This window comes from Pseudomonas sp. TKO26, from assembly GCF_003225665.1.
Classification (GTDB): Bacteria; Pseudomonadota; Gammaproteobacteria; order Pseudomonadales; family Pseudomonadaceae; genus Aquipseudomonas; species Aquipseudomonas saponiphila.
Genome location: NZ_QKLN01000018.1, coordinates 1 through 113,090, shown reverse-complemented (window position 1 = coordinate 113,090; position 113,090 = coordinate 1). Strand labels below are relative to the sequence as shown.

The 113,090-nt window shown below is 64.2% G+C and carries 101 protein-coding genes and 5 pseudogenes (1 of these 106 running past the window's edge); 47 read left to right on the top strand and 59 right to left on the bottom strand.

The window, feature by feature from the left end:
• The 4 genes in view from gspM to gspG are tightly spaced (at most 8 nt apart) and all read right to left on the bottom strand, a layout consistent with a single transcriptional unit that may run on beyond the window.
• Positions 1-392: the 5' portion of a type II secretion system protein GspM gene (gene gspM / locus DNK59_RS22445; RefSeq protein WP_110724655.1), read on the bottom strand. Its footprint begins 169 nt before the window's first position; 392 of the gene's 561 nt are visible here — the first part of the coding sequence; it begins with the start codon at positions 390-392; its stop codon lies beyond the left edge, outside the window.
• Positions 385-1,572: a type II secretion system protein GspL gene (gene gspL / locus DNK59_RS22440; RefSeq protein WP_110724654.1), complete on the bottom strand. Its 1,188-nt coding sequence runs from the start codon at positions 1,570-1,572 to the stop codon at positions 385-387. Before gspL ends, gspM begins: the two co-directional genes overlap by 8 nt.
• The gene (gspK, locus tag DNK59_RS22435) at positions 1,569-2,552 is read right to left on the bottom strand and encodes a type II secretion system minor pseudopilin GspK (protein WP_110724653.1); all 984 of its coding nucleotides are present in this window, start codon (positions 2,550-2,552) and stop codon (positions 1,569-1,571) included. The genes gspL and gspK overlap by 4 nt, the downstream gene beginning before the upstream one ends.
• 8 nt (positions 2,553-2,560) lie before the next feature.
• Positions 2,561-3,007 carry a type II secretion system major pseudopilin GspG gene (gene gspG / locus DNK59_RS22430; protein WP_047304124.1) on the bottom strand — a complete coding sequence of 149 codons (447 nt, stop codon included), beginning with the start codon at positions 3,005-3,007 and terminating at the stop codon, positions 2,561-2,563.
• A gap of 148 nt (positions 3,008-3,155) precedes the next feature.
• On the opposite strand from gspG, the gene gspI reads away from it, so the two are divergent.
• A complete protein-coding gene (gene gspI / locus DNK59_RS22425) occupies positions 3,156-3,542 on the top strand; it encodes a type II secretion system minor pseudopilin GspI (protein ID WP_110724652.1) in 387 nt (128 codons plus the stop codon).
• Between the two features lie 3 nt (positions 3,543-3,545).
• Here the strand turns inward: gspI and DNK59_RS22420 are convergent, their stop codons facing one another.
• Complete coding sequence (locus DNK59_RS22420) at positions 3,546-3,974, bottom strand: type II secretion system protein N (RefSeq protein WP_092317257.1); 429 nt, start codon at positions 3,972-3,974, stop codon at positions 3,546-3,548.
• Between the two features lie 130 nt (positions 3,975-4,104).
• Here DNK59_RS22420 and gspH point away from each other — a divergent pair, with 130 nt between their 5' ends.
• Both gspH and gspJ read left to right on the top strand, forming a co-directional pair.
• Entirely contained in the window at positions 4,105-4,566 is a 462-nt protein-coding gene (gspH, locus tag DNK59_RS22415) for a type II secretion system minor pseudopilin GspH (protein ID WP_110724651.1), read from the top strand.
• Positions 4,563-5,171 carry a type II secretion system minor pseudopilin GspJ gene (gene gspJ / locus DNK59_RS22410; protein WP_110724650.1) on the top strand — a complete coding sequence of 203 codons (609 nt, stop codon included), beginning with the start codon at positions 4,563-4,565 and terminating at the stop codon, positions 5,169-5,171. Before gspH ends, gspJ begins: the two co-directional genes overlap by 4 nt.
• Before the next feature lie 64 nt (positions 5,172-5,235).
• Here gspJ and DNK59_RS22405 read toward each other — a convergent pair whose 3' ends face one another.
• Genes DNK59_RS22405 through DNK59_RS22395 form a run of 3 tightly spaced genes read right to left on the bottom strand, consistent with a single transcriptional unit; the run spans position 5,236 to position 7,539 of the window.
• Complete coding sequence (locus DNK59_RS22405) at positions 5,236-6,186, bottom strand: FecR domain-containing protein (RefSeq protein ID WP_110724649.1); 951 nt, start codon at positions 6,184-6,186, stop codon at positions 5,236-5,238.
• Between the two features lie 37 nt (positions 6,187-6,223).
• Positions 6,224-6,769 carry an RNA polymerase sigma factor gene (locus tag DNK59_RS22400; RefSeq protein WP_092315127.1) on the bottom strand — a complete coding sequence of 182 codons (546 nt, stop codon included), beginning with the start codon at positions 6,767-6,769 and terminating at the stop codon, positions 6,224-6,226.
• Entirely contained in the window at positions 6,766-7,539 is a 774-nt protein-coding gene (locus DNK59_RS22395; RefSeq protein ID WP_110724648.1) for an STN domain-containing protein, read from the bottom strand. The genes DNK59_RS22400 and DNK59_RS22395 overlap by 4 nt, the downstream gene beginning before the upstream one ends.
• 127 nt (positions 7,540-7,666) lie before the next feature.
• Between DNK59_RS22395 and DNK59_RS22390 the strand changes: the two genes are divergently transcribed.
• The 3 genes from DNK59_RS22390 to DNK59_RS22380 all read left to right on the top strand — a co-directional run bounded on the left by DNK59_RS22390 (position 7,667) and on the right by DNK59_RS22380 (position 10,757).
• The gene (locus tag DNK59_RS22390) at positions 7,667-7,981 is read left to right on the top strand and encodes a hypothetical protein (RefSeq protein WP_092315131.1); all 315 of its coding nucleotides are present in this window, start codon (positions 7,667-7,669) and stop codon (positions 7,979-7,981) included.
• A 283-nt stretch (positions 7,982-8,264) separates the two neighbouring features.
• Positions 8,265-9,629, top strand: a complete 1,365-nt coding sequence (locus tag DNK59_RS22385) for a glycosyltransferase family 39 protein (RefSeq protein ID WP_110724647.1) — start codon at positions 8,265-8,267, stop codon at positions 9,627-9,629.
• 405 nt (positions 9,630-10,034) lie between these two features.
• Positions 10,035-10,757, top strand: a complete 723-nt coding sequence (locus DNK59_RS22380) for an META and DUF4377 domain-containing protein (RefSeq protein WP_256596557.1) — start codon at positions 10,035-10,037, stop codon at positions 10,755-10,757.
• Positions 10,758-10,853: 96 nt separating this feature from the next.
• On the opposite strand, the gene DNK59_RS22375 is transcribed toward DNK59_RS22380, so the two are convergent.
• Positions 10,854-15,713: an NAD-glutamate dehydrogenase gene (locus DNK59_RS22375; RefSeq protein ID WP_110724645.1), complete on the bottom strand. Its 4,860-nt coding sequence runs from the start codon at positions 15,711-15,713 to the stop codon at positions 10,854-10,856.
• A gap of 555 nt (positions 15,714-16,268) precedes the next feature.
• Between DNK59_RS22375 and DNK59_RS22370 the strand changes: the two genes are divergently transcribed.
• The 10 genes and pseudogenes from DNK59_RS22370 (at position 16,269) to DNK59_RS22325 (ending at position 29,324) form a co-directional block, all read left to right on the top strand.
• Positions 16,269-16,625 (top strand): hypothetical protein, encoded by a 357-nt coding sequence (locus DNK59_RS22370; RefSeq protein ID WP_092315138.1) that lies wholly within the window; start codon positions 16,269-16,271, stop codon positions 16,623-16,625.
• A 256-nt stretch (positions 16,626-16,881) separates the two neighbouring features.
• A complete protein-coding gene (locus tag DNK59_RS22365) occupies positions 16,882-17,841 on the top strand; it encodes a MoxR family ATPase (protein ID WP_060839545.1) in 960 nt (319 codons plus the stop codon).
• A 5-nt stretch (positions 17,842-17,846) separates the two neighbouring features.
• Positions 17,847-18,788 carry a DUF58 domain-containing protein gene (locus DNK59_RS22360; RefSeq protein ID WP_092315140.1) on the top strand — a complete coding sequence of 314 codons (942 nt, stop codon included), beginning with the start codon at positions 17,847-17,849 and terminating at the stop codon, positions 18,786-18,788.
• The gene (locus tag DNK59_RS22355) at positions 18,785-19,279 is read left to right on the top strand and encodes a DUF4381 domain-containing protein (protein ID WP_092315142.1); all 495 of its coding nucleotides are present in this window, start codon (positions 18,785-18,787) and stop codon (positions 19,277-19,279) included. Before DNK59_RS22360 ends, DNK59_RS22355 begins: the two co-directional genes overlap by 4 nt.
• Complete coding sequence (locus DNK59_RS22350) at positions 19,272-20,348, top strand: VWA domain-containing protein (RefSeq protein WP_110724644.1); 1,077 nt, start codon at positions 19,272-19,274, stop codon at positions 20,346-20,348. Before DNK59_RS22355 ends, DNK59_RS22350 begins: the two co-directional genes overlap by 8 nt.
• Complete coding sequence (locus DNK59_RS22345; protein ID WP_110724643.1) at positions 20,345-22,084, top strand: VWA domain-containing protein; 1,740 nt, start codon at positions 20,345-20,347, stop codon at positions 22,082-22,084. Before DNK59_RS22350 ends, DNK59_RS22345 begins: the two co-directional genes overlap by 4 nt.
• Positions 22,081-23,718, top strand: a complete 1,638-nt coding sequence (locus DNK59_RS22340; RefSeq protein ID WP_110724642.1) for a BatD family protein — start codon at positions 22,081-22,083, stop codon at positions 23,716-23,718. The genes DNK59_RS22345 and DNK59_RS22340 overlap by 4 nt, the downstream gene beginning before the upstream one ends.
• 101 nt (positions 23,719-23,819) lie before the next feature.
• Positions 23,820-25,064: an exonuclease SbcCD subunit D C-terminal domain-containing protein gene (locus DNK59_RS22335; RefSeq protein WP_110724641.1), complete on the top strand. Its 1,245-nt coding sequence runs from the start codon at positions 23,820-23,822 to the stop codon at positions 25,062-25,064.
• Positions 25,061-28,702 carry an AAA family ATPase gene (locus DNK59_RS22330; RefSeq protein ID WP_110724640.1) on the top strand — a complete coding sequence of 1,214 codons (3,642 nt, stop codon included), beginning with the start codon at positions 25,061-25,063 and terminating at the stop codon, positions 28,700-28,702. Before DNK59_RS22335 ends, DNK59_RS22330 begins: the two co-directional genes overlap by 4 nt.
• An 11-nt stretch (positions 28,703-28,713) precedes the next feature.
• Positions 28,714-29,324 (top strand): annotated as a pseudogene (locus tag DNK59_RS22325) (glutathione S-transferase).
• A gap of 227 nt (positions 29,325-29,551) precedes the next feature.
• Here DNK59_RS22325 and DNK59_RS22320 read toward each other — a convergent pair.
• The 7 genes from DNK59_RS22320 to DNK59_RS22290 form a co-directional block, all read right to left on the bottom strand.
• On the bottom strand, positions 29,552-30,955 hold the full coding sequence (locus DNK59_RS22320) for an amino acid permease (RefSeq protein ID WP_110724639.1): 1,404 nt from the start codon (positions 30,953-30,955) through the stop codon (positions 29,552-29,554).
• A gap of 208 nt (positions 30,956-31,163) precedes the next feature.
• Entirely contained in the window at positions 31,164-33,419 is a 2,256-nt protein-coding gene (locus tag DNK59_RS22315; protein WP_110724638.1) for an ATP-binding protein, read from the bottom strand.
• Entirely contained in the window at positions 33,416-34,171 is a 756-nt protein-coding gene (locus DNK59_RS22310; protein WP_177431288.1) for an ABC transporter substrate-binding protein, read from the bottom strand. The genes DNK59_RS22315 and DNK59_RS22310 overlap by 4 nt, the downstream gene beginning before the upstream one ends.
• Positions 34,172-34,202: 31 nt before the next feature.
• A complete protein-coding gene (locus tag DNK59_RS22305; protein ID WP_110724636.1) occupies positions 34,203-34,919 on the bottom strand; it encodes a response regulator in 717 nt (238 codons plus the stop codon).
• 73 nt (positions 34,920-34,992) lie between these two features.
• Positions 34,993-35,640, bottom strand: a complete 648-nt coding sequence (gene betI, locus DNK59_RS22300; protein WP_092315164.1) for a transcriptional regulator BetI — start codon at positions 35,638-35,640, stop codon at positions 34,993-34,995.
• A gap of 99 nt (positions 35,641-35,739) precedes the next feature.
• The gene (locus DNK59_RS22295; RefSeq protein WP_110724635.1) at positions 35,740-36,534 is read right to left on the bottom strand and encodes a class II aldolase/adducin family protein; all 795 of its coding nucleotides are present in this window, start codon (positions 36,532-36,534) and stop codon (positions 35,740-35,742) included.
• Positions 36,535-36,633: 99 nt separating this feature from the next.
• Positions 36,634-37,695, bottom strand: a complete 1,062-nt coding sequence (locus DNK59_RS22290; RefSeq protein WP_110724634.1) for an ABC transporter substrate-binding protein — start codon at positions 37,693-37,695, stop codon at positions 36,634-36,636.
• Positions 37,696-37,912: 217 nt separating this feature from the next.
• On the opposite strand from DNK59_RS22290, the gene DNK59_RS22285 reads away from it, so the two are divergent.
• Together DNK59_RS22285 and DNK59_RS22280 are read left to right on the top strand one after the other, a co-directional pair.
• The gene (locus tag DNK59_RS22285; RefSeq protein ID WP_110724633.1) at positions 37,913-39,865 is read left to right on the top strand and encodes an FAD-dependent oxidoreductase; all 1,953 of its coding nucleotides are present in this window, start codon (positions 37,913-37,915) and stop codon (positions 39,863-39,865) included.
• 73 nt (positions 39,866-39,938) lie between these two features.
• Entirely contained in the window at positions 39,939-40,565 is a 627-nt protein-coding gene (locus DNK59_RS22280) for a cupin domain-containing protein (RefSeq protein WP_015635393.1), read from the top strand.
• Between the two features lie 50 nt (positions 40,566-40,615).
• On the opposite strand, the gene DNK59_RS22275 is transcribed toward DNK59_RS22280, so the two are convergent.
• Together DNK59_RS22275 and DNK59_RS31710 are read right to left on the bottom strand one after the other, a co-directional pair.
• Positions 40,616-40,897, bottom strand: coding sequence for a hypothetical protein (locus tag DNK59_RS22275; protein WP_110724632.1), 282 nt, complete (start codon positions 40,895-40,897; stop codon positions 40,616-40,618).
• A 726-nt stretch (positions 40,898-41,623) separates the two neighbouring features.
• Positions 41,624-43,075 (bottom strand): hypothetical protein, encoded by a 1,452-nt coding sequence (locus DNK59_RS31710; protein WP_146249927.1) that lies wholly within the window; start codon positions 43,073-43,075, stop codon positions 41,624-41,626.
• Positions 43,076-43,314: 239 nt separating this feature from the next.
• Here DNK59_RS31710 and DNK59_RS22265 point away from each other — a divergent pair.
• Positions 43,315-43,464: pseudogene (locus DNK59_RS22265) on the top strand (cupin domain-containing protein); the annotation flags it as partial.
• Positions 43,465-43,635: 171 nt separating this feature from the next.
• Here the strand turns inward: DNK59_RS22265 and DNK59_RS22260 are convergent.
• The 5 genes from DNK59_RS22260 to DNK59_RS22240 form a co-directional block, all read right to left on the bottom strand.
• Positions 43,636-44,394 (bottom strand): hypothetical protein, encoded by a 759-nt coding sequence (locus DNK59_RS22260; protein WP_256596550.1) that lies wholly within the window; start codon positions 44,392-44,394, stop codon positions 43,636-43,638.
• A gap of 538 nt (positions 44,395-44,932) precedes the next feature.
• Positions 44,933-46,309: a hypothetical protein gene (locus DNK59_RS22255; RefSeq protein WP_146249926.1), complete on the bottom strand. Its 1,377-nt coding sequence runs from the start codon at positions 46,307-46,309 to the stop codon at positions 44,933-44,935.
• A gap of 267 nt (positions 46,310-46,576) precedes the next feature.
• Entirely contained in the window at positions 46,577-48,502 is a 1,926-nt protein-coding gene (locus DNK59_RS22250; protein ID WP_110724628.1) for a UvrD-helicase domain-containing protein, read from the bottom strand.
• Entirely contained in the window at positions 48,499-50,901 is a 2,403-nt protein-coding gene (locus DNK59_RS22245; RefSeq protein ID WP_110724627.1) for an ATP-dependent endonuclease, read from the bottom strand. The genes DNK59_RS22250 and DNK59_RS22245 overlap by 4 nt, the downstream gene beginning before the upstream one ends.
• 559 nt (positions 50,902-51,460) lie before the next feature.
• The gene (locus DNK59_RS22240) at positions 51,461-51,736 is read right to left on the bottom strand and encodes a DUF3077 domain-containing protein (protein ID WP_110724626.1); all 276 of its coding nucleotides are present in this window, start codon (positions 51,734-51,736) and stop codon (positions 51,461-51,463) included.
• Positions 51,737-52,166: 430 nt separating this feature from the next.
• Between DNK59_RS22240 and DNK59_RS22235 the strand changes: the two genes are divergently transcribed.
• Positions 52,167-52,835, top strand: a complete 669-nt coding sequence (locus tag DNK59_RS22235) for a phytanoyl-CoA dioxygenase family protein (protein ID WP_110724625.1) — start codon at positions 52,167-52,169, stop codon at positions 52,833-52,835.
• Between the two features lie 52 nt (positions 52,836-52,887).
• Here DNK59_RS22235 and DNK59_RS22230 read toward each other — a convergent pair whose 3' ends face one another.
• Entirely contained in the window at positions 52,888-53,076 is a 189-nt protein-coding gene (locus DNK59_RS22230; protein WP_256596549.1) for a DUF6360 family protein, read from the bottom strand.
• 2 nt (positions 53,077-53,078) lie between these two features.
• A complete protein-coding gene (locus DNK59_RS22225) occupies positions 53,079-53,342 on the bottom strand; it encodes a hypothetical protein (protein ID WP_110724623.1) in 264 nt (87 codons plus the stop codon).
• 189 nt (positions 53,343-53,531) lie between these two features.
• Here DNK59_RS22225 and DNK59_RS32555 point away from each other — a divergent pair, with 189 nt between their 5' ends.
• The gene (locus DNK59_RS32555; RefSeq protein ID WP_110724622.1) at positions 53,532-53,660 is read left to right on the top strand and encodes a transposase; all 129 of its coding nucleotides are present in this window, start codon (positions 53,532-53,534) and stop codon (positions 53,658-53,660) included.
• Between the two features lie 95 nt (positions 53,661-53,755).
• The gene (locus DNK59_RS22215) at positions 53,756-54,421 is read left to right on the top strand and encodes a hypothetical protein (RefSeq protein WP_110724621.1); all 666 of its coding nucleotides are present in this window, start codon (positions 53,756-53,758) and stop codon (positions 54,419-54,421) included.
• 95 nt (positions 54,422-54,516) lie between these two features.
• On the opposite strand, the pseudogene DNK59_RS31705 reads toward DNK59_RS22215, so the two are convergent.
• Positions 54,517-54,642: pseudogene (locus DNK59_RS31705) on the bottom strand (transposase); the annotation flags it as partial.
• A gap of 17 nt (positions 54,643-54,659) precedes the next feature.
• A complete protein-coding gene (locus DNK59_RS22210; RefSeq protein ID WP_110724620.1) occupies positions 54,660-55,574 on the bottom strand; it encodes an SGNH/GDSL hydrolase family protein in 915 nt (304 codons plus the stop codon).
• Between the two features lie 385 nt (positions 55,575-55,959).
• Here DNK59_RS22210 and DNK59_RS22205 point away from each other — a divergent pair, with 385 nt between their 5' ends.
• On the top strand, positions 55,960-56,388 hold the full coding sequence (locus tag DNK59_RS22205; RefSeq protein ID WP_110724619.1) for a hypothetical protein: 429 nt from the start codon (positions 55,960-55,962) through the stop codon (positions 56,386-56,388).
• Positions 56,389-56,602: 214 nt separating this feature from the next.
• Here the strand turns inward: DNK59_RS22205 and katG are convergent, their stop codons facing one another.
• From katG to DNK59_RS22190, 4 genes and pseudogenes are all read right to left on the bottom strand, one after another.
• Positions 56,603-58,783, bottom strand: coding sequence for a catalase/peroxidase HPI (gene katG / locus DNK59_RS22200; RefSeq protein ID WP_110724618.1), 2,181 nt, complete (start codon positions 58,781-58,783; stop codon positions 56,603-56,605).
• A 232-nt stretch (positions 58,784-59,015) separates the two neighbouring features.
• Positions 59,016-59,522 carry a GNAT family N-acetyltransferase gene (locus tag DNK59_RS32155; protein WP_256596565.1) on the bottom strand — a complete coding sequence of 169 codons (507 nt, stop codon included), beginning with the start codon at positions 59,520-59,522 and terminating at the stop codon, positions 59,016-59,018.
• 33 nt (positions 59,523-59,555) lie between these two features.
• Positions 59,556-60,125 (bottom strand): annotated as a pseudogene (locus tag DNK59_RS32150) (HD domain-containing protein); the annotation flags it as partial.
• A gap of 126 nt (positions 60,126-60,251) precedes the next feature.
• On the bottom strand, positions 60,252-60,809 hold the full coding sequence (locus DNK59_RS22190) for a helix-turn-helix transcriptional regulator (RefSeq protein WP_177431287.1): 558 nt from the start codon (positions 60,807-60,809) through the stop codon (positions 60,252-60,254).
• A gap of 189 nt (positions 60,810-60,998) precedes the next feature.
• On the opposite strand from DNK59_RS22190, the gene DNK59_RS22185 reads away from it, so the two are divergent.
• On the top strand, positions 60,999-61,340 hold the full coding sequence (locus tag DNK59_RS22185) for a low molecular weight protein tyrosine phosphatase family protein (protein WP_110724616.1): 342 nt from the start codon (positions 60,999-61,001) through the stop codon (positions 61,338-61,340).
• Positions 61,341-61,344: 4 nt separating this feature from the next.
• Here the strand turns inward: DNK59_RS22185 and DNK59_RS22180 are convergent, their stop codons facing one another.
• Positions 61,345-62,532, bottom strand: coding sequence for a PrpF domain-containing protein (locus DNK59_RS22180; RefSeq protein WP_110724615.1), 1,188 nt, complete (start codon positions 62,530-62,532; stop codon positions 61,345-61,347).
• A 230-nt stretch (positions 62,533-62,762) separates the two neighbouring features.
• On the opposite strand from DNK59_RS22180, the gene DNK59_RS22175 reads away from it, so the two are divergent.
• The 5 genes from DNK59_RS22175 to DNK59_RS22155 all read left to right on the top strand — a co-directional run bounded on the left by DNK59_RS22175 (position 62,763) and on the right by DNK59_RS22155 (position 65,682).
• Entirely contained in the window at positions 62,763-63,392 is a 630-nt protein-coding gene (locus DNK59_RS22175; protein WP_110724614.1) for an alpha/beta fold hydrolase, read from the top strand.
• A gap of 225 nt (positions 63,393-63,617) precedes the next feature.
• On the top strand, positions 63,618-64,190 hold the full coding sequence (locus DNK59_RS22170; protein ID WP_092315221.1) for an AidA/PixA family protein: 573 nt from the start codon (positions 63,618-63,620) through the stop codon (positions 64,188-64,190).
• 170 nt (positions 64,191-64,360) lie between these two features.
• Positions 64,361-64,981: a LysE family translocator gene (locus DNK59_RS22165; protein ID WP_110724613.1), complete on the top strand. Its 621-nt coding sequence runs from the start codon at positions 64,361-64,363 to the stop codon at positions 64,979-64,981.
• Positions 64,982-65,089: 108 nt separating this feature from the next.
• The gene (locus DNK59_RS22160) at positions 65,090-65,368 is read left to right on the top strand and encodes a type II toxin-antitoxin system ParD family antitoxin (protein ID WP_047304071.1); all 279 of its coding nucleotides are present in this window, start codon (positions 65,090-65,092) and stop codon (positions 65,366-65,368) included.
• A complete protein-coding gene (locus DNK59_RS22155; RefSeq protein ID WP_110724612.1) occupies positions 65,368-65,682 on the top strand; it encodes a type II toxin-antitoxin system RelE/ParE family toxin in 315 nt (104 codons plus the stop codon). The genes DNK59_RS22160 and DNK59_RS22155 overlap by 1 nt, the downstream gene beginning before the upstream one ends.
• A gap of 81 nt (positions 65,683-65,763) precedes the next feature.
• Here DNK59_RS22155 and DNK59_RS22150 read toward each other — a convergent pair whose 3' ends face one another.
• Positions 65,764-66,480, bottom strand: coding sequence for an RNA polymerase sigma factor (locus tag DNK59_RS22150; protein ID WP_371920314.1), 717 nt, complete (start codon positions 66,478-66,480; stop codon positions 65,764-65,766).
• A 116-nt stretch (positions 66,481-66,596) separates the two neighbouring features.
• On the opposite strand from DNK59_RS22150, the gene DNK59_RS22145 reads away from it, so the two are divergent.
• Entirely contained in the window at positions 66,597-66,998 is a 402-nt protein-coding gene (locus DNK59_RS22145) for a hypothetical protein (RefSeq protein ID WP_110724611.1), read from the top strand.
• Between the two features lie 85 nt (positions 66,999-67,083).
• Positions 67,084-67,638: a UPF0149 family protein gene (locus DNK59_RS22140; RefSeq protein ID WP_110724610.1), complete on the top strand. Its 555-nt coding sequence runs from the start codon at positions 67,084-67,086 to the stop codon at positions 67,636-67,638.
• 86 nt (positions 67,639-67,724) lie between these two features.
• Here DNK59_RS22140 and DNK59_RS22135 read toward each other — a convergent pair whose 3' ends face one another.
• The 8 genes from DNK59_RS22135 to DNK59_RS22100 form a co-directional block, all read right to left on the bottom strand.
• Complete coding sequence (locus DNK59_RS22135; RefSeq protein WP_110724609.1) at positions 67,725-68,312, bottom strand: hypothetical protein; 588 nt, start codon at positions 68,310-68,312, stop codon at positions 67,725-67,727.
• A 16-nt stretch (positions 68,313-68,328) separates the two neighbouring features.
• Positions 68,329-68,940 (bottom strand): hypothetical protein, encoded by a 612-nt coding sequence (locus tag DNK59_RS22130; RefSeq protein ID WP_092315237.1) that lies wholly within the window; start codon positions 68,938-68,940, stop codon positions 68,329-68,331.
• A 381-nt stretch (positions 68,941-69,321) separates the two neighbouring features.
• Positions 69,322-69,693, bottom strand: a complete 372-nt coding sequence (locus DNK59_RS22125; RefSeq protein WP_110724608.1) for a hypothetical protein — start codon at positions 69,691-69,693, stop codon at positions 69,322-69,324.
• A 39-nt stretch (positions 69,694-69,732) separates the two neighbouring features.
• Positions 69,733-70,026 carry a hypothetical protein gene (locus DNK59_RS22120; protein ID WP_110724607.1) on the bottom strand — a complete coding sequence of 98 codons (294 nt, stop codon included), beginning with the start codon at positions 70,024-70,026 and terminating at the stop codon, positions 69,733-69,735.
• 49 nt (positions 70,027-70,075) lie between these two features.
• Positions 70,076-70,552 carry a surface-adhesin E family protein gene (locus DNK59_RS22115; protein ID WP_110724606.1) on the bottom strand — a complete coding sequence of 159 codons (477 nt, stop codon included), beginning with the start codon at positions 70,550-70,552 and terminating at the stop codon, positions 70,076-70,078.
• Positions 70,549-71,196 carry a hypothetical protein gene (locus DNK59_RS22110; protein WP_110724605.1) on the bottom strand — a complete coding sequence of 216 codons (648 nt, stop codon included), beginning with the start codon at positions 71,194-71,196 and terminating at the stop codon, positions 70,549-70,551. Before DNK59_RS22110 ends, DNK59_RS22115 begins: the two co-directional genes overlap by 4 nt.
• A gap of 109 nt (positions 71,197-71,305) precedes the next feature.
• Positions 71,306-72,091, bottom strand: coding sequence for a PhzF family phenazine biosynthesis protein (locus DNK59_RS22105; RefSeq protein ID WP_110724663.1), 786 nt, complete (start codon positions 72,089-72,091; stop codon positions 71,306-71,308).
• Positions 72,092-72,096: 5 nt separating this feature from the next.
• Positions 72,097-72,792, bottom strand: a complete 696-nt coding sequence (locus DNK59_RS22100) for a transcriptional regulator (protein ID WP_110724604.1) — start codon at positions 72,790-72,792, stop codon at positions 72,097-72,099.
• A 246-nt stretch (positions 72,793-73,038) separates the two neighbouring features.
• On the opposite strand from DNK59_RS22100, the gene DNK59_RS22095 reads away from it, so the two are divergent.
• The 5 genes from DNK59_RS22095 (at position 73,039) to DNK59_RS22075 (ending at position 77,938) form a co-directional block, all read left to right on the top strand.
• Positions 73,039-73,650: a DNA-3-methyladenine glycosylase gene (locus tag DNK59_RS22095; RefSeq protein WP_110724603.1), complete on the top strand. Its 612-nt coding sequence runs from the start codon at positions 73,039-73,041 to the stop codon at positions 73,648-73,650.
• Between the two features lie 94 nt (positions 73,651-73,744).
• On the top strand, positions 73,745-74,776 hold the full coding sequence (locus DNK59_RS22090) for an AraC family transcriptional regulator (RefSeq protein WP_177431286.1): 1,032 nt from the start codon (positions 73,745-73,747) through the stop codon (positions 74,774-74,776).
• 106 nt (positions 74,777-74,882) lie between these two features.
• Positions 74,883-76,004, top strand: a complete 1,122-nt coding sequence (locus tag DNK59_RS22085; protein WP_110724601.1) for a polyamine ABC transporter substrate-binding protein — start codon at positions 74,883-74,885, stop codon at positions 76,002-76,004.
• A gap of 93 nt (positions 76,005-76,097) precedes the next feature.
• The gene (locus DNK59_RS22080) at positions 76,098-77,555 is read left to right on the top strand and encodes an amidase (RefSeq protein ID WP_110724600.1); all 1,458 of its coding nucleotides are present in this window, start codon (positions 76,098-76,100) and stop codon (positions 77,553-77,555) included.
• Positions 77,556-77,608: 53 nt separating this feature from the next.
• Positions 77,609-77,938 carry a hypothetical protein gene (locus DNK59_RS22075; RefSeq protein WP_110724599.1) on the top strand — a complete coding sequence of 110 codons (330 nt, stop codon included), beginning with the start codon at positions 77,609-77,611 and terminating at the stop codon, positions 77,936-77,938.
• A 37-nt stretch (positions 77,939-77,975) separates the two neighbouring features.
• On the opposite strand, the gene DNK59_RS22070 is transcribed toward DNK59_RS22075, so the two are convergent.
• On the bottom strand, positions 77,976-78,407 hold the full coding sequence (locus DNK59_RS22070) for an HD domain-containing protein (RefSeq protein ID WP_110724598.1): 432 nt from the start codon (positions 78,405-78,407) through the stop codon (positions 77,976-77,978).
• 223 nt (positions 78,408-78,630) lie between these two features.
• Here DNK59_RS22070 and DNK59_RS22065 point away from each other — a divergent pair, with 223 nt between their 5' ends.
• Positions 78,631-79,197, top strand: coding sequence for a GNAT family N-acetyltransferase (locus tag DNK59_RS22065; protein WP_092315261.1), 567 nt, complete (start codon positions 78,631-78,633; stop codon positions 79,195-79,197).
• 129 nt (positions 79,198-79,326) lie between these two features.
• Here DNK59_RS22065 and DNK59_RS22060 read toward each other — a convergent pair whose 3' ends face one another.
• The 4 genes from DNK59_RS22060 to DNK59_RS22045 are packed head-to-tail and all read right to left on the bottom strand — an operon-like array spanning position 79,327 to position 85,699.
• On the bottom strand, positions 79,327-82,335 hold the full coding sequence (locus tag DNK59_RS22060) for a bpX6 domain-containing protein (protein ID WP_110724597.1): 3,009 nt from the start codon (positions 82,333-82,335) through the stop codon (positions 79,327-79,329).
• On the bottom strand, positions 82,328-84,145 hold the full coding sequence (locus DNK59_RS22055; protein ID WP_110724596.1) for a hypothetical protein: 1,818 nt from the start codon (positions 84,143-84,145) through the stop codon (positions 82,328-82,330). Before DNK59_RS22055 ends, DNK59_RS22060 begins: the two co-directional genes overlap by 8 nt.
• Position 84,146: 1 nt before the next feature.
• On the bottom strand, positions 84,147-84,584 hold the full coding sequence (locus DNK59_RS22050; RefSeq protein WP_110724595.1) for a hypothetical protein: 438 nt from the start codon (positions 84,582-84,584) through the stop codon (positions 84,147-84,149).
• Positions 84,581-85,699, bottom strand: coding sequence for an AAA family ATPase (locus DNK59_RS22045; RefSeq protein WP_110724594.1), 1,119 nt, complete (start codon positions 85,697-85,699; stop codon positions 84,581-84,583). The genes DNK59_RS22050 and DNK59_RS22045 overlap by 4 nt, the downstream gene beginning before the upstream one ends.
• Positions 85,700-85,874: 175 nt before the next feature.
• Between DNK59_RS22045 and DNK59_RS22040 the strand changes: the two genes are divergently transcribed.
• On the top strand, positions 85,875-87,698 hold the full coding sequence (locus DNK59_RS22040; protein ID WP_110724593.1) for a serine hydrolase: 1,824 nt from the start codon (positions 85,875-85,877) through the stop codon (positions 87,696-87,698).
• Positions 87,699-87,704: 6 nt separating this feature from the next.
• Positions 87,705-88,505: a MipA/OmpV family protein gene (locus DNK59_RS22035; RefSeq protein WP_092315265.1), complete on the top strand. Its 801-nt coding sequence runs from the start codon at positions 87,705-87,707 to the stop codon at positions 88,503-88,505.
• A gap of 90 nt (positions 88,506-88,595) precedes the next feature.
• Here the strand turns inward: DNK59_RS22035 and DNK59_RS22030 are convergent, their stop codons facing one another.
• From DNK59_RS22030 to DNK59_RS22020, 3 genes are all read right to left on the bottom strand, one after another.
• A complete protein-coding gene (locus DNK59_RS22030) occupies positions 88,596-89,885 on the bottom strand; it encodes an ATP-binding protein (RefSeq protein WP_092315267.1) in 1,290 nt (429 codons plus the stop codon).
• On the bottom strand, positions 89,886-90,596 hold the full coding sequence (locus tag DNK59_RS22025; protein WP_092315269.1) for a winged helix-turn-helix domain-containing protein: 711 nt from the start codon (positions 90,594-90,596) through the stop codon (positions 89,886-89,888).
• 171 nt (positions 90,597-90,767) lie between these two features.
• Entirely contained in the window at positions 90,768-91,373 is a 606-nt protein-coding gene (locus DNK59_RS22020) for a tRNA-(ms[2]io[6]A)-hydroxylase (protein WP_092315271.1), read from the bottom strand.
• 290 nt (positions 91,374-91,663) lie between these two features.
• Between DNK59_RS22020 and DNK59_RS22015 the strand changes: the two genes are divergently transcribed.
• A complete protein-coding gene (locus DNK59_RS22015) occupies positions 91,664-92,527 on the top strand; it encodes a universal stress protein (protein ID WP_092315273.1) in 864 nt (287 codons plus the stop codon).
• A 233-nt stretch (positions 92,528-92,760) separates the two neighbouring features.
• Here the strand turns inward: DNK59_RS22015 and DNK59_RS22010 are convergent, their stop codons facing one another.
• Positions 92,761-93,228 (bottom strand): DUF1289 domain-containing protein, encoded by a 468-nt coding sequence (locus tag DNK59_RS22010; RefSeq protein ID WP_092315275.1) that lies wholly within the window; start codon positions 93,226-93,228, stop codon positions 92,761-92,763.
• 408 nt (positions 93,229-93,636) lie between these two features.
• Here DNK59_RS22010 and acnB point away from each other — a divergent pair, with 408 nt between their 5' ends.
• Positions 93,637-96,246 carry a bifunctional aconitate hydratase 2/2-methylisocitrate dehydratase gene (gene acnB / locus DNK59_RS22005; protein WP_110724592.1) on the top strand — a complete coding sequence of 870 codons (2,610 nt, stop codon included), beginning with the start codon at positions 93,637-93,639 and terminating at the stop codon, positions 96,244-96,246.
• 72 nt (positions 96,247-96,318) lie between these two features.
• Here acnB and DNK59_RS22000 read toward each other — a convergent pair whose 3' ends face one another.
• A complete protein-coding gene (locus tag DNK59_RS22000; protein ID WP_110724591.1) occupies positions 96,319-97,743 on the bottom strand; it encodes an MFS transporter in 1,425 nt (474 codons plus the stop codon).
• Positions 97,744-97,864: 121 nt separating this feature from the next.
• Between DNK59_RS22000 and DNK59_RS21995 the strand changes: the two genes are divergently transcribed.
• The gene (locus DNK59_RS21995) at positions 97,865-98,680 is read left to right on the top strand and encodes a helix-turn-helix transcriptional regulator (protein WP_110724662.1); all 816 of its coding nucleotides are present in this window, start codon (positions 97,865-97,867) and stop codon (positions 98,678-98,680) included.
• A gap of 31 nt (positions 98,681-98,711) precedes the next feature.
• Here the strand turns inward: DNK59_RS21995 and DNK59_RS21990 are convergent, their stop codons facing one another.
• The 3 genes from DNK59_RS21990 to DNK59_RS21980 all read right to left on the bottom strand — a co-directional run bounded on the left by DNK59_RS21990 (position 98,712) and on the right by DNK59_RS21980 (position 102,467).
• On the bottom strand, positions 98,712-100,400 hold the full coding sequence (locus DNK59_RS21990; protein ID WP_110724590.1) for a SulP family inorganic anion transporter: 1,689 nt from the start codon (positions 100,398-100,400) through the stop codon (positions 98,712-98,714).
• The gene (locus DNK59_RS21985; RefSeq protein WP_110724589.1) at positions 100,390-101,007 is read right to left on the bottom strand and encodes a ParB-like protein; all 618 of its coding nucleotides are present in this window, start codon (positions 101,005-101,007) and stop codon (positions 100,390-100,392) included. Before DNK59_RS21985 ends, DNK59_RS21990 begins: the two co-directional genes overlap by 11 nt.
• 170 nt (positions 101,008-101,177) lie before the next feature.
• The gene (locus tag DNK59_RS21980) at positions 101,178-102,467 is read right to left on the bottom strand and encodes a serine/threonine transporter (RefSeq protein ID WP_092315283.1); all 1,290 of its coding nucleotides are present in this window, start codon (positions 102,465-102,467) and stop codon (positions 101,178-101,180) included.
• A gap of 491 nt (positions 102,468-102,958) precedes the next feature.
• Here DNK59_RS21980 and DNK59_RS21975 point away from each other — a divergent pair, with 491 nt between their 5' ends.
• From DNK59_RS21975 to DNK59_RS21955, 5 genes are all read left to right on the top strand, one after another.
• On the top strand, positions 102,959-103,498 hold the full coding sequence (locus tag DNK59_RS21975) for a cysteine hydrolase family protein (RefSeq protein ID WP_110724588.1): 540 nt from the start codon (positions 102,959-102,961) through the stop codon (positions 103,496-103,498).
• A gap of 189 nt (positions 103,499-103,687) precedes the next feature.
• Entirely contained in the window at positions 103,688-104,638 is a 951-nt protein-coding gene (locus tag DNK59_RS21970) for a 2-hydroxyacid dehydrogenase (RefSeq protein ID WP_110724587.1), read from the top strand.
• 278 nt (positions 104,639-104,916) lie between these two features.
• Positions 104,917-105,984, top strand: coding sequence for a phosphotransferase family protein (locus tag DNK59_RS21965; protein ID WP_110724586.1), 1,068 nt, complete (start codon positions 104,917-104,919; stop codon positions 105,982-105,984).
• Positions 105,985-106,023: 39 nt separating this feature from the next.
• Positions 106,024-106,791, top strand: coding sequence for an SDR family oxidoreductase (locus DNK59_RS21960; protein ID WP_110724585.1), 768 nt, complete (start codon positions 106,024-106,026; stop codon positions 106,789-106,791).
• Positions 106,792-107,019: 228 nt separating this feature from the next.
• Positions 107,020-108,126 carry a Gfo/Idh/MocA family protein gene (locus tag DNK59_RS21955; RefSeq protein WP_110724584.1) on the top strand — a complete coding sequence of 369 codons (1,107 nt, stop codon included), beginning with the start codon at positions 107,020-107,022 and terminating at the stop codon, positions 108,124-108,126.
• Positions 108,127-108,182: 56 nt separating this feature from the next.
• Here DNK59_RS21955 and DNK59_RS21950 read toward each other — a convergent pair whose 3' ends face one another.
• From DNK59_RS21950 to DNK59_RS21930, 5 genes and pseudogenes are all read right to left on the bottom strand, one after another.
• Positions 108,183-109,619 (bottom strand): FAD/NAD(P)-binding protein, encoded by a 1,437-nt coding sequence (locus DNK59_RS21950; protein WP_110724583.1) that lies wholly within the window; start codon positions 109,617-109,619, stop codon positions 108,183-108,185.
• 13 nt (positions 109,620-109,632) lie between these two features.
• Positions 109,633-110,400: an ABC transporter ATP-binding protein gene (locus DNK59_RS21945; RefSeq protein WP_092315297.1), complete on the bottom strand. Its 768-nt coding sequence runs from the start codon at positions 110,398-110,400 to the stop codon at positions 109,633-109,635.
• A gap of 3 nt (positions 110,401-110,403) precedes the next feature.
• A complete protein-coding gene (locus tag DNK59_RS21940; protein ID WP_110724582.1) occupies positions 110,404-111,738 on the bottom strand; it encodes an ABC transporter substrate-binding protein in 1,335 nt (444 codons plus the stop codon).
• 27 nt (positions 111,739-111,765) lie between these two features.
• On the bottom strand, positions 111,766-112,815 hold the full coding sequence (locus DNK59_RS21935) for a branched-chain amino acid ABC transporter permease (protein WP_110724661.1): 1,050 nt from the start codon (positions 112,813-112,815) through the stop codon (positions 111,766-111,768).
• A gap of 4 nt (positions 112,816-112,819) precedes the next feature.
• Positions 112,820-113,090, bottom strand: a pseudogene (locus tag DNK59_RS21930) (branched-chain amino acid ABC transporter permease); the annotation flags it as partial.

Genomic DNA, 113,090 nt, shown 5'->3' with positions numbered 1-113,090 from the left:
GGGGCCTGCTCAAAGGTCAACTGCCAGCTCTCGGGGCCGGCTTGATCGGTGTGCTGCAACTGGTAACGGTCCTTGAGCCCGGCCTGGTCCAGGGTCTGGCGCAGGGCCTGCTCAAGGTCGGCGCCCCGGCGATCGGTGCCCGCGACCTGGTGCAGCAACACTTCCAGGGCCTCGGCCTGGGAGCGCAGCTTCGGCGTCTCGGCTTGCCAGTAGTCGATCTTCTTCAGCGGCGGCTGAATCAACAGCCACCACAGCAACAGCCCCAGCACGCCCAGGGCGGTGGCGCTCAGCAGCCGTTTCTCCCGCAGCGCCAGCGCCTTCCAATGGCCCCGGGCCTGGGTCCAGAGGCGTGACCAGCGCGCCTGATACTCGGCCAGCCGGGCCTTATTCATCTTCGGCTCCCGGGGTGTTGTCGGTGACATTGCTCGGCTCGCCCGTGGCCGGGCCCAGGGTCCAGCCATTGCCCTCGGCCTGGACGCTGTAGCCAGCCTGGGTCAAGGCCCCCTGCCAGCTGCTGTCGGCGCGCTTCGGGGTATCGGGCAGCAGTTCCAGCCGCAAGCGCTGGTCGGCAAAGCTCAGGCTCTGCACGCTGCCCACCATGAACGGCATGGCGCTGCCGGCCTGCAGCAGCAGGTTGCCGAAGCCCTGGCTCGGGTCCGCCGCCCCGCTCTGCTGCGCCGCCAGTTGCTGGCGGGCCTGTTGCAGCGGATTGAGCACCACCGGCAACTGCGGAAATACCTGCCGGACCCGCTGGCTCATCTGGCTCTTGAGGCGCTGGCCCTGCTCGGCCTCACGGGCGGCATACAGGTTCAGGCCCAGGACCCACACGGCCACCGCCAGGGCGCAGCAACCCAGGGCCCGGCCCCAGCCCTGGACCGCGCCGCGCGCCGCCGTCGCCCCCGCCTGCAGGCCCCAGGCCGGCGCCGCACCGCTCCAGCGCTGTTCGACCGGCAAGCGCTGCAGCGCTCCCTCGGGGGCATCGTCACCGATCCAGCACAACTCGGCGCCGGAGGCGCGCAACTGCTCCAGGGTGTCCTGTACCAGAGGCTGCACGCTGGCCTGGGCGGCGCCGTGGCGCAGCAGCAACTGACCGTCCAGCAGGCACAGGTTGTGCTGCCCCGGCGCCGGCGCCGCCAGGGCGTAGGGCGCCGGGTACAGGCCCGACAGCTTGAGCCCGGCCCGTTGCAGCAGTTCGCCCAGGGCCTGCAAACCGCTCTTTGGCAGCCAGCTCAAGGTCACCTGCCCCTGGGCATCCCGCGGGCCGTGGGCGACATGCATCGACTCGCCGCAACCCAAGATCAGCGCCTGGGCCGCGCAGTCCACCGCGGCCTTGATTCGCGCCGCCGGCAACGGCGGCAACTCGATGCAGGCCAGCAGACTGTCCTGCGGGTGCAGAAAGCACTCCAGCGCCAGCCCTCGGGCGTCCTGGCCCAATGCCTCAAGGGGCCTGCGGCCAAGCTCGGTCACCCGCCCGGCGCGGTCCAGCCGGGCGCACTCCAGGGGTACGGCCAGCGGCCGGGGCGCCTGCAACAGCTCGGCCAGGGGCGGCAAGGCGATGCGCAAGCGGCTCATGCGCCCACCCGCGACCAGATCACCTGGGGCATGCGGTCCTCGGGGCGGTGCAGCAAGGCGTGCAGGGTGATCTGCCGCTGGTCGCGACGGACCTGCCCCTGGAGCAGGAACCACTCGCTGGTGATGCCGACCTTGATCCGTTCCTGCACGGCAAAGGGCAGGTGCAGGCGATTGACGAAGTCGCCACGGTTGATGAACCAGTGCCCGGCGTCGCGCTCAGCCACCAGGGCCCGGGCCTGGGACAACGACAGCCCCGGCACCGCCGCCGCCAGTACTTCGGCGCTGGCGGTGTTGCCATTGACCCAGGTGTTGCCCGGCAAGACGCTGACGTAGGGCTCAAGGCGCGCCAGCAACGCCTCGTCGACGCCCTGAACGCCCAACAGGTCGTCCAGGCTGCGCAGCATCGGCTGGCGCGGCGGCAAGATCTGCTGCGCCGCCCCGGGCGAGGTCAAGCGGCCGCTGTTGAAGGCCCCGGGAGTGCCCGCGGCGCTGGCCGGACTGAACAGGCGCTGCGGATAGGAGGCGATCACCCGCTGGCTGATGCGCCGGCTCAGGGCCGCCTCGACGCCGAGCAGCTGGCACAGCTGGTAGAAGGCCTGCACCTGCTCCGGGTCCACCTGCTGGTTGAACACCAGGTTGCGCAGGTTGAACTTGCCTTGCAGGTCCTGCAGGCGGCCCTGGAAACCGCCGCCGGATGCGCCCGGCGCCGGATCGCCGAGGGGCCGCGCCCAGGGCTGGTCGAGCCGGGTCAGGACCTCGCGCTGACGGGCTTGCCAAAGCAACTGCCGGCTGTATTCGAGGCCGCCCTGAAGCACCTGGGCGCCGACGATCCGCGCCTGCTCGGCTTCCACCGCGCGGGTCAGGACGGTCTGCCTCGCCAGCATGCCGGCGGCGAGCACCGCCACCACCGCGGCGATCAGCAAGGCGCTGATGATGGCCATGCCGCACTGCTTCGCCGCACCGGGCGAATGACTGTTCATGACAGGCCTTAGAGCTGCCAGGAGCCGATATCGGCATTCACGCCTTCGCCGTCGGGCTGGCCGTCGGCGCCCAGGGAGAACACGTCCACTTCGCCGTTGGCCCCCGGGTTGAGGTAGTGATAAGGGCGCCCCCAGGGATCGTTGGGCAGGCGTTCCAGGTAGGAGCGCCAGTTGCTGTCCTTGGCGTTGGCCGGACGTTCCACCAGTACCTTGAGGCCCTGGTTCATGCTCGGGTAGCTGCCGTGGTCGAGGCGATACAGCTTCAGCGCTTGCATCAGTCCGGCGATGTCCTGCTTGGCCGCGGTGGCCCGTGCCTGGTCCGGACGGTCCAGCACCTTGGGCACCACCATGACCGCGAGAATCCCGAGGATGACCACCACCACCATGATCTCGATCAGGGTGAAGCCACGCTGGCCCCGGGGTGCGGCGGTTGACGTTACAGGCGCGATATCCATCTCGACATTCCTTGGCTTGAGTTCGATTCGTCGCGCAGTGTTGCAAGAAGATATGTCAGTGGTATTGAAAAACCTCGGGAGTTTCGGTCGCCATTCGGTCAAGCCTGCAGGCTAGGCTGCGAGGCTGTTTCCCGGTGTCGAGCGGCCCATGCAAGCCCTGCGCAAACAAGCTGGATTCACCCTGATCGAAGTGCTGGTGGCCCTGGCCATCATTGCCGTGGCGATGGCCGCGGCGGTGCGCGTGGCCGGGCTGATGACCCAGAGCAACGGCCTGCTGCGGGACAAGTCCCTGGCCCTGCTGGCGGCCCAGAGCCGACTTGCCGAGCTGCGCCTGGAAGGTCGTTTACCCAGCGGGTTGAAGAGCGTCGATTGCGACCAGGGGCGCCTGAAGCTGCGCTGCGAACAGGCAATTGGCGCCGCAGCCGCGCCCGGGCTGCTGCGGGTCAGCGTCCAGGTGCGCGACCGCAGCCGCGAAGCGCCGCCCCTGGCCCGCCTGGAAACCCTCCTCGGCCGGCCCCAGGAGCCACGGCCGTGAGCCTCAGCGGGTCAGCCGCGGCAACGGCGGCGAGTCCGCCAGCTTGCTGACCTTGATCCGCGACTGCTCGGCGCCGCGCTCGATCAGCACGCCATCGGCCTCCACTGCCGCCAGGCGCACGCCCGGGGTCAGTTGTTCGCCGGCCAGGAAGCTGCGCGGCGGCCCGTCGTTCAGGCGCAGGATCGCCACCGCGCCACGGGCCCCGGCCATGACCCCGGACACCTTGATCTCCACGGTGCTGGGCTGGTTGGCAAACCATTGCAGGGCCGGGCTGTCGGAACGGGCCGCGAGCACCTGGGGCGCCACGGCCGGGGTCTGGGATTCGGCCGGGGTCAGCAGCAGCGACGACCAGGTGACCACCCCGGCCAGGGCCGCCAGCAGCGCGGTGTATTGCACCAGTCGGGGGGCTGAAAAATCTGCGGCACGCAGCATGGTGGCAAGCATTGGCGGGACCTCCTGTTTGTCCGTTTGCGCAGCCTACAGGGCAATTCTCACGGTTTTATTTCACCCAGCGATCATCGGCCCCGGGCCGGCTGATCCTGTCGCCCAGGAGTGCAATCCGATGCCGTCGGGCAAGCAACGGGGCTTCACCCTGATCGAACTGATGGTGGTCCTGGTGATCATCGGCATCGCCAGCGCGGCGGTGGGCCTGAGCCTCAAGCCCGACCCGCTGCAACTGCTGCGCAAGGACGCCGAACGCCTGGCGCAGCTGCTGCAGGTGGCCCAGGCCGAGGCCCGCGCCGACGGCCGGCCGATCACCTGGCAAGCCACCGCCAAGGGCTTTGCCTTCAGCCGCCGGGCGCAGTCCGGGAGCGGCGTCGACGACCTGCGTGGCGATGCCCTGCTGCGCCCCCGCGCCTGGGAAACCCCGGGACTGCAAGTGCGCATCGAACCCGGGCAGCGGCTGATCCTCAACGCCGAGTGGATCACCCCGCCGCTGCGGCTGGTGCTCTCCGACGGCCGCCACAGCCTCGGCGTGGAGCGCAGCGCCGCCGGTCAGTTGCGAGTGGTGGAGCAACCATGAAGCCTGGGCAGAGTGGCTTTACCCTGATCGAAGTGCTGGTGGCGGTGATGCTCATGGCCATCGTCAGCCTGATTGCCTGGCGCGGCCTGGACAGCGTCACCCGGGCCGATACCCACCTCAAGGCCAGCACCGAACAGACCGAGGAACTGCTGCGCAGCCTCAACCAGCTGGAGCGCGACGTCGCCCTGCGGGCTGCCGTGCAACTGCGCGAACCGATCCGCGCCGACAGCGAAGAGGCCGAGCCCGACAGCCCGGCGCCGCTGAGCGTGCGCAGCTCCGACAGCAAGGGTTTTCGCCTGGAGGTGATCCGCAGCGCCGCCACCCCCGGCGACGGCCTGCAACGGGTGCGCTGGTGGCTCAAGGGCGACACCCTGTACCGCGCCGTGGCCGAAGCCCGGGACCGCTACCCCCTGCCCGCGCCCCGGGACGGGGTGGCGGTGTTGCGGCGGGTCAGTGACCTGCAGGTGCGGGTCTGGGAGCGAGGCAAGGGCTGGCGCCAGCTCAGCGGCAATCGTCGGGACAACCCCGAGGGCCTGGAGATCCGCCTGACCCGGCAAACGCCCCAGGGCGAAGAACATTACCGCCAGGTGCTAGGGCCACTGTAGGCGGCAGCGGCCGCTCCAAGCTTGCGGCTTGCGGCTTGCGGCTTGCGGCTAAGTCTTTGGCCTTTCAGCTCAGCAAAACCACGCCGCCGGGCAGTTCGGTGCATTTGGCGCCGTAGGCGTCGCGGATCAGCAGGGCCACGCCCGCCAGCTGGTTGAGGGTGAAACGCGCCTGGACCTTGCGCCGGCCCAGTTCGGCGTTGAGCAGCACCAGCATTCCGGGGCGGTAACGGTTGATCTCGCTGATCACCGTGTCGAGGCTGGCGTTGTCGAACACCAGCACCTGTTCGCGCCAGGCGATCACGTTCCGCGGGTCCACGGCGGTGGGCTCGCCCACCGTCGTGGCGTCATAGGTCAGCTGCCGACCGCTGTCCAGGCGGATGCTGCGCCCGGCCACGGCCACCTGCAGGCTACCTTCGATGCAGGTCACGCAGACTTGATGGTCGGTGTTGCGCAGGTTGAAGCGCGCCTGACGGGCACTGAGCCTGCCGTCACCGGCCTGGACCTGGAGCGGCTGCTGGCGCTGGCTGAAGACTTCCACCTCGCCCTCCAGCAGTTCGAAGGCCTGTTCCCCCGGGGCCGGATCCCGGCGGCTGATGCGGGTCTGGGTGTTGAGTTCCAGGCTCAGGCCCTCGGCCAGATCGACCCGGCGCTGTTCGCCGACCGCAGTGGAAAAGTCCGCGGTCAACCCGGCAAAACCGCCCGGGACCGTGAACCGGACCATGAACAGCGCCGCCGAAGCGGCCAGCGCACCGCCGAGAAAGGCCCGCCGCCCGAAATGGCGCGGCCGCGACTGCAGCTCCAACTGCACCGCCGCCGGTTGCAGGCAATGCCACAGGGCCTTGGTCTGCTCGAAGGCCGCGGCGTGCTGCGGGCTCTGCGCACACCACTGGCGCAAGGCTCGGGCGTCGGCGGCGGTGGCCCGGCCCGACGTCAGCAGGACCAGCCAGTCCCGGGCTTCGCTCAGCAGTTGCGGATCCGCCGAGGCCTGGGATGGGGAAAGGCTAAAAATATTCAAGCGCGCAGGTACTCACGGATTGATCAGGGACTCTTGTCTAGGACGGTTTTCCAGCCCCGGGACCGAACCGCTGAATGACTTTTCTTTCAAGGCGCAGGGCGCAATGTCCCAGGGCGGCCTTGAGTTCCTTCTCCACCATCCGTGTGGAAATGCCGAAGCGCTGGGAGATTTCCAGGTGCGGCGCCTCTTCCAGGCGCGCGGCGATAAAGATCTTGCGCCGTCGCGCCGGCAGCTCGTAGAGAGCCTTGAGCAGGGTCTGGATTTCTTTCTGCCCGCCCACCACCCGGGACGGGTCCTGGGCGTCATCGGCGATCTGCAGCAGTTCCTCGACTTCCTCGCCGGTGAGCAGGCGGGCGTCGGACTGGCGCCGATCGGCAGCGATGTTCAGGGCCATGCGGTACAGGTAGGCATTGGGCTGCTGCAGGTTCGGCGGCTCTTCCATGCGGTCGACCCGCAGGTAGGTTTCATGCAGGACGTCGTTGGCCAGATCCTCGGAACCCAGGCGCCTGCGCAAGCGCACCCGAAAGTCCTCGTAGGACGTCAGGAACAGCCTGACCATCGTACTGTGTCCGGTATTTTTCATACCCCGGAAGCTCCTTCCCATTCCTTGCAGTCCATGCGTTTCCCTGTTGTGTCCGGTATCAAGAGTAAGGTCAGCGGCTGACGCAGCGAGCTGGGCGCCGGGCGTTCGACCCGGGTTGCCGCCAGGCGCTGCACCAGGGCTTCGTCCCGTTGCAGATCGCCGGTGGAGCTCACCAGGCGACTGTGCTGCACCGTGCCATCGGCGCCGATCCACAGTTGCAGCAAGGCGCGGAACGCCCCGGGCCGGGTCAGGCGCGATGCACACAGGCTGCGCTCCACCGCTTGCTGCACGGCGCTGGCGTAGCTGCTGTTGAGCCGCGTCGCGCGAGCGCTGCTGACGCCCTGGGGCACCACAGGCACCGAGGCCTGCGGCACCTGCAGGGTGAATGCGTCGCTGCGGGCGTAACGCGCCACCAGGCCAGTGCCCGCCAACAGGCGACTCAAGCCCTCGCGTGCGCTGTAGTGGCCCTTGATCCCCACCGAACGCCGGCCCCGGGCCAGTTCCTGGTCCACCAGCACTGCCATCCCGGTCAAGCGGCTGAAGCGCTCCAGGGCCTGGGCCAGCTCCTGGGCCGGAATCTCCAGCTCCAGCACGGCCTGGGAATCCACCCGGGGTGGCCCCTCGACCGCGGCTTGCACCCGGGCCAGAGGCAGTGGCGCCAGCAGCACAAGGCCCAGCACCCAGGTCGCCAAGCTCCCGTGCAATGAAGTCCATCGCCCGACCTGCGCGCTGCGTTGCTGCACGAGCGTCCAATCCCTGAAAAGCGTCATCCTGAGGCCAATTTATGAATCTGGTGTTACGGCCACGGCAAAAAAACCATCACTGTCCGGGTCCGGACTTTGCACTACACTCGGCCGCCATCGAGGCCCAATTCCACGGGCCAGCCAGGAGGCCAGGATGAAACGTTCAAGCTGCTACACCGCTGTCCTGTTGCTGCTCAGCGCCCTGCCCTGGACGCTGCAGGCCGAGGAAGCCAGCGAGGGCTGTGTGGAAGTCAGCGTCGGCGGCTACAAGGCCCCCGACTACAACTGCCTGAGCCGCCAGCTGGGCAACAACCCGGACGCCGCCAAGGCCGCCCAGGCCAATCAGCAGGCCCAGCAGGATGCAGCACACAAGCGCCCGCCGAACCAGCTGGGGCTATCGACGCCGGCGGCCACCAGCGTGCGCATGGGCAACACCTTCGGCACCTCGGTCAAGCCGCAACGGCCCTGAGTGGCGCCCACGGGCCGCTGACCGCCACCGGCCCCGTTGCAGGGCCTGGCGGCGCGCCTGGGCAACCCCAAACGCCGCGAGCCAAGGACCGCCCTGCGAGCCCTCGCCCAGCGCGCAGCCAGCCCTTGAACGGCCACGCCACGTATACCGGGCGTTAACCTCGATCGCGCTAGATTGCCGCGCCTTGAAACCCGGCGCCGACAAGGGCCCGGGACACCGCAGGTGGGTGGCGTTCAACGACCGGCCACCGTATCATCAGCGTTTTTTTTGCCTGATTGGAAGCATGGAAAGCTATAAGAAACTGATCCTGCAACGACCCTGCCACAGCATCTTCCTGATCGCCCTCGCGCTGTTCATGGGGTTGCAGTACAAACCGGCGGTCCTCAACTACACCACGCGCTTCGTCGACTTTGCCAACTACATGCTGCAGCACGGCATGACGCTGTTCCCCATCGCCGACGATCTGCAGCCCTATCCCGACTACACCATCGTCAACACGGTACTGGTCTATCTGGCCTCGCTGCCGTTCGGCCAGCTGTCGGTGCTGTCGATGGGCCTGCCCTTCTGCATCGCCGCCTCGCTGATGCTGGTGTTCATCTACAAGCTGGGGGCCCTGCATGAGCAGAAATGGGGCGTTTGCGGCGTGCTCTTTGCGCTGTTCACCTGGGCCTTCCTCGACAGCGTCAACTCCCTGGCCCTGGACATCTACCCCGCGCTGATCACCGCAGGCTGCTTCTACCTGGCCTACTCCGCCGATCTCAAGCAGCAGCGGGGACGCCTGGCGCTGGTGTTCCTCGGCCTGATCCTGGGCTTTTCCCTGCGCGGCCCGATCGGCATGATCGGCCCGACGCTGGTGGTCGGCACCTATTACCTGCTGAGCCGGCAGTGGCGGACCCTGGTGGTCTTCTCGCTGGTCAGCGGCCTGCTGTTCGCCGCTGGAGTCGCGCTGCTGACCTGGGCCGCCTACATCCAGGGCGGCGACGCCTTCATGCAGGAAGTACTGGAGATGCAGGGCCTGGGCCGGATCGCCAGCGATCACTCGCCGCGCTACTACTTCTACTTCAGCATCGGGCTGCTCACCTACAGCTTCACGGCCTTCTATGCCCTGACCGTCATGGCCAGGAGCACTCGCCAGTGGCTCGGCGCCCCGCCGCTGTCGGCGCCGCGCCTGCTGCTGCACCTGGGGGCCTGGTTCGTGGTGCTGATCCTGTTCTTCACCATTCCCAACTCGAAGAAGGCCCGCTACGTGCTGTCCATCACCCCGGCCATCTCCCTGCTGGCGGCCTACATCTTCATCGACCCCAACGGCCTGTTCAGCGCCACCCGCAGGCGCCTGCTGCGCCTGTGCCTGAACCTGCCGACCATCGGCGCGCTCCTGGCACTGCTGGTGCTGGGCTACAACGGCTTTGCCGCGCGCCCCTTGCAGCCGAACTTCGTCGGAGTGTTCGCAAGCTTTGCCCTGCTCAGCGGCGTGCGCTACTGGATTACCCGGCAATACGCCGCACACCGGCATTACGAGGTCATCGTCCTGGCGTTCGGCGTGGCGGCGTTTCTCCTGCTCGATGGGTTCTTCTTCAACGCCATCACCTATCACCTGGAACTGGCCAACGAGCCCGACCCCAAGTTCCTGCCTTACTGGTTCTGGTAAGGCGGGCGTCCTCCCCCGAGTCAGCGCCGCACCCTGGGTGCGGCCACATCCAGGCCCACCCAGCCGGCCGGCGGCGGGCAACCCGCTGGTCGGCATCGCGCAAGATTTTGTAACACTCCCGGGCACCCCCGAGCATGCAACGGAACTGGCACAGTGCTGTCACATCGCAATCGGTAACGGCACAGCTCGTCCGGCGGTCGGCGGCCCAGGTGGCAGCGCCGCGCAACGCACGAGTGCTTGACTGCCACAGGTTACCGGCCTTGGCCTGCTGCCCCCGCGGCAGGCCGTATTTCCTCAAGGCTGAAAGAGCGAACCATGAAGCAAAATATCCTCCTCGTATCCGTCTGTGCCGCCCTGCTCCAGGCCTGCGCCCCGGTTTCCACTACCCCTGAAGGATCCTCTTCCATGCCCGCCAGCACCGCCTCCGTCAGCGCGCAGCCGGCGCTGTCCGCCTACTACTGGCAGCTGGTTGCGGCCAGCGACGCGGCGGGCAAGCCCGTCGCCACCCTGGACAAGGGCATCGAGCGCCAGCTGCGCCTGACCTTCACCGGGCACAACCTCAACATCAGCGGCGGCTGCAATCGCCAGTTCGGCGGCTTCGAGCATGAAAATGGCCTGCTCAAGGTGCAGCCCCTGGCCTCGACCCTGATGGCCTGCGAGCCAAGCCTGATGGCCCTGGATGGGGACATCGGCCGCCTGTTCAAGGGCGAGCTGCGCACCCGCTTCGGCGGCGATGAGTCGACGCCGACCCTGCAACTGACCGCCCAGGACGGCACGCAGCTCAAGTTCCAGGGCCAGCCGACCCCGGAAACCCGCTACGGCAGCCAGGGCCAGACGCGCTTCCTGGAAGTGGCGGCCAAGACCGTCAAGTGCAGCCACCCGCTGATCCCCAACTTCCAGTGCCTGCAAGTGCGTGAGCGGCGCTACGACGCCGCCGGCCTGCAACTGCCGACCCAGGACAGCTGGCATCCGCTGTACCAGTCCATCGAGGGCTATGAGCACCAGGACGGCGTGCGCAATGTGCTGCGGGTCAAGCAGTACGAATGGAAGAATGCCCCCGCCGACGCCCCGTCCACGGTCTACGTGCTGGACATGGTGGTCGAGCAGGACGCCTCGGCGGCCCACTAAGCCGCGCCAGCCGCCCGCCGGCACCTATCGGCGGACCATAAAAAAGCCCCGTATCTTGCGATACGGGGCTTTTTTGCTCTGGGCGGGGTCAGGCCGTTACAGCACCGACTGACCGCTCATCGCCAGGTCCAGCAGTTCACGGTTGGCCACGGCATACATGGCGTAGTCAGTGCCGCTGGCGGCACGGATTTCCACCATCATTGCGCGCCAGCGATCGGCCATGCTCGCGTTCTGCTCCAGCCACAGGGCCACGCGGGCTTCCATGTCCGCTGGCGCGTCGGCCAGTTGCAGAACCTTGATGGTGATCGCCCGCTGCTGCCAGTCCACGTCGTCGCGGAAGGCTTCGCGCGCCGCCGCCTGCCAGTTGTTGGCCACCGGCAGGTCGCTGATCTGCTGCAGGTACCACGGCAGGTCCAGGGCGCTGCCCACGGCGAAGTAGGCCTTGGCCACTTCGGCGGCATCGTGACCGGTAACATCCGCGGCCTCGATGATCGGCAGCAGGGTGTACAGGTGGGTAGTCCCTGCAACCATGCGCGCCAGCAGCTCCGGTACGCCGGCCTCGACGTAGGCGGTGTAGCGGGCCTGCCAGCCTTCGCGGGTCGGACCTTCCAGCAGCTCGTCGAGCTTCAGGCCCAGGGCCGCGAGGTGCGGACCGAAGTGGGCGACGTCCCGCGCGGCATCCTGCTCGTTGCGCCGGCTGCGCAGGAACCAGCGGGTAGCCCGACGACCAAGACGCATCAGCTCGTCCATCAGCTCCAGTTGCACCTGGGCCGGAACCTGGTGATCCAGGGCCTCGATCTGACGGAACCAGTGCGGCAGGTGGAAGATGTCCCGCACGATCACGTAGGCACCGGCGACATTCGCCGGGCTCATGCCGGTGGACTCCTTCAGGCGCTGCACGAAGGTGATGCCCATGTGGTTGACCAGGTCGTTGGCGATCTGGGTGCTGACGATCTCGCGCTTCAGGCGGTGACGACGCATGGCCTCGGAGAACTTGGCCACCAGGCTCGGCGGGAACGCGGTCTCCATGTCACGGGTCAGGTAATCGTCATCCGGCACCAGGGACTTGAGCAGGGCTTCCTTGAGGTCGATCTTGCTGTAGGAAATCAGCACCGACAGCTCGGGACGGGTCAGGCCCTTGCCGGTCGCGGCGCGCTCGTTGAGCTGCTCCTCGGTCGGCAGGTACTCGATGGCGCGGTCCAGCTTGCCGCGGCCTTCCAGGTCGCTCATCAGGCGCTTGTACTCGGCAGCACGCTCGTAGGCACGGCGCGCGGCCAGGGACAGGGCCTGGGTCTGCTTGTAGTTGTTGCCCAACACCAGGCCACCGACTTCGTCGGTCATGCTCGCCAGCAGCTGGTTGCGCTGCTTGTCGGTCATGTCGCCGGCCTGCACCACTTCGTTGAGCAGGATCTTGATGTTCACTTCGTGGTCGGAGCAGTCCACGCCACCGGCGTTGTCGATGAAGTCGGTGTTGGAACCGCCGCCATTGAGGCCGAACTCCACACGACCCAGTTGGGTCATGCCCAGGTTGCCGCCCTCGCCCACCACCTTGCAGCGCAGCTCGTTGCCGTTGACCCGCAGGGCGTCGTTGGCCTTGTCGCCGACGTCGGCATGGCTTTCGCTGCTGGCCTTGACGTAGGTGCCGATACCGCCGTTCCACAGCAAGTCCACCGGCGCCTTGAGCAAGGCGTTGAGCAGCTCGGTCGGGGTCAGCTTGTCGGCCTGGATGTCGAAGCGCTCTTTCATCTGCGGCGAGATGGCAATGCTCTTCGCGCTGCGGGAGAAGATCCCGCCGCCCTCGGACATGATGCTGGTGTCGTAGTCGCTCCAGGCCGAACGCGGCAGCTCGAACATGCGCTTGCGCTCGACGAAGCTGGTGGCCGGATCCGGGTTCGGGTCGATGAAGATGTGCAGGTGGTTGAACGCCGCCACCAGTTGCAGCTTGTCGGACATCAACAGGCCGTTGCCGAACACGTCGCCGGCCATGTCGCCAATGCCGACCACGGTGATCGGGTCTTCCTGGACATTGATCCCGCGCTCGCGGAAGTGGCGCTGCACGCCGACCCACGCGCCCTTGGCGGTGATGCCCATCTTCTTGTGGTCGTAACCGGCGGAACCGCCGGAGGCGAAGGCGTCGCCCAGCCAGAAGCCGTAATCGATGGCGATGCCGTTGGCGATGTCGGAGAAGGTCGCAGTGCCCTTGTCCGCCGCCACCACCAGGTACGGGTCATCCTGGTCGTGACGCACCACGTTGGCCGGCGGCACCAGGACGCCGTCTTTCAGGTTGTCGGTGATGTCCAGCAGGCCGGAAATGAAGATGCGGTAGCAGGCGATGCCCTCGGCCGCGATCTCGTCCCGGCTGCCGCCCAGCGGCAGGCGACGGGGCAGGAAGCCGCCCTTGGCGCCCACCGGCACGATCACCGAGTTCTTCACTTGCTGGGCTTTTACCAGGCCCAGGACTTCGGTACGGAAGTCCTCCTCGCGGTCGGACCAGCGCAGGCCACCACGGGCCACGTTGCCAAAGCGCAGGTGCACGCCTTCGACCCGTGGCGAGTAGACGAAGATCTCGAACTTGGGCACCGGCTTGGGCAGCTCGGGGATCAGGTGCGGGTTGAACTTGAAGCTGAAGTAGGACTTGTTCTGGCCGTTGGCGTCGGTCTGGTAGAAGTTGGTCCGCAGGGTGGCCTTGATCAGGTCCAGGTAGCGCCGCAGGATGCGGTCTTCGTTGAGTACCTGAACTTCGTCCAGGGCAGTGAGGATCGCATGCTCCAGACGCTGCTGCTTGTCTTCCAGGTCTTCGCTGGTGAGCTTGCGCGCCAGGTAGAAGCGGGTCTTGAACAACCGGGTCAGCTCGCGGGCGATGTCGGTGTGGTTGTTCAGGGTGCTGGCGATGTAACCCAGATCGAAGCCCAGGCGGATCTGCTTCAGGTAGCGGGCATAGGCGCGCAGCAGCGCCACGTCGCGCCATGGCAGGCCGGCGGTCAGCACCAGGCGGTTGAACGCATCGTTCTCGGCGTCGCCGCGGACGATATGGACGAAAGCGTCCTGCAGGGTGTCGTTGAGCTGCTGGATATCCAGGTCCAGGCCTTCGGCAGCGGTGAAGGCGAAGTCGTGGATCCAGAACTCGCGACCGTTGTTGTGGCGCAGGCGATACGGGAACTCACCCAGCACCCGCAAGCCGAGGTTTTCCAGGATCGGCAGCACGTCGGACAGCGCCAGCGGGGTGTCGGCGTGGTACAGCTTGCAGTGCAGCTCGCGCTGGCCAGACACCTGGCCCAGGGGCTGGTAGAAGCTCATCACCAGCGGGTTGGCTTCGGTGAGGCTCAGCAGGTGCTGCATGTCCACCACCGCCGAGTGAGCGGCGAAACGCTCGCGGTAGCCGGCCGGGAAGCCTTTCGGGAAGTCCGCCAGGACATTGGTGCCGTGGGCTTCGCCGAAGCTTTCCACGACCAGGCTGGCGTAGTCGTCCTGCCAGCTGCGGCAGGCCTGCACCACTTCCTTTTCCAGCAGCAGCGGGTCGATGTCGATGCGCTGTTTCGGGTCCACTCGCAGGATCAGCTGCACGCGGGCCAGCACCGACTCGGAGAAGAAGGTCCAGAATTCACAGTCGGTGGCTTGCAGGCGATCCATCAGCACTTGCTGGATCTTCTGCCGCACTTCGGTGGAATAGATGTCACGCGGCACGTAGGCCAGGCAGTAGCAGAAGCGGCCATACGGATCCTTGCGCAGGAACACGCGGATCTTGTTGCGTTCCTGGATCTGCACGATCGACATCACGGTGCTGAACAGCTCGTCCACCGGGGTCTGGAACAGATCGTCCCGTGGCAGCACTTCCAGGACCTGGGCCAGTTCCTTGCCCAGGTGCGCCTTGGCCTGGAAGCCCGAGCGCTGCTCGATGACTTCCACCTTGCGGCGGATGTAAGGAATCACCCGCACGCTTTCGCCGTACACCGAGGAGGTGTAGAGGCCCATGAAGCGGCATTCCTTGATCACCTTGCCATCGGCATCGATCTGGCGGATCGAAACGAAATCCGGGTAGGCCGGACGGTGCACGCGGCTGGGATGCGCAGCCTTGGCGAACGACAGCGGCGTCGGTTCGCGCAGGTAGTTGACGGCGTAGTCTTCGATACGCAGGTCATCGCTGGTCAGGCCGGCGCGCAGCAGCTTGGCCAGGCCGAGGAAGGAGCTCGGGTCATAGTCGATATGCCCGCCGTCCTGGTCGGTGCCGACCACGAATTCTTCATAGCCGAGGAAGGTGAAGTGGTTGCCCACCAGCCATTCCAGGAAGCTCTTGATCTCGCTCTTTTCATCGGCAGCGATGGCGAACTGGCTGTTGTCGATGCTTTCGATCAGTTCCTGGACCTTGGCCTTCATCGGCTCGAAGTCGGCCACGGCCACGCGCACTTCGCCCAGTACCTGCTCCAGTTCCTTGCCCAGCACGCTGAGCTCGGCGGCATTGGCGCTGCGGTCGATCTCCAGGTACATCAGCGACTCTTGCAGCACGCCTTCGCCCTGGGTGCCCTTGGGCAGGACTTCCAGCAGTTCGCCCTTGCTGCCGCGGCGCACGCTGAGCACGGTGGTCTGCAGGGTGTGGATGCTGTAGCCGCGACGGTTGAGCTCGGTGCGTACCGAGTCCACCAGGAACGGCAGGTCGTGATGCAGCACTTCCACCGCGGTGTGGGTCGACTGCCAGCCGTGACGTTCATAGTCGGGGTTGTAGACGCGCACTTGCGGTTGCGCGTGGTCGAAGCGCTCAAGCAGGCGCCATGCGGAAAGGGTGCAGCCCGCCAGGTCGGACATGCGACGCTGGGTGAGTTCGTCCAGGGAAATGATGCCGAAGAATTGTTCAGCGAACAGCGCCACTTGTGGCAGTGCCTGTTCACTGATGTGCTGCGCCAGTGCCGCTTGCAGTTGGTGCTGGAAGTCGGCTTTGCTGGCTGCGGTGAAGAACGCCATCTGTGGTACTCCGCTTGGGCTTGTTATTGATGGTAGCGTCGCGTGCAAACCCCTTGCGGGGCGTTGGTGCATCCTGCTCCTGGTCTCGGGCAGAGGTCGCAGGATGCCAGGTGGATGAAGCTGGACGAGGCGTACAGGTCACATTCACCTTCCCGGGATGGGCATCTGCAAAAACGACTGGCGCCGGCATGCCGCGCAATGCCTTTACAGGTGACCATCGAAAATCAGACGCAACCTATTGCACTCGAGAACAAATTGTCCGCTGCGCAGCTTAACGAGTGGAACGCGACAACTGCTTGCGATGCTGCGACATATTCGGTCAACGGCACGCAACCGGACGCTCATGCCCTGAACAACACTAGCAGGCAACGGGGAAAAACCAGGGTTTTCCCCGGTTTCAGGGTACTTGCGTACCAAAAGCGCCTGCCGGACCTGATGCGCCCACGACCTGTTCTCAGACAGACAGGCCAGCAGAAATTCCCCCGGGCTGGCAGAATTGTTTCCTTTTTTGCAGCGCCCGGCCGCCGCCGGCCCAAGACCCAGGAACGCCCCCCCATGCTGATGACCACCGCCCACCTGATCGCCAACCCCTGCGACGACGAAGAAGACAACATGGCCATGCTCTGCTGCCACAGCAACCAGGGCGAGATGTTCCTGATGAGCCGCTACCCGGATGAAGACGAGCTGGAAATCACCCTCGACGGCGAACCCTCGACCCTCGATGGCGTCAAGGTCACCCTGAGCCCGACCACCCTGCTGATCGAAATCGCCGCCGCCGATGCCGACGCCCTCAATGGTGCCGATCACCTGGAAATCCGCCACAGCACCGCCGCCTCGGACCTGGCCGAAGTGGAGCTGACCCTGCAGAACATCCTCAAGGGCACCGGCACCTACATCAGCCAGCTGTCCTGACCCGCCGTCGAACCTGCGGCGCCCTCCAGATCCCCGCGTCTCCTGCGTCGGTATGCCCCCCAAGCCGTTCGCAGCCTGCGGCAGCGGCTACAGGAACCGCCCGCGAGAATCGGTGGGCGGCGGTGTTTTTTTCGACTAATTCGCTAAATCAGCCGTTCCCCGTTAGTCGCCGCACCCCGCTATGGATTAAAGTATCGCCCCCAGCCCCGACGTTATTTCAACGCCCGGGGCGCACCCTCTCCAGGAACAGTCACCGATGGAACATCGTGAAGCGCTTTTGGCGCTGCGAACCTTTCTTTCAACGCAGATTCTCGGCCAGGAAAAACTTATCGAGCGCTTGCTCATCGCCCTGCTCGCCGACGGCCACATGCTGGTCGAGGGCGCTCCGGGGCTGGCCAAGACCAAGGCCATCAAAGAGTTGGCCGAAGGCATTGAAGCGCAATTCCATCGGATTCAGTTCACCCCCGACCTGCTGCCCGCGGACATCACCGGCACCGAAATCTATCGCCCGGAAACCGGCAGCTTCGTGTTCCAGCAGGGGCCGATCTTCCACAACCTGGTGCTGGCCGACGAAATCAACCGCGCCCCGGCCAAGGTCCAGTCGGCGCTGCTGGAGGCCATGGCCGAGCGACAGGTCAGTGTCGGGCGCAGCACCTATGAACTGTCGCCGCTGTTCCTGGTGATGGCGACCCAGAACCCCATCGAGCAGGAAGGCACCTACCCGCTGCCCGAAGCCCAGCTCGACCGCTTCCTGATGCACGTCAAGATCGGTTTCCCGGACGCCGCCGTCGAGCGGCGGATCCTCCAGCAGGCCCGTGGCGAAGCGCTGAACGGCGAAACCAAGCCCGAGCGCCGGGTCAGCCAGCAGGCGATCTTCGCCGCGCGCAAGGAAATCCTCGGCCTGTACATGGCCGACGCGGTGGAGGAATACCTGGTGCAACTGGTGATGGCCACCCGCACCCCGGCCAAGTTCGATCCGGAACTGGCCGAGTGGATCGCCTACGGCGCCAGCCCCCGCGGCTCCATCGCCCTGGACCGCTGCGCCCGGGCCCACGCCTGGCTCGCCGGCCGCGACTTCGTCAGCCCGGAAGACATCCAGGCCGTGCTGTTCGACGTGCTGCGCCACCGCATCATCCTGTCCTTCGAGGCTGAAGCGGCGGGCATCGACCAGGACCGTGTGGTACAGCGCATCCTCGACGTCGTTGCCGTCGCCTGATCTGCATGACTCACGCCAGCGCCGAACCCGGCATTCGCATCACCCTCGGTGAACTGATCGAGATGCGCCACCGCGTGCGCGAGGTGCAGCTGTTCTCCACCCCGAGCCAGCGCAGCCCGCTGATCGGCCTGCACCACTCCAAGCTGCGCGGACGCGGCGTGGATTTTGACCAGGTGCGGGTCTACCAGGCCGGCGACGACGTGCGCACCATCGACTGGCGGGTCACCGCGCGCACCCAGGAACCGCACACCAAGCTGTTCCACGAGGAGCGCGAACGGCCGATCTTCATCATGGTCGAGCAGAGCCGCCAACTGTTCTTCGGCTCCGGGCTGATGTTCAAGTCGGTGCTCGCCGCCCAGGCCGCGAGCCTGATCGGCTGGGCCGCCCTGGGCCATAACGACCGGGTCGGCGGGCTGGTCTACGGCGACGACGAGCACTACGAGATCAAGCCCCGGCGCAGCAAGCAGAGCCTGTTGCAACTGCTCAATCGCCTGGTGCGGGTCAACCAGTCGCTGCACAGCGACGCCCAGCCCCAGCGCGATGCCCTGGGCACCGCGCTGCTGCGCGGGCGCGAGGTGCTGCGTCCGGGGAGCCTGGTGATCGTGATCTGCGACGAACGCGCCCTGAGCGACGCCGCCGAGCAACAGTTGAGCCTGCTGTCGCGCCATTGCGACCTGCTGCTGATGCCGCTGTCCGATCCTCTGGACCACGCCCTGCCCGCCGCCGGCCTGCTGCGCTTTGCCGAACGCGGCGCGCAGCTGGAACTGGACACCCTGAACTACGAGCTGCGCCAGGCCTACCGGGCCCAGAGCGAGGCGCGTATCGCCCGTTGGGAACGCCTGGCGCAAAAGCTGCGGGTGCTACTGATGCCCCTGAGCACCCAGAGCGAAATGGTCGAGCAGCTGCGCGAATACCTCAATCCGCAGCGCCCGGGAGCCGGCCGATGAGCAGCCTGGAACAACTGCAACCGCTACTGCCGCCGCCCGATATCGGCCTGTGGCCACCGGCCCCGGGCTGGTGGGGGCTGGCCGTGGTCCTGCCGCTGCTGGGCCTGGCCCTGTGGCGCTGGCGCCACCTGTGGCCGCGCAAGACCACCCGCCCGCGCAGCGAACAGCCCCTGGACCCGGTGCGCCTGGCCGCCCTGGCGGAACTGGCGCTGTTGCCCAAGCCCTATGACGGCGCCCCGGCCGGCGCCTGGCTGCAGGCCCTCAACGCCCTGCTCAAGCGCCTGTGCCGCAACCACTACCCCTACAGCCAGAGCCACACCCTCAACGGCCGCAAGTGGCTGGCGTTTCTCGACAACCGCTGCCCGGCCGCCGGCCTGACCCGCTGGATGGTGCTGGTGGAAGGGGCCTACAAACCCGAGTGCAAGCTCGACGACAAAGCCATCGCCGGCCTGACCCAGGCGGTGGACACCTGGATTCGCAAGCATGTTTGAGTTCGCCTGGCCGTGGATCTTCGCCCTGTTGCCGCTGCCCTGGCTGCTGCGCCTGGTGCTGCCGGTGGCCGACAGCGGCGAACCGGCGCTGAAAGTGAGTTTTCTCAGCGAGCTGGAAGGCCTGTCCCGACGCCGGGCCCGGGCCCACCTGCCGGCCTGGCGCCAGCAGGCACGCTTCATCCTGCTCTGGATCTTGTTGCTGCTGGCCGCGGCCCGCCCGCAATGGCTGGGGGAACCGTTGCCGGTGGCCGCCAGTGGCCGCGACCTGCTGGTGGCGGTGGACGTATCCGGCTCCATGGACTTTCCCGACATGCAGTGGCAGGACGAAGACGTCAGCCGCCTGAGCCTGGTCAAGCACCTGCTGGGGGACTTTCTCGAACACCGCGAGGGCGACCGGGTTGGCCTGATCCTGTTCGGCAGCAAGGCCTATCTGCAGGCGCCCCTGACCTTCGACCGGCGCACGGTGCGGATCTGGCTCGACGAGGCGAAGATCGGCATCGCCGGCAAGAACACCGCCATCGGCGACGCCATCGGCCTGGCCCTCAAGCGCCTGCGCCAGCGTCCGGCGCAGAGCCGGGTGCTGATCCTGGTCACCGACGGCGCCAACAATGGCGGCGAGATCGCGCCCATTACCGCTGCCCGGCTGGCCGCCGCGGAAGGGGTGAAGATCTACCCTATCGGCATCGGCGCCGACCCGCAGGACAGCGCCACGCTCGGGGTATTGGGGCTCAACCCGAGCCTGGACCTGGACGAACCGGCGCTCAAGGAGTTGGCCGAGGTCACCGGCGGGCGCTACTTCCGCGCCCATGATGGCCAGGAGCTGCAGGCCATCAAGGAAACCCTCGACCAACTGGAACCCGTGGCCCAGCAACCGACCCAGGCCCGCCCGGCCCAGGCCCTGTACCACTGGCCCCTGGCCGCCGCCCTGCTGCTCAGCGTGCTGCTGGTGCTGCGCGAGCGCTGGTCGCACAACCCGCTGCAGCGTTTCTTCAGCGAGTCGAGCTTCCTGCTACCCGCCCATGACTGGCGCCAGCGGCTCAAGCGCCTGCGCTTGCGGAGGCGTCGATGATCAGCCTCTGGCCCCATTGGTTCCGTCCCGAATGGCTGCTGGTGCTGCCGCTGCTGGCGCTGTTGCTGTGGAAGCTCTGGCACCGGCAGAAGCGCGCCGGACGCTGGCAGATGATCCTGCCACCGGCCTTTCACGCCGCCCTGCTCAGCGGCGGCAATGGCCGCGAAAGCAAGCTGCCCTGGGTGGCCCTGGGCCTGGCCTGGCTGCTGGCGGTGCTGGCCCTGCTCGGCCCCAGCTGGCAGCGAGTGGAACAGACCAGCCAGAAACCCGCCGACCCGCTGGTGGTGCTGCTGGAACTGACCCCGCAGATGCTCGCAAGCGACGTGCCGCCCAACCGCCTGGAGCAGGCCCGGCACAAGTTGCTGGACCTGTTGCAAGCGCGCAGCGACGCCCAGACCGCGATCGTGGTCTATGCCGGCAGCGCCCATACCCTGGTGCCGCTGTCCGATGATCTGGCCACCAGCCGCAATCTGCTGGACGCGCTGAAACCGTCGATCATGCCCCAGGCCGGCCAACGCGCCGACCTGGCCCTGCTCAAGGCCCTCAAGCTGCTGGACCAGGGCGCCCTCGGCCAGGGTCGGGTGCTGCTGATGGCCACCTCCCTCAGCGAACAGGAGCGCCAGGGCATCCGCCAGGCCCTCGGCGGTGACGCGCCGCAGTTGCTGATGCTGGGCCTGGGCAGCCGCGACGGCGCCCCGGTGACCCAGGAAGACGGCAGCTACCTCAAGGACGATCTGGGGGCGATCCTGGTGTCCCGCCTGGACAGCCCGGACCTCAAGCAGTTCATCGGCGAGGTCGGCGGCCGCTACCGGCAGGCGCGCCTGGACGACAGCGACCTCAAGGGCCTGGGCCTGCTGGGCGGCCCCCAGGGATTGCGCAATGACGGCCAGACCCTGCGCCTGGACACCTGGGCCGACCAGGGCTACTGGCTGTTGCTGCCACTGCTGTTGCTGGCCGCCTGCGCCGGGCGCCGGGGCTGGCTGTTCTGCCTGCCGCTGCTGCTGTTGGCCGCGCCGCAGCCGAGCTACGCCCTGGACTGGCAAGACCTGTGGTTGCGCCCCGACCAGCAGGGTCAACGGCTGCTGGAGCAGCAGCGTCCGGCCGAGGCCGCGCGGCGCTTCCAGGACCCGCAATGGCAAGGCGTGGCCCTGTACGAATCCGGCAACTACAATGCCGCCGCCGAGCGCTTTGCCGAAGGCGACGACGCCCGCGCCCACTACAATCGCGGCAATGCCCTGGCCCGCAGCGGTGAACTGGAAGCGGCCATCGACGCCTACGAGCAAGCCCTGGAACGCCAGCCGGACCTGCAACCGGCCCTGGCCAACAAGGCCCTGGTGCAAAGCCTGTTGCAACAGCAGCAGGTGGCCCCACCGACAGCGCCGCAAAAGCCGCAGAACCCCGACAGCGACGACAGCAACAACGCCGGTCCCAGCGGCGCCGCGACCCAGCCGACCAGCGGCGGCGAACCCCCGGACAACAGCGGGCAGACCGCGGCCGAAACCGGCGAGGCCACGCCGGCGCCGCCGAGCAACGGCAACAGCGAGGTGCCCGGCAGCGAACTGGACGACCAGCACACCACCACCCCGCTGCGCCCGGCCCAGGACAGCCTGGACGCCGAACACCAGCAGGCGCTGGAACAATGGCTGCGCAAGATCCCGGACGATCCGGGCGAACTGCTGAGGCGTAAATTCTGGTACGAACAGCAACAACATCAGGATCAGGGAAAAACTCGATGACCCGCTGCACCGCTGCCCTTCTGCTAGCCCTCGCGTTCTGGACGGCCCCGTCCCAGGCTGCCGGGCTGTCCGCCAGCCTGGACCGCAGCCAGGTGAATGCCGGGGAAACCGTCGAGCTGACCCTGGAGTCCAGCGACGTCACCCAGTTCGGCAAGCCCGATCTCACGCCCCTGGACAGTCAGTTCGAAGTACGCGGCACACGCCAGGTCAACCAGCTCAACAGCCTGGGCGACAACCACGCCAGCACCCGCTGGATCATCACCCTGCTGCCGCGCCAGCTCGGCACCCTGGAGATCGCCCCGCTGCAACTGGGCAATCTGCACAGCCAGGCCCTGAGCCTGCAAGTCAACGCCGGGGCGGCCCAGGATCAGGACACCCGGCTGGAGCCGGTGTTCATCAAGGCCGAACTCGACCAACCCAAGGTCTACGTCCAGGCCCAGGCCCTGCTGACCCTGCACATCTACCATTCGGTGCCGCTGTTCGACGACAGCAACCTCAGCCCCCTGCAACTCGACGACGCCCGGGTCGAGCAACTGGGCGAGCCGCGCACCTACGAAAAACTCATCAATGGCGTGCGTCACGGGGTGATCGAGATGCGCTACGCCCTGTACCCCCAGCGCAGCGGCACGTTGCAGATCCCGGCCCTGACCTTCAGCGCCACCCTGGCCAACCCGGGCAACGACCAGGAACCCGCGCCCCAGGCGCCCAAGCCCGGCAAGCTGATCCATGTCAGCTCCGAGCCCATGAGCCTGGAGGTGCTGGGCAAGCCCGCCGGCTATCCCGACGATGTCCCCTGGCTGCCGGCGCGCCGCCTGGAGCTGACTGAAAGCTGGAACCCGGAGCCCGATCATCCGCAGGTCGGCGACTCCCTGACCCGCAGCCTGACCCTGCGCGCCGAAGGCCTGTCCAGCACCCAGTTGCCGCCCCTGCCCCAGCCCGAGGTCAACGGCCTGCGCAGCTACCCCGACCAGCCGCAACTGAGCAACCAGCACGTCGAGCAGGGCCTGCTGGGCATTCGCGAAGAGCGCCAGGCCCTGGTGCCGACCCGCACCGGCGAAGTCAATCTGCCGGGCCTGGAAGTGACCTGGTGGAACACCCAGCAAGAGCGCCTGGAACTCACCCGCCTGCCGGCCCGCAGCCTGCAGGTAGCGAACAACCCGAGCCTGGTGGTGGATACCCCGACCGGCACGCCCCAGGCCGACAGCGACGAGGGGCCGCTCTGGCCCTGGCAACTGAGCACCCTGCTGCTGGCCTGCACCACCCTCCTAGGCTTCGGCCTGTGGTGGCGGGCCCGCTCGCAGCCGGCGGTGCTGCGTGCCACCCAGACCGGCCCGAGCCCGCGCTCGCTGCTGGACGACCTCAAGCGCGCCTGCCAGGCCAACGACCCGCAAGCCACCCGCCAGGCCCTGGATGCCTGGGCGCGCCAGCAACCGGAAACCCTGGCCGACATGGCCGCGCGCTTCATCCCGCTGTCCGATGCCCTGGACGGACTCAACGGCGCCCTCTACAGCGAAACCGGCCAGTATTGGCAAGGTGAGGAACTGTGGCGGGCGATCCGCGCCATCCCCATCAACGAGCGAGTCCAGGACCCGCTGGCGGACACCACCAGCCTGCCGCCGCTCTACCCCAAATAACAGCAGCCGCAAGCTGCAAGCCTCAAGCGCCAAGATTCGCTTGAGCTTGCAGCTTGCAGCTTGCCACTTGCAGCTCGTAGCTGCTTTTCCTGGAGTTTGCCTTGCGTCTGTTTCACACCTCCGACTGGCACCTGGGCCAGAACCTCCACGGCCAGGAACGGGACTTCGAACACGCCTGTTTTCTGGAGTGGCTGCTGCGTCAGCTCAAAGCTGAGCAGCCGGATGTACTGCTGATCGCCGGCGACATCTTCGACACCGTCAACCCGCCGGTCAAAGCCCAGGAGCGGCTCTACGACTTCATCGTCAGCGCTCACGAACAACAGCCGGGCCTGACCGTGGTGATGATCGCCGGCAACCACGACTCCGGCTCGCGCATCGAGCTGCCGGCGCCGCTGATGCGGCGCCTGCGCACCCGCGCCCTGGGCCGGGTGCTGTGGCTGGATGACGGCCAGCTGGATGTCGAACGCCTGCTGCTGCCGCTGCCCGACGCCAGTGGCGCGATCCGCGCCTGGTGCCTGGCCCTGCCGTTCCTGCGCCCGGCGGAAGTCACCGGCGCAAAACTGGGCGACGACTACCTCAAGGGCATCGCCCAGGTCCATGAATGGCTGATCGCCGCGGCCAATGCCAAGCGCCAGCCGGGCCAGGCCCTGATCGCCGTGAGCCACGCGCACATGGCCGGTGGTTCGGTGTCCGAAGATTCCGAGCGCAGCCTGATCATCGGCAACGCCGAGGCGCTGCCCGCCAGCCTGTTCGGCGCGGACGTCAGCTACGTCGCCCTGGGGCACCTGCATAAACCGCAGAAGGTCAACGGCGAGCAGCGCATCCGCTACAGCGGCTCGCCGATCCCGCTGTCGTTTTCCGAGATCGGCTACCAGCACCAGATCCTCGATGTACGCCTGGACGGCGAAACCCTGGTCAGCGTCGAGCCGCGGCTGATTCCCCGGGCGGTCAACCTGCAACGCCTGGGCCCGGCGCCCCTGGGTGAGCTCCTGACCCAGCTCGGCGAGCTGCCGGACATCGACCTGTTGGCCGAAGAACAGCGCCAGCCCTGGCTGGAAGTGCGGGTGCGCCTCGACGAGCCGCAGCCGGACCTGCGCCAGCAAGTGGAAAGCGCCCTGCAAGGCAAGGCCGTGCGCCTGGTACGGATTGCCGCCGAATACGCCGGCAATGGCGGCCGCGACGCTGAAGAGGCCGGCGCTGAGCTGATCGAACTGGATCAACTGAGCCCCGAAGAACTGTTCCGCCGGGCCTGGCGCGATGCCTACGCCAATGAAGTGGACGACGCCACCCTCAAGGATTTCGCCCTGCTGTTGCAGGACGTGCAGCAAGAAGGGGAACAGCCATGAAGATCCTGGCCATCCGCCTGAAGAACCTGGCCTCCCTGGCCGGGCCATTCGAGATCGACTTCAGCGCCGAGCCCCTGGCCAGCGCCGGGCTGTTCGCCATCACCGGGCCCACCGGCGCCGGCAAGAGCACCCTGCTGGACGCCCTGTGCCTGGCGTTATTCGGCGCCGTGCCGCGGCTGAACAAGATCGCCAAGGAAAACAAGGTTCCCGAGGTCGACAGCGATATCTCCACCGGCGACCCCCGCACCCTGCTGCGCCGTGGCACCGGCAGCGGGTTCGCCGAGGTGGACTTTGTCGGCGTCGACGGGCGTCGCTATCGCGCCCGCTGGGAAACCAACCGCGCCCGCGACAAGGCCAATGGCAAGCTGCAAAGCAGCCGGCAGAGCCTGCACGACCTGGACAGCAATCAGTTGCTGGCCAGCGGCAAGCGCGACTATGAACAGCTGATCGAGGCCAAGCTGGGCCTCAACTTCGAGCAGTTCACCCGCGCCGTGATGCTGGCCCAGAGCGAGTTCAGCGCGTTTCTCAAGGCCGACGACAAGGAACGCAGCGAGCTGCTGGAAAAGCTCACCAACACCTCGATCTACAGCCAGTTGGGGCGCCGCGCCTACAGCAAGAGCAAGGAGGCCGAAGAGGCCCACAAGGAACTCAAGGCCCAGGCCAGCGGCATCACCCCGCTGGACCCGCAAGCCCGGGCCGAACTGGACCAGCAGTTCAACGACGCCCAGCAACAGCTCAAGACCCAGCAGGCCCAGCTCAAACAGCTGGAAGCCCAGCACAGCTGGCTCAAGGAACTGGGACAGTGGCAGCAGGCCCGGCAAGACGCCGCCGAGCAGTTGCAACAGGCCGAGCAGCAGGCTCAGACCCTGGCCCCGCAGCGCCTGCGCCTGCAACGGCTGGAGCAACTGGCGCCGCAGCGTCACCAGTTCCTGCGCCAGATCGAGCTGCAGCAAGCCCTGCAGCCCCTGCGCCAACAGATTGAGCAGCAGGCCGCGCATCAGCTTGAACAGCAACAACAGCACCAACAGTTGCAGCAGCGAGTGCTCGACGCCGGCGAGGCCCTGACCCGGGCCCAGAGCCAGCACAGCGACAGCGCGCCGCTGCTGCGTGAAGCCTTTGCCGAACAGGCCAACCTGACCCGCCTGGGGCAGAGCCTGGCCCAGGCCACCGAACAGCGCGAACAGGCCGAGCAGGCCTGCGCCCGGGGTCAGCAGGACATCGAGCAGTTGCTGGAGCAGCAGCGCCTGGTGGGCCAGCGCCTGGAGCGGATCAGCGCTCAACTGGAGCACAGCGCCGCCCTCGCCCCCTTGAGCGAAGCCTGGAACGCCTACCGTGAACGCCTGCAGCAACTGATGCTGATCGGCAATCGCCTGAACCAGGGCCAGAGCGAACTCCCGGCCCTGGAACAGCGGGCCAGCGCCGCCGCCCAGCAGTTGAGCGAACAACGCGCCCAGTTGGAACTGCTCTACCGCGAAGCCGACGCCGAACCCCAGGCCGTGGCCGAGCAGATCCAACTGCTCGATGGACTGCTCAAGGACAATCGCAAACAGCAACGCGCCGTCGAAGACCTGGCCCGACTCTGGGCCCAGCAGCAGGACCTGACGCAACGCGCTCAGGCACTGCAGGACAAGCAGCAGGCAGTGGCCGCCCAGCGCGAGGCACTGAACCAGGCCGGCCTGCAAGCCAAGGCCGAGCTGAGCCTGGCCGAGCAGGCCCTGAGCGTCACCCAGGCCCTGCTGGAGCGCCAGCGGCTGGCCCGCAGCGCCAGCGTCGAGGAACTGCGCGGGCAGTTGCAGGACGATCAGCCGTGCCCGGTGTGCGGCAGCGTCGAACACCCCTATCACCAGCCCGAGGCCCTGTTGCAGAGCCTCGGACGCCACGACGCCAGCGAGGAAGCCGGGGCCCGTCAGGCGGTGGATGCACTCAAGGAGCAGCTCAACGAACTGCGGGCCCAGGTCCAGGGCCTGATCGCCCAGCAGAAAGAGTTTCTCCAGCAACAGGAACAACTGACCGGCCAGCAACAGGCCCTGGCCCCGAGCATCGAGGCCCACCCGCTGAGCGCCGCGCTGCTGGAGCGTGACCCGGCCCAGCGCGACGCCTGGCTACGCCAGCAACTGGAACAGCTGCAACAGAGCATCAGCCAGGATGAAAACCGCCAGGGCGCCCTGCTGACCCTGCAAAAGGATGCCGCGCGCCTGCAACAGCAACTGCAGGCGGCCGTCGAGGCCAACCAGCACGCCGCCCAGGACCTGCACAAACAACAGGAACAACTGAGCGCCGACCGCCAGCGCCTGGACGAAGAGCTGGACAACTTCAGCCAACGGCTGCCGGCCGAGGTGCTCGAAGGCCTGCGCCGCGACCCGGCCAACACCTTCATGCACCTGGACCAGCAGGTGCTGCAACGCATCGAGCAGTTGCGCGAACGCCAGGACGAAACCGAAGAACAACAGCAACGCCAACAGCTGCTGGAAAAGGAACAGGACCGGCAACTGACCCGCCAGCAGCAACTGAGCGCTGCCCAGACGCAATTCAGCGACCTGAGCCAGCAGCAACAGGCCTGCCAGGAGCGCCTGAACACCCTGCTGGGCAGCCACTCCAGCGCCGAACACTGGCAGCAGCAGTTGGATCAGGCGCTGGAACAGGCCCGCGGTGACCAGGCCAGGGCCCAGCACGAGCAGCAGGAGCTGCAGCAGCAACTGATCCAACTGAGCGCCGAGCTCAAGGCCCGGCAAGAGCGTCTGCAAGCCCTGGACAGCGAACAGCAGCAACTGACCGGCAGCATCGAACAATGGCGCGCCCAGCACCCGGAGCTGGATGACGCCGGCCTGCAACAGCTGCTGGAACTGGACGAGCAGCAGATCCAGCAACTGCGCCTGCAGTTGCAGGCCAACGACAAGGCCATCGAGCAAGCCAAGGTCCTGCTCCAGGAGCGTCAGCAGCGCCTGCAACAGCACCAGGCCCAGCACAACGGCAACCTGGAGGCCGAACCACTGGCCCAGGCCCTTGAAGAGCTGCAGCAACAAGCCCTCGCCAGCGAACAGCAGGTGGCGGAACTGCGCGCCCGGCAAAGCGAGGATCAGCGTCGCCAGGAGGCCAATCAGGCCCTGGGCCAGCAGATCCACGAGGCCTACCAGCAATGGCAGCGCTGGGCCCGGCTCAATGCGCTGATCGGCTCGGCCACCGGCGACACCTTCCGCAAGATCGCCCAGGCCTACAACCTCGACCTGCTGGTGCACCACGCCAACGCCCAGTTGCGCCAGCTGGTGCGGCGCTACCGCCTCAAGCGCGGCGGCAGCATGCTCGGCCTGCTGGTGCTGGACACCGAGATGGGCGATGAACTGCGCTCGGTGCATTCGCTGTCCGGCGGTGAAACCTTCCTCGTATCCCTGGCCCTGGCCCTGGGGCTGGCGTCCATGGCCTCCAGCACCCTGAAGATCGAATCGCTGTTCATCGACGAAGGCTTCGGCAGCCTCGACCCCGAGTCCCTGCAACTGGCCATGGACGCCCTCGACGGCCTGCAGGCCCAGGGACGCAAGGTCGCGGTGATTTCCCACGTCCAGGAAATGCATGAACGGATCCCGGTGCAGATCCAGGTCAGCCGCCAGGGCAACGGCCTGAGCACCCTGGAGGTGAAATGAGCACGCGAGCGATGCCCGAGGCGACCCTCTACTCGTTCCGCCGCTGCCCTTACGCCATGCGCGCGCGCCTGGCCCTGCGCTATGCCGGGGTGCCGGTGCAGATCATCGAAGTCAGCCTCAAGGCCAAACCGGCCGAGATGCTGGCCCTGTCGCCCAAGGGCACGGTGCCGGTGCGGCACTGGAGGACCGGGTGATCGACGAGAGCCTGGAGATCATGCACTGGGCCCTGGCCCAGCATGACCCCGAAGACTGGCGGCTGAGCACGGACCCCACGGCCCAGGCGCGGATGGCGGCGCTGATTGCCGAGAACGATCAGGTGTTCAAGGTGCACCTCAATCGCTACAAGTACGCCGAGCGCTATCCCGAGGCGCCCATGGAGCATTACCGGGGCCAGGGCGAAGTGTTTCTGGCGCGCCTGGACGGGTTGCTGCAGCAGCGGCGCTATCTGCTGGCGGAGCATCCGAGCTTGGCGGACATGGCGTTGCTGCCGTTTGTTCGCCAATTTGCCCATGTGGACCGGGAGTGGTTTGCGCAGACTCCCCATGGCGCTTTGCAGAGGTGGTTGCGGGAGTGGCTGGAGTCGCCGTTGTTTGTGGGGGTCATGTCGAAGTCGTTGGCTTGAGGTGAGTGTTTTTTGGGTGGCATAGCCGTTGCTGCGGGTGCGGCGGCTGAAGGTTTCGCCCTGACAGCGAGTCACTTTGGCTCGGCATGGCTTGCGGACCTCTTCGCCGGCAAGCCGGCTCCTACACGACGGCGTGCACCGCTCCCCCTGTAGGAGCTGGCTTGCCAGCGAGGGCGTCAGCCCGGGCGACGCATGGCTTGCGGGCCCCTTCGCCGGCAAGCCGGCTCCTACACGGCGGCGGCAGGTTGCAGTTGGCGTTTGCGCTGCATCAGGTAGTAGGCGCCATAGCACAGGACGATAAAGCCGGAACCCCAGTACAAGGACGGGCGCTGGGTTTCGTCGAGGGCCAGGAACACGAACAGCGAACTGCACAGGACGATGCACAGCAGCGGCACCAGGGGGAACCACGGGGCGCGGTATTTGAGCTGGTGCAGTTGCCCGCCCTCACGCAGGAACTGGCGGCGGAAGCGGTACTGGGCCAGGGCAATGACGATCCAGGTCACGGTGCCAGCCATGCCGCTCACCGCCATCAGCACCATGAACAGGGTGTCGGCGGCAATGAAGCTGGTCATCAGCGAGATCAGGGCAAAACACAGGGTGATGGCCAGGGCGCGCAGGGGTACGCCCTGTTTGCTCAGCGGCGACAGGGCCTTGGGCGCCATGCCGGATTTGGACATGGCCCAGAGGATCCGCGTGGAGGCATAGAGCCCGGAGTTGCCCACCGAAAGAATCGCCGTGAGGATCACGAAGTTCATCAGGTCGGCGGCATAAGGAATGCCCACCATGTCGAACACCTGGACGAAGGGGCTTTCCACCAGCCCGGCTTGCTGCCAGGGAATGATCGCAGCCAGCACCATCACCGCCAGGACGTAGAAGATCAGCACCCGGAACACCACGTTGCGCACGGCCCGCGGAATGCTTTTTTCCGGCTGGTCGGTTTCACCCGCCGCCACGCCCATGATCTCGCAGCCCTGGAAGGCGTAGACCACGGTCATCATCACCGCGAACACCGCCGGCAGGCCGTTGGGGAACAGCGAGTCGCCCTTGAGGTTGTCGAGCATCGGCGCCGGGGCGCTATTGGGCAGGTCGATGACGCCGAAGATCACCAGCGCGCCGACCACGATAAAGCTCAGGATCGCCAGCACCTTGACCCCGGCGAACCAGTATTCGGCCTCGCCAAAGGCCCGGGTGGCCAGGGCGTTGATGCCGAACAGCAAGGCCACGAACAGCGCCGACCAGTACCAGATCGGCACCCCGGGGAACCAGCGCTGCATCAGCATGCCGGCGGCGGTGAACTCCAGGCCCACGGTGGTGGCCCAGCTCATCCAGTAGACCCAGCCGATCATGAAGCCGGTGGCCGGGCCGATGTATTTCGTGGCATGGGCCTGGAACGAGCCGGACACCGGCATCTGCACCGACAGCTCGCCGAGGCAGACCATCACCAAGTACATCAGGAACCCGGCCACCAGGTAAGAGAGGATCGCCCCCCAGGGACCGCCCTGGTTGATGGTGACCCCGGAGCCCATGAACAGCCCGGTGCCGATCACCCCGCCCAGGGACAGCATGAAAATGTGCCGGCTCTTCAAGGAGCGGGTCAGGTGGATGCCTTTACGTTCAGTGGTGGTTGTCATGGCGCACCTCAGCAGTCGATGAGGCGCAGGGCGCGTGGCGAAGGGGTGTGGCGGACGACGGAAGCAGCTTGCAGGCAGTTCATTATTATTATCTCCAATAAGCTTCGAAGGCCGCGGCGGGCGCGGCTTGGGCGATTATTGGAAAGCCATGTAAGTTCGGATTGACCGTCAGGATCGAAGATGTAAAAAGTCGTAAGTTTTTTGTACGTCAGGCTTCCAGCAGGCGTTGCAGCAAGGCCCGGGACTGCTGCCAGAGCGGTTGCAGGCTCGCCGTCAGGGTCGTGAGGGCCGGGCGCTCGCTGTGTTGCGCCGCGCTTTCCACTTCCCGTAGCGCCCGGGCCAGGGCGCAAAAGCCCATGGAGTCGGCACTGCCCGCCAGGCGATGGGCCAGGTGCAGGACTTCGGTGCAGTCCTCGGCGGCCAGGGCGTCGGCCAGCAGCGGTTGCTGCTGGTCCAGGGCGTTGGCCAGGACCTGGAGCAGGCCCTGCAGCTTCTGTTCGCCCAACAGGCGCCGATGGGTGTCCAGCACGCCCTGGTCAAGCAGGCCTTGCGGGTCGGTCAAGGGTGGCGGCTGCACCTGCCCAGCCAGCACCTGGCGCAGGCTCTCCAGCTGCAACGGCTTGCCGAGAATGCCCTGCATCCCGGCCTGCAAATAGCCGCGCACCACGGCCGGTTGGACACTGGCGGTCAGGGCGACGATGCGCACCTGCTGGTTGGGCCCGGGGCGCTGGCGAATTTCCCGGCACAGCTCGACCCCGCTGATGCCGGGCAGGTGCACGTCCAGCAGCAACAGGTCGAAGGCCTGGTGCTGACACAAGGCCAGGGCCGACTCGCCGTCTTGCGCCAGCCACACCTGATGGCCGTCACGCTCCAGCAGGCCGCTGGCCACTTCACGGTTCAGGGCCACGTCTTCCACCACCAGGATCTGCAAGGCCTGGGTCGGCGCTGGCAACGCGGGCGCCGGTAAAGGTACCTGGCCGATACCCAGCAGCAGCTCGAACCAGAAGCAACTGCCCTGCCCCAGCTCGCTGTTGACGCCGATGCGCCCGTCCAGCTGTTGCAGCAGGTGCTTGCAGATGGCCAGGCCCAGGCCGGTGCCGCCGTAACGTCGGGTGACTTCATCACTGGCCTGGACGAAACGCTCGAAGATCTTCTCGCGCATCGACGCAGCAATGCCAATGCCGTTGTCGCGCACGCAGCAGCGCAAGCGCTGGCCCTCGGCGAGGCTCTCCAGTACCTGCACCTCGACCCGCACCCAGCCGCCCTCGGTAAAACGAATGGCGTTGGCCAGCAGGTTGCTCAGCACCTGGCGCAAGTACTGCTCGGCGCCCTGCTGACGCGGTGCCAGTTGCGGGTCGATGTGCAGTTCCAGGCGGGTGCAATTGCCCTCGGCCCGGGGCTGCAACAGGGTGGTGACTTCTTCCAGCAGTTGGCGCAGGGAAAAGTCCCGCAGTTCCGGGCGGCTTTCGCCCTCCTCTAACCGGGCAAAGGACAGCACTTCGTTGAGGATGCCGAGCAAGCCCTCGCCGGCCTGATGCAGGGCCTGCAAGCGTTGGCGGTCCTGCTGCTCCAGGGGCGCCTGACGCAGCAGTTCGGCCATGCCGAGGATGCCGTTCAACGGGGTGCGCAGTTCATGGCTCATGGTCGCCAGAAAGCGCGACTTGGCCAGGTTCGCCGCTTCGGCCTCGTCCTTGGCGTGCTTGAGGCTGGCGGTGCGGCGCTGGACCATTTTCTGCAGTTCGTCGCGCTTGTCCTGCAAGGCCAGGCGGTCGGCTTCGCGGCGCTGCACATCGTCGAGAATCGCCCGGCGCATGTCGTCCAGGGCGCGGGCCACGGTGTCGATCTCGTCGCCACCCGGGCGCTGGCGTTTATCCAGGTGCAGGGGCTGCTGCAAATCACCCGCGGCCACGCGCCGGGCAAAGTCGGCCATCACTTGCAGGTGCCGGGTCACCAGGCGATAGAACAGCCCGGACAAGGCCACCGCCAGCCCGCAGAGAAACACGCTCATCCACAGCAAACTGGCCAAGCCGGTGGCGTACAGGCGCCGGTACACCGCCCCCAGGTCGGTGCTGACCTGCAATTCACCGAGCTGGCGCAGCGGCCCGGACGGCGGCTGGTAGCTCAAGGGAAAGCGCTCGACGCGCAACGGCCCGATCAGCTCGCTATTGCCCTGCTGCAAGTCGAAATCGCTGCTGACCAGGTGCACCCGGGCCACGTCGGAAAAGTCCACCAACCCCTGCAACTGCACGGTCAGCTGTTCCTGGTTGAGGTCCCACAGGTTGCGTTCCAGGCTGCCCAGGTAACCGGCGCGGATCAGCTCCATGCGGCTGTCGATCTCGCGCATTTCCCGGCGGTATTCGAAGTACAGCTGCACGCTGCTGGCGAGCACGGTGAAGCACAGGCTGAACAGCAAAATGAACAGCAGCAGGCGGCGCAACAGGCCGGCGGAGCGCAGCCGGATCATGGCGTGACCCCGCGCTGCGCCTTGAGCATGGCGCGGTAGGCGTCCTGGCTTTGCGCCAGCCAGCGCTGCACCGCGCCGCTGTCGACCTGACGCTGCAATTGCGCGTCGATCTCGGCCATGCGCGGCGCCAGGGGCGATTGGCGCGACACCGCCAGGCGCAGGTAGTCGACGCTCACGGTCTGCGGCAAGGCGACTATGTCTTCGGCGCCCGGCAACTGCTCGATAAACAGCTGCCCGGTGCGCCGCTCATAAGGGATGAAATCGATGCGCTGGCGGATCAGCTTGCCGAAATTCTGCTGGCTGCTGGAGACCCATTCGATGTTGCCGTGCTGCACCACTTCGCGGTCGAAATCCTGGCCGTAGCTCTCGCCAAACAACAGGCCGCCGCGATAGGCGCGCAAATCCTGCAAGTGCTTGAAGCGCGGCAAGTGGCGGCGGTTGACGAACAGCGCGACCTCTTCGCGCAGCACCGGCACCTGGGAAAACAGCAGGCCCTGTTGGCGCTGGCTGGTGCTGTAGGCCAGCACCACATCCACCCGGCCGGCGGCGGCGTCCAGCAGGCAGCGCCTCCAGTTGCCCAGCACCACCACCTGCACCTGATAGCCCAGGTCCCCCAGCACCTGACGCACCAGGGTCGGCGCCAGCCCGCGCACCTGCTGGCCGTCGCTCCAGGAAATCGGCGGGTACACCGGGTAGTCGCAATAGCGCAGCACGGGCTGGGGTTCGGCGAGTATCGAGCCTGCCAGCAGCATCAAGCACAGGCCCCAGGCACGACACAGCAATTCAGGCGGCCACGCTGGCGGTGAACAGGTAACCGGCGCCATGGATGGTGATGATCAGCTCCGGCTCGGCCGGGTCGTCGTGCAGCTTGCGCCGCAGACGGCCCACCAGCACGTCGATGGAGCGGTCGCTGGGCACCCATTCGCGGTTGCGGATCTGGTCCATCAACTGGTCACGGCTCAGGGTGTGGCCGCTGTTGCGCAGGAACACGCTGAGCAACTGGTACTCGCCGTGGGTCAGCAGGGTTTCGCCGCCCTGTGGGTCGATGAGGCGGCGGCGGTCGGTGTCCAGGGCCCAGTCGGCGAACTGCTTGACCGGGCTCGGGTGGTTCGCAGGGGGTTGTGGCTGGTAGGCCTGGCGCACCCGGCGCACCAGGTTCTTGGCTCGCGACACCAGCTCGCGGGGGTTGAGGGGTTTGATCACGTAGTCATCGGCGCCGCATTCCAGGCCGACGATGCGGTCGATGTCGTCGTTGCGCCCGGTGATCAGGATGATTCCCACCTCCGAGCGCACCCGCAGCTCGCGGGTCAGGGTCAGGCCATCCTTGCCCGGCAGGCGGATGTCCAGCATCAGCAGGTCCACCGTGTGCTGGTCGAGAAAGGCCTCGGCCTGCTCCGCGGTGGCGGCGCAGTGCACGTCATAGCCTTCTTGCGAGAGGTAAGCCTGGAGCAGTTCGCGAATCAGCGGATCGTCGTCGACGATCAAAACCCGAGGAGTCATCGCCTGTTTCCTGATTATTTTTATTAGAAAAGAAACCCAGTGCGCAGCAGCCTAGCCATTACTGAACAACCGATCAACAGCCCTGTGTCGGCCGGATGAAACCGCGCCCGCCGCTGGCCAGCAGCCCCTCGACCCAGGCTTCGCAGATCTGCACGCCCTGCTGCGGGCTGAAAGTGCCGGGGTTGAGCCCGGACTCCAGCCACAGGCCGTCGAGCAAGGCGCTGAGGCTGATGGCCGCCAGATCGGCGTCGAACTCTTCCCAGCCCTGCTCCCCGGCCACTTGGCTCAGCAGGCTGGCCAGTTCGTTGCGGTACTCGGCGTAGGAATGTTCATGGGCCTGGTTGATCGCCTCGGCGGTCTTCACCGCGCCCCAGAACGCCAGCCAGGCATCCAGCAGGCGCGGGTCCAGCAACTCGGCGCAGAACGAGGCGCGAAAGAACGCCGACAGCCGTTGCCGTGGATCGGGCGCGGCCTGCTCCATGGCTTCGCGCAACAGATTCATGACCCGCCCGGTGATGGCGCGGTAGGCCTCGGCCACCAGCTCGTCCTTGCCGGAATAGTGATGGCTGATCAGCCCCACCGAGACTCCAGCCTCGGCGGAAATTTTGCGGATCGACGCACCCTGAAAGCCGTGACGCTTGAGGCAAGTCAGGGTCGCCTCGATCAGCTCGGCCTTGCGCAGGTCGGGTTCCAGACGGGAAAAGCGCACTTCCTGGCTCATGGGGCATGGCTCCTTGGACAATCGCCGGACGGCGGAAACTGAACGAATGTACAGCAAGCTTCCCGGCCTCATCCAGCCCCGGTTTCAGGGCTATCGCGCTTAGGCGCGGTAGTCGGGGGCGATGCGCTCCAACAGGCGCAACAGCGCTGCCCAGGCCAGTTGCATGGCGTCCGGGTCGTTGAGTTCGCCTTCCTGCAGTGGCCGGCCCGGGTCGTTGAACTGGCGCTCGGTGTGGGCACAGACCGCGTCCGGCGGTAGCACGATCTCCCCCGCCGCCTGGGCCGCCAGCTGGATCTCGCAGGCTTTCTCCAGGTAGTACATGCGCAAAAACGCCTGGCTCACGGTTTCGCCCACGGTGAGCAAGCCGTGGTTGCGCAGCATCAGCACGCTCTTGTCGCCGAGGTCCGCCACCAGCCGTTGCTGCTCGCCCAGGTCCAGGGCCACGCCTTCGTAATCGTGGTAGGCCACGCGGCCATAGAACTCCATGGAAATCTGGTTCACCGGCAGCAAGCCGCATTTGAGCGCCGCCACCGCGCAGCCGGCCTTGGTGTGGGTATGCAGCACGCACTGGGCGTCTTCGCGGGCGCCATGAATCGCACTGTGAATGACGAAACCCGCCGGGTTCACCGGGTACGGCGACGGCTCCACGGCCTGGCCATCGAGGTCGATCTTCACCAGGTTGGAAGCGGTGATTTCCTCGAACATCAGGCCGTAGGGGTTGATCAGGAAATGATGCTCGGGCCCGGGCAGGCGCACCGAGATATGGGTGAAGATCAGGTCGGTCATGCGAAAGTGCGCGATCAGCCGGTAGCAGGCGGCCAGCTCTTCGCGCAGGCGCTGCTCGGTGGCGCTGCGATCGGCGTTGGCGTAGGGGCTGGGAGCGATGTTGTTCATTGTTGGAGTCCTCCAGGCGGGTGGGCGGGCAAGCGGGGTCGGTAAACCGGGCCGGCAAACAATAGGGCCGGACGCCCGCAGGCGTCCAGCCCGTGACGCTTACTTGCTGGCCCAGGCGTTGAAGCGCTCTTCCAGCTCTTCGCCGTGATCGACCCAGAACTCCACGTTCATCGCCAGGGCGTCCTTGAGGTTCTGTTCCGAGGTCGGCACCCACTGCGCCAGCGCCGGGTCGAGCTTGGCCGCAGCCTGGGTGTTGGTCGGGCCATAGGGGATCTGCTTGACGTAGTCGACCTGGACCTCGGGGCGGTTGGCGAAGGCGATGAAACGCTTGGCCTGATCCACGTGTTTCGAGCCCTTGATGATCGCCCAGTAATCCATGCCGTACAGGCTGCCGGGCCAGACCACCGCCTGGGACGCGCCGGCCTGGGCCGCCACCGCGATACGCCCGCTGTAGCTGGAGGTCATCACCACGTCACCGGCGGCCAGCCACTGCCCCGGCTGGGCCCCGGCTTCCCACCACTGGATGTAGGGCTTGAGCTCGGTCAGCTTGGCGAAGGCCCGCTCCACCCCTTGCGGCGTGGCCAGGACCTGGTACACGTCCTCGACCTTGACCCCGTCGGCCATCAGCGCGAATTCCAGGTTGTACACCGCGCGCTTGCGCAGGCCGCGCTTACCGGGGAACTGCTTGACGTCCCAGAAATCCGCCCAGGACGCCGGGGCCTTGGCCAGCTTGTTGCGGTCGTAGGCAATGGCCACGCTCCACACCAGCACCGCCGAGCCGCAGGGCTGGGCGGCGTCGGCAATCAACTGGTCGGCACGGCCCAGGGCCTTCCAGTCCAGGGGTTCGTACATGCCCTGCTCGCAGCCGCGCATCAGGTCCGGGCCTTCGATCTGCACCAGGTCCCAATCGACGTTGCCGGTGTCGACCATGACCTTGATCCGGGCCATTTCGCCGTTGTATTCGCTCTGGATCAGCTTGCTGCCATCGGCCTTGCTGAAGGGTTGGAACAACGCCACGTCCTGGGCTTTTTGTCCGGCTCCGCCGTACGCCACGACCACCATGTCGGGGGCTGCCTGGACGCTGTTGTGGCCCAGGGTCAAACCCAGGGCCAGGCTCAGGGCCAGGAAGGAACAACCGTGCTTGCGGGTGAGCGCTTTCATTCTGTGAATCCTCGTCGCGGTGCCACACCGGCAGGCGCCGGCACAGCCCTTTTTTATTGTTGTGAGGTTCGCGCCAAAAGCGGGCGCAAACCAAAGCTACGGCAAGCCACAGTAAAAAAACAAGTTGATTTTTTACTGTCGGTAAATTTTGATAGGCCAACAATAACAACGCCAAGGCTGTGCTCCCCTGCCCTTGGCCCGCCTGGAGTCACCCGCAATGACCAGCGCCTTCCCGCACCTGTTCGCACCCTTGCAGATCCGTGGCAAACGCCTGAAGAACCGCATCATGTCCAGCGGCCACGACACCTCGATGCCCACCGACAACCTGGTCAACGACCAGCTGATCGCCTACCACCGCGCCCGCGCCGAAGGCGGCGTCGGCCTGATCGTGCTGCAGGTGGCCGGGGTCCACGACAGTGCGCGCTACACCAGCCATGTGCTGATGGCCACCGACGACGCTTGCATCGACGGCTACCGGCGCCTGGCCGAAACCTGCCACGCCCATGGCACAGTGGTGCTGTCGCAGATCTTCCACCCGGGGCGGGAAATCATGGAGTCCGCCGACGGCCTGCTGGCGGTGGCCTACGCGCCTTCGGCGGTGCCCAACGAACGCTTCCGGGTCATGCCCCGGGCCCTGGACCAGGAGATGATCGACGAGATCATCCAGGGCTACGCCGACGCCGCCCGGCGCCTGCATCAGGCCGGGCTGGACGGCGTAGAACTGGTGGCCAGCCACGGCTACCTGCCAGCGCAGTTCATCAACCCCCGGGTCAACCGCCGCACCGATGGCTACAACGGCGAGCTGGAACAGCGCCTGCGCTTTATCCGGGAAATTCTCGACGCCATGCGCGCCAGCACCGATGCCGAGTTCATCATCGGCCTGCGGATTTCCGCCGATGAACGCGACCCCGAAGGCCTCACCGAAGACGAATCCCTGGCCGCCGTGCAATTGCTGCAAGGGCAACTGGACTACGTGCACATAGTCGCCGGCACCTCCGCCTCCCTAGGCGGCGCGGTGCACATCGTTCCGCCCATGGCGGTGGAAGCGGCTTATCTGGCCCGGGAAGCCGGCACCTTCAAGGCCCAGCTGTCGATCCCGCTGTTCGTCACCGGGCGCATCAACCAGCCCCAGGAAGCCGAAGCGATCATCGCCAAGGGCCAGGCCGACGTGTGCGGCATGACCCGCGCGCTGATCTGCGACCCGCAGATGCCCAACAAGAGCGACAGCGGCCGCAGCGATGACGTGCGCGCCTGCATCGCCTGCAACCAGGCGTGCATCGGCCACTTCCACAAGGGCCTGCCGATCTCCTGCATCCAGCACCCGGAAACCGGCCGCGAACTGCTCTACGGCCAGCCCAAGCCCAGCGCCCGGGGCAAACGCATCCTGGTGGTGGGCGGCGGCCCGGCCGGGATGAAAGCCGCCGCCGTCGCCGCGCAACGCGGCCATAGCGTCACCCTCTACGAAGCCAGCGCGCAACTGGGCGGCCAGATCCAACTGGCGCAACTGCTGCCCCGGCGCAGCGAATTCGGCGGCGCCAGCACCAACCTGCAACGGGAAATGCAACTGGCCGGCGTGGAAGTGGTGCGCAACACCCGGGTCGACCGCGCCCTGATCGAGCGCGAAAACCCCGACCACGTAATCATCGCCACCGGCGCCCAACCCTACTGGCCAAACTTCGAGCGCGGCGGCGAGCTGCAAGTGGTGGACGCCTGGCAAGTGCTGCGCGACGAAGTGCAACTGGGCCGCAGCGTGGTGGTGGCCGACTGGCGCTGCGACTGGATCGGCCCCGGCATCGCCGAGCGCCTGGTGCGCGCCGGGCACCAGGTGCAACTGGCGGTCAACGGCACCCACTGCGGCGAAAACCTGCCGCTGTACGTGCGCGACCAACTGGCCGGCGAACTACACAAACTGGCGATCCCGATCATCCCCTACGCCCGCCTCTACGGCTGCGACGACAGCACCGTCTACCTGCAACACACCGCCAGCGGCGAACCCATGCTCCTGGAAAACGTCGACAGCCTGGTGCTGTGCCAAGGCCACCAATCGGTGGACGACCTCGGCCAACAACTCAAAGGCCTGGTGCCCTTCCAACGCATCGGCGACTGCCTGGCCCCGCGTACCGTGGAAGAAGCCATCCATGAAGGCTTGAAAGTCGCCTGGGCGCTTTGAGGCTGCTTTATACTCCAGGCCTTTTGCAGGACGGGCGCCCGGATGTGCCCGCCTTCCAGGCCTGGAGCCCGCCATGAACCCAAGCAGCAAGACGCCGCCCGCGAGCACCGCTCCCGAGCCCGGCAGCGACAACCAAGCCCCTGGCGGCCCGCAGTTCCTTGGCACCCGCATCCGCGGCCTGCGCAAACGCCGCGGCCTGACCCTGAGCGAACTGGCGCAACAGAGCGAACTCACCGCCGGCTACATCAGCCAACTGGAACGCAACCTCGCCTACCCCTCCATCCCCGCCCTGTTCAACATCGCCCGTAGCCTGGGCGTGACCATCCAATGGTTTTTCGCCAGCGAAACCCAGACCGCGCCCGAAGACCAAGGCTATGTAGTGCGCAAGAAACAGCGCCTGCAGGTGAATTATGAGAACGGGATTATTGATCAGTTGCTGACCCCGCAACCGACCCGGCAGCTGGAGTTTTTGCACTCGCGGTTTCCGCCGGGGACCTACAGCAAGGAGAGTTACAGCCATGAGGGCGAGGAAGCCGGGTATGTGCTGTCGGGGAGTTTTGAGCTGTGGGTGGGGGAACGGTATTTTCAGCTGAGTGAGGGGGATAGCTTTAGTTTCTCCAGCCAGGAACCGCATAAGTATGGGAATCCTGGGGAGGAGGATGCGGTAGTGTTGTGGGTGATAACGCCGCCGACGTTTTGAGCGAGCTACTGAGCGGAAGCGCAATACACCGCTCTTTCGTTTACTGAAAACTAGCTGTCACGGGCTGGGAAGTAGAACTGCTGCCGCAACCACTCGCTGAACTGGGCCTCGGTCAGCGGAGCGCGTTGCTCGCCCATTTCATTCCAGGCGCGGTTAATCATCTGTTCCCAGTTTCGGGCGACGTCCATTAGTGGCGCTGCTGCTCCCCAGAAGTGTCCGGCCTCCAATGTTGCCCTGACTCGACCGTTTAGCTCCGCGAGGGCGGTGGCACCTTCCAGATAGCGCCGCCCGGCTTCTAGCAATTTTCTGAACTCGATGATTTCAACGGTCATGTCTGGTCCCTTAAACAGAGCGTTTGGATAAGCAGTCTTTAGATTGATGCGGAGGATATCTACTCTTCTGTTATCACTTCACCCGGGGCTAGCATAGTTGTGTGCAGCACCATCTCTACTTGCGACTAAAAGCGGTCATCTCTTTTGAGAAATCAAGGTCAATTCAGCCAGCACCTGAGTCCTCATGTGGGCTCAGAGCTCCAAAGCCAACGGCTAAGGAAGACAGGGAGACGTAACAGCCACCCTAAGTCCATGGAATACTTTGAAACGCTGAATCAATTCAAATATCCAGATGACCACTGTGCTGGGAATACCGATCGATGGGAAAATAGTAGGTAGCACAACCCTTCATGGGTAGACACCATAGCTATTCGCAACTCTAGCCCCCTCCCCCAGCGCTTCAGTTGCCGGCTTTGGACCCAGCGGCATGTTCAAAATTTAATATGGAACTGTCAGCGAACTCGCTTAGCAGTTCCTTAACACCATACAGGCCATCTGGATCAGTTCCATGCGCCGTAGCTCAATAACCTCCGAAATACGAGTAAGTCGCCCGAACATCCTCTGTTCGAAGTCGATCAAGCATTGCCATAACCTCCCAAGGAAACAGCATGCCTATTCAAACTTGGCCGCTGAACTGACCAGAAGCGTAGCGGATGTCCATCCGATGTCAGTGTCCACTGAGATCGGGACAGACCATATCTGTAACCCGAGATTGAAGCTCGCTGATTAATAGACCGAAGCGCTGGCCACTTTCATCCCAATATTTGATTTACGCGAATCAATGCATGCAGCTATGCCGGATGCAGTGTTGTATTCATAGGGTGCGGCGCTATCAACTGACAAAGAATTAATTATGGATAGCATTCCGCCCTCATACTCTTCCGCACTGTACTCCTTATCTATGACGGCTTCAAAGTACAGCGTCTTATTCGACACCCGATCAAACATAATAAAATTAACTTTATTCTTTTCAAGAAACTGATAACAGAAAGGACCTACTATATTAGGAAGCGCTACAAGTTGACCGACGGACCTCACCGACAACAGTGCGCCCTTGTCGAAATACAAGGTTGATTCCGTTGTAATTTTAGAATAACCCGACTGATTGAGGTTTGAAAGGAAACTTGGATCACGACGAAAATCAGGTCTTGGAGCATCATTAAACACTACATACTCCTTCAGCTCGAAAGTCACAACCTTACTTATATCAGAATCATTAAAACAACTGAGCAAATGAAGCCTCGTTTGTTTTGGCGAGTAATTGTGCAACAAGTGGCTTTCGAGTAGGGCTCTCATGTCCTTTTCGTTTAGGGCCAGAGAGAAATTGCTGCGCAGCTCATTACACTCGATGCGCAGTCTGTCAAACACATCGCCAACCGCTGCGCCTGGACCAGCCCTATAGTTTTCAATCACGCTTTGTGCCGAAGTCCCATCAGTCCTGTATGTTGTTGTCATCACAGAGCTTGGTCTTTTCCCATACAGTCGACTAGGTTGTTTGACAACCGTCATATTAAGTAAGTCGTAGTGCTTGCTTGCAATCTTTGCACTTAGCTGAAATCGAGTAGCTCCCGCTTCGTTAGGAAGCCTGATTTCAACTTGATGCAAGTCTTTCGAGCTAAGCGAAGCCTGAACAACTTTATCGAACTTTTTAGCAAGCATATCCACTAAGGCAGAGGTGGCACCAGACAAAACAGGGGCAGTGCCTAGGGCACTAACACTCTTGCCTATATCACTTAAATCTTGTAGCGCACCAATTTCAGCCTCGTCATTATACAGCAACGTCACTATAAATTTCCTATTCGTCTTTCGCGCAAGCTCTAGACCGGATAGTTCGCTTTCAATAGAGTATGTTTTGTTGCATGCTTTATTTTTCTGATCGTACGTGTACGAGACGTAAGGAATTTTATTAATCGTTATCGTTAAAATTGATTTCTTGCTAGACGAGAAAAAATTCCGAACGAATGCCCGACTAAAACTATCTCGACAAAAACCTTCTCCATTGAAAACAGAGCTAATGATAACCTTTTGATACTCCTCATCATCTAAAGGCTTCTCATCCAACAGGGCGAGATTCAGCTCTACTTTCTCCTTCAGGCTATATGATCCCGTATCGGAATATACTTGGGTGCTCGATAGAGATATTAGTAAGCAAATAATTGCTGCGCATACTTTTCTCATAGATCCCTCCATGATGACTTTGATAGGTAAATCCAAGTTTACGAAGCAGAGGTCGACGGTCGAATCTAACGATAGAGCAGATGTGCCATAGCCGCATGCGATCATGCGCTTTTTTTTAATGGGCCGCCCGTAGGTGAAGTAGCGTAGAGGGCAGAGCACTAGTCCTCGCCCCGATGGAGTGCCAAGTCACGCAGGCTTTTTCAGCCCGGTGAGCCTCAAACGCAGAGTTATGCTGTCGGGGGAGCTTTGAGCTATGGGTGCGGGAACGTTATTTTCAGCTGAGTCAGGGGGATAGCTTCAGTTTTTCCAGCCAGGAATCGCATAAGTATGGGAATCCTGGGGAGGAGGATGCGGTGGTGTTGTGGGTGATAACGCCGCCGACGTTTTGAGCGAGCGACTGAGCGGAAGCGCAATACACCGCTCTTTCGTTTACTGAAAACTAGCTGTCACGGACTGGGAAGTAGAACTGCTGCCGCAACCACTCGCTGAACTGGGCCTCGGTCAGCGGAGTGTGTTGCTCGCCCATTTCATCCCACGTGCGATTAATCATGTGCTCCCAGTTACGGGTGAGCTCCATTAGTGGCGCTGCTGAGCTTTAGCCTTTCTATCGCCCTGACACATCCATGCTCGGCGGCTTTATTGAGAAACCGCAACTGCTCTTGCTTAAGGTTTTGCGTCAACATTTGAGTCGCCATACTCATATAAAGGTTGGCGCGAAAACTTTTTTCGTCGAGCAACACGATTGGTTTGCTGTCAGTGCGACTATTTCTATCGCAACTCGGCATCATCGTTGGCTGGGGGTAGTACCTGCTATACAGGGTTTCATCATTGGGCAACGCCTCGACAAGTGACCGATACCCAGGTGTTTTAACCTCATCGAAGCAATAGAAAAGCATCTGCAAACCCGCTGGAGTAAATCCGTTACTGAAACTGGACTTTAGGAGAGTGCAGACTTTTTCGGCGACTTGATCACGAGATTCAAAAGTCGACAACATTAACGCTAGACGGTACTGCGCTGCTGGGTTGCCTTCCTCAGCTGAACGATTGAGCAAAGGCATTCCTTCGTTTATAAGCAGAAGCATTTCGTCTCTATATTGTTCCTTTTTTTGGTCGGGCACCTTTTCGTTGACTGCTAACTGCTTACGAAAAGTGAACATGTCGTTTTGTGCTTCATCGATTTTTTCTAGGTAAGGCAGCGCTTTGAAGTACAGCTCTTCGCTCTCTGTGGATACTTTTAGATTGTTTTCATTCGCGCTTGCGAATATGGCTAAAAAAACAGAAACAATAGCCAAAAAACTCTTAAGAGAAGCTTTTTCCACTGGGAACGTCCTTGGTATCTTCGTTGTGATTACGATTGCAGCTGAATCATCCATACGTTGGTAGAGAACAGAATGAGCGTTTCCACGGCCATGCTGCCTTTCATGACTTTTCGAATACGCCGTGCCAGATAATTCGCACTAAAGACTTCAATCTCAAACGCGTACTTTTCTTCAGTGGAAACTATGGCCGACTTTTTCAACAGAATCGGCCGAAATTCGCCATCTATGAGCAACGGTTTGCGACCAAAATCAGACGTTCGGTCAAGAGCTGTATTGGCTGTTTGCGGCTAACCGCTGTATTTAGTGTTTAGCTAATCCCAAAGAGTCCAAAGAACACGAAAAAACCCGGGAATGTAAATCGTCCATAAGAACTAATCGTTGGGGATGCCCCACCTAAGCAGGCATAAACCCATCCCGCAAGCACAGCCCACCAGTAATTGAGGTGCTTCATAAGGCGGATATGGTTTTGCCAACACGCCGCAGCGCGCTCAACCGCTGTTGGCTCTCTTCCCTTAATCGATTCACATGATAGTTAGCATCAAGCTTGGCCTCGCATATGGTTCCCAGCCAACGCTCTCACCCCAACGCCATACCAGCAACCCTGCTCACCGGGCTGTGCATTGAAACCAATCATGTACTGTTTCCACGGAGCGACATTGCAAAGCTCTGGGTTGACCTGAATTTTCTCAGCAGCGCAAGCCCCTTTGAATGGGCATTTCGACTCGGGTAAACAGCTAGTCGAGTGATGGCGTGCTTCCGTGTCGAGATGTAGCTGAGTAAAATAAAGCGAGGCTTGAAATGCTCCCAAACATTGCAGAATACTCTCATCAACTTTGACGACGTCCCTCCCGCCCCAGTACAAATCAATCTTACCCTCCGGTTTCTGCTGAAGCACACAATGATCCTGCATTCGCGCCACGATTGATTTAAAGCCATCTACACTGAGAGGTTCTTTCAGAAATTCTAGTTCCAAGTAAGGTCTTACCCTGCGCACATTAAGCCCCGACCAGATTAAACGCAGTACTACTGAAAAGCCTTTCGCAATCACATCGTCGCCGGGAAAGAACTGCATAAGTCGTTCGACCCTCTCAATCTTGCCTTCGACGGACTCCCTAAATTTCTTGAAAGTCAGCCTCTCGAAAACCTCGAATGCATCTGATTTGACTGCCTCGCAAGCTTCGCAAAAACCGTTTGACGGCACAGGTGTCAGGAGTGCGCAGACACCAATCTTGATGCGCTCCACTGCAGAACTTTCTCTGCCGATAAGATGATCAACAACTTTCCTGTACGAAAGATAAGGATGCAGAGGCATATCCAAGTCCAACTGCAATTCAGAAATCCCACTGTTTCGCCTCACTTCACGATCTACCTCGTACGCAACTCCTTCGGTTAGAAAGTCAAAGCCAATATTACTTACATCCACCTCGTGCTCGCAGCCAGCGCTTATCAAAGTTATACTTAAACCTTTGGTCACAAATGCTTTTTTGGTATCCAATCCAACATTCCAAACTTTGGAATGGGTAGGCGAAAAGCACCAAGAGCAAGCGGTTTTCGGTAAAGACGCATCCTTGACGCTTGTGCCGCGAAGTGCCTTGATGATTGTGGCCCAGTAGTCGAACTGCTCATTCATACCTGGGACGTCCGCTTCCGCGTGAAAATGCCCATGCTCATCGGTTTTGGTCACAAACGAAGGTAAGAGCACAAGACTTGAATAGAGCAATTCAAAACCTACATCAGTGCTTAAGTTGTGTAACGAATGAATATACTCATGGACGTGAAGAGCTATCGCGGTAGTGAAGGGTTCACCATGCTCAGGTTCAAGATCACCGTCGGTACCAATACGGGTTAGCAAAGTGTTAACTCTATAAGCCCCTTGTGTCGAAGAACTCAAAAGGTCAGAAAACGATATTTTCATAAAACCTAATACTCCCTGAAATGATATTTAGCCGACAGCTAATTTTTCGTATTCACCAGCCAGTATCGCCTTCGGGCCGGTATTGCTTTGGTTCTTTTTAAGGAAGTTAGCTCGCCTATTAAAACACCCTCTCGCCTAATTATTGGCCTGTGATAAAGCGAGGAAAACATGCTAAATACTAATTTTCCGACTTGTTCTTATATGCCTTATTTTTCCACTACGAAGAAGCTCGGCTGTTTTTTAAGCCAAGCAATCGTTCGTGTCTTGTCATCCAACTAACACTTCCTGCGTAAAGACTGCGCTTCGCGGCAGGATCCCACTCGCCACGACGTTTTCCAGGGTGGTCGCCGGATCGGCGACAAAGAACGTTAGTACCAGCCCACGCTGGGCGCGAGTGCAGCAGACGTAAAGCAGTCGCAGCGTTCGGCTCCAAGTGTTTTCATCACCGCCCAGTGCTCGTGCACGATCTGCAGCACGAGCCTCAGCACTCGCGAAGACACGCTCGTAGTTGTACGTTCGGTAGTCGCTTTCTTCCTCATCCATCACCACCATGACGCGTTCGAACTGCGCTCCTTTCACACCGTGCTGTGTAGCATAGGGGGAGCCTTCTGAGACATAGCGCTCATAGGGCCAAAGCTCTTGTGCAGAGCACTTGAAGAACTTGGCCATTGCCGCGTCCGAGGATAGTCCTTCGGCCGGAACTGCATCAGCAGCCTCTGGCTCCTGAGTAGCGTCAGCAACATCCCTGACAAATCCAAGAACACGCGCATAGCGATCGTCGAACTCGAAAAGACCCGTATCACAGAGATGGAGTGCTATGTCACCAATGGTGGTCCCTACCTCGTCCAGCATAGCGACAAGTCTCAACATAGCAGCGTGCAGTTCTCGCAATACAGCCGCGGCACGTCGGCCGGTAAGAGCCCCTGGAGCCAGACGCGGGCTGAACTTCCGGAGCAGGCTCATCGCCGCGAACTCGTTGCCGGACTTCACGGCGGCAACGATCGGTAGCGCAAAACTTAGGAAGGGTCGAACGGGCCAGCCGGTGCCATCCTGCATCCCCTGCTTCATGCCCTCCGATGTCTTATCGTTCAGCGCCGAGTAGATGCCACCGAAGCCGAGCCGGTTTGCGGCCATACGGTGCACGATGACAAGAATCTTGAGCGCGATGTCTGGAGTCATCCAACCCTCGTCGTTGTTCGTCGCCGCACTCCACGCCCGGACTCTTGCCAGGGCCTCAATTCGATTCAGCGTGTTCGGCAGAACGAACATGCGGGCAGAGCCCTCCACAGGTTTGAGATCTCCATCAACCCTTTCGTGCAGCCCGCGGACTTGCTCCATACCGTCGCCCTGCGCGCGCACGGCGTTGGCGACATCAAGGATCTGCTTGGCACAGCGAAAATTCTCTGGTTTCGTGATGGCTCGCCAATGGCCCTCAAGCGGGATGTCCCCCGTCCCTCTCATGAAGATCGCCTGCATAGGGTCGCCAAAAAAACCGAGACAGAACTTGCGCCGCATCTGGGCTTCCACTTCTTTGAAAGACTTCACCACGCTCGGGAACGTGTCCTGACTCTCGTCGATGAACACAAACGGGAAGTTCAGTGCTACGACTCGTCGGAACAGCGGGCGATTTTGCAGCAGGAAGTCGGCGAGCTGAAGGATGTCCTCGTGGCCGAGGACGCCCTTCGCGTAGTCACTGCCCACGCCGTAGTTGAAAGTCTTGACGCCAGCAATAGTGTCCAGGTTTCGGACATAACGCTCTTGGTCAGCCTTATTCCTGTCGCGTGTAGTCTGCCGAACACGCGAGCTGTAGTTCTTGAACTCTTCTTCCAACTCGGAGATTCGCCTGCGGATGTCGTTCTGTAGCCAAACCTTAATGTCCGCCTGAAACGTCTTGGTAATAGACCAGTAGAAGCTGTGGATGGTCGAGACATGAACCAGCGGGTCGTCATTAACATCCGCTAAGATTTCTTTGGCGGCGAGGTCGGTATATGTGATGCAGGCGACCTTCTGCTTTTTCGCTCGCATGCTGGCGCCGTGCTCTGAGATCACCCAGTCCAGCGCCTTGATAAGAGAGGTGGTCTTACCGGAACCTGCGCCGGCGCGGACCACGAACGGCTGCGGGGGGGTCTCAGTAATACACGCATAGATCTCGCGGTCGGCGTCGGTGTCTGGACTATCAATTCGCCTGCTCATATCGTCTGCCCCGCGTCTGTAATGACGGCGATAACACCGGCTGCAGTCGGCTCAATTGTCGCGACCTCGGTGGCAATAGCCGTGTCCGCCTCAATCTCGTGTGCCACTTTGGCTTCGAGCCAGGCTAAGCCCTCGGCGATGTACGTGGGGACTTTCCAGCAGTTGAGCGGCCCACTTGCGAGGACCTCCAGCGCAAAGCGAGTCTTGTCGAAGTTCTTGCCGATCACCCTTTCGTGCAACTTCTCAGCCAGTTCCTCAGGGCTGTTTGGTGCGCGCTTCAGCTTGAGTCCAACGGCCCGGTTAGCCTCAGCCTGACACCAGTCGGAGTTCTCAAGACCGAAGGCCTCCTCAAGCGTACGGCCGCAGAGCTGCGAAGTCATGGCACCCACTGTCACCAAAACCTTGGTTTGGTAGGCCACCCGAACCTCAGCGCTGGCCCCCTCGGCAAGCGACAGCGTCTTTTGCTCCTCCGTGACTTCCCAGAGTTCGGCCACCGACCGCTTCTTAGGGATCCAGCTGATAAGGGTTTGGTTGGACGTGACAGCACCCTCCACGTGAGCATGGCAAGTGCTGCCACGCTTCTTGGACTTCTTCTTGCCGCCCGGTGCTGCTTCGTCGTCTTCGAGCTCGAAGGTCTTCAGGTCGTCGTCCTCGTTATCTCCGTCGACGTTGCCGCCAGTTCCCGTATCTTGCTCGGCGGCATCCTCGGCATCCGTCTTGACCGTTACGCTGTCTAGATCCGTGATGACCAGCGTAGTGAGTCCAACGAAAGCGATTAATTCCTGGAACCGATGCGCGAACGCGCCACCGACTTCAAGGATGGTCAGGGCTGAGGAACGCAGGCGCTTGGCCGCCAACTCGATCATGGCTGGCAAGAGCAGGCGCTCGACATTGCCCTCCACCAAGATGATCGCATCGGAAAAGAAGAGATCGCAGTGTGTCAGTTTCAGATACCGCTGCAAGAACTCGCGCGCTGGAGCGTCGGCCGCGCCCGTCTTGAACAGCGAAAGATTCCTTACCTCGGTGTTATGGTCCAACTGGTCGCTGACACGGCGGAAGTACCTGATGGGAGAAAACCCGCGCTCATAGAGGATGTGTGGGGAGTGCGTGGTGACAACGAGCTGCGTGTGGAAAAATGTCGCGTGATCGTTGGCGTCCTCAAGGAGGCGCAAAACGTTCCTGATGAAGACCTGCTGGACCTGCGCGTGCAGATGCGCCTCAGGCTCTTCAATGAAGACCAGATGCAGTGGGGCCCGTTTGTCTTCCTCGGCTTTCCACTGCTCGTGCAGGTCGAGGAGCTCAACCACCATATATACTAAGTTCTTGAACCCCAGACCGTTGTAGCTGTCGGGCAGTTGCGCAGTGACCGCACCAGGAACAACGTAGTGAATCTTGGCATCCTGCCCCAGGACGGTGGTCGGGTCCAAGGCCGCCCGAATCACGATCTCGGGGTTGTTGACGCCCGGATAACCGAGTTTGGCGAGGCGCTTGAGAGTGTCGCTGAAGACTTCCTCCAGGTGGAAGTTCAGTTCTTTCTCCGAGGTATCAAGCGCTTTGAGCGCTGCATGGTCGTCGCCACGCTTCTCCAGATTGCGGTGATAGAAACGGCTCAGACGCCGCGACAAGCTCTCGGCGCGATCGGAGCTGCCAGCATCCGGGTCATCGAGGTGCCGCTGCGCACGCAGGAAGTCCACCCTCACCAGAGACTTGAGAATGGCCCCGCCACCCGGCTCCTTGCCTAGGGGCAGCGGCTCATAATCAGCCTCCTTTGCCTGATAACCGACAAATGCGCGCTCATCGAGCACGTAATAGCGGAACGTATATTCCTTGTTCAGCTCCTTGGTAAGGTACTTCGTAAGACTTTCCGGCCAGGGCTTGTACTCGCCGGGATCTGCTATCACCGCAGCCACATTTTCCGTGCCTGCCTCCGTGGCTGCAGTGTTCCTGGTCATCAATGCGGTCGCGGCGTTGTTGGCCTTTTCATGCAGTTCATGGAACTTCCGGACGAGCGCATGGGCGTCTCTAGGCTCGAACGCCACTCGGATCCCGACGCACTTGCCATCCCACTCCGTGCTCGGAAGAAGCGACATTGCAGTTGCGAGGTCGTCTTCACCGACGCGGAACCAGAGATCCAAAAGAATGGACGGCAACTGCTTGGGCGCGTCCTCATCGCCTGGAGGCGTCCTGCCGATGGCGTCGATCTCGGCCCACAGCGCCGCGCTGAAGTCGAAGAGTTCGAACTTCTTCGCTTCGCCACGGAGCATTGAGTACAGGCCTTGTACGGCAGACGTCTTGCCGCTGTTGTTGGCGCCAACGAAGATAGAAATCTCGTCGTCAAGCTCAATGACGACGTCGCGCAGTCTGCGATAGTTCTGCAGCCGATATGCCTGTAGCTTCATGATCACCTCTTCCTAAGTGTTGCCGGTACAGCTTGGTGCTGAGCACGCAGGCCGGCTGCTTTCCTTTGAACGCTCGCGCTTTTTCCAACTTGCTGAATCTAACAACATCTTATGTGCGGATACCGAGATGGGACTTATGTAGAGCACGCCATGCTGACTTGCCACGCTAAACCTCCAGTCAGCACATTCACGCCGAAATAACGACTACCTTACCTATGCATACATCAGAGGGCTGGCTGCTTGGATCGCAGTCCTTGGAATCACAGGGTCGAATGCAAGTGACTGATCCGCAGCTATGCAAGCGGGTGCACAGGTCGAGTGCAATTTCGCACATGAACTCAAACGGTTCCCTTGAGACAAGTCAAAGTACCATCGCTTCGCATTCCTGATGCGCCCTAGGATCACTTGGTCAACAGAAAGCCGCATTGGACTGGATGATGGAGCGCCAAACGGTGCGTACTGACAAAGCCACAAGCAATAGAGACACCGCTTATCAAGCATCGATAAGCGGCGTTTCTATCTACCTCATGCGATGCTGCCCTAACTCAGAGTCCCTGCCTCATGCCCTCTTCCCCCCCAACCCCAAACACACATCATCAATCACTGCCTTACCCATTTCCGCCAAGAAGTGCGAAGCCCAAGCATAGAGCTCACCCTGCTCTTCCATAGCGGCATCCAGCGCAAGTTTCTTAGCGTAGTACAACAAAGTAGAGGCATGTTCCAACGCCTGCTCCAAAGGCACATCAGCGTTCACGCGAAACAGTGTTAGTTCAGGATCGGCACAACTGCCGAAGGTGACGAAACCCAGTGTCTTGACTGAAGCTGAACTACTCATCGGACACCTCCTACAACAGCCAGGAGACGGGTATTGCGAAGGGAAGATCCACACAGATTACGGGCGTACATGATTGAAACTCCCATATCGGTAATGAGAGCTGCCACCTTCGTTCTCAGGCGAGTGGGTGGCAGCTGTGCGCGGGCTGAGAAACCGGAGATACAGGAACCCGGCAGACCCGAAGGTCTCCCACGCACAGCCGCCATAACACGAACAGACGGGCACAAAAATGCGCCTGCATTCATGGGCGGGCGCTTGTGCGCCTGCATCTTACCGGGTTCTCAGGCCCGGTCGCTGATTTTGCAGCGACCGCAGCAGACTAGGCGGTCTGCTCACGCTGGGGCAACCGCTAAACCGTAGCCGGTTATGTCGCTCGGATGGGCGAGCCGTTATGCTCTCCCCCACCCCAGATAAGGACATCTGCCCCCTCATGATCGACCGCGAACACCTCCATCAAAACGGTTACCTATTGCTGCGTCAGGCACTGCCCGCCGACTGGCTGGATGAGCTGCGGGCGACTTTCGAGGCGGGAGTGATTGGGCCTGAGCAATGGCCGGTGCCTCGGGGCCACGATTGGCGGCATGCGCTGGTGGATCTGGATGCACGGGTGCAGGCGGTGTGTCGTTTGCCGGCGCTGTTGGCGGGGGTGGGCGAGTTGATTGGGGAAGGCTTTTTTCTGTCTCAGGTGGAGGGCCGCGAGCCGTTGGCGGGGGGCGGTCATCAGCGGCTGCATCGGGATTTGTCGGCGCAGCGTCTCGGTGATCGGGTCACGGTGCTGGTCTATCTGGATGACTATGGGCCGCACAATGGCGCGACGCGGCTTGTGCCGGGCAGTCATCGCCCCGGGGAGCAGCTGGCGCCCTTTGATTTCGATGATGAATCCCGGGTGGTGCAGTTGGCCGGCAGCGCCGGGGACATTCTGTTGTTCGATGCCGATCTGGTGCATGGGGCCAGCCTGAACCCCAGCGGTGCGCGCCGTCGCACGCTGCTGATCAGTTATGCGGCCCAGGCGCTGTACGCAGCCGATCTGCAGACGCGCAAGCTGCGCTTTGTGCGCATGGACACCGGCGAGCGCTTCGAGCCTGCTGATTTTGTGTGAGTGGATTTGGGCGCCAAGGCGGTGTCTGCCGATGCCCTTCCCTGCTTCCCCTTTACTGCGCCAGACGGCTGGCCAAGCGTTGCAGCGCTTGGGCCAGTTCCAGGGCCTGTTCCGCCGTCAGTTCCACGGGGTCGTTGTGCGGGCTGATGGCCTTGAGATGAATGGCACTGCCCTGCTCTATCCATAGGCGCACGGCGCCTTCGCTGCTCTCGAAATAATCCGTTGTGCGGTCAATAGGCATGTTCATTCACCTTGTGCCTGGGCGCTAGCCAGTTCCAGCAGGCGGGTGAAGTCGGCGATGGCGAAATACAGGTCATCGCGGGTGTCGCCGTCCCAGTCTTCGACGGCTTCCCTGTCTGCCTTGAGTGAGGCGATGCGGGTTTTGATCTCGGCGATTTCTTCGGCGCCGCACTGGGTGGCGATGGCCTCCCAGCGTTCCTGGGGAATGTTTTGCTGAACCGACAGCCCGGCTTGGGCTTGGGCGATCAGTGCGGTGAGTTGGCTCATGGGGTATTCGTCCAGAAAAGGCAGCCTTTGAATCAGGGCGCGATCGCGGGCTGGAATGTGCAGAGGCGCAGCTTGTGCGTCAGGCGCTTTGAGGCGGTTCACTTTATCGGTTGACCCCGACGCCAAAGGCGATGGTGTACACCTCAATTTAAGTGGACACCCTCTCTAGCCTTTTAAGCGGGTCTTTCCATGCAGCCAGAACGCCGTTCCTATTCCAAATCCTTCAAGGCCCAGGTTGTCCAAGAATGCGCCCAGCCCGGCGCTTCGATTGCCAGCGTCGCGCAGAAGCAAAGTATGCGTCTGGCCGTCCCATCCTGATGGCATTTTCAAGGCATGAACAACCTTCAGCGAGCTGTGGGACAGCTCAATTGGCTCTGTAGAATATGGTGCATTGGGTGGAGGGAATTTTTAACATGCTTTTACTTTTGAGTCTTCGTGACGTTATCGAAGCCCTTGCGACATGTGATAGCAATAACGATGTCTGGAGCCGCTATTCATGGGTCTATGTCAAGGACGGAGCACCGCTGATCGAAGCTCGCTTTTACCTTTCTTCGCCCGAGGAAGAATCAAATAGCGTACCCGGCGAGAACGGTGAGCAAATGCCGGCCTTTGCCGTAGAGCACGGCCTTTCGTATTGCCTTGAAGCTGCCGACTTTGTCGATGTACTGAGCGTACAGAAGCGTCAGCAGCCGCTCTCACAACTTGAGGACTATGCCGCTGCGCTTGAACACTACGTCGAGCGAGACGCCTTTCTAGATCGGGGCGAGTTCGACAGTGGTCGGTACGTGGATCAACAGCCGTTGCCAGGCATTTCACGCGACTTTTTTCCCGAATACGATCTTCAGCTGGGTACCTGTCCGGCTGATCGCATCCGAGATGCTGCGCGCGTCATCGCTCAATTGCTGCACATAAGTGTGGCGGATGCTCTCGCGCGTTGCAGGAGGCTGCCGGTGATTCTAGGGGAACGCACCGACTCACAGGGGCGCGTGCGGATTGAGACACAATTCATCGCTCTTTCGTTGCCGCTGCAAATAACGACACACTGGCCGCTCGCCTGGCTTCCCGGAGTTGATCCCTAAGAAGTCGATGAACGCGCACCGCAACCGAACATGGGCCCATCAGAAGCCATGGCTATGCGACATGATTCTGCGGGCCAACTCACTTTGTGTGGTTAAGCTGCCGCCCACTTGCTGCTGCGTAGCGACCCTGCGAAGAGCCAATTCTTGCGTTCAAGCGCCCATGGCCGGATCTGCTACTGGATGTGGTTGTTATCAATAGGCACCGCGCCGTCATCCAGATATGGGCGGATAGAGAACCTCAACGGCTCGCTTTCAGCGTTTCAAGCATCGCCTCGGCCGCCAGGCTGTGGACTTTGCGGGTCGGGTGCCATTCATCCCAGTAGTAATGGGTATCCGGATCCGCACACACGGGTTTGACGTCCGGGTAGGTGGCTTGGCATGGGGTATCCAGGTCCTTCAGGCCCGCCACCTCGGGGGCCGCGCGAAGTTTGTTGCTGAAGGCCAGGTGATCGAAGTAGCCAATGCTCACGTGATGGGCGTTAGCCAGTGCTGTCAGCACGGCGGGTAGTTTTTGTTCGAGAATCTGCTGGTAGTGCGTTGCGTTCTTGACTTGATTGCCCTGCACCACAGCCGGCACATGGCTCAAATCCGTGGTCCCCACCACCATCAGGTGTTTCGCGCCTGCGGCGATCAGCGCCTCGGTGCTCTTCTGTATGTTCGCCACGCTGTTCTGGCCAAGCACGTCGATCGTTTCCGGGTGCGCGAAGTCGGCCCATTCAAAAAAGTCGTTGGCTGAGATGAAAATGAAATACAGCGCATTGGGATCCGCTTTGTGTGTTTTAGCGGCTTTCAGGTGATCGGCGATTTGGCCGAAAACCCCGGTGTCGCGAGAGGGCTGCATCCAGGCGTAGTAGTTGCCGTTGCCGCTTTTGGCGCCGCCAATGGCGTAGTCGGTCAAGGGGATTTTCAAGGCCTGCGCCAAGTGCTCAACGGCGGTGGGGCCATTGCTCCAGCGGCCCTGCCAGTACAACGAACCGGGTAGCTCCTGTGCATCCTTGACCTGCTGCGCGGCCATGGTTCGGGTGAAGGTTTCACCCGCGCCATTGTCAGAGTAGCTGTCACCGAACGCATAGAGATGATCGTAGCCCGGGCCGCCAAAGGCGGTTGAGGCAGTCATGGTCAATAGAGCGGCCAAGCAAGCGCGTCGAATCATTGCAAGTCTCCCGGGTGGTGGTCCTAGACTACCGGCGGCGACGTTTTGCCTTGCCACGCTTGCGACCTGCATTTAGCCGGGGGCGCAAAGAGTGTGCTGTTCACGACAGGTCGCTGGCGGGTTGATCCAGCGTAAGCGCCCAGCCTCCGCTCATGGGGTTTTTCAGCCTTGGGAGGGCTGGAGCTTGACCTGCAGCCTTGCCGGGCCAGTGCATAGCCCAAGCCCGTGCGCGGCGCCAAGACGGCGGACGGTAAGCCTCTCGCACTTTGCCCGGCGTGGGGTGTGCGCCGGGGGATTTTTACTCCGCGTATTGTTTTGGGTGCTTGGCAGCGCCGCACGGGTCGGTTTCAATGACCGCCCTTTTTCATGTTCAGGAGCTAGAAGGATGCAGCTTTATTACCGCTGGGCGGCCGCATGGGTCATGGCGTGGGTACTGGGAACCGGACTGGCCCAGGCCGAGGAACGGCCACAGGTGGCGGACAAGGTGCTGGCCTACACCGGGCCGCACGGGGTGAAGGTCTGGACCCTGCGTATCGGTGAGCGCAGCGCCAATCAGGCGCTGGTGCAGGTGGAAGACGCCGACCACGACTGGAACATGCGCATTCAGAAAATGAACGTCGAGCAAACCGACCGCGACACCCGTTACTTCACTCAGGTGGACGGGCAGAAGTTCGTGGCGCTGCTGCTTCAGGAAGGCTATGGCGAGCTGCATCTGCCGGGTGAGGCCAAGCCGCTGAAGGTGGGCTATGACAGCAACCTGTCCAGCTATGGCGATGCCCAGGCGTTTCTCAACGAGTACCTCAAGGCGCAGTAAGGAATTGGGCGGGCGCTGTGGCTTCAGCGCCCGCTGATTCAAGGGCGGTCGCCGCCTGATGGCGGCGACCGTGTTGCTGGGGATGCTTCACTTGGGAGCTGGCGGTGGCGTTTTTGGGGCTGCTTCGCAGCCCAGCGGGAGCAAGCTCCCTCGCCACAACATCCGCTTGAGGCCCTTTGTGAGGCGTTGCGGTTTTATCCGCTGTGCACACCTCTCAGTGCAGATCGAACCGGTCCAGGTTCATCACTTTGTCCCAGGCGGCGACAAAGTCCTTCACGAACTTCTCCCCCGCATCCGCCGCCGCATACACCTCGGCCAGGGCTCGCAGTTGCGAGTTGGAGCCCAGCAGCAGGTCGACCCGGGTGCCGCTCCATTGGTATTGCCCCGTGGCGCGGTCGCTGCCCTCGTACAGGTCGCGGGCCTCGGACTGGGGTTTCCATTGGGTGCCCATGTCCAGCAGGTTGACGAAGAAGTCGTTGCTAAGGGTGCCCGGGCGCGCGGTGAATACGCCGTGGGGCGATTGCCCGACGTTGGCCCCCAGCACCCGCAGGCCGCCCAGCAGCACGGTCAGTTGCGGGGCGGTCAGGGTCAGCAGTTGCGCCTTGTCTATCAGCAGGGCTTCGGCAGTCACGCCGCTGACCGGTTTGAGGTAGTTACGGAAGCCGTCGGCCACCGGTTCAAGCACGGCGAAGGATTCGACGTCGGTCTGTTCCTGGCTGGCATCCATGCGCCCCGGGGCGAAGGGCACGCTGATGCTGTAGCCGGCATTTTTTGCCGCCCGTTCCACCGCCGCGCAGCCGCCGAGGACGATCAGGTCGGCCAGGGACACGCGTTTGCCACCCGTCTGCGCGCTGTTGAAGGCGCTCTGGATGGCTTCAAGGCCTTGCAGCACCTGGGCCAGTTGTTGCGGCTGGTTGACCTCCCAGTCCTTTTGCGGGGCCAGGCGAATCCGTGCGCCGTTGGCGCCGCCGCGCTTGTCCGAGCCACGGAAGGTCGAGGCCGAGGCCCAGGCGGTGGACACCAACTGCGCCACGGACAGGCCCGAGTCGAGGATCTGGCCCTTGAGCTGCTGGATGTCCTGGGCGTCGATCAGTGGGTGGTTCACGGCGGGAATCGGGTCTTGCCAGATCAGCTCCTCGGCCGGCACTTCTGGGCCCAGGTAACGAGCGCGTGGCCCCATGTCACGGTGGGTGAGTTTGAACCAGGCGCGGGAGAAAGCTTCGGCCAGTTGCTCGGGGTGCTGGTGGAAGCGCCGGGAAATCGCCTCGTAGGCCGGGTCGAAGCGCAGCGACAGGTCGGTGGTAAGCATCGACGGGGCGCGGCGTTTATTCGGGTCGTGGGCGTCCGGCACACTGTCGGCCCCCGCGCCGCCCTTGGGTCGCCATTGATGGGCACCGGCGGGGCTGGTGGTCAGTTCCCATTCATAACCGAACAGGTGGTCGAAGAAGTCGTTGCTCCAGCGGGTCGGGGTGGTGGTCCAGGTCACTTCCAGGCCGCTGGTGATGGCGTCGCCGCCGACACCCGTGCCAAAGCTGCTTCTCCAGCCCAGGCCCTGCTCTTCCAGGCCGGCGGCTTCCGGTTCGGGGCCGACGTGGCTGGCCGGGCCGGCGCCGTGGGTCTTGCCAAAGGTGTGGCCACCGGCGATCAGGGCCACGGTTTCTTCATCGTCCATGGCCATGCGGGCGAAGGTTTCGCGGATGTCGCGGGCCGCGGCCAGGGGGTCGGGATTACCGTTGGGGCCTTCCGGGTTGACGTAGATCAGGCCCATCTGCACCGCGCCCAGGGGGTTTTCCAGCTCGCGGTCGCCGCTGTATCGGTTGTCGCCGAGCCAGGTGGTTTCACTGCCCCAGTAGACGTTGTCTTCCGGCTCCCAGACGTCCTGGCGGCCACCGCCGAAGCCGAAGGTCTTCAGGCCCATGGATTCCAGGGCGACGTTGCCGGTGAGGATGATCAGGTCGGCCCAGGAGATCTTGCGCCCGTATTTCTGCTTGATCGGCCAGATCAGCCGGCGCGCCTTGTCCAGGCTGACGTTGTCCGGCCAGCTGTTGAGCGGGGCGAAACGCTGCTGCCCGCCCCCGGCGCCACCGCGGCCGTCGGCGATGCGGTAGGTGCCGGCGCTGTGCCAGGCCATGCGGATGAACAGCGGGCCGTAGTGGCCAAAATCCGCCGGCCACCAGGGTTGGGAATCGGTCATCAAGGCCAGCAGGTCGCGCTTCACTGCGGCCAGATCGAGGCTGTTGAATTCAGCGGCGTAGTCAAAGTCCTGAGGCATCGGGTCGGACAGCTGCGAGTGCTGATGGAGGATCTTCAGGTTCAGTTGGCCGGGCCACCAGTCACGGTTGCTGGTGCCTTCGCCGGCGGTGTGCTTGAACGGACACTTGGATTCATTGGACATGGGTCACTCCTTCGGCCGCCCCCGCCCGACCGCTCGATAGCGGCCCGAGGCTGGGCGTGCGTGTGAAAAGCGTAGTGAAGGGCAAGCGAAGGTAAAAATAGCTTCGCTGCATGACCTCGCCATAAAAAATACATGACCGTTGCCGGACGCTGGCTCAGGGCGCCCGTGTCGCGCCCGGCCAATTGGCACTGCTGCTTTGGCATAGCCCTAGCCTATTCCTCAGGCCTGTTCCTCAGCCCTGGGCGTCGAAGGCCGGGTGAAAGCTGACTTCGCCGCTGGGGTACGAGCCCTGGAATGCCTGGGCCTGGAAATACTCGGGCGGCACGCCTGCCAGCAGCGGCCCCTGCCCGGCCTTGAAGCCGAAGCGCGAGTAGTAGCCGGGGTCGCCCAGCACCACGCAGCCGGCCGCGCCCTGCTCCCGCAGTTGCTGGAGCAGTTGGCGGATCAGCTGGCTGCCAATGCCCCGGCCCTGGTGCGCTGGCAGCACCGACACCGGCGCCAGCCCATACCAGCCGGGCTCGCCGCTGCTCAGGGTCACCGGCGAGATCGAGGCATGGCCCAGCAGCAGCCCATCGTCCTCGGCCACCAGGGACAGGGTCAGGGCGCCGGCTTTGCGCAAGGCGGCAACGATGTACTGCTCGGTATGGCTGGTGTGCTCGGCGTCGAGAAAGGCCTCGCGGGTCAGTTGCTCGATGGCCGGGATGTCGCTGGGGCGTTCACTTCTGAGAATCAGGCTCATGGGGCTCCGGGTATGGGTGCAGGTTCTGGGGCGCCTGGCGGCATCGAGGCGACGCTGGGTATCGGCATCGATCTGCGCACGCAAGGCCTGGAACAAAGGGCTGGCATCGGTGTAGCGACGACCGTAGCCGAGGTTGAAACCGTAGTCGAAATCCGCCGGGTTCTGGCCCTGGTTGTGTTGCAGCAGGGTTTCCAGCTTGTCCAGAGCCTTGACCGTCTGCGCCTCGGCGCTGGCGGCACCCTCGTATTCGTCCCACAGCTCCAGCAGGCGCTGGCGGGCCGGGGCGTCCAGGGCTCGGGCGAGGTGTTGCAGGTCGTCGCGTTCCTGCTGGCTCTTGTCCGGGTGGGCGGCCTGGGCCACCGCCGGGATGTCGCCATGAATGGCTTCGCCCAGATCGTGGACGATGCACAGCTTGAGCACCCGCAGCAAGTCCAGCTCGCCCAGTTGGTCCTCGAACAGCAGCGCCATCAGGCACAGGCGCCAGCTGTGTTCGGCGGTGCTTTCCTGGCGGCCGCTGGAGGTGTGGGCGCTGCGCAGCACGTCCTTGAGTTTTTCCGCTTCACGGAGAAAGTCGAGACGGCCGCTGAGGAGTTCGGGGGTCATGGGTCTGCCTGCTGAAAATGGCGCAAGCCCGCCTCGGCGGCGAGCGAACAAGGGCTTGCAAGGCTAGTCGGCGGCCGGCGCCCGGTCCACGGATAAAATATCCGTGGACCGGGCCTTGCCACCGTTTCAGAGGGTTTCCACCAGCCTCACGGCATTGCCGTCGGAGAGGTTGAGGCGAGTCCAGCGGCATTGGCTGGAGGCGATGGGCACGATGGCCGAATCATTGTGGCCGCTGAAGAACTCCAGGGAAGGCGGCGCCAGCACTTCGCGCCAGCCGAGGTCATCCAGGGCGGCTTCCTTGCGCAGGATTTCCTCGGTGCAAAAGCCCCACAGGGATTGGCCCAGCAGCGCGCTCAAGGGCACGCCGAACTGCCCGGCGCGGGTTGGCGAACAGGCCAGCAGGCGGTGGGTCAGGTCGCACACCAGGTGCACGGCGCGCGGGCTGTCGTTCACCAGCCGCGCCAGGGCCTGGTCGGCGGCAGCGCTGAGGTTGGCCGCCAGCAATTGCTCCAGACGCGCCCGCTCCGCCGGCTCCATGGTTTGCCGGCCGTTCTCCCAACGGGAGATGCTCGACTGCGCCACGCCGAACAGTTCGGCGGCGTGCTGCTGCTTGACCCGGTGCAACAGGCGCCAGCGCCTGAGGGCCAGGCCCAGATGGGGTGAAGTGAAGGGGGCTGCGGACATGGCATAGGCGATGCGAGTAAAGGGGCCAGCAGTTTCGCAGTCTCGGCCTTTGCCGGGCAACCTGCGCTGACCAACGCCATTCGCCCGACCCGTTACAAGTGGCTGGACAGCGCAGTAAAAGCCCCTAAAAATCAGCGCCTTTGCCCTGCCCTTTACGAGCCGGGTGTCAGTGCCAAGGAGTTCGGCGCCATGCTCAATGTCTTGTTTGTCTGCAGCCAGAACAAGCTGCGCAGCCCCACCGCCGAGCAGGTGTTTGCCGACTGGCCGGGAATCCAGACCGCCTCCGCCGGGCTCAACCACGACGCCGAGGTGCCCCTGGGTCCGGAGCTGGTGCAGTGGGCCGGGCTGATTGTGGTGATGGAAGCCCGGCACCGGGAAAAACTGCGCAAGCGCTTCAAGGCGCAGTTGAACAACCAGCAGATCGTCTGCCTGAACATCCCCGATGATTACGACTTCATGGACCCGGAGCTGATCCGGTTGCTGCGCCAGAAGGTGCCGCCGTTTCTTCCCGATGGCGGCGAGAGTCGCTGAGGCGTCATTGCCCCTGGGGCAAGGCGGCGATCAAGGCCGCCGAGGCGTTGTACAACGGCGTATGCCCCTGCAACAGGATCTGCGCGCTGCGCCGGTAGGCGGCGCCGTCGATCAGCAGCTCCCCGGCCACTTGCCGGGCATTGATCAGGGTGTCCAGCACCCCGGCGGGGTTTTCAATCGCCAGCGGGTATTCACCCTTCGCTTCACCTATCAGCGGCGCCCGCGCCAGCATGGCATGGGCCACGGTGCCTTCGGCCAGGCAGGCCGCCGCCAGGCAGCAACCACCGGATACCGCCAGGGACGGGTGGGCGTTCTGCGGGGTGAAGTAGCGGGTGGCAATATCTCCGCCGTGGCGCGCCGGGCTGACGATGCAGACCTTCGGGATGGTTTCGCTGCGCCGCAGCTCATCAGCGCTCAGCAAGCGGCCTTCGCGATCACGCAGGCCCATGAGCAGGCCGCCTTGCACCATCAGCTCCAGCAAGCGGCTCTTGAAAGGCCGGTCGGCGTCCAGCTCGGCGGGGGTTTCCTCGCCGGTCTTGCCCAGGTCCGCCGCGCGCAGAATGATCATCGGCACCGCCACGTCGATGCAAGTGGCGGCTACGCCATCCAGCAGGTCGACCCGTTGCCAGGTGGGAAACAGCGCGCCGGTCTTGGCCCCCACCGGCTTGTCAAGAAACAGGTCGACCCCGGGATACAGGCCATTGACCCCGGGAATCCGCGTGTCGCTCAGCAAGCGACCATCGCCGAAGCCCAGGCGCGCGTACATCGTGGTCTGGGTGTTGCTGTTGAAGATCTCGATCTGCCCGCCGTCCTCGGGCCGCAGCCAGCCGCGTTGCAGGGCGTACAACGGCAACGCCGCGGACAGGTTGCCGCAGTTGACGCTCCAGTCGATGGCACTCTTGCCCGCCGCCAGTTGCGCCAGGGTGCTGATCATCCGCGTCTCGCCGGGGCGGCGCTCGACGATGAACCCCTTGTTGCTGGTGGGCCCGCCGCGCCCCAGGCCGGTGATTTGGGTGTTGCCCGGCCACTCGCCCCGCAACGGCACGCCCATCAGGTGGCGCAGCAGTTCTTCCACCAGGGCTTCATCCGCGGGCAGTGCTTCGCGAGCCAAGATCAGCCCGGTGGAGGTGCCACCACGGACGTGACACACGGGAAATTCAGGGATGGCAGCAGGCTTTTGCAGATCGGGCATGGCGGGCGCCTCCACGGTGGGCGAAAGGAGCCGCCCCTTGTCGGCCGGGCAACGGGCAGCAGCGCAGCATGATAAACCCTGGCGACGGGTCCCGGGGCAGTGGCCGACTGCCCCGCTGTCGCCTGCCGCCCCCTTGTTTGCAAGAGCCCGGCACCGTTCTTTCTAGCACCGCCGCGTGGCCCCTGCCCGCAGGTGGTGCAATCCACCGCCCATGGACCCGGAGCGTCGCCATGCCCCAAGCCCCCCACCAACTGCTATTCCTGCCCGGCGCCTCGGGCAATCGTCAATTCTGGCAGCCCCTGGCCGCGCAGCTGCGCCATCCGGCGCGCCAGGTACACCTGGGCTGGCCGGGCTTCGGCGACACCCCGGCCCGGGACGATGTGCGGGGCATGGACGATCTGCTGGACCTGGTGCTGCAGCGCATCGACCAGCCCTCGGCGCTGGTGGCCCAGTCCATGGGCGGCATCATCGCGGTGCAGGCTGCCCTGGCGCGGCCGGATCTGATCACCCATCTGGTGTTGAGCGTCACCTCCGGTGGCGTCGACATGGGCGAGTTGGGCGCCAGCGACTGGCGCAACGACTACACCGCCGCCTACCCGCAACTGCCCCGCTGGTTCGTCGATGACCACAGCGACCTCGGCCCGCGCCTGGGGGAACTGCGCATGCCGGTCTTGCTCCTGTGGGGCGATTGCGACCCCATCAGCCCGGTGGCGGTGGGCCAGCGTCTGGCCAGCCTGCTGCCCAACGCCTGCCTGCGCATCGTGCCCGGGGCCGAACATGACCTGGGCCTGAGCCACGCGGCCGAGGTCGCGCCGTGGCTCGATCGGCACCTGAACGGCGAGTCGATCGGCGACGCCTAGCCACAGCCGGCACCACTCGTCTTGCGCCGCTGTTTTTTTGCCAGGGGCCATTTGACTAACGGTATCGAGGATCTAGATTCCACTCGCGACTGCATGCCAATGCACCGCGCCCGATGCCCGTTGGTCCAGGCCCCGGGCGTCGCTGCCCGGCAGCCGCGCCATGGAAAACCGATGCAGGCCTGCCTGGGCATTCCAGGCGTCTAACGCGACAGCAGGGAGCTGGACATGAACGACAACATAGTGGACATCCTCATCACCATCGATGTGGACACCATCCTCGAAAGTGCCGAAAAGGGACTCTTCAGGCTCAGCCAGAACGCTTCCACCCCTTCCCAGCTTTACAACATCTATGACGGCGACGACCGACTCTCGGACCAGGTGATCTACATGGTGGTGCGGCGCAGCAACGCCGACGGTGCCGATGGCGGATCCGAGCTGGCGGTCAACCTGCGCCAGGGCGATCAGTTGCGCTGGCGCGCCACCAGCCTGTCCAAGGGCCTGTACTACTCGGTGATCCTGTACCAGTACACCCAGACCCACCCGCCGCTGAGCGAGGACCCCAACCCCTACCTGACCAACGTGGTGCCGACAGTGCTGCCGAGCACGCCGCTGCCGATCATCAACCCGGACAACCCCGCCGGTCAGCCGACCGCGCAGAGCGTCAGGACCTTCTACTGGCAGGCCGACGCCACCCGCGTCTGCACCCGGGTCACCTACACCTGGTCCTTCATGATTGTCGACCGTGACAACAAGGTGCTGGGCTACTGCTCCTGGGACCCGTACTTCTCGATCCGCTAAATCCGCTGCGAGGCGCCCTCTCCCTGCCCGGCCAGGGAGAGGATGCGCGCGCCCTCTTGCCTTGCCCCCGGCGCTGCCACTATTTTTGTCGATCCCGCCCCAGCAGCGCTCCGGTCGATCCCGCGACAGCCGATGCAGTGGGCCCCACCCCATGCCCTGTCGGAGAGTTTATGGACCTCGCCACCCTGAGCCTGTTCATCCCCGCCTGCTTTGCCCTGAACATGGCCCCTGGCCCGAACAACCTGCTGTCGGTGAGCAATGCCACCCGCTACGGCTATCGCCACTCCTGCCTGGCGGGGGCCGGCCGGCTGCTGGCGTTCGCCGCCATGATCGCCCTGGCCGCCGCCGGTTTGGCGGTGGTGCTGCAGACTTCGGAACTGTTGTTCCATGCCATCAAGATCCTCGGCGCGGGCTATCTGCTGTACCTGGCCTGGCAACTGTGGCGGGCCGCCCCTGGCACTGAAGCGAGCGAGGACAGGGCCCGGGTCGGCCTGTGGGCCCTGGCCCGCCAGGAGTTCCTGGTGGCGGCGGGCAACCCCAAGGCGATCCTGATCTTCACCGCCTTCCTGCCGCAGTTCGTCGATCCGGCGCAGCCCATGGGCCCGCAGTTCCTGATGCTGGGCGCGCTGTTCCTGGGGCTGGAGTGGATCGCCATCTGCGCCTACGCCTACATGGGCCTGCACATGCGCCGCTGGCTCGCCGAACCGCGTGGCAAGCGCCTGTTCAATCGCGGCTGCGCACTGCTGTTGTCGGGAGCGGCGTCGGTGCTGCTGATGGCGCGTCGCGGCTAGAGGCGTACAACCTTCAGTCGGACAGGTACAGCCCATGCATGAGGGGTTCTAGGCATTTTGCTCGGCGCGAGGGTAGGATTAAATCCTATTCAGCTGGAGAAGCTCCTCATGCGAAGTACCCAACAATTGAGCATCACGCTGCCAAACCTGATGGCCGACGCGGTAAAGGCCAAAGTCGCTAGCGGTGAATATGCCAGCGAAAGTGAAGTCATACGCGATGGCCTGCGGGCGCTGATGGCCCGTGATCGAGCCTTGGAAAGTTGGCTCTCCGGCCAGGTGGCAACAGCCTACGACGCCTTGAAAGCGGACGCTTCACGCACACTCAGTGCCGATCAGGTCCGTGCTCGGCTCTCAGCAGAGCATCAGAACGCCTGCAATAAACCGTAATGACGCACACCGTCGAATTTGCACCAGAAGCTTTGGAGCAGCTGACCACGCTCTATCGCTACATAGCCACGGCAGCCTCGCCAGGCATTGCCCAGCGCTATACCGACGCCATCGTGAGCCATTGCCAAGCGTTACAGACCTTTCCTCAACGGGGAAACCAGCGGGAAGATATACGCCCTGGCCTGCGCACCACCCACTATCGCAAGCGGGTTGTGATCGCCTTTGCCGTCGATACCCGGAAGGTTGTCATCCTGGGCATTTTTTACGCTGGCCAGGATTTCGAGACCACTCTTCTGGCTGATTGGGACGACTAAAGAGATAGCGCCAAGCGCAAAGGCTCTGCGGGGGGCGGCCAACCAAGGCGGCTCCCGCAGACGGATGAGCGCGCCATCCCCTCAAAACAGCCGGGACGTCGGCGCCTTGATGGCGGTCGAGCCCCGCCGCCGATGCGCCCCCGCGACAGGATCGAAGGCGCCCGCCTGATGGCGCTCCAGGGCGGCAAATACCTGCAAGCGAGCGCGATGCAAGAGCACGCGAACATGACTGTGGGAAATCCCCAACTGCCCGCCGATGGCCTCAAGCGCCTGGCCCTGGCGCTCACGCGACAACAAGACCCGGCGTTGCAACAGCGGCAGGCTGCTCAGCGTCTGCTCCAGGCAGCCACGCAGTTGCTCGGCGCACAGCAAGGCTTCCGGGCTGTCTTCGTGCCACTCCAGTGGCGGCGGCGCCCAGTCACCCTCTTCAGCGCAGCGCTGGTCGCCCGCCTGGGCCGGCCGCACGAAGCGACTCGCCTCGCGACGGTTCTGTACGTAGTGGCATTTGGCCGCGTTGGCGGTGATGGTCAGCATCCAGGTCTTGAGGCTGGAGCGGCACTGGAAGCCGCCAAGGTTGCGCACAATCGCCAGCCAGGCGTCCTGCACCACGTCATCGACGTGGCGCTGCCCGACAATCGCCTGGGCCACCGAGCGCATGGCGCCCTGATGCTGCCTGACCAGCTCGCAAAAGGCCCGCTGCTCGCCCGCCAACAGGCGCGGCAATAAGTGCAAGTCGTCGCTGACGGCGGTCAGCGGCAGGTGCTGCAAAGATTCCATGTCGAGGATCTCCATGCTCATCAGCTCGCCCCTTTTACCGCCGAGGCAACAATCCTACGAATGAGCCTAGGAAATGGATGCGCACTCGTGCACATTTTTCTCTGCCCGCCGCGTTCGGCTCGCTATGATGGTTGCCCATGACACCCAGCACGCCCATCCGCCAACCCTGTCCGCCCGGCGCCTGCATCTGCGAGCGTGAGCAGTTGCTGGACACCCCCGGAGCCGACCTGCGCATCCTCCTGCTCACGCGCCTGGAGGAAAAACGTCTGCTCGAACGCCTGGAGAAGCTCAAGGACCTGGCCGACCTGGAACACATGCAGCGCCAGATGCTGGAAAAACTCGGCATCCGGGTGCAGATCACTCCCAGCGACAATGAAGTGCGCAGCATGCGCGGGATCGCCATCACCCTGGGCGAGTTGCCCGGCCTGTGCCGCAAGACCCGGCAATCGATTCCGGCCGCCATTCGCCGGGCCATGGAGAACCGCCCGGAAATCGCCTACCGCCTGCTCGATGCCCAGGACTTGCTGCGCGATACCTGACGGCAAGTTTCAGCTACCAGCAGCAGGCTTGCGGCTTGTGGCTCAAAGCTGGAAACTTGCCGCTGCTTTTTCCAGGACTCCCCTCATGCAAAACACCCCACTGAACGCCGCCGACTTCGAGGCGATCGAAGACACCCTGCTCCAGTACGGCGACGACCACTCGGTGCTCAATCCCTGCGAGCTGGACGGCTACTTCACCGCACTGGTGTCGGGCCCGGCTCAAGTCGATATCGCCGAATGGTTCCCGGGTATCTGGGGCGGCGAAAACCCGGCCTGGGAAACCCCGGAGCAATGCCGCCGGTTCATCGACCTGTGCGTGCGCCACATCAACACCCTGGCCGAGCAATTAACCCAGGCTCCTGAGGCGTTCAAGGCGCGCTTCGAACAGACCGAGCACCAGGGCCAGGACCTGCTGCTGGCCGAAGAATGGTGTTTTGGCTACCTGCGCGGGGTGGCCGTGGGCAACTGGCCAGAGATGCCGGCGCCGCAGGTGCGGACGCTGCAGTTGATCATCGACTGCGCCGAACAGGACAACTTCGAACTGCCGGCCGACCTGAACCTGGACCAGCATCGCCAGCAAGTGGCGGCCATCGAACCGGCCGCCCGCGCGCTGCATGCCTACTGGGCGGCGCAGCGCTGAAATAGACCGCACCCCAATAAAAAACGCCGCTGGCCCTGAACAGAGCAAGCGGCGTTTTTCATGGCGCCCGGCAAGCAGCGCCCGGCTTACAGCAAGTTGCGCTGCACTGCCTCATCCAGCGTACTACGAGTCAACTCCCCGACCAGGTCGCGGGTGTCCGCCTGGAAGGGAATGGTGACGATCAGCAGCAAGTGCATCCAGGTGCGCACCGACTCGCTCTTGCGAATCCGCCCCAGCTCCTTGCCGTCCTTGTCCTTGAACACCGTCTCCAGGGTGAAGGTGTTCTTGGCGGTGGACGGAATCACGAAGAAGGTGGCGCCGGTGATGATGGCCGAGGCCATGCTGAACTGTTCGTTGTTGTACAGGGTGGCTTCGGCATACAGGTCCGATTCGACCTTGTCGGTGCTGACCCGGGCAAAGCGTGCGGACTGGCGGTAGGTGTCGGCCACCGCCGCTTCCCAGGCGGCTGCCGGGGCGCCGGCGGCGGTATTGGCCGGCCCGCCATTGACCTGGTTCAGCGCCGTGGTGCGCACAAAGACCGTCGGCTTGTGCTCGGCCACCTGGGCCACCGGCGGCCAGGTCTTGACCGGGGCCAGTTCGTGTTGCGAGTACGACACGCAGCCGCTCAGCAGCACTGCGCCGAGCACCAGGACGTGCTTGATGAAACCCGACATGTATCTCTCCTTGATCCTAGCGTTGCGCCAACCGGGCGCTGGCGTTGTCCAGCAACTTGGCAACCAGTTCGTTCAGCTGTTTGGCGCCCTGGGTCGGGGCCCAGTACTCGCGGCCATACAGGCCGACGTTGCGCTCGAACTTGAGCTGCTCCCTGGCGCTGGCCAGTTCCTTGCCGTTGCGGTCGACGATCGACAGGTCACCGGCCAGGTCGAAGCTATCGACGTAGATCGGACCGTTGACCCAGATCCACACGGTCAGGGTCAGCAAGGCCCCGGGCAGGTAGCCCGGATGGGGCGCGCGGTGGCCCTTGAGGGAGGTCATGTTGAATTTCAGCACCACGTCGTCCTCACCCAGGCGGGTGGGGAACTCGCTGAGCTGCTGGAAGTAGCCGGCGCTCTTGACGTAGGGGGTCAACTGGGCGGTGAGCGAACGGCTGATGGCCGTGCGCGTGGCTTCGTCGATACCGGGGGCGGTGACCTGGACATCGGCGATTTGCGCGGTGCGCGGGCTGCTGATGGGCGCGGGATGCAACGGCGCGCCCAGCGGGCCGGTGACGTTGTAGGAGACACAGCCGGTCAGCGCCAGGGTGGCGATGAGGGCGGCGGCCCCGAGCAGGGTTCTGAACACGAAATATCCTTATTGAAAGACGAACAGCACCAACGTCTCGACCCCAGCGCCCAGAACTTTAGGAAAACCTCGCATCCAGCCGTAATGCTGTTCGCTTAAGCCAAAACGGCGCCCCACAGCAAACAATCTTCTTTCGAGCGCTCAAACGCACAGCATTGCCCTGTGGCGAGGGAGCTTGCTCCCGCTGGGGTGCGCAGCGCCCCCGCTAGTGCTTACGCAGTGAGCCTGACAAACCGCACTGCGAGCTTTTACGACCGCTACGCGGTCGAGCGGGAGCAAGCTCCCTCGCCACTACAGGACTTGTCACTAAAACAAGCCTTCGACCTGCAACATTCTTCGTTCGGCCACTTAAGTGAACAGCATTACGCATCCAGCCGGGCGCTAGAGATCCGCTCCCTGGCCGCATTGATAATCCTCTGCATGGGCCTGGAGCATATTGAACAGGTGTTCCTGAGGCATCGCGCAGTCCTGCAACGGTTCGGGCGCTACCCCGTTCCATTGCTCATCGGGGTCGCTTTCGATAATCAGCAGCGGCACCTGGGCGTCGTTGCAGAAGGCGAGGATGTCCCGCAGCTCCTGTTCACGTTCTACATGGTCGTTGTGAAACAGCCTGGCGCTGTAGAAGAAGCCCTCGGCGCCACGGCGCAGATAACCCTGGGCAACGCTCAGGGACAGGCCCAGGCGCTGATGGAGAAACTTGACCAGCGCCAGGCTGGTGGTGGGGGTCGCCGCAGCGATGCTGATCCGGGACATGGCGGGTTCCTTGAAAAACCGTGGGCAATGACAGCGCGGTTACTCGGGGCGCCACAGGTCGAGCCCTTGCACATGACGCTCGATGTCGTCCATGTCGTCCTCCCCCAGCGTGCAGTCGAAGGGTTCACTGAGAATCCTGCGCACCAGGGCCAGGCGCTGGGTGACCTGCTGCTCATCGATGAAATCGCTGGTGGCGCGCTGGTAGTCGGCCACGGGTTTGTCCCGGTAATGGGCGCCCATCCTGTGCAGCGAGATCAGGACGAACTCCAGTTCCGCCAGGGCTTGCAGCGCCTGCTCGCCCGACAGCGTGATGGTACGATTGCTTTCCAGCATCCAGTGCTCCTTGGCTTTGAACCGTTGGACAGGTCGTGGGCAAGCACCGTCACCGACTCGGCGCCGGAGCCAGCTTGAGCCGCGTCGGGTCGATGGCGCAGACCATGTTGCGCAGCTCGCCCAGCAACGACTGGCGGGGAAACGCGGCCCATTGCGCCGTGTCTTCCTTGCGCGTGACCTCCACGCCCTGGGCGAACGGCTCGGAGAAGTACACCCGGCCGAACTGCGCCGACTCATCCTTCTCGCAGTTGATCACCCGGGTCGCCCGCGAGCTGTGGATCGGCGGCTTGCCACCGCCCAGCTCGGTGGGCTTGGCGTAGTTGTTGACCAGGTAGAACTGCCGCAAGTGCGGGTTGTTCTGGTAGAGGGCCAGCGAGTTGGCGGCAAAGTAGGTGGCCAGTTCCGGGCTTTCCAGCACCTTGAACATGCCCTCCGGACGCTGCGGCGCCGGGGCCTCGTTCTGGCTGCCCGAATGCGCGCAACCGGCGAGCACGACCACCGCGCTCAAGCTCAGCAGCTTGTTCATCGGCCCGCTCCCTGGGCCAGGTCCGGCCGTTCCTGGTCGAACAAGGCCTGATCGACAGTGCCCTGCAGCGAGCAGAGCAAGCGGGTCTTGCCGTCTTCTTCGCTGAGCATGAGGATTTTTTCCGCGGAGCCCGGGGCCGGGGCGATGCCCGACGCGGCGGCCGGATTGTCCTGCCAGGGCGCCGTGGCGTTGAGTTTGATCTGCGGCCGGGAGATGAAGTACTCACCAGCCTCCTGCCAGCCGGCCTGGGGCAGCGCGGCCATCACCGCGGCGCGGCTGGCATCGACCTCGAAGCCCCAGAAGTGGAAGCTGCCCTGCTCGCCCAGGTCGAACTGGCGATCGTAGTAGCCGGTCAGGCGCAGGCCGCCATCGGTCAACGGGCGGGAAAACGCCTGCGTTGCCGAGTAGTTGTTGAGGCGGTCGGCAACCGGTATCCAGGCGATGCCCTGGCGCTGATTCTCGGACAGCTTGACCACCTTGCCGAGTTCGGCGCGCTGCTGATACAGGGCCTTGAAAAACCCTGGCTGGCAGTCCAGCAGGCTCTCGCTGAGGCTGGCGGCCTGAGCCGTAGCGGCGCTCAGTCCCAGGAGCAAGGCCAACAGCGGTGAAGTGGAAAGGCGGGGCAAGGTGCGCGTCCGATGCATGGTCTGGAACATCCTGAGCAGGCAAAAAAAACGCGACTCTACCTGCGCAGGCCGCGTCGAGACAAATCCGCTTGCAGGCGCCCGGCTTGTGGGGCCGAGCGGCGCCGCTTCAGAGAAAAATGCTGCCCTTGAGATACAGGGCGCCGTGGCCGCTGATGATCACCCGGCCGTTGTCCAGCACCTGACACTCCAACTGCCCCTTGCGCGCCCCGCCCTGCTGCGCCCGCAACTGGCGCTTGCCCAGGCGCGCGGCCCAGTAAGGCGCCAGGGAGGTATGGGCCGAGCCGGTGACCGGGTCTTCATTGACCCCGACCCGTGGGCCGAACCAGCGCGAGACGAAGTCGAAGGCCCGGGACGGCGCCGTGACGGCGATGCCGCGCACATCGAAAGCCGCCAATGCGGCGAAATCCGGCTTGAGCGACTCCACCAGGCGTTCGTCGTCCACCACCAGCAGGTAATCGTCGGTGCGGTACAGGGCCTCGGCCGCCGGCAAGCCCAGGGCTTGCAGCAGGGCCGGAGCAATCGCCACGGCCTCGGGCTGCTTGGCGGGAAAGTCCATGGACAGCAGGCCGCCCTCGCGGCTCACCCGCAACTCGCCACTGCGGGTGGCAAAGCGCAGCACGTCGCGGCGCTCGCCCAGTTGCTCGAACAACACCCAGGCCGCCGCCAGGGTGGCGTGCCCGCACAGGTCGACTTCCACTGTGGGGGTAAACCAGCGCAGTTCGAAGACCTCGCCCCGGGGCACGAAAAAGGCGGTTTCCGAGAGGTTGTTCTCCAGGGCGATGCGTTGCAGGAGCTCATCGGGCAACCAGGCCTCCAGCGGGCACACCGCCGCCGGGTTGCCACCGAAGACGTGGGAGGTAAAGGCATCCACTTGATAGATATCGAGCTGCATCGCGGTCATTCCTCGGCGCCTTCGGCGCGGATCTGTTCCAGGTAGTTGTAGATGGTGTAGCGGGTCACCCCGAGGGCCGCCGCGGCCTTCTCGATCCCGCCCTTGACGATGAACACTCCGCGCTCCTGCATCTGGCGCACGGCGTCGAGCTTGTGCCGCTTGCCCATGCGCGTCGAGGTTCCCGGGCAGGCGCCCTGGATGATCTGGGCCAGCAACTGTTCCATGTCGGGGGCCTCCTCGCGGCGCGGTGCGGGCGCGCTGCCCAGACCCAGCATCTGCCCCAGGCAGGCATGGGCGGCGGCGATGCCGCTCAGGTCGCTGTTGCTGCACAGGCTGGCGAAGGGCTGCCCGCTGCTGTCGCGAAAGACCACCGTGGAACTGCGCAGCTCGCGGCCGTCGGGAGCCAGGGTCGGGTAGTTCTCCAGCACCAGCGGGGTGCTGGCGGAGCGGTCCTGCAGGGCGCGCAGCACGGCGGCAAACCCCAGGTCCTGGCGCGGCCCGCCCAGCACCGGATCGCCCACCCGGCGCCCGGTGACATGGCCGTTGGCGATGGCGACGATCGACGACTCCGGGCGGTCCAGGTCATGCAGGACGATTTCCACATGCTGACCGACCACGCTGGCGAGCATCTGCAAGGTGCTGCGCAGCACCTGCAGGACCAGCTGACGCTCGGCAAGCAGGGATGGGCAAGGTTGATTCATGGGGCAGCGACCAGGGCAAAGGGGTCGAAAAAATATCAACACATTGTTGAATATTCAACTTTTCGTTAATTCAACGAGCACGACACGCCTTGCACTGCCCCAGTATCCGGCGCCTCAACCCCGGCCAACCTCCTGAAGACGTTGCAGCCCTGGGCCTGGGCCCCGAGTTCCAGCGCAAGGAGCGGAGTGCGAACAACCGGACAGCGGGCTAACCTGCCGCTTGCCCCCCCCTGCCCCGGATCGCCAATGCCCCACTGCCCCGCCACTGAGTTTCTTGCCGCACTGGATGCCGACTGGGCGGCGCTGATCGCCGCTGTCGGCCCTTGCCTGCACCAGCCCCGCCCGGAGCGCGAGCCTTATCAGGCGCTGGTCCGCGCGGTGGCCTACCAGCAACTGCACGCCCGCGCCGGCGACGCGATTCTTGGCCGGCTGCTGGCGCTGTTTCCCGGGCTGGGCTTTCCTGACCCGCAGCAACTCTGCGCGCTGAGCGTGGAGGCCCTGCGTGGCTGCGGCTTCTCCGCACGCAAGATCACCACCTTGCAGGCCATTGCCGAGGCGACCCTCAGTGGCTGGGTGCCGGACGGCGAGCGGGCCCGCGCCATGGACGACGAAGTCCTCATCGAGCGCCTGACCCGATTGCCGGGCATTGGTCGCTGGACCGTGGAAATGTTGCTGATCTACAGCCTGGAACGGGCAGACATCCTGCCGGCGAACGACTTTGGCATTCGCCAGGGCTATCAACGCTTGAAGGGCCTGGAACACATGCCGGCGCCGCGCCAGATAAGCCAGCTCGGCCAGGCCTGGAGCCCCTGGCGCACCACGGCGGCCTGGTACCTGTGGCGCGTGCCGCCGACCTGAACCCCGCGCCAGCAGCCCGCTACAAGGGGGACAATTGAACCGCAGGCGCGGAACCCCTACAGTCACGCCCCTTGATATCAATCCGAGGTCAACGATGGCTGCTCTTCGCCTGACTACCCTGCACACCACCCAAGCGGTGCTGGACGCCTTCCGCGACAGCAAGGTTCCCGCCGAGGTGCTGCTCGAAGGCAGCGGCATCCAGCTGGCGGACCTGGAGCTGCCCAACAGCCTGATCAACATCGGCCAGGAAATGCGCGTGTTCAGCAATGCCGTGGCCTTTCGCCAGGACCTGGGGCTGGTGCTGGGGCGCAATCTGCATATCAGTGCCTACGGCATGTTCGGCCTGACCCTGCTGACCAGCGCCACCCTGCGCGAAGCCTGGTCCCTGGCGCTGCGTTATCCCCTGCTGCTGGGCACTTTCTTCCACCTTGATCTGGAAGTCCGCGACGGCCTGGCCTGGCTGATCGCCGACCAGTACAGCGAGACCGAGCTTGAGGTGTTCAACACCGATTTCTGCATGTCGTCCTACCGGGTCACCTGCCAGGACCTGCTGGGCTGCACGCTGCCGCTGCGCGCGGTGCACCTCAAGCACCCGCCGCAGCCCTATCTGGACAGCTACGAGCAGGCCTTCAACTGCCCGGTGCAGTTCAATGCCGGGCGCAACGCCATAGGGTTCGATCTGGAATGGCTGGACCGGCGCCTGCCCCTGGCCGACCTGGTGACCCAGAACGACATGCTGCAGCGCTGCATCCGCCTTAACGAGGAACTCAGCGCGCGGCCGACCTGGATCGATCAGGTGCGGCGCCTGCTCAATGAACAGCTGCACGCGGTGCCCGACTTCGACAGCCTGGCACGCCAGGTGCATTGCTCGCCAAGCACCCTGCGCCGGCGCCTGCGGGCCCAGGACACCAGCTACCAGCAACTGCTGGACGAGCTGCGCTATGCCCGGGCGCAGCAACTGCTGGGTCAGCACAGCCTGCCCATCTACCGTATCGCCGAAGCCCTGGGCTTCAAGGAGACAGCCAGTTTCCGCCACGCCTTCCAGCGCTGGAGCGGCGTCGCCCCCGGACGCTTCCGGCAACTGGCCGGCCAGCTCGGCCCGCTCTCGGAGCAGGCGCAAGATTGACGCTAAATATCCCCTATTGACCGTTGCCAACATTCTCTCAGGGGCCTATCCGGCCAAGAATGACTCCCCCGGAAGGTCCCGCTCATTTCAGACAAGGAGTTGTCACATGAAATCGCTGCACACCGCCCTCACCCGCCTGGCCCTGAGCTGCTCCCTGAGCGTCCTGGCCCTGAGCGCCGCCGTCACCGCCCAAGCCGCCCCCGAGCGCACGGTGAACATCTTCAACTGGTCGGAATACATCGCTCCCAACACCATCAAGGATTTCCAGGACCAGAGCGGGATCAAGGTCAAGTACGACATCTTCGAAAGCAACGAAGTGCTGGAAGCCAAGCTGCTGACCGGCAACAGCGGCTATGACGTGGTGGTGCCTTCCAGCGGTTTCGTCAGCAAGCAGATCAGCGCCGGGGCGTTCCAGCCCCTGGACCGCGGGCAACTGCCGAACTGGAAGAACCTCGACCCGGCGGTGATGAAACTGCTGGAGCAGAGCGATCCGGGCAACCGCTATGTGATCCCCTACATGTGGGGCACCAACCTGATCGGCTACAACCGCGACAAGGTCCGGGAACTGCTGGGCAGCGACGCGCCGGTCAATAGCTGGGACCTGGTATTCAAGGAAGAGAACCTGAAGAAGCTCAGCCAGTGCGGCGTGACCTTCCTCGATTCCCCTGCAGAAATGCTGCCCCTGGCCCTGCACTACCTGGGCCTGGACCCCAACAGCCAGAACCCCGAGGACTACCGTAAGGCCGAGGCCCTGCTGCTCAAGCTGCGGCCTTACGTGCGCTACTTCCACAGCGCCAAGTGGATGGGCGATATCGCCAACGGCAACATCTGCGTGGCCGTGGGCTACTCCGGCGGCTTCCTGCAGGCGGCCAACCGCGCCAACGAAGCCAAGAACGGCGTGCACATCGAAATGCGCATTCCCAAGGAAGGCACCCTGGTGTGGATCGACACCGTGGCCGTTCCCGCCGGCGCCAAGCACGTGGACACCGCCCACGCCTTCCTCAATTACCTGATGGAACCGAAAGTCATCGCCTCCATCAGCAACTATGTCGGCTACCCCAATGGCGTGAGCGATTCCAAGCCGTTCATCCAGCAGACGCTGCTGGACAACCCGGACCTGTTCCCCAGCGCCGAAACCATGACCCGCCTGTTCCCCCTGGCGCCGTTGCCGGCCAAGGCCGAACGCACCCGCACCCGGACCTGGGTCAAGGTCACCAGTGGCCGCTGAACCATCCACCGCGAAGGCCCGCCAGAAACCCCGCGCGGCCTTCCCGTGCCGTGGCGCGACATGCGCCCGGCATGCCTGAAACAAGAGTTGAATATGCCGTTGCCCACTTGCCGCCAAGCCCCCCTGCATCAGCTGTCGATCGAGGCGCTGCTGCAAGGCTTTGCCCGTTTGCAGTTCACCCCGGTGGACCTGCTGCAGGCCGTCCTGGCACAGATCGAGCGCCACGAGCCGCAGCTCAACGCCCTGTGTGAACGCCAGGATCAGGCCGCGCTGCTGGCGGCCCAGGCCTCCACCGCGCGCTGGGCCGCCGGGCAGCCGTTGGGCCGGCTCGACGGCATTGCGCTGCTGGTCAAGGACAACCACGACATTCGCGGCTGGCGCACCCGCAACGGCTCCAGGGCCCTGGCCGAGCGTCCGGCGCTGTCCCACGATTCCGCCCTGGTGGCGCGCCTGCGCCAGGCCGGGGCGATCTTCATCGCCAAGACCACCCTGCCCGAGCTGGGCAGCACGCCGCTGACCGACAGCCCGCTGACCGGGGTCACCCGCAATCCGTGGAACCTGGCCCTGCATGCCGGTGGCAGCAGTGGCGGCAGCACCGCGGGGGTCGCCGCCGGTTATGCCCCGGCGGCCACCGGCAACGATGCCGCCGGATCGATCCGTACCCCGTCGAGCTTCTGCGGGGTCATCGGCTTCAAGCCCAGCCACGGGCTGGTGTCCGCCTGCCCGAGCATCGACCCCGGCGGCATGGTGGCCGAAGGACCGATTGCCCGCCATGTGCGCGACATTGCCTTGCTGATGGAACTCATGAGCCAGCCTGAGCCCGGCGAACCCTTTGCCTGGCCCCATGGACCGCAGGATTTTCTCGAACACATAGAGGACGGCGTCAACGGCCTGCGTATCGCCTTCAGCGCCGACCTGGGCTACGCCGCCCATGTCGACCCGCAGATCGCCGCGGCCTGCCTGAACGCCGCCCAACTGCTGCAGGCAGCCGGCGCCAGCCTGACCCTGGCCTCGCCGGACATCGGCAACCCGGCGCCGAACTACCTGCGGGCCTGGCCGGTGGAAGTGGCGTGCGCCGTGACCCAGGAAATACCCGTTGAACATCGCCATCGGATCGGCGACTTCCTGCAGCAGTCACAGGTCCGGGCACGCCAGCTCAACGCCCTGGATTACGCCTGCGCGGTGCAGGAACGGCACCAGGTGGCTCAGCAGCTGCATGGGTTTCTTGGTGAATATGACCTGCTGCTGACCCCCACCGCGGTGGTCGAACCGTTCGCCGTGGACCGGCAGATGCCGCCGGACTGGCCGGAGCAGATCAGCGCGATGTGGCAGCCGACCACCTTTCCCTTCAATTTCAGCCGCCAGCCGGCACTGAGCATGCCTTGCGGCCTGAGCGCCGCCGGCCTGCCCATAGGCCTGCAGATCGTCGCCCGCTTCGGCAGTGACGCTCTGGTCCTGCGGGCCGCCCGAACCCTGGAAAAACTGCTGCCTGCGGGGCTGTTCAGCCAGCCCGCCGGCCTGCTCGACGCCCCCGGGCACGCATTGCACTGAACAACCCGCTGACGCAGCAACAGCGCGTCGCTTTACGGACAAGGAGGTGGACCATGGATTCTTCTAGCAGTTGGTATCAAGACACCCAATACGAACATGACATCTACGTGATGATCATCCGCGAGCCCAGCTCGCCGAGCCTGTACGCCCACCAGTCCGGCCCCAGCTTCAGCTACGTGGGACGCCTCACCGGCCATGGCCAGCACCCGTGCTTTTCCGTGCACTTTGCCTGCCCGCCCTACGGCAACGACTACACCAGCACCGAAGCCGCGCTGCAGGCCGGCCTGGCCCATGGCCGCGCGCTGATCGAGCATTGGCGCACCCGGGGCAGCAAGCCGCCGGCGCGCAGCGCCGAAGTGGCCCTTTCCAGCTACAACAACTGAGCGCCTTCAAAAGGGCTGGCCGAGCAACGCCGGCCTGTCAGTCCGCCGCCAGTGAGCTCAGGTAGAGCAAGGCCTGGCGGTACTTTTCCAGGCGCCGCAGGTCTTCGGCGCCCGGCTCGGGAATCCGCGACAGGTCGCTGTTATCCGCCAGGTCCGCACGCTTGACCCGACGCGCCAGGGGATTGGCCGCCGCGCGCCGGATGAAGGCCGGGTAATCCTCGCCCTCGACCTTGGTCAAGGCCGACAGCGCCGCCAGCACAGGCGCGGAAAAACCTTCGGCGCGCAGTTGCTCCAGGGTCACCGCGCTGTCTTCCAGCACATCGTGCAGCACCGCGACAATCCGCTCCTCGGGCTGCTCCACGCCCAGCATCACCCGCAGCGGGTGCAGGATGTAGGGCGCACCGCCCTTGTCGACCTGCCCGGCGTGGGCCTGGGCGGCGATGGTGATCGCCCGTTCCAGGCTGCTCATGAGCCGGCCCTGTGGCAGGGAGCATTGACAAAGAACTGGGGCATGGCGGACCTCGAACGAAAAAAATGGGCTGCGACAGGATACTCCTCATACCGGGCCATGACCGATGATCGCCGGCCAGCGCGCGACTGCAGCAGACATTGATATCGATCAAGCGCCCGGATCGCCGCCGGGATAAAGCTTGGGGCAATTGCTTGCCCTTTGCCTTTCCGGAGACTTGACCATGTCCAGCACTGCTCTCGATATCCTCGCCCAACCACCCTTCCCGGCCCAGCAAGGCCAATACTGGATCGACGCCCTGAGCGACGGCAGCCACGTGCTGATCCGCCCGCTGCGCCCCCAGGACCGGGATCGGGAAAAGGCCTTTATCGAAAACCTCTCCCCCGTCACCCGCCACCAGCGCTTTCTCGGCGAGGTCAAGGAAGTCGGCGATCAGTTGCTGGATCAGCTGATGGACGTCGGCACCCCGCAACGGGTGGCCTACGTGGCCCTGGTCCACGACAACGGCGAACTGCGGGAAGTCGGCATCAGCCGCTACGCCCAGGTCGACGACCAGCCCTGGCGCTGCGAATTTGCCGTGACCATCGCCGATCAATGGCAGGGCAAGGGCCTCGGCGCGCTGCTGATGCAGCACCTGATCGATGAAGCCCGCGCCAACGGTTTCCAGCAACTGTATTCGGTGGACTCGGCCACCAACTACAGCATGCGCCGCCTGGCCAAACAGCTGGGCATGCGCAGCAGCATCGACCCCGACGACGCGACCCAGGTGATCCACAGCCTGGCCCTGTAACCGCCCGCGCGCCGCGCCTCGGCTTGAGGCGCGGTGCACGGCAGCCAACACTTCAAGATGCAAAGACCATCGCACAGCGCCGTCAACCCATGCGGATCTCGGTCACCCACGGGGTATCAGGCCTGTTGTTCAATACAGGCTCAGATTACGCAACTGGCCAGTATTGACATCAACGTGGGCCAGCCTGCCGCGTTGATCGAACAGCAACCAGTCAGGCCCCAGGCAACGCACACCCACTGCACAGGACTCGGGCCAGATCAGACTCGCCGCCAACTGTGCCCGAGGACGGTGAATGAAGTGCCACATCTGCTCACCCGATGCAGTGAAGTAGCCAGCGACTAGCCATTGTTCACTGAGCTGCGCTCGCGGTGACTGGTAGAGGTCGTCCCCCAGGCCAGGCAAGCGCCAGCCCTGTCGATTGTTGGCCAACTCCAGAATCAGCACCGGTTCGGCTGTCTCAGGGGCCTTTACCCAGACACTGAAAACCTCTCCGTCGACACTCAAGTGGCGTCTGGGCGTCGAGCCGTCGACATTCTGTGCAACCACCTGCAAGCGGTCGCGCGCGCGCAAACGTCGCTCCGGCAACAGGTAATGCCAGCATTCGCTGTCGCCTGATTCGCTGCCGACCCACCACCATTCATTCTGCGCGTCAGCCTGCAGTTGCAGGACTTGGCCCGGTACATCACCAACATGCCAGAGGGTCCTGAAGCCATGGTCCACATCCACCACCCGCACCTCTTGTTCCAGGCCAATGGTCCAGGCAACGCCATCGAACTCGCGGGCAAACTGCTGCAGCACCAGCGTTCCCAGGTCGGTGGCCTGACGCTGCACCAGATCCAGCTTGCTGATGCGCCAGACCTTGTCGCGCCGGGCCAGCACCAGCGCTACCTGCCGCCCATGTGCCAGGACAATCTGCCAGGCTGGCTGTGCAAAATTGAACAGCACCCGCCCTTGCGCATCGACCACCGCCGCGCCGGCCTCCCCGAGCGCCAGCAGATAACGCCCGTCGTCCAGGGGCACGGCATCGAGGATCGGACGCGCGCCGGCATCGCCCGCACGCCACTCAAGCGGCTCACTGCGCTCGGCCAGGGCCACAGGCCGGTGGCGCGGCAACAGCCTGGCGGGCAGGTCCTGCTGTAACAGCTTGTTCTGACTCAGTTTGACCAGCGACAACAACTGGGCCGTCTGCATCTGCCCCACGCCTTGAGCGGCGTCGGCCAGCAGCGCGTGCACCAGGGCGTTTGCCAGCCAGGCCAGCGGCTTGCTCTGCGACTTGTGCTGCAACAACGCCTCGGCCAGCCCCGCACGTTCGGCGCTGCGCTGCGGTTCGTCACGCAGTTGCGTCAGATAGTCGGCATAGGCATCCAGGGTGTCCGGCAGCAGGATGGCACGCTTGACCAGGGCTGCCGCCGCCAGTCGTCCTCCAGCGGCTTCGGCGGCGAGCAGCCATTGAGCTGCCCGCTCACGCTCGGCAGGCAGGCTCCAGATCACATCCACGGCCTGCAGCCACAAACCTTGACGCGTCAGGTGATAGGCCCATTCCAGGCGCAACTGCTCGGCCTGTTCTGGCCAGCGCTCTTGCAGCAGCACCACCGCATCGGCGAACGCGTCGTCACGCCGCGCGACATGCAGGGCTTGCTGCCAATCACCGGCCAGGCACAACAAGCGCACGATCACCGACGCCGGAGAGTCCCAGGCCAGGGCCAGGCCGGCCGCCTGTTCGAAGCGCCCATGACGCTCCAGGTAGTCCAGGGCTTCCTGATGGGCGTTGAGCAGTTCGGCGAGGACAAACACGGCCTCCTCGATACGCCCCTCACGGTCCAACCGGTTGAAGGTCTGGCGATAGACCTGGCGCAGGTGCTCGCGAATCTCATCATTGAGCGCCAGGTTGCGCGATACCGATTCCCCGCGGTTCAGGTCAAGGTCCTTGCGTGGTTGCGGGGTGGCAAAAGAAGGATCGCTCGGCATGCCATCCTTCATCAGCGGTATCGCGTGGCGCAGGGCCTGGTCTAACTGGCCACGCTCGAACATGTCGAGCATGCGCTGCAGATAGGCCGCCTGGCGCCGACCATACAGGTCTTGCCAGACCACTCCCTGAGCCAGACGCTGCAGCCACTTGCGCCAGGCTGACGGCTTGAAGCGCCGTGCCTGGGCCCGGGGCTTGATCGCTGGCGCCTGCTGCCAGGCCGACTCCGCCGCCCAGGCCCCGCCCTCGGCGCTATTACCCGGCGTCCCCCCCTGGTCCTGGCCAAGGACTTGAGCAGTATGCTTGGACGCCGAGTGCTCGGAGCCCTTGCCGCTCACGCCGGGCTGAACCCGTAACTGGTGGCCCAGCCATGCCAGAAACAGGGTAAACAGCACGGCACTGAGCAGTATCGATGCAATCCACAGCAGCAGATCCTCGGGCCCGGCTTGCGCGTCGATCTGCCGGGGCTTGAGCAGGCTGTGGCCCAGGTTGAAAAACAGCATCAGGCCCAACAACGCCAGGCCACCATGCAGCAGCCAGCGCTGCTTGCCCGGCGCCGCCAAGGCTTCGACTGCCTGCCCCATGGAGAACTTGCGTGCCTTGCCGGTCGTCGATTGACGCGGCTGCCGCTCGGCCAAAGCCCGCATGACCACCTCACGCTCCGGATCCGGCGCGGCCACACAGTTACCCAGGATCTGACGGATGTCGCTCTGTAGCGGCTCTGGCTCAGGGAGCTGGGACGGTAAGCTCATCTGGCAGTCGAAGGTATCGAGCAACGGGTAGTCGCCAAGCTCAAGCCAGCTTCCAGGCGCCAGCAAACGGGAAGATGCCAATTGCAGGGCCTGCACCTGACCACCACGGACCAACCAGAGATCGGCCTGTGGCAAGGCCTGGCGCTCTTGCGAGTCCAACGCTGCCGAGCACAAGACCGGCCCGAGACGTATCAACGGCCAACCCTCAAGTTGCTCACACACCCGCCACAGAGGCTGGGCGAACGACAATAGGTCACCGTCGGCAAAACGCCGGGCGCTGGCGCCGGGTTGCCATTGCTCAAGGATCATTCGCTGGCGCTGCGCTTCACTGAAGCGCTCATGGGCAAACCACAGAGCCGCCACCGGCTGCCTGCCCTGCAACAACGGACGACGGATCACCCAGGCGGTCGACTCAGGCATGGGATAGCTCCTCGCTGGGTTTCAGGTTGCAGTGGATCTGCAGGCGCATCCGCTCCTGCGCCAGGGAATAGACCAGCAGCTCGCGCGTTCCGGTGAGCACTGCAATCAATCCGCTGATGGAACAGAAGCTGCTCTTGACGACTTCATCGCTGCAACTGAACAAGACCCGCTGCTCACCCGAGTGGTACAGCGCAACGGTGCGTCTATCGGGTCCCAGTAGAACCAGTGAGTTGCCCTCGCGCACGGGGTCATGCCACAGGCCGAAGCCGCGCCAACCCGGTGCCAGGCGCAGTTCCTGACTGCCGCTGCGCGTCAGCAGTTGCCAGCGCTCGCCCGCGGCGCCCGGTGTCAGCAAAGCGCAGGCACCGAAGTCCTTTTGCCAATGCCCTCCGGCCGCCACCAGTATCTGGGTAACCCCGGCGGCCGCCCCTAGACGGTAGGTCTGGCGAATTTCGCCTCCTGCACAAGCGGTGCGTGCCAGTAATTGCCCGGCCTCTTCACGCACATACACCAGGGTCTGGGAATCGACCTTGGACAGGCCCAGAACATGGTCTGCCAGCAGCAGGCAAGTGCCGGGGGGCTCATCGGGGGAGGCATGACGCAGCACTGACCAGCGGGCCAGCCGCCCCTGACTGTCGAGAACGAAATAGCGCCCATGATTTTCATCGCGCAGCCAGGCGCAGGCCAGCAGCGTCGCGGTGCCCGACGGCAGCTTGAGCACCTCTGGACCGGGACACAAGACATCTGGAAGGCCGCCTACGTTCCAGAACGACAGCCGATCGTCATAGCGGAGCAAAGCCCCCGCCTTGCGCCCCACGAAGCTCATGGCCAAGGGCCGGCCGCTGGATTTCCAGAGTTGTTGATGAATCGTCGGAGGCCGCTTGTGCGCCGCACTCGGCAACCTGAGGATCAGAGAACCGGGCTGGTCCAGCAGCACCATGGCAATGTGGGTTCCGGCATCGGAGATGACCGGCGCCAGCGTCAGCAGCACCCGTGGAGCAGCAATCGCAGAGCGCCCTTCTACAGCCGCAGGCGCCTGGAACTCGCCCTTGAGCATGCGCAGGCCGACATTGACCGGGGGGATTGGCAAGCACGTCCGGGCCCGCCTGGCGCCGCTGATCTCAACCTCCAGGGAGCCACCGTCGAGGCTTTGCTGCACCTGCACCTGATAGCGACCGGCCAGGCCCATGTCGTCGATGGGCAGGCGCTGCCCGATCGCCCAGCATTCAGCCCAAGGTTCGGACTGCGCGCTCAGCCATTCGCTCCAGCGCTGCCCATGCTCCGGCTCCACGCACTGGAAGGTCCGTTGCCCCAGCAGGTGCCGCAACTGCACCGCCGTCTCCAGTTCGTACAGCTGGTTGTCGGCATCCTGCAGGACGCCCCAGCGAAACGCAGCGCCCGCCGCACGCGCACGCTGCGCCAGAATGATCATCAGCGCCAGGTGAACCAGCCTTGGCGCGCCTAGCTGCAAGGGCCCGGCATCAAACAGCGCAATCAGCGTGCCGCTGGCCTGATGGGTCCGGTATTGGGGCGCAACGAACAGATGCTCCGCGCTGACAGCACGCCGCAGAAATTCCTCCGGCAGTTCCTCGGCCAGCAGCCATTCGCTGGCAAGCAAACGCTCATAGGAGCCTCGTTGGTGCAGATCACCCAGGCCATCGGGCTCCGGATCACCGCCCTGCAGTCGCCCGCTGAGCGGCCCCAGCAACGGATGCAGGCGCCGCAGACAATCGCCCAGCACGGTTTGCAACTCGAGATCGAGCCAATGCAGCCAATCGCTCCAGGGTTGAAGGCTTTGCGGTAACTGCATATCAGCTCTGCGCCCAGTAGTGGGCAATACGTGCCAAATGCTCCTCGGTGACCGGCAATTGCCGATCCAGAGGAATCACTGCGGCGGGCTCTGGCCACAACAACAAGAGGGAACGCGCCTCTTTGTCGAGCAGTGCCTGCGCCAGCAGTTCGATGGCGACCTCAGGTTCATAACGGGTCGGCAGCCATAACGCGGGAGCCTGTTTATGACTGGCGGCATACTGGACGCCTTCGACCCAGGGCAAGTCGGATTCAGCCCCCAGCACCACCAGCACCCGAGCATTGGCGGTGGCCTGCAAACGCCCGGCCTGCGCGCCAGGCAACTGCCGCAAGCGCTGATGCAAACGCCGGGCGACCGCATCCCAGGCGACCGCCGCTCTCGGCGGCTGCGCCACGGCTCGTTCGCGCCAGGCCCAGGTCAACGCCGGTACGCCACTCATGGCAGCACAGCCAGCAGGCCCACTAGTTGTGCACGCACGATTTGCAGCGAATCCGGGAGGTTCTGTGGGTCGAAGTTGGCGTCGATCTCGCGCAGCATGCTCTCTACGGACGGGCCATCGAGTTCCGTTCGCTGCAACAGTTCCCGGGCGCTTTCCAGCAAGCGGTGGAGCCGGGACAGCGGTTGCAGAGTGGCCTCCTCGACCGCGCCGAACAGGTGGCTGTTGCCTGACTTCGCCAGCAGCTCACGCAACACCTCGCGCCCCCGCAGTTGGCTGTCCTGAGTGGGCAGTGCATAAATCAGTGGCCACAGATCCGCCTCTGTGGCCTGCTCCCTGCCGCACAACAGGGTGGCAGCAGCGATCAGCCGCTGGGACTTGACGATGCGTCGATCGGAAAGGGTGATTCCCGCCTCGCGCAAGCACCTGATCGCATGGGCCAACACGGGCCGCACGCCCTCCAGATCGACATCCTTCAAAGCGCGATTGAGGCCCTCGAGCTGACTCAAGTCGAGCATCTGCGCCACGGCCTGGCGCTCCACCTGCCAGCCACCGCTGAGCAGGGCTTCGAGTTGATTGTCTGGCACCGCATCGACAAACAGGTGCAGCAGGAATCGATCCCCGAATGCAGCCAGGGCCGGGTCTTCCGGCAAAGCGTTGGCGGCGCCGACACACACCCGCAAAGGGCATTGGATCTGAGTGTGGCCACGTCTGAAGCGACGCTCGTTGAGCACCCCGAGCAAGGTATTGAGGATGGCCGTGGAGCCTAGAAAGACCTCATCGAGAAAGACGATATCGGCTTCTGGAAGCATGCCGCTGACATCGGTTTCCACCGTTCCTTCGCGCAGTTTCTTCAGGTCGACCGTACCAAACAGCTCCGAAGGCTCGGTAAAACGCCCTAGCAGGTATTCGAAGTAGCGCCCGCCCATGGACTGGGCCACGCGACGCACCACCGCACTTTTTGCGGTACCCGGTGGCCCGATCACCAGCAAGTGTTCTTGAGCCACAGCAGCCAGGACAATCAGTTCCGCCAATTGCTCGCGACCGACCAACCCCTGGGTAGCGACGCGAACCACACTACGGATCTGTGCAGCGGCACTGTGCAATGAGGTGGTCATCTTCGTCATCCCTGAATAAAAGCCGAGGATTCTGCCTGAGTCCCTTGATCGAGCAAAGACTCGCAGCGGCAGTCGGGCCCTTAACACTCTTTGACAGTTTCCCGACAAAGCTGTCAAAGACTACCCAAACGCCCTTGCCTAGCATCCGCCCATCGAATGTCCGGTCGGTTGCTGTATGTCTCCCAAACTTCTTCACCTGCCATTGCTCGGCATGCTCCTGGGCAGCCTGGGCTGCAATGGCCAACCCCCTGCGCCGCCGACTATCGGTCGCGGCGACTACGCCAGCATCATCGGCTACCTCAAGCAGCACATCCCCCGGGAAATGGCCGAGCATCGGGTGCCGGGGCTGTCCATCGCCCTGGTGGACGGCCAGGAGCTGATCTGGGCCCGGGGTTTCGGTTTTGCCGACCGGGACCGCGGCCTGCAAGTGACCGAGAACACCGCGTTTCGGGCCGGGGCCCTGTCGCAGTTGCTGACCGCCACCGCTGTCATGCAACTGGTGGAACAGGGACGCCTGCAGCTGGACGCGCCGCTGCAGGACAGCCTGCGGGAGTTCTACGTCCGCTCGCGCTTTCACCAGGACCAGAACGCCGCCGACCAGGCGGTGACCCTGCGCCGCCTGCTCAGCCACCAGGCCGGCCTGCCCACCGAATACCTGCGCGACCGCTACACCACCCAGGCGTTGGGCGAGCTGCCGGGCAAGGTCAGCGGGATCTGGCTGAACAACTGCCCAGGCACCCAGACCGCCTACTCCAACCTGGGCTATGCCCTGCTGGGCGCGGCGATCGAGCGCAGCAGCGGTCTGGACTTCGAGCGCCAGTTGCAGAAAAGCCTGCTGCGCCCGTTGGGCATGAGCCAGTCGAGCTTCCTCGGCACCAGCCTGGCCCAGCCCTACCGCGCCCGGGGCTATACCGACGGGCTCGGCAGCGCCGACGAACCGCTGCGCGACCTGTCCGCCACCGGCCTGTGGAGCAGCCCGCGGGACCTGAGCCGCTTTGTGCGGATGCTGTTCGCCCAGGGCCACTACAAGGACCGCCAGGTGCTGTCCCCGGCCTCGATCAAGGAAATGGTGCGGGCGCAGAACAACGGCAACCCGCTGGATTTCGATTGCCAGGTGGGCCTGGGCTGGTACCTCTCGCCCTGCGGCGAGGAATGGGTTCGTCCGGGGATCCGGACCTGGCAGCACAGCGCGGTGGGCAGCGACTTCCAGGCCCGGATCAGTGTGCTGCCGGAGCAGCAGCTGGCAGTGATCGTGATGAGCAATTCAGGCTCCGGCGAGGCCGTGGCCAGGCCGCTGGTGACCAAGGTGCTGCGCATGCTGCTGCAGGCCCACGGTGCCCCCGGGAGCCAGAAGCGCGACAGCGCCCAGCCTCAGGAGCAGGTCAGCGCGCGGCGGCGGGTACCGGAAGCCGCCGACCGCCAGCACCTGGCGGGTTTCTACGCCACCACCTGGGGCGTATTGCGCATTCGCGACCAGGGCCAGCGCCTGTTCGGCGAGCTGGCCGGCAAGCGTTTCGAACTGCTGCGCGACGAACAAGGCTGGCTGCGGGCCCAGAAGAAATTCCTCGGCGTGTGGCTGCAGGACCTGGGTGACCTCGGCCAGGTGCAGCTGGACCTGTTGAACGTCCAGGGGCGCCGGGTGTTCACCGCAAGGCGTCACGGCCAGCTGCTGGCCATGGGCGAACGCGTCGATCCGGTTCCCCTGCCCGACAACTGGCTGTCCACGGTAGGCACCTACCAGGCCCTCAACGAGGACGCGGCCAACACCGGCATCAGCGATATCAGCATCGCCCTGGAGGACGGTTTCCTGATGATCCGCAGCCTGCAACAGGGCCGCGTGACCACCGACTACATCCTCGCCCCGATGGACAACGCCCACGCCGTCATTGCCGGCCAGGGCCCGGGCCTGGGCGATACGGTGCGCCGCCAGATCAATGGCATCAGCGTCCTGGGCTACTCATTCAAACGCTCCTACACCCACCAATACCTGAGGTTCTAAAGCCCTATGAAAACCCTGAAACGCACCACTTCCGTCACCCTCCTGGCAAGCACCCTGGGTTTGCTCGGGGCGTCCCCGGCCTTGCACGCCGAGGACTGGACATTCAGCGTGCGCGGTGGTGCCGCCAGCATGCCGCGCTACAGCGGCAGCGACGAACGCAGCGTGACGCCGATTCTCGGCGCCGAGATCGTCAGCCCCTACGGCTTTTTTCTCAACACCGAACAAGGTCTGGGCTGGGGCAACGAATGGGGCGGCCTGTCCTTCAGCACCTGGGTCGGCGCCAGTGACGAGCGACGCGACAAGAACCACCTGGGCCAGGGCTCCAAGCGCCTCAAGGGCATGGGCGAAATCAAGTCCCGGGCCCAGTTCGGCGCACACCTGGGCTACGACCTGGGGCCGTTCGAACTGGGGGCCACCGTGACCCACGCGCAGAAGAAGAATGACAATCGCGACACCGGCTCGGCCTACAGCCTGCTGCAACTGAGCATCGCCAGCACCCTGTACGAGGGCCGCCTGGGCAGCCTCGACGCCAGCCTCAGCAGCCTGTTCGGCAACGCCGACTACATGCAGACCTGGTATGGCGTGAGCAACACCCAGGCGGCCAATAGCCGCTTCAGCGCCTACCGCGCCAAAGGCGGCCTGGTGAGCAGCGGCGGCGACCTGACCTGGAGCCTGCCGCTCAATGAACAGACCAAGCTCTCGACCCAGCTGTCGATGCAGTACCTGAGCAAGGAAGCCGGCAACAGCCCGATCGTCGACCGGCGCCTGCAGACAGTGCTGGGCACCCAGATCGAATACAGCTTTTGAGCTTCAAGCGGCAAGCTTCAAGCTGCAAGCGGTGGCGTTTGGCTTGCCGCTTGTAGCTTGCCGCTCGCAGCTTGTAGCTTGCCGCTGCCTTCAATCCACATGCGCCCAGGTCATGCGGAACGAAGCGCCGCCCCATTCCGAATCCAGCACTTCGACCTGGCCGCCGTGCCACTGGCAGACCCGACGCACCAGCGCCAGGCCCAGGCCGAAGCCGCCGGTGCGCCGGTCACGACTGGCATCGAGGCGGGAAAACGCCTCGAAGATCTTCTCCCGCCCATCCACCGGCACGCCGGGCCCGTCATCGTTGACTCGCACTTCGTAGCCGTGCTCCAGACGCACCAGGGACACCTCCACCCGGCGCTCGGCGTAGCGGATGGCATTGCGCAGCAAGTTGATCACCGCCCGGGCCATGAAGCGCGGCTCGATGCGCACGTAGTCCACCTGGCAGCAGCGGATCAGCAACTGCACCCCGGCCGCCTCGGCCTCCAGGGCCACGCTGCCGACCACGCTGTCGAGCCAGTTCTGGGCCTGGATGTCTTCACGGCTGATGGTGGCCGCGCCGTGTTCCAGGCTGGCGTAGGTCAGCAGCTCGGAAACCATTTCCTCCAGTTCGCCAAGGTCGGCGTACATGTCGGCGATCAGTTCGCGGTTTTCCTCAGGGTCGGGCTGTTGCTGCAACTGGTCCAGCTCGAAGGACAAGCGGGCAATGGGTGTACGCAACTCGTGGGACACCGCATTGGTCAACTCGCGCTGATTGGCGATCAGGCCCTCGATGCGCGCCGCCATGCGGTTGAAGTGCTGGGCCAGGTCGCGGATGTTCGAACGCCGTGACAGGTGCAGGCGGGTGCCCAGGTCATTGCCGCCGAAACGCTCGGCGGCCAGGCGCAGGCGCTCCAGGTCACGCCAGTGCGGACGCACCCAAAAGTACAGGACGATGGCCAGCAGTACGCCGAGCAAGGCGTAGGCGGCGATGTTGTAGAGCAGGGTCAGCGGCGGGTCTTCCGGCAGCTTGATGCTCAACAGCTGGGAGCCGCCGTCGATGCTGGAGATGAATTCGTTGAAATCATCGCGGACCACCAGCTGGTTGGAGCTCAGCAGCGCCCGCTCGCGCTCATCGAGGCCCAGATCGCCGGCCTGCACCAGCTTGAGCGCCAGCCCGTAATGGGGCTTGAGCTGCTCCAGCTGGCGCTTGCGCCCGGCTTCGTCGAAAGGCCGCAACTGCTCGCTCAGGCTATAGGCCGGCCCGCGCACCGCTTCCCGGTTGTAGGCCTCGATCAGGTCCACGGCCAGGTAGTTGAGGAAAATGTGCTGCACCGCGGTCATGGCTCCGGCATAGCCCAACGCCAGGAATATGTAGAGCCCGAGAAACAGACGCAGCATTCACACCTCCCAGGCGAACGGATTGAACAGGTAGCCCTTGCCCCATACGGTCTTGATGCACACCGGCTCGCGGGGATTGTCCTTGAGCTTGCCGCGCAGTTTGCTGATGTAGACGTCGACGCTGCGGTTCAGACCGTCGAACTCGATGCCGCGCATGCGGTTGAGAATGTCGTCCCGGGACAGGGTCTTGCCCGCCGCGCTGGCCAGCAGCCACAGCAGCTCGAACTCCATGGTGGTCAGTTCGATCGGCTCGCCGGACAGGCGCACCTCGCGGCTGCTGCGGTCGATGCTCAGCACGCCGAACTCCAGGGCCCCGCGCGCAGCGCTCGACTCCGGCACCTGGCGCCGCTGCAGGGCCCGCAGGCGCGCCAGCAGCACCGCCGGCTTGATGGGCTTGATCACGTAATCGTCGGCGCCGGACTCCAGGCCGAGGATGTGGTCCAGATCGTCTTCCTTGGCAGTGAGGATGACGATCGGGGTATCGGCCACGGCGCGGATCTCCCGGCACACGTGCAGGCCGCTCTGGCCCGGCAACATCAGGTCGAGCACCACCAGTTTCGGTTTGAATTCGAGATACGCCGCCAGGGCCACGTCGCCCCGGTGCACCGCCAACACTTCAAAGCCATGCTGGGACAGGAAATTGGCGATCAGCCCGGCGAGCTTCTCGTCATCTTCCACCAGCAGGACCTTGCCAAGCCCCAGGTTATCCATACCTACCCGTTCGCGAACACAGAGTTTTGAGTGCGCGCAGTATAGAGGGGCCAAGGTTAAAAAAAGGCTAAGGCTGCGGCAAAACCGCGGGCTTATAGCGGTTTTGCGCAAAGTTTCATTCTTTTAAGAGTTTTTAACAATTTGCCCCTGCTTTTACACAAGGGCAGTGCCTTACCAGGCCGGCACGCCACTGTGGAAGCGGAACTCCGGGTCCGGGGATTCGATCAGCTCCTGCTCGGCGGCCCGCACCTTGTCGATCACCTGGGCGATGTCCTTGGCGTCGCCGTACTGGTAGGCCAGCTTCAGGTAGCCCTGGTAGTGCCGGGCCTCGCTCTTGAGCAGGCCGAAGTAGAACTTGCCCAGTTCTTCGTCCAGGTGCGGCACCAGGGCTTCGAAACGCTCGCAACTGCGGGCTTCGATGAAGGCACCGACCACCAGGGTGTCCACCAGCTTCACCGGCTCGTGGCTGCGCACCACCTTGCGCAGGCCCGAGGCATAGCGCCCGGCGTGCAACTGGCGCAGTTCGACCTTGCGTCTTTTCATCAGGCGCATGACCTGTTCGTGGTGCACCAGCTCTTCCCGGGCCAGGCGCGACATCATGTTGATCAGGTCGACATGGGAGTGGTACTTGGCGATCAGGCTCAGGGCGGTGCTGGCGGCCTTGAACTCGCAGTTCTTGTGGTCGATCAGCAGGGTTTCCTGATCGGCCAGGGCCGCCTGGACCCAGGCGTCGGGGGTCCGACAGCCGAGGAAGTCATGAATTTCCGGAAAGTTCATCGGCGCATTTCCGAGCAATCCGCCACAGCAAGGCGAGCAATGGCGGCACTATCAGTGATCGATAACATGAGGCTCACGAGACAAATAAGGCTTCACAGCGAAAGGCTGGCGATTATACCGGCCACGTCGCAGACCACCAGCGGCCGCGCTTGATATGCATCAACATGCGGCGCGGGCGCCAGCAACTATAGTTGTGCACGCTGGGCCTGTTCCCGTTGGGTGGCGAGCCGCGTCGCTGGGCCAAACGGGAACAGACCCTAGCCGTTCATCCCTTTCCTGGAGACCCGATCATGCAAAGTATCCGCAGCATCCTGGTGGTCATCGATCCCACGCCTGGCGAAAGTCTCGCCCTCAAGCGCGCCAAGCTGATTGCCGGGGTCACCCAGGCCCATCTGCACCTGCTGGTCTGCGACAGGAAGCACGAGCATTCGGCGCTGCTCAGCGTGCTCAAGAGCAGCCTGAGCAGCGAAGGCTACAGCGTCACCACCGAACAGGCGTGGAACGAGAGCCTGCATGAAACCATCATCGACGTGCAGCAGGCCGAAGGCTGCGGCCTGGTGATCAAGCAGCACGTCCATGAAAACCCGCTGAAGAAGGTCCTGCTGACCCCGGCGGACTGGAAGCTGCTGCGCTACTGCCCGACCCCGGTGCTGCTGGTCAAGACCGCCAACCCCTGGGCCGGTGGCGTGGTCATGGCGGCCATCGACGTTGGCAACATGGACGGCGAGCACCGCACGCTGCATGCCAGCATCGTCGACCATGGCTTCGACATCGCCAGCCTGGCCAAGGCCCAGTTGCACGTGATCAGCGCCCACCCGTCACCGATGCTCTCGGCCGCCGATCCGGTGTTCCAGCTCAAGGAAACCATCGAGAAGCGCTATCGCGAGGAGTGCAAGGCGTTCCAGGCCGAGTTCGATATCGACGACAACCACCTGCACATCGAAGAAGGCCCGGCGGATGTGCTGATTCCCCACATGGCCCACAAGCTGGGGGCCGTGCTGACCATCATCGGCACAGTGGCCCGAACCGGACTGTCGGGGGCCTTGATCGGCAACACCGCCGAGGTGGTGCTCGATTCCCTGGACAGCGACGTGCTGGTGCTCAAGCCGGCGGACATCATGGATCACCTGGAAGAACTGGCGGCCAAGGCCTGAGCCCCTTTTAGGCAACGCCATCCCGCAACCTGCGCCGTCCATGACGGCGCTTTCGCTGGCAAGCCAGCTCCTACAACAACCCGATCGACTTCAACCCGTAGGAGCCGGCTTGCCGGCGAAGAGACCCTTGAGCCTTACACCGCCCTGACGGCCGCCTTCGCTGGCAAGCCAGCTCCTACAGCGGTATTTGCGTGAGAACCCTTGGTGTTGGGGCCGGCTTGCCGGCGAATGGCTCAGCCCAGGGCGTCCTTGAGAAAACCGGGGGCGATGTAGCGCTGGTAATGGGCTTCCGACAGCAGGAAGAACTCCCGATCAATGGCGTCGCGCAACTCCGGCAGCGCCCAATCGCGGAACTCCGGCAACAGCACCATCCCGTAGGCGTCGAGCTGGTTGATCACCCGCGCGCCCCGGGCAATCAGTTGGTAGGCCCAGCAGTATTCGGACTGGTGCGGCACGAAACGGATCTTGCGCTGCTCCAGTTGCCCGCGCAGGCGCGCCGGGTCGAAGACTTCCAGCTTGGCCGCCATCACCTGCACCAGCAGTTGCTCAAGACGCAACCAGACCGCGCGCTTTTCCTCTTCGTTGTAACCATTCCAGTTGATCACTTCGTGATGGAAACGCTTGCAGCCACGGCACACCAGATCTCCGTAGACAGTGGAGCAGAGGCCGACGCAGGGGGTCTTGATGGTCTGATTGGGCATAGAGAAACAACACACGCAAAGGCAAAACAGTCGGCAATGTTAGCCCTTTGTCTAAGATTGATCACCCCTCAAACTTCAATCCGGCAACTTACGTTGAGACTTTTTTTGCCGTAGAATCAGCCAGCCTTTTTAGGCGCCAATGTCCGTTTGAAGCTGTTTTCAAAGCGTCACGAGCACAGTCGTTCCTTCAGAGCGGTGTTGGCGAGGGATTTTTCCAGCGGGGAAAAATCCAGCGCCAACCCTCATCAGCTCCCCGTTCTGCAGGCGTAAAACTTTGAAAGCAGCTTCTGTAAGGAATTGTCGGTAATTCTGGCTAAGTGGCGCACAACGCCACGCAGCGCATGAGTACGGCAATTTCGGGATGAGCGTCCCGGACACCCATTTGGGACCACTGATGAGGGTAATACTGTGCTTGAAGCCTACCGCAAACATATCGAAGAGCGCGCAGCACTGGGTATCGTTCCCCAGCCGCTAAACGCCGAACAAACTGCAGGCCTGGTCGAGCTGCTGAAGAATCCCCCGGCTGGCGAAGAAGCCTTCCTCGTTGACCTGATCACCAACCGCGTTCCACCAGGAGTGGACGAAGCCGCCTACGTCAAGGCCGGTTTCCTCTCCGCCGTCGCCAAGGGCGAAGCCACTTCGCCGCTGATCGACAAGAAGCGTGCCGTCGAGCTGCTGGGCACCATGCAGGGCGGCTACAACATCGCCACCATGGTCGAGCTGCTGGACAACGCCGAACTGGCCAGCGTTGCTGCCGCCCAGCTCAAGCACACCCTGCTGATGTTCGATGCGTTCCACGACGTTGCCGAAAAAGCCAAGGCAGGCAATGCCCAGGCCAAGGCCGTGCTGGAATCCTGGGCCGCCGGCGAGTGGTTCACCAACAAGCCCGCCATCGCCGACAAGTACAGCCTGACCGTATTCAAGGTTCCTGGCGAAACCAACACCGACGACCTGTCCCCTGCCCCGGACGCCTGGTCGCGCCCTGATATCCCGCTGCACGCCCTGGCCATGCTGAAAATGGCCCGTGACGGCATCGTGCCTGAGCAACAAGGCGCCATCGGCCCGCTCAAGCAGATCGAAGAAGTCAAGGCCAAGGGCTTCCCGGTTGCCTACGTCGGCGACGTGGTGGGTACCGGTTCCTCGCGTAAATCGGCCACCAACTCGGTGCTGTGGTTCTTCGGCGACGACATCCCTTACGTGCCGAACAAGCGCGCCGGTGGCTTCTGCTTCGGCTCGAAAATCGCCCCGATCTTCTACAACACCATGGAAGACGCCGGCGCCCTGCCGATCGAGTTCGACGTGTCGAACCTGAACATGGGCGACGTGATCGACGTCTACCCGCACGCCGGCAAGGTCTGCAAGCACGGTAGCGACGAAGTCATCACCACCTTCGAACTCAAGACTCCGGTACTGCTGGACGAAGTTCGCGCCGGCGGCCGTATCCCGCTGATCGTCGGCCGTGGCCTGACCGAAAAGGCCCGCGCCGAGCTGGGCCTGGGCCCAACCGACCTGTTCAAACTGCCTGAAGCACCTGTCGATACCGGCAAGGGCTACACCCTGGCACAGAAGATGGTCGGCAAGGCCTGTGGCCTGGCCAAGGGCAAGGGCGTGCGCCCTGGCACCTACTGCGAACCGAAGATGACCACCGTCGGCTCCCAGGACACCACTGGCCCGATGACCCGTGACGAGCTGAAAGACCTGGCCTGCCTGGGCTTCTCCGCCGACCTGGTGATGCAGTCGTTCTGCCACACCGCGGCCTATCCGAAGCCGATCGACGTCACCACCCACCACACCCTGCCCGACTTCATCATGACTCGTGGCGGCGTGTCCCTGCGTCCGGGCGACGGCATCATCCACTCGTGGCTGAACCGCATGCTGCTGCCGGACACCGTCGGCACCGGTGGCGACTCCCACACCCGTTTCCCGATCGGCATCTCGTTCCCGGCCGGTTCCGGCCTGGTGGCCTTCGCCGCCGCCACTGGCGTGATGCCACTGGACATGCCGGAATCGATCCTGGTTCGCTTCAAGGGCAAGCTGCAGCCTGGCGTCACCCTGCGTGACCTGGTCCACGCCATTCCTTACTACGCGATCCAGAAAGGCCTGCTGACCGTCGAGAAGAAAGGCAAGAAGAACGCCTTCTCCGGCCGCATCCTGGAGATCGAAGGTCTGGAAACCCTGACCGTCGAGCAAGCCTTCGAACTGTCCGACGCCTCGGCTGAACGTTCGGCTGCCGGTTGCACCATCAAGCTGTCCAAGGAATCGATCGCCGAGTACCTGAAGTCCAACATTACCCTGCTGCGCTGGATGATCGGCGAAGGCTACGGCGATGCCCGGACCCTGGAGCGTCGCGCGCAAGCGATGGAAGCCTGGCTGGCCAACCCCGAGCTGCTGGAAGCCGACAAGGACGCCGAGTACGCCGAAGTCATCGAGATCGACCTGGCCGACGTCAAGGAGCCTGTGCTCTGCGCGCCGAACGACCCGGACGACGCTCGCCTGCTGTCCAGCGTTGCTGGCCAGAAGATCGACGAAGTGTTCATCGGTTCCTGCATGACCAACATCGGTCACTTCCGCGCGGCCGGTAAGCTGCTGGATCAGGTCAAGGGCCAGCTGCCAACCCGTCTGTGGCTGTCGCCGCCGACCAAGATGGACGCTCACCAGCTGACCGAGGAAGGCTACTACGGCATCTACGGCAAGGCTGGCGCGCGCATGGAAATGCCGGGCTGCTCGCTGTGCATGGGTAACCAGGCACGTGTAGAACCGAACAGCACCGTGGTGTCGACCTCGACCCGTAACTTCCCGAACCGTCTGGGCGATGGCGCCAACGTCTACCTGGCTTCGGCCGAGCTGGCGTCGGTGGCTTCGATCCTGGGTCGCCTGCCGACCGTCGAGGAGTACATGGAATACGCCGGCAAGATCGACAGCATGGCGGCGGACGTGTACCGCTACCTGAGCTTCGACCAGATCGCCGAGTTCCGTGAAGCTGCAGCCAACGCCAAGATCCCGGTGGTGCAAGCCTAAGGTTCTAGCGTTGTAAAAAAGAGCGCCGCGTATTCCACGATACGCGGCGTTTTTTTATGCCTGCGTTTTGCCTCAGCTTTCGCCGTGCCTGAGCGCCAGGGACAACAGCGCCGAAGCGCAACTGATCAGCGCTGCCGCCAGAAAGGCCGCCTGATAGCCGGCCAGTTCCGCCGCAACGGGCGGCACCGTGCCCGCCAGATCGCCACTGACGCCATGGGCCAGTGCCACCAGCAGCGCCAGGCCAATGGCTCCACCCAACTGCCGCGCGGCATTCTGCAGCCCCGCCGCCAACCCGCAATCCCCTTGCGGCACCCCTGAAAGCACCGCCTGGGTGGCGCTCATCAGGGTCAGGCCGCACCCCACTCCGGTGAGCAGCGTCGGCAGCAGCAGGTCGTGCAGCATCGAAGGTTGTGCCGGCAAGCCGTACAGCCAGGCCAGGCCCAGCGCCGAAATCAGCCCGCCGAACAGCGGCAGGCGCGTGCAGCCCGCCTCGCGCAGGCGCCGCGAAAGCATCGCCGCAACGGCCAGGGCCAGAGCCAGAGGCAACAGCGCCAGCCCGGTATCCCAGGCATCGAGCCCGACCACCCGCTGCAACGCCTGGGACAGGAAATAGGTGGAACAGGTCAACACCGCACCCAAGCCGCCGATCATCAGCATGCCGATGGGCACATTGCGCAGGCGCAGAATCTCCAGCCTTACCAGGGGCTCCGAAGCCCGACGCTGCACCACCACGAACAGCACCAATGCCAGCACAGCTACCCCCAGCGCAGCCTGCACCCAGGGATCGTTCCAGCCGTCGCGGGTCGACTGCGCCAGGGCGAAGATCAGCGCACCCAGTGCCAGGGTCACACTCAGCGCCCCGGGCACATCGAGGCTCTGGCGGCGAACGTCGGCAGCCCGCGGGTTGAGCAAGGCCCCAACCACCGCCATCAGCAACAGCGCCACCGGCACGTTTACCCACATCACCCAGCGCCAGCTGTAGAGGCTGGTCAGCAGCCCGCCGGCGACCACGCCAAAGGCCGAGCCCAAGGCCGCACAGGCCGCCCACAGGCCAATAGCCCGTTCACGCCCGGCGCCCTTGGGGTGTCCGGCCATGATTACCGCCAGGGGTGAAGTGGCCAGCGCCGCCGCGGCGAAACCCTGGACCGCGCGGGCGCTCAGCAGCATCCAGGCGCTCTGGGCCATGCCCCCAACCAGGCTGGCGAGGCTGAACAGCGCCAGCCCCCACAGCAGCAGTGCCCGGCGTCCGTAAAGGTCACCGGCCCGGGCTGCCAGCAGCATGAAACCGCCCAGCAGCAACAGGTAGGCGTCCACCACCCACTGCAATTGCACAGCGGACAACGCCAGCTCCTGACGCATGGCCGGCAGCGCGATATTCACGATGGCGCCGTCCATCACCACCATGAAGGCGCAGACACAGGCAACCAGCGTCGCCACCCAGGAAGGCGTGCCGCGCCTCAATAAAGCGGGGGCGGCCGGAAGGGAAACAGATGACATGGGCATTCCTCGAAGTCAGGGGCTGGCAAGCAGCCGGTAAGGGTCTGGACTGAATTCTGCGCCCTGGAAGACAATGAGCAGGTAACGGCAACCCTCCGACAAATAGTGAAAAGTGTTCAAGATGACCGACTTCGACGCCGCCGTGCCCGACGACCTCAGCGAATGGTGTGCCGGACCCGATGTCATCGCCCTGCGTGGCGATGACCGCCCCGCCAGCGAGTTTCGTCTCGGCACCCGCGAATACGACTGGCACCAGCACGCCCGGGGGCAGGTGTTCTGCGTGGAAACCGGGATGATCCAGGTCAGGACCGCCCATGGTGCCTGGCTGCTGCCACCGCAGCGCGCCGGCTGGATGCCGCCGGGGGTGGCGCATCAGATCCGCGTCAGCGGTGCCCTCACCGGCTGGAGCCTGCTGCTCTCGCCCAGCGCCAGCCGGCAGTTGCAGGACAGGCCCTGCGTGCTGGGGATCTCCAGCGTGTTGCGGGTGCTGGTGGAGCGCGCTGCGGGCTGGAGCGGCCAGGCTCGCCTGGGGCCCGAGCAGGCGCGGATCAGCGCGGTGATACTCGATGAACTGCGCGGCGCCGCGCCGCAGCCCTTGCACTTGCCGCTGCCCAGCGAACCCCGGCTGCTGAAGATTGCCCAGGCCATTCTGGACAACCGCGACAGCCAGTGGACCCTCAAGGATTGGGCTGCCTGGGGCGCGATGTCGGCCAGCACCCTGCGGCGCCTGATGCTGGCACAGACCGGCCTGAACTTCGCCCGGTGGCGCCAGCAGGCACAACTGGCGCTGGCCCTGGAGATGCTGGCCCGCGGGGTGGCGGTCAATCAGGTGGCGGATGCCCTTGGCTACGCCTCGGCGAGCAACTTCATCGCCATGTTCCGCCGGGCCTTTGGCGATTCCCCCGCCCGCTACTTCGCGGTGCGGCCCGGTGCCTGAGGCCGCTCGCGCAAGCTGAGGGCAGCGCCGCTCAGTGCCAGTGCCTGGCCTGGGCCTGGCCGCTCCAGCTCTGCAGGCTTTCCTGCAGGGTATCGTCGACACTGGTGCCGCTGAGCAGCACCTGGTACTGGCTGCTCGATGGCAAGGCCGCCAGGGCCTCCTTGGCGTCATGCTTGAGACGGGCCAGGGCCAGGCGCTTGTGCTCCAGGCTGACCTGGCGGAAGAACTCGTCCAGGGCCTCGATGCTGGTGCCGTCCAGGTTCGGCGACTCTTCCAGGCTGAGAATGACGCTGTGAATCGGCGTCTGCGCATGGCGGATAAGGCGCAAGGCGCCGCCCAGGATGCGCTCGGCGTTGGCGAAGAACAGCGCCTCCCCCGGTCGCAGGATCAGCACCCCCGGCACTTGCCGCGCCTGGGGATGGCGGCTCAGGTCGACAAAGTCATGGCCACTGCCCAACTGGCCGAGGATCTGGATATCCGCCGCCGACAGCTGGCGCAGCATCAGCAGGATGCTCACCCCCACCGACAGCAACAGACCGTCCAGCACCCCCAGCACCAGCACCGCCGCCACCGCGCAGATCACCAGGAAGCGATCCCGGCGCCAGATGAAATAGCGCCCCAGGGGCTGCAGGCTCAGGCCATGACCCAGGGCGTACATGACGATCGCCGCCAGCACCGGCTCCGGCGTCAGGGCGATGTAGGGCAATACCGTCAGCACGATCAGCAGCATCACCGCCGCCGCGGTCAGCCCCGCCAACCGCGAGCGCGCCCCGGCCGCCTCATTGGCGGATGTGGCGGAGTAGCCGGCACCGGCCGGCATGCCGTGAAACAACCCGGAAACCAGGTTGGCGGCGCCTAGGGCCAGCAGGTCGCGGTTGGACGACACCCGGTCGCCATGCTTGAGGGCCATGGAGCTGATGGAGCCATAGGATTCGGCATACAGGATCATCACCAGGGCAAACGCCAGCTCGCCCAGGCGCAACCAGTCGGCGAACGGCAGGTCCGGCAGGCTCGGCACCTCCAGCTTGAGTTCGATGGCACCGATCAGCGCCACCCCGTGGGCCGGCAGGTCGAACCATTGCCCGGCGCCAATACCGATCACCACCGCCACCAGCCCTCCGGGCACGTAGGGAATCCGCGAACAGATCGCCAGCACCAGCAAAGCCAGGGCCGCCACCGCCACGCCCACCCAGTTCCACTGCGGCCATTGCTCAAGCAACTGCGGCAGGAAACGCACCAGGTTGCCGGTACTCAAGTGGACCCCGACCACGGTGGCGAACTGCTTGAGGATGATGGTCAGCGCCAGGCCGAAGGCAAAACCGCGCAACACCGGCTTGGCAATGAACGCGGTGACGCCGCCCAGGCGAAACAGCCCCGCCAGAATGAAGAACGCCCCGGTCAGCAGCACCAGGGCGAACCCCAGGCTCAGGCGCAGTTGCGCGTCGCCATCGGACAGCGACAGGGTCGCCGCCGCCAGCACCGCCGCCGATGACGAGGTGGCCGAGACGATGGCAAAGCGGCTGGTGCCGAACAGGCCGTAGCACAACAACCCGGCGAACAGGGCAATGACCCCGGCCTGGGGCGGCAAGGCGGCGATGCTGGAATAGGCCACCGCCTCGGGCAGCAACAGCCCGGCGATGGACAGGCCGGCCAGCAGGTCACGACTGCGCCGGGGCGCGGTTACCGGGGTGGCAGCGAACTGCCCTTGATCAGTCGACAATCTGGCCCACCCATCCTGGCAAGTAACGTGCGTCCTGGCTGCGCGCCAGCTTCATGGCCCGGGCCTGGACCTTGGCCCCCAACTTGCCCAGCGCCTGCTGTTCGATGCGCCGGCGAAAAAAGTCCGCCCAGAGAAATTCGCTGAACGGCGTGGTGTCCTTGGCAAAACCGCCGGCGCGGCGCAACAGCCCGGCCAGGCTGCGATAGGGATCATCCTGCAGGTCGAGGATGCGCGGGGGAATCCGCTCGAACGAACGCCGCACGCCCTGCGCGTCGTAAGGATGGGCCCATTGGTTGAACGCCATGACCTCCCAGAAGCTGTCCGCGTCGACAAAGGACAGGTCCTTGAGCACCAGCAGCGACACCTCATTCACCTGTTCCTGCAGCAGGGCCATGCCGAAGTGATGATGGTCGACGATGTAGTAGCGCTGCCGAGGACCCAGCACACAGGGAAACCAGTGATCCTCCAGGGCTGCCGTCCGCGCCTTGCGCTTGAGCTGCTGCCACATCCGACGCTTGGCATCGACTTCGGCCAGGCCCACGGTGAGTTGGGTCGGGTGCAGCGTATCCAGGCGGGCACGGATCAACTGCGGGTGAGCACGGGCCATGCAATGACTCCAGACAGGAACAAAATCATCAGCTTAGACCTTTATTCGCCGCCGCAAACGATCCCGGTCAATGCCTTGAACGACAACGCCGCCGGCGCTGTGAAGCGCCGGCGGCGTTGTCTGTGGGAACTGGCCTGGTAGCGCGGGCGCCCGCCAGGGCGCCGCACCACTCAAGAAGCCAGCGAGTACACGAGGGCGGTAATCGCCACCAGGCCCACCAGGGTCACGAACACGTTGGACGCCTGGCCGCGATAGCGGGCCATGGCCGGCACCTTGCGGATGGCATACATCGGCATCAGGAACAGGATCGCCGCGATGACCGGGCCGCCCAGGGTTTCGATCATCCCCAGGATGCTCGGGTTGAGGGTGGCCACCGCCCAGCAGATCACCAGCATGAAGGCCGCGGTGACCCGATCCAGGGTTTTCGCCGCCGGCCGCCGGCCGCTCTTGATGATCAGGCCCTTGAGACCTTCGCTGGCCCCGATGTAGTGACCGAGGAACGACTTGGCAATGGCCACGAAGGCAATCAACGGCGCGGCGAAGGCGATGGTCGGATTGTTGAAGTGGTTGGCCAGGTAGGACAGGATCGACAGGTTCTGCGCCTTGGCTTCCGCCAACTGCGCCGGGCTCAGGGTCAGCACGCAACTGAAGACGAAGAACAGCACCATGCCCACCATCAGCAGGTGGGCGCGGGACAGGATCTGCGAGCTGCGCTCTTCGGCGTGCACGCCATAACGACGCTTCTGGTCCACGGCAAAGGCCGAGATGATCGGCGAATGGTTGAACGAGAAGACCATCACCGGGATCGCCAGCCACAGGGTATGCAGGAAGGCCGAAGGTGCTGGCACGTCACTGGCGGTGGCGAGGATGCCGCCACTCCAGTGCGGAATCAGGAACACCGCGAGGAACGCCAGGGCGACGATGAACGGATAGACCATCAGGCTCATGGCCTTGACGATCACCTGCTCGCCGCAACGCACCACCACCAGCAGGCCGAAGATCAGCACCAGGGCCAGAATCGCCCGCGGTGGCGGCGCGATGTGCAACTGGTTGGTCATGAAACTGCCGACGGTATTGGTCAGGGCCACGCTGTAGATCAGCAGGATCGGGAAGATGGCAAAGAAGTACAGCAAGGTGATCAGGGCACCGGCCTTGATTCCGAAATGCTCTTCGACCACTTCGGTGATGTCCGCGCCGTCACGCCCGGAAAGCACGAAGCGGGTCAGGCCGCGGTGGGCGTAGAAGGTCATGGGGAAGGCCAGCAACGCCAGGATCAGCAGCGGCCAGAAGCCGCCGATGCCGGCATTGATGGGCAGAAACAGGGTACCGGCACCGATGGCCGTACCAAACAGGCCGAGCATCCAGGTGGTGTCTTGGCGGTTCCAGCTAGTCAGCGTTGCCGGGGCTGCTGGGGCTGCCGTTTCAAAGCGTTGATCAACGCTGTTGGCCTGATCATTCATCCGGTGGGATCTCCACATTCCGGTCGTTTGCCATCCGCCCGGGCGTGTCGGAGTACCCGACAGGCAGTGCCCGAGCGAAACAGAGGGGGCGCGATTGTCCGGGATTCCACGGGCGCTGCATAGACTCAGCTGAGGAACGGTTTGTGCGCTGCAGATATTTTTTTGTTTGATCGCCAAGCGTCTGGCCCGGCCCTCTCAGAGCCTGCCCCGCGGCCAGCGAGGGCGTCCGCCAGGGCGATGCACATCCGATGCTGCCCATTCGCCAGCAAGCCAGCACCTGAGGGTTGCGTTGACAGGGCTCACGACCAGACGGCATGATCGGACCCCATGAATATCTACGCGCTCAACCCTACCTCCACCACCACGACTGCCTTCGGCGGGTCGTGTGGTGGCTGTGCGGGATGATGCAAGCACAGTAAAACCAAGGCCCCGCCAGCAATGGACGGGGCCTTTTGTTTCTCCGTCCACCTGGCACTACAAGGAGAGACAAGATGCCTTTATCCAACGCCAAGCGTGCCCTGCTGGTCATCGACATGCAGGTCGGCCTGTTCAACGGACCGGACAAGCCCTACAAACGTGCGCAGGTCCTGGAAAACATCAATCAACTGATCCGCCGCGCCCGCCAGGCCGGAGCGCCGATCTTCGCCGTGCGCCACACCGGCCCGGCCGAATCGCCGATTGCCGCCGGCAGCCCGTTCTGGCAATTGCTGCCCAACCTGGAAGTGGATGAAGAGCTGGACTCTGTGCTGGACAAGACCCGCCCCAGCTGCTTTGTCGGCACCGGGCTGGTCGAGCGCCTGCAGGAGGCCCAGGTCAAGGAACTGGTGATCGTCGGCATGAAGACCCAGTACTGTGTCGATGCCACTTGCCGCGCCGCCGGCGACCTGGGTTTTGCCGCGCTGCTGGTGGAAGACGCCCACACCTGCATGGACACTCCCGCGCTGGGGGCGAAGAAGATCATCGCCCACCACAACGCCACCCTGAACGGCCCCTTCGTGCGCCTGGTCAAGACCCCTGACGTGCCCTTCTGATTCAAGCAGGCTGCACCACTGCCCCGGGGACGCCCACTCACGCGTTACGCCCCGGGACCAGTGCCGGCCAGGATTGCCAAAAACCCCGCAACCCCCCACCCTTGAGCCCTCGCCCCGGTCTTGGCACAGGCGCCCGAAGCTGTGCCATACCCTCCCTGCGCTGCTGAGCTATTCCCGAGGAGCCCCTTGATGCGTGCCACCGTCCTGGTCCTGGTTGAAAACGTCAACGCCTACCTGCCACTGCTCGAACAACAGGGCTTTCAGCTGATCCTGGCGCCCACCCCCGCCGAACGGGCCCGGGCCATCCGCGAACACGCCGAGCAGATCGACGCGGTACTGACCCGCGGCCCCCTGGGCCTGACCGGCGCGGAAATCGCCGCCCTGCCGAGGTTGCAGATCATCTGCGTGATCGGCGCCGGCTATGAAGAGGTCGACCTGCAAGCGGCAAGCAATCGGGGCATCGCGGTCACCAACGGCGCCGGGGTCAACGCGCCTTCCGTGGCCGATCATGCCCTGGCCCTGCTGCTGTCCCTGGTGCGCGGCATTCCCCAATCCGACGCGGCGATACGCCAGGGGCAATGGCCGAAAGTCCTGCGCCCGTCCCTGGCCGGCATGCGCCTGGGGATTCTGGGCCTCGGCGCCGTGGGCCAGGCCATCGCCCGACGCTGCGCCCAGGGGTTCGACATGCCGGTCAGCTATCACAGCCGCCAGCCACGCGCGGACCAGCCCTATCACTTCTATCCGAGCCTGGTGGAACTGGCCCGGGACTCGGACGCCCTGGTGATCGCCACTCCGGGCGGCGCCGACACCCGGCACCTGGTGGACCGCGAGGTACTGCAAGCCCTGGGCGCCGAAGGTTTCCTGGTGAACATCGCCCGGGCCAGCGTGGTGGATACCCACGCCCTGCTGCAGGCCTTGCAGCAACGACGAATAGCCGGCGCGGCCCTGGATGTGTTCGACGACGAACCCCAGGTCCCCGATGCCTTCAAGGTGCTCGACAATGTCGTCCTCACGCCCCATGTCGCCGGCCTGTCGCCCCAGGCCAGCCGCGACACCGTGGAGATGGTCGGCAAGAACCTGCTGGCCCACTTCGTCGGCCAGCCGCTGCTGACGCCCCTGAGCCTGCCGGCACCGAACTGACACCGCCCCCAGCAGCACCTATGCTCCCCGCTGGCATGCGTGGCAGCTGGCTTGCCAGCGAACACTTTAGATCCGCCCGCCTCGACTGCTCTTGCCCCGGCAAGGCGGCTCCCGCGGGACTGAGGGCCGGGCGATGAAGATTCAAACGCCTGTATCAAAAGCATTGATTGTCCAGCAACACCCGCACCTATAAAGGCCCGCTGTGATTGTGAGGGGCCGGTATGCGCATTAGATTAGTCAATAATCTCTGGCCTCCAGAATAAGCAGAAGGGATAAGCATGGCGCTTACAGACCAGTCCACCCGTACTCGCTCCGGCGAGGAAATCGACGCCAATCTGATCGACCCGTACCTCAAGGCGCACATTCCAGGCCTCACCGGCACGCCGCAGATCAGCCAGTTCCCGGGCGGAGCCTCGAACCTCACCTCCCTGCTGGAATACCCTGGGCAGGAATTCGTTCTGCGACGCCCGCCGTTTGGCCACAAGGCCAAGTCGGCCCACGACATGGGCCGCGAGTTCCGCATACTCAACCAGCTCAGGGAAGGTTTTCCCTACTGCCCCAAGGCCTATGTGCATTGCACCGACGAGTCGGTGATCGGCGCCGAGTTCTATGTCATGGAACGGGTCAAGGGCATCATCCTGCGCTCCGACCTGCCGCCGGAGCTGGGCCTTGACGCCAAGCAGACCGAAGCCTTGTGCAAGAGCTTCATCGACCGTCTGGTCGAGCTGCACCGGGTCGACTACAACGCCTGCGGCCTCGGCGACCTGGGCCGCCCCGAAGGCTATGTGCAGCGTCAGATCAAGGGCTGGAGCGACCGCTACGAAAAGGCCCTGACCCCGGATGCGCCGCACTGGGAGACGGTCAAGGCCTGGCTCAACGAGAAAATGCCCGCCGACCACCCGACCTCGAGCATCGTCCATAACGACTACCGCTTCGACAACGTGATCCTCGACCCCGAGAACCCGATGCGGATCATCGGCGTGCTGGACTGGGAGCTGACCACCTTGGGCGACCCGCTGATGGACCTGGGCAACAGCCTGGCGTACTGGATCGAAGCCGCCGACCCGGCGCCGGTGCAACTGATGCGCCGCCAACCGAGCAACGCCCCGGGCATGCTCACCCGCCAGCAGTTCGTCGACTACTACGCCGAGCGCTCGGGAATCGAGATCGGCAATTTCGACTTCTACTACACCTACGGCCTGTTCCGCCTGGCCGGCATCGTGCAGCAGATCTACTACCGCTTCTACCACGGCCAGACCCAGGACAAACGCTTCGCGCAGTTCATTCACATGAACAAGCTGCTGGAGCAGATGAGCCTGCAGGTCATCGATAAATCCAGCCTCTGACCGCGCCCCGGCGCTCGACAACCAAAACAAGGAAAAACCATGTCCAAGACTCAGTTGTTCGACCTCGACGGCAAGATCGCTTTCGTTTCCGGCGCCAGCCGCGGCATTGGTGAGGCGATTGCCAGGCTGCTGGCCCAGCAAGGTGCCCATGTGATCGTGTCGAGCCGCAAGCTCGACGGCTGCCAGCACGTGGCCGACGCGATCATCGCCGAGGGCGGCAAGGCCACGGCGATTGCCTGCCACATCGGCGAAATGGAACAGATCAGCCAGGTCTTCGCCGGGATTCGCGAACAGTTCGGGCGCCTCGACATCCTGGTCAACAACGCCGCCACCAACCCGCAGTTCTGCAACGTCCTGGATACCGACCTCGGGGCCTTCCAGAAGACCGTCGACGTGAACATCCGCGGCTATTTCTTCATGTCGGTGGAAGCCGGCAAGCTGATGCGCGAGAACGGTGGCGGCAGCATCATCAACGTGGCCTCGATCAACGGCGTTTCGCCGGGGATCTTCCAGGGCATCTACTCGGTGACCAAGGCCGCAGTGATCAACATGACCAAGGTCTTCGCCAAGGAATGCGCGCAGTTCGGCATCCGCTGCAACGCCTTGCTGCCGGGCCTGACCGACACCAAGTTCGCCTCGGCGCTGGTGAAGAATGACGCCATCCTCAAGACCGCCCTGGCGCAGATCCCCCTCAAGCGCGTGGCCGACCCCAGCGAAATGGCTGGCGCGGTGCTCTACCTGGCCAGCGACGCCTCCAGCTACACCACCGGCGTAGCGCTGAACGTGGACGGCGGCTTCCTCTCCTGAGGCCCGCTTGCACCACAGAAAAGGCAGCCCCCGGGCTGCCTTTTTCATTTCCCGTAGGAGCTGGCTTGCCTGCGGACAGGAGCTTGAACCAGCACAACCCTCACGGCCCTTTCGCCGGCAAGCCGGCTCCTACGGCGTCCTTCAAAATTTTAATTCCAGCAATTGCAATTAAAGAATATTTATTCCATAACTAGCGCTCCCTAGAACAATAATTCTGCAGGAGCGGTTATGCACGAACTTGGCATTGGCTTGATCGGCACCGGCTTCATGGGCCGGGCCCACGCCCTGGCGTTTCGCAGCGTCGGCGCGGTGTTCGAACTGCCGGTGCGCCTGCACCTGGCCGCCCTGGCCGATGCCGATGCGCAGCGCGCCGAGCATTGCGCCGGTGCCTGGGGCTTTGCCCGGGCCCACGGCGACTGGCAAGAGCTGATCGCCGATCCCCGGGTCAATCTGGTGGCCATCACCACCCCCAACCACCTGCACTTCCCCATGGCCATGGCGGCGTTGACGGCGGGCAAGGCGGTGTACTGCGAAAAACCCCTGGCGGTCAGCGTCGAGCAGGCCCGGCAGATGCACCAGGCAGCCCAGGCCGCGGGGGTGGTGACCCGGGTCGGCTACAACTACCAGCACAACCCGATGATCGTTCTCGCCCGGCAACTGATCGACCAGGGTGAGCTCGGGCAACTGGTGAGCTTCCAGGGCGAGTTCAGCGAAGACTTCATGGCCGACCCGGATTCGCCCTGGTCCTGGCGTTGCGACCCGCAGCACGCCGGCGGCGCCCTGGCGGACCTGGGCAGCCACCTGCTGGCCATGGCGCGCTTTCTCATGGGGCCGGTGCAGGCGGTGTGCGCCGACACCCAGACCGTGCACCTGCAACGCCCTGCCCAAGGCGGCAGCCAGCAACGCCGTGGCATAGAGGTCGACGACCAGGCCCACGCCCTGCTGCGCTTTGCCAATGGCGCCCGGGGCAGCATGAGCAGCAGCTGGATCAAGCACGGCTACAAGAACCACCTGAGCTTCGAGATCAGCGGCACCCTGGGCACCCTGGCCTTCGACCAGGAGCGGCTCAACGAACTGCGCCTGTACCGGGTCGGCCAGAAGGGATTTCAACGCCTGCTGGCCGGGCCCGACCTGCCCGGCTACGCCGCCTTCAGCCCGGCGCCGGGGCACCAGCTGGGCTACAACGAACTCAAGACCCTGGAGGTTCACGAACTGATCCTGGCCCTGTGCGGCCAGGGGCGGGACGGCACGGATTTTGGCGAAGCCTGGGAAGGGGAGCGTCTGGCGGCAGCGATCCGCACCTCCGCCGCCGAACAACGCTGGATGACATTGTAGGAACCGGCTTGCCGGCGAAGGCGATCTTGCGGGCCCCTTCGCTGGCAAGCCAGTGCCTACGGTTGGCGGTCAGCGAGGCGCGCGGCCAGGGCCTTGGCTTGCTGGGCGACGTCGGTGACCGCGGTGCTTTCCCACCACAGGCCACGCAACGGCGGGCCCATGGCGAACAGGCACGCGGATGCCTGGCCTTGGGCGTTGTGCACGGCGCCATCGGCCGTGGCGCTGATGCCCAGGGCCAGCGGACCAGGGGTCACCAGGCCGCGAGCCAGCAGTTGCTGGGGCAAGGGCCGCGCCACCCGGCGCCAGTCGTATTCGATGCCGCTGGAGTTGATCAGGGCATCGCCCGCCATCAACACGCTGTCCCGACTGCCGCGATAACGCAGGCGGATCGCCAGCCGGCCCTCCTCATCCGTCTCCAGGCCCTGATAGCTAGCAGCATGCACCCGCAACCGGCCTTGCTCTTGCAGCCGCGCCACCAGTTCCGCGCTCAAGGGCGGCGAGCGATGGTGATGGCTTTCCCACCAGGGCCGCACATGACGCACGAACTGGCGTTTCTGCGCCTCGCTGGCCTGGCTCCACAAGCGCCCGATATGGGCCCGCACCGTGTCCAGCGGCGCCTGCCAGTCGATACCCTGAGCCTGGGCCGCGCGGCACTGGCGCCGCAGCGCCCGGAGCAATTGCCGAGGGCTGCGAAGGCTCGGGTCGGCGGCGAGAAAATCCTCCCAGGCCGGCGGCTGGCGACGCACGTGCGGCAGCAGCCCATGCCGGGAAAACACCTCGATCGGCCCGCGATGGCCGGCCTGCTCCAGGGACACCACGGCGTCCACCATGGTCAGCCCGGAGCCGATGATCAGCACCCTGACCTGGGGATCGAGGCGGGCCATGGCGGCCACGTCCCAAGGGTCCAGCGCGGCGGCGTTAAGCCCACTGGAGCGGGTCTGTGGCGTGCGCGCCGCCGGGAACATGCCGGTGGCCAGCACCGCCACCGCGCCACGCAGTCGCCGGCCATCGGCCAGGGTCAGCAACGCGCCATCGGCGTCGGTTTCCAGGTCCACCGCTTCGCCCCGCACATGGGTCAGCGAGGAGCCCTGCGCCCTGCCCTGCGCTTGCGCCTGCGCCAGCCGTTGCTGGACATAGACACCAAACAGCCCGCGCGGCGGGAACAGTTCGCTGATCGGCACGTGCTGGCGATCCGACTCGGGCCAGCCGCCCTCGGCGATATGCCGGATCAACCATTGGGTCAGGTCGTCGGCGTTGTCCGGATCGACGCTCATGCGCGCGGCGTTGCCGTTCAGGGTGTGCCCCAGCTCCACGGCGCTGTAGGCCTCGCCACGCCCGAGCTCGCTGCGCGGCTCGACCACCAGGACCCGCCGCGAGCCCGGCAGGCGCAGCAATTGGGCCGCCAGCAAGGCACCGCTGAGGCCGCCGCCGACAATCAGAATTTCAGCATCACGGGTGGCAGGGTCTGCCTGTCCGCTAGGGTTCGGGTTCATGGAGTGCTCACGGTCAGTGTTTGCCCAGGTAGAAGTCCTGCAGATCGCCCCGGGCCAACAGTTGCTCGGCGGGACCGGACAGGGCCACGCGGCCGGTGTCCAGCAGGTAGGCATGGGAAGCGTATTTGAGCGCCAGATTAATGCTTTGCTCGGCGATCAGAAAGCTCACTCCCGCCTCGCGATTAAGCTGGGCGACGATCTGAAAAATCTCCTGGACGATAATAGGCGCCAAGCCCATGGACGGTTCGTCGAGCAGTACCAAAGTAGGACGAGTCATCAGCGCCCGGCCGATGGCCAGCATCTGCTGCTCGCCACCGGAGGTCAGCCCGGCCCGCACCCGGCGCTTGGTCAGAAGGCGCGGGAACCAGCTGTAGATGCGCTCCAGATCCTGTTCCAGCTGGCGCCGCCCGAGGCCGCGGACAAAGCCGCCGGCGCGCAGGTTGTCCTCCACCGTCAATTGCGCAAATACATGCCGCCCCTCCAGCACATGGACCATGCCCTGGCGCACCCGCTGGCTGGGGTCGACGCCGGCCAGGTCCTGCCCGGCGAAGGCAATGCTGCCTCGGCCAAGCTGCGCCCGTTCGGCCCGCACCAGCCCGGAAATGGCCTTGAGGGTGGTGCTCTTGCCCGCACCGTTGGCCCCCAGCAAGGCAACGATGGCGCCTTGCGGCACGCAGAGGGAGACCCCGGCCAGCGCCAGGATCGAGCCGTCGTAGATCACCTCGATATCCCGCACCTGCAGCAGGGTTTCGGCCACCGGGGCCGAGGCGCTGTGGCTCATGGCTCACTCATCCCCATTGCAGGTGCGCGGCACCAGGTGTTTTTCCTTGGCGAAGGCCGCCGCCTTTTCGTCGATCAACGGCCGCAGCAGGGCTCGGTCGGCGGCGATCCAGTCGCTGATCAGGGTCCAGTTGGCGCCATCCCACTGCTGCACCCGCGCCGCGCCACCGCCTTCATGATCGCGGCAGGACAGCTTGAGGTTCTGCATCAGTCCCAGGTAGCCCATGTCCTTGAGCCGCGCATCGTCGATATTCAAGTGCTCCAGGCCCCAGCGCCCTTCCTCGCCATTGAGCGGGCGCTGGCCGAACTTGCCCTGGGCGGTACGGATCGCCTCCACCGCCACCGCGGCGTTCACCAGGCCGGAGTTGTAGTACACGCTGCCGAAGTTCTTCAGGTCCTTGAGGTCGCTCTTGCCGGCGTCGAGAATGTACTGCTTGAGGCGCTTGTGGATTTCGAAGTCGCTGCCCGCCGGGTACGGCGTCAGCGCGAGGTAGCCCTTGGCGGCGGCACCGGCCGGCAACACGTCTTCACTGGAGCTGGCCCAGATGTCGCCGATGATGTGATCCACCGGGAAGCCGAAGCGCGCGGCGGTCTTCACCGCCACCGGGGTCGACACGCCCCAGGTGCGCAGGAACACCCAGTCCGGGTTCTGCTGGCGGATCTGCCGCCATTGCGCCGATTGCTCGTTGCCCGGGTCGGCCACCGGGATCTGGATGTTCTCGAAGCCGTATTTCTCCGCCAGCAGCTTCAGCGGCCCGAGGGTTTCCCGGCCATAGGCCGAGTCGTGATAGAGCGTGGCGATCTTCTTGCCCTTGAGCTTGTCGAACCCGCCCTCGCGCTGGGCAATGTAGTTCACCAGGGTCGAGGCCTCGCTGTAGAAGGTCAGCATCACCGGGAAGTTGTAGGGGAACACCGTGCCATCGGTGGCTTCGGTACGGCCGTAGCCGAGGGTGATCAGCGGGATCTTGTCGACCTCCGCGCGCTCGCTCAAGGCATAGGCCGCCGGCGCCCCGTTGGGCTGGTAGACCGCCACCGGCGCGCCATCCAGGCCCTTCTTGAAGCGCTCGTAGCATTCGATGCCCTTCTCCGCGGTCCATTCAGTCTCGCATTCCTGCCACACCAGCTTGACCCCGTTGATCCCGCCTTCCACCTGATTGATGTAGTTCAGGTAGTCGATCATCCCGGCCCACACCTGCACGCCGCTGGAGGCATAGGCACCGACCCGGTAGGTGGCCAGGGGGAAGAACTGCTGGTCCGGCGCGGCCTGGGTCACCGGGGTAATGGCCGCCGCCAGCAGCAACGCCGCGCCGGCCATGGAAGCTTTCAGGGATGCACGCATGTTGTCTCTCTCGTTCTTGAGTTGAATTCAGAAGCGCAGCGGCCAGTGCCCCAGGCGCTCGCGCAGGTTGCTCAGCAGGCGGATCAGGCCCTCGGGCTCCTTGATCAGGAACAGGATGATCAGCACGCCGAAAATGATTTTCTGCAGGTTCTGCAGCTGCCCGGCATCCACCGCGCCGCCCAGCAGCCACTGGCCGGCATGGCTGAGGAAGATCGGCAGCAGGCTGATGAAGGCGGCGCCGACGAAGTTGCCGGCCACGCTGCCCATGCCACCGATAATGATGATGAAGAGGATCTGGAACGAACGATTGATATCGAAGCTGCTGGCGCTGGCGGTGCCCAGGTAGGCAAAGGCCCACAGCGCCCCGGCGATGCCCAGGTAGAACGAGCTGACGGCGAAGGCCTGGCGCTTGTAGCGGGCCACCGGGATACCGATCACCGCGGCCGCGGTATCCATGTCGCGGATCGCCATCCAGTTGCGGCCCACCTGGCTGCGTACCAGGTTCTGCGCCACCCAGGTCAACAGCAGCACGGTCACCAGGGTCAGCAGGTAGCGCCCGGACGGGGTACCGAGGTCGTGCCCCCACAGGCTCAACTGCGGCGCCGAAATGGTGCCCGAGGAGCCGTAGTTGTAGAACCAGGGAAACTTGACGAACAGCCACTCCAGGAAGAACTGCGCCGCCAGGGTACTGACCATCAGGTAGAAGCCCTTGATCCGCGAGCTGGGCAGGCCGAACAGCCAGCCCACCAGGGCGCTGATCAGGCCACCGCCCAGCAGCGCCAGGGGCAGGCCGAGTTCCGGCAGGCGCAGCAGGAAGCCGTAGGTGGCGAAGGCCCCGACCGCCATGAAGCCGGCGGCGCCCACCGAGGTCTGGCCGGCATAACCGGTCAGCAGGTTGAGCCCGAGCCCGGCCAGGGACAGCACCAGGAACGGAATCAGGATCGCGTTGAGCCAATAGTCGTTGCCGAGCACCGGCACCACGCCGAAGGCCAGCAGCAACAGGCCGATCAAGCCCCAGGGCAGGCGCCGCTGGACCAGCAGCAACGGCGCGCTGGGCTGTGTCAGAAGAATGGACATCAATTCACACTCGCTCGATGGCCCGCTCGCCGAACAGGCCGGCGGGACGGATGTAGAGGAAGGCCAGGGCCAGGACATAGGCGAACCAGGGGCTGATGCCGCCGCCGATCAGCGGGCCCAGGTAGACCTCCGCCAGGTTCTCCGCAGCGCCGACGATCAGGCCGCCGGCAATCGCCCCGCCGATGGAGGTGAAGCCGCCGATGATCAGCACCGGCAGCGCCTTGAGCACCACCAGCGACAAGGAGAACTGCACCCCTTGGCGCGCGCCCCAGAGC

Bases quoted from the DNA above. Each gene is read 5' to 3' on its own strand.
- gspL (WP_110724654.1), bottom strand. From the start codon at position 1,572: ATGAGCCGCTTGCGCATCGCCTTGCCGCCCCTGGCCGAGCTGTTGCAG.
- gspK (WP_110724653.1), bottom strand. From the start codon at position 2,552: ATGAACAGTCATTCGCCCGGTGCGGCGAAGCAGTGCGGCATGGCCATC.
- gspG (WP_047304124.1), bottom strand. From the start codon at position 3,007: ATGGATATCGCGCCTGTAACGTCAACCGCCGCACCCCGGGGCCAGCGT.
- gspI (WP_110724652.1), top strand. From the start codon at position 3,156: ATGCAAGCCCTGCGCAAACAAGCTGGATTCACCCTGATCGAAGTGCTG.
- DNK59_RS22420 (WP_092317257.1), bottom strand. From the start codon at position 3,974: ATGCTGCGTGCCGCAGATTTTTCAGCCCCCCGACTGGTGCAATACACC.
- gspH (WP_110724651.1), top strand. From the start codon at position 4,105: ATGCCGTCGGGCAAGCAACGGGGCTTCACCCTGATCGAACTGATGGTG.
- gspJ (WP_110724650.1), top strand. From the start codon at position 4,563: ATGAAGCCTGGGCAGAGTGGCTTTACCCTGATCGAAGTGCTGGTGGCG.
- DNK59_RS22400 (WP_092315127.1), bottom strand. From the start codon at position 6,769: ATGAAAAATACCGGACACAGTACGATGGTCAGGCTGTTCCTGACGTCC.
- DNK59_RS22395 (WP_110724648.1), bottom strand. From the start codon at position 7,539: ATGACGCTTTTCAGGGATTGGACGCTCGTGCAGCAACGCAGCGCGCAG.
- DNK59_RS22390 (WP_092315131.1), top strand. From the start codon at position 7,667: ATGAAACGTTCAAGCTGCTACACCGCTGTCCTGTTGCTGCTCAGCGCC.
- DNK59_RS22385 (WP_110724647.1), top strand. From the start codon at position 8,265: ATGGAAAGCTATAAGAAACTGATCCTGCAACGACCCTGCCACAGCATC.
- DNK59_RS22380 (WP_256596557.1), top strand. From the start codon at position 10,035: ATGCCCGCCAGCACCGCCTCCGTCAGCGCGCAGCCGGCGCTGTCCGCC.
- DNK59_RS22375 (WP_110724645.1), bottom strand. From the start codon at position 15,713: ATGGCGTTCTTCACCGCAGCCAGCAAAGCCGACTTCCAGCACCAACTG.
- DNK59_RS22370 (WP_092315138.1), top strand. From the start codon at position 16,269: ATGCTGATGACCACCGCCCACCTGATCGCCAACCCCTGCGACGACGAA.
- DNK59_RS22365 (WP_060839545.1), top strand. From the start codon at position 16,882: ATGGAACATCGTGAAGCGCTTTTGGCGCTGCGAACCTTTCTTTCAACG.
- DNK59_RS22360 (WP_092315140.1), top strand. From the start codon at position 17,847: ATGACTCACGCCAGCGCCGAACCCGGCATTCGCATCACCCTCGGTGAA.
- DNK59_RS22355 (WP_092315142.1), top strand. From the start codon at position 18,785: ATGAGCAGCCTGGAACAACTGCAACCGCTACTGCCGCCGCCCGATATC.
- DNK59_RS22350 (WP_110724644.1), top strand. From the start codon at position 19,272: ATGTTTGAGTTCGCCTGGCCGTGGATCTTCGCCCTGTTGCCGCTGCCC.
- DNK59_RS22345 (WP_110724643.1), top strand. From the start codon at position 20,345: ATGATCAGCCTCTGGCCCCATTGGTTCCGTCCCGAATGGCTGCTGGTG.
- DNK59_RS22340 (WP_110724642.1), top strand. From the start codon at position 22,081: ATGACCCGCTGCACCGCTGCCCTTCTGCTAGCCCTCGCGTTCTGGACG.
- DNK59_RS22330 (WP_110724640.1), top strand. From the start codon at position 25,061: ATGAAGATCCTGGCCATCCGCCTGAAGAACCTGGCCTCCCTGGCCGGG.
- DNK59_RS22320 (WP_110724639.1), bottom strand. From the start codon at position 30,955: ATGACAACCACCACTGAACGTAAAGGCATCCACCTGACCCGCTCCTTG.
- DNK59_RS22315 (WP_110724638.1), bottom strand. From the start codon at position 33,419: ATGATCCGGCTGCGCTCCGCCGGCCTGTTGCGCCGCCTGCTGCTGTTC.
- DNK59_RS22310 (WP_177431288.1), bottom strand. From the start codon at position 34,171: ATGCTGCTGGCAGGCTCGATACTCGCCGAACCCCAGCCCGTGCTGCGC.
- DNK59_RS22305 (WP_110724636.1), bottom strand. From the start codon at position 34,919: ATGACTCCTCGGGTTTTGATCGTCGACGACGATCCGCTGATTCGCGAA.
- betI (WP_092315164.1), bottom strand. From the start codon at position 35,640: ATGAGCCAGGAAGTGCGCTTTTCCCGTCTGGAACCCGACCTGCGCAAG.
- DNK59_RS22295 (WP_110724635.1), bottom strand. From the start codon at position 36,534: ATGAACAACATCGCTCCCAGCCCCTACGCCAACGCCGATCGCAGCGCC.
- DNK59_RS22290 (WP_110724634.1), bottom strand. From the start codon at position 37,695: ATGAAAGCGCTCACCCGCAAGCACGGTTGTTCCTTCCTGGCCCTGAGC.
- DNK59_RS22285 (WP_110724633.1), top strand. From the start codon at position 37,913: ATGACCAGCGCCTTCCCGCACCTGTTCGCACCCTTGCAGATCCGTGGC.
- DNK59_RS22280 (WP_015635393.1), top strand. From the start codon at position 39,939: ATGAACCCAAGCAGCAAGACGCCGCCCGCGAGCACCGCTCCCGAGCCC.
- DNK59_RS22275 (WP_110724632.1), bottom strand. From the start codon at position 40,897: ATGACCGTTGAAATCATCGAGTTCAGAAAATTGCTAGAAGCCGGGCGG.
- DNK59_RS31710 (WP_146249927.1), bottom strand. From the start codon at position 43,075: ATGAGAAAAGTATGCGCAGCAATTATTTGCTTACTAATATCTCTATCG.
- DNK59_RS22255 (WP_146249926.1), bottom strand. From the start codon at position 46,309: ATGAAAATATCGTTTTCTGACCTTTTGAGTTCTTCGACACAAGGGGCT.
- DNK59_RS22250 (WP_110724628.1), bottom strand. From the start codon at position 48,502: ATGAGCAGGCGAATTGATAGTCCAGACACCGACGCCGACCGCGAGATC.
- DNK59_RS22245 (WP_110724627.1), bottom strand. From the start codon at position 50,901: ATGAAGCTACAGGCATATCGGCTGCAGAACTATCGCAGACTGCGCGAC.
- DNK59_RS22240 (WP_110724626.1), bottom strand. From the start codon at position 51,736: ATGAGTAGTTCAGCTTCAGTCAAGACACTGGGTTTCGTCACCTTCGGC.
- DNK59_RS22235 (WP_110724625.1), top strand. From the start codon at position 52,167: ATGATCGACCGCGAACACCTCCATCAAAACGGTTACCTATTGCTGCGT.
- DNK59_RS22230 (WP_256596549.1), bottom strand. From the start codon at position 53,076: ATGCCTATTGACCGCACAACGGATTATTTCGAGAGCAGCGAAGGCGCC.
- DNK59_RS22225 (WP_110724623.1), bottom strand. From the start codon at position 53,342: ATGAGCCAACTCACCGCACTGATCGCCCAAGCCCAAGCCGGGCTGTCG.
- DNK59_RS32555 (WP_110724622.1), top strand. From the start codon at position 53,532: ATGCAGCCAGAACGCCGTTCCTATTCCAAATCCTTCAAGGCCCAGGTT.
- DNK59_RS22215 (WP_110724621.1), top strand. From the start codon at position 53,756: ATGCTTTTACTTTTGAGTCTTCGTGACGTTATCGAAGCCCTTGCGACA.
- DNK59_RS22210 (WP_110724620.1), bottom strand. From the start codon at position 55,574: ATGATTCGACGCGCTTGCTTGGCCGCTCTATTGACCATGACTGCCTCA.
- DNK59_RS22205 (WP_110724619.1), top strand. From the start codon at position 55,960: ATGCAGCTTTATTACCGCTGGGCGGCCGCATGGGTCATGGCGTGGGTA.
- katG (WP_110724618.1), bottom strand. From the start codon at position 58,783: ATGTCCAATGAATCCAAGTGTCCGTTCAAGCACACCGCCGGCGAAGGC.
- DNK59_RS32155 (WP_256596565.1), bottom strand. From the start codon at position 59,522: ATGAGCCTGATTCTCAGAAGTGAACGCCCCAGCGACATCCCGGCCATC.
- DNK59_RS22190 (WP_177431287.1), bottom strand. From the start codon at position 60,809: ATGTCCGCAGCCCCCTTCACTTCACCCCATCTGGGCCTGGCCCTCAGG.
- DNK59_RS22185 (WP_110724616.1), top strand. From the start codon at position 60,999: ATGCTCAATGTCTTGTTTGTCTGCAGCCAGAACAAGCTGCGCAGCCCC.
- DNK59_RS22180 (WP_110724615.1), bottom strand. From the start codon at position 62,532: ATGCCCGATCTGCAAAAGCCTGCTGCCATCCCTGAATTTCCCGTGTGT.
- DNK59_RS22175 (WP_110724614.1), top strand. From the start codon at position 62,763: ATGCCCCAAGCCCCCCACCAACTGCTATTCCTGCCCGGCGCCTCGGGC.
- DNK59_RS22170 (WP_092315221.1), top strand. From the start codon at position 63,618: ATGAACGACAACATAGTGGACATCCTCATCACCATCGATGTGGACACC.
- DNK59_RS22165 (WP_110724613.1), top strand. From the start codon at position 64,361: ATGGACCTCGCCACCCTGAGCCTGTTCATCCCCGCCTGCTTTGCCCTG.
- DNK59_RS22160 (WP_047304071.1), top strand. From the start codon at position 65,090: ATGCGAAGTACCCAACAATTGAGCATCACGCTGCCAAACCTGATGGCC.
- DNK59_RS22155 (WP_110724612.1), top strand. From the start codon at position 65,368: ATGACGCACACCGTCGAATTTGCACCAGAAGCTTTGGAGCAGCTGACC.
- DNK59_RS22150 (WP_371920314.1), bottom strand. From the start codon at position 66,480: ATGAGCATGGAGATCCTCGACATGGAATCTTTGCAGCACCTGCCGCTG.
- DNK59_RS22145 (WP_110724611.1), top strand. From the start codon at position 66,597: ATGACACCCAGCACGCCCATCCGCCAACCCTGTCCGCCCGGCGCCTGC.
- DNK59_RS22140 (WP_110724610.1), top strand. From the start codon at position 67,084: ATGCAAAACACCCCACTGAACGCCGCCGACTTCGAGGCGATCGAAGAC.
- DNK59_RS22135 (WP_110724609.1), bottom strand. From the start codon at position 68,312: ATGTCGGGTTTCATCAAGCACGTCCTGGTGCTCGGCGCAGTGCTGCTG.
- DNK59_RS22125 (WP_110724608.1), bottom strand. From the start codon at position 69,693: ATGTCCCGGATCAGCATCGCTGCGGCGACCCCCACCACCAGCCTGGCG.
- DNK59_RS22120 (WP_110724607.1), bottom strand. From the start codon at position 70,026: ATGCTGGAAAGCAATCGTACCATCACGCTGTCGGGCGAGCAGGCGCTG.
- DNK59_RS22115 (WP_110724606.1), bottom strand. From the start codon at position 70,552: ATGAACAAGCTGCTGAGCTTGAGCGCGGTGGTCGTGCTCGCCGGTTGC.
- DNK59_RS22110 (WP_110724605.1), bottom strand. From the start codon at position 71,196: ATGCATCGGACGCGCACCTTGCCCCGCCTTTCCACTTCACCGCTGTTG.
- DNK59_RS22105 (WP_110724663.1), bottom strand. From the start codon at position 72,091: ATGCAGCTCGATATCTATCAAGTGGATGCCTTTACCTCCCACGTCTTC.
- DNK59_RS22100 (WP_110724604.1), bottom strand. From the start codon at position 72,792: ATGAATCAACCTTGCCCATCCCTGCTTGCCGAGCGTCAGCTGGTCCTG.
- DNK59_RS22095 (WP_110724603.1), top strand. From the start codon at position 73,039: ATGCCCCACTGCCCCGCCACTGAGTTTCTTGCCGCACTGGATGCCGAC.
- DNK59_RS22090 (WP_177431286.1), top strand. From the start codon at position 73,745: ATGGCTGCTCTTCGCCTGACTACCCTGCACACCACCCAAGCGGTGCTG.
- DNK59_RS22085 (WP_110724601.1), top strand. From the start codon at position 74,883: ATGAAATCGCTGCACACCGCCCTCACCCGCCTGGCCCTGAGCTGCTCC.
- DNK59_RS22080 (WP_110724600.1), top strand. From the start codon at position 76,098: ATGCCGTTGCCCACTTGCCGCCAAGCCCCCCTGCATCAGCTGTCGATC.
- DNK59_RS22075 (WP_110724599.1), top strand. From the start codon at position 77,609: ATGGATTCTTCTAGCAGTTGGTATCAAGACACCCAATACGAACATGAC.
- DNK59_RS22070 (WP_110724598.1), bottom strand. From the start codon at position 78,407: ATGAGCAGCCTGGAACGGGCGATCACCATCGCCGCCCAGGCCCACGCC.
- DNK59_RS22065 (WP_092315261.1), top strand. From the start codon at position 78,631: ATGTCCAGCACTGCTCTCGATATCCTCGCCCAACCACCCTTCCCGGCC.
- DNK59_RS22060 (WP_110724597.1), bottom strand. From the start codon at position 82,335: ATGCCTGAGTCGACCGCCTGGGTGATCCGTCGTCCGTTGTTGCAGGGC.
- DNK59_RS22055 (WP_110724596.1), bottom strand. From the start codon at position 84,145: ATGCAGTTACCGCAAAGCCTTCAACCCTGGAGCGATTGGCTGCATTGG.
- DNK59_RS22050 (WP_110724595.1), bottom strand. From the start codon at position 84,584: ATGAGTGGCGTACCGGCGTTGACCTGGGCCTGGCGCGAACGAGCCGTG.
- DNK59_RS22045 (WP_110724594.1), bottom strand. From the start codon at position 85,699: ATGACCACCTCATTGCACAGTGCCGCTGCACAGATCCGTAGTGTGGTT.
- DNK59_RS22040 (WP_110724593.1), top strand. From the start codon at position 85,875: ATGTCTCCCAAACTTCTTCACCTGCCATTGCTCGGCATGCTCCTGGGC.
- DNK59_RS22035 (WP_092315265.1), top strand. From the start codon at position 87,705: ATGAAAACCCTGAAACGCACCACTTCCGTCACCCTCCTGGCAAGCACC.
- DNK59_RS22030 (WP_092315267.1), bottom strand. From the start codon at position 89,885: ATGCTGCGTCTGTTTCTCGGGCTCTACATATTCCTGGCGTTGGGCTAT.
- DNK59_RS22025 (WP_092315269.1), bottom strand. From the start codon at position 90,596: ATGGATAACCTGGGGCTTGGCAAGGTCCTGCTGGTGGAAGATGACGAG.
- DNK59_RS22020 (WP_092315271.1), bottom strand. From the start codon at position 91,373: ATGAACTTTCCGGAAATTCATGACTTCCTCGGCTGTCGGACCCCCGAC.
- DNK59_RS22015 (WP_092315273.1), top strand. From the start codon at position 91,664: ATGCAAAGTATCCGCAGCATCCTGGTGGTCATCGATCCCACGCCTGGC.
- DNK59_RS22010 (WP_092315275.1), bottom strand. From the start codon at position 93,228: ATGCCCAATCAGACCATCAAGACCCCCTGCGTCGGCCTCTGCTCCACT.
- DNK59_RS22000 (WP_110724591.1), bottom strand. From the start codon at position 97,743: ATGTCATCTGTTTCCCTTCCGGCCGCCCCCGCTTTATTGAGGCGCGGC.
- DNK59_RS21995 (WP_110724662.1), top strand. From the start codon at position 97,865: ATGACCGACTTCGACGCCGCCGTGCCCGACGACCTCAGCGAATGGTGT.
- DNK59_RS21985 (WP_110724589.1), bottom strand. From the start codon at position 101,007: ATGGCCCGTGCTCACCCGCAGTTGATCCGTGCCCGCCTGGATACGCTG.
- DNK59_RS21980 (WP_092315283.1), bottom strand. From the start codon at position 102,467: ATGAATGATCAGGCCAACAGCGTTGATCAACGCTTTGAAACGGCAGCC.
- DNK59_RS21975 (WP_110724588.1), top strand. From the start codon at position 102,959: ATGCCTTTATCCAACGCCAAGCGTGCCCTGCTGGTCATCGACATGCAG.
- DNK59_RS21970 (WP_110724587.1), top strand. From the start codon at position 103,688: ATGCGTGCCACCGTCCTGGTCCTGGTTGAAAACGTCAACGCCTACCTG.
- DNK59_RS21965 (WP_110724586.1), top strand. From the start codon at position 104,917: ATGGCGCTTACAGACCAGTCCACCCGTACTCGCTCCGGCGAGGAAATC.
- DNK59_RS21960 (WP_110724585.1), top strand. From the start codon at position 106,024: ATGTCCAAGACTCAGTTGTTCGACCTCGACGGCAAGATCGCTTTCGTT.
- DNK59_RS21955 (WP_110724584.1), top strand. From the start codon at position 107,020: ATGCACGAACTTGGCATTGGCTTGATCGGCACCGGCTTCATGGGCCGG.
- DNK59_RS21950 (WP_110724583.1), bottom strand. From the start codon at position 109,619: ATGAACCCGAACCCTAGCGGACAGGCAGACCCTGCCACCCGTGATGCT.
- DNK59_RS21945 (WP_092315297.1), bottom strand. From the start codon at position 110,400: ATGAGCCACAGCGCCTCGGCCCCGGTGGCCGAAACCCTGCTGCAGGTG.
- DNK59_RS21940 (WP_110724582.1), bottom strand. From the start codon at position 111,738: ATGCGTGCATCCCTGAAAGCTTCCATGGCCGGCGCGGCGTTGCTGCTG.
- DNK59_RS21935 (WP_110724661.1), bottom strand. From the start codon at position 112,815: ATGTCCATTCTTCTGACACAGCCCAGCGCGCCGTTGCTGCTGGTCCAG.